This window comes from Companilactobacillus futsaii JCM 17355, assembly GCF_001435505.1.
Lineage (GTDB): Bacteria > Bacillota > Bacilli > Lactobacillales > Lactobacillaceae > Companilactobacillus > Companilactobacillus futsaii.
Genome location: NZ_AZDO01000139.1, coordinates 1 through 115,343, shown reverse-complemented (window position 1 = coordinate 115,343; position 115,343 = coordinate 1). Strand labels below are relative to the sequence as shown.

The window sequence follows — 115,343 nt, the reverse complement described above, 5'->3', positions numbered from 1 at the left end:
GGAACTCAAATCTTTTCCACCAGCATAGGAAATTGATTATTGTAAGTCTTGTTTCATTTCAGTTAAGGTATCCATAATCTCACCTTTGTAAGGTACTAGCATTCTTTTACCTTCAACGTTTTTGTATTCACCTTTTTGGTATTGAGATGCAGAACTGAAGTAAGCTTTGTATTTTTGACCATCTTTTTCAATGATTTTACCAGGTGATTCTTTGTGACCGGCGAGTAGGGAACCAATCATAACCATATCAGCACCGAAACGAACTGATTTGGCAATGTCACCATCGTTTCTAACGCCACCGTCAGCGATGATAGGTTTACTTGCAGCCTTGGCACAAAGTCTCAAAGCAGCTAATTGCCAACCACCAGTACCAAAGCCAGTTTTTAATTTAGTGATGCAGACTTTACCAGGTCCAATACCAACTTTGGTAGCATCGGCACCAGCATTTTCCAATTCTCGAACAGCTTCTGGAGTACCAACGTTACCAGCGATAAGAAAAGTTTCAGGTAATTTGTTTTTGATGTATTTGATCATATCGATCACACGATCACTGTGTCCATGAGCAACATCAATCGTAATGTAATCAGGTTTTAAGTGTTCAGCAATTACTTGATCGATGAATGTATATTCATCTTTTTTGATACCAACACTGATAGAAGTAAATAAATCCTTTTGATTCATCGTTTTGATAAAGTCTATTCTAGTTTCAGGTTCAAAACGATGCATAACATAGAAATAACCATTTGCAGCCAATTTTTCAGCTAGTTTTTCATCAATGATCGTTTGCATATTAGCAGGGACTACCGGAATTTTAAATGTTTTTGGGCCAAATTTAATAGTGGTATCGCATTCAGAACGGCTGTCGACGATACATTTATTCGGAATTAGTTGAATATCTTCATAATCAAAAACTTGCATTTATTATCCACTCCATTAATAACGAACAATTATTATTTTTATATTTCATTTCGTTCGTATCTATAATTTAACTGGAAAATCGAAAGAAGTCAATCGAATTCTGTTAATAAAGTTATTTATTGTGATAGAATTTTCGTATATGATTATTTTGTTATTTAATATTGGAATTTATTGAAAATTTAAATGAAAATATTTGACACTAATAAACGTAATTGGTAATATCATCATATTGTTAATGAAATGCTATGATGATGGCGTTTATTAGCGACCTTCAAAAAATCGGTATATACAATAGGAGTGGTTAAAAGTGCAACAGTATACTGCGGAAGACATTACAAAAATGGTAAAAGATGAAAACGTTGAATTTATTTGTTTAATGTTTACAGATATCAACGGAATCATCAAGAACGTTGAAGTTCCAGTATCACAATTGGATAAAGTTTTGGCAAACAAGATTACTTTCGATGGTTCATCAATCGATGGTTTTACTCGTATTGAAGAAAGTGACATGCTTTTGCATCCCGATTTGTCAACTTGGTTGATTTTCCCATGGGGAGAAGAACATGGAAAAGTAGCTCGTTTGATTTGTGATATTTACAAGACTGATGGAACACCTTTTGAAGGGGATCCACGGGTTAATTTGAAACGTATCATCAAGAAGATGCACGATATGGGTTATACTCATTTCAATATTGGACCAGAACCAGAATTCTTCTTATTCAATACAGATGAACATAGTAATCCGACTTTACATCTAAATGATGATGGTAGTTATTTTGATTTCTCACCAGTTGATTTAGGTGTGAATGTTCGTAAAGATATTGTTTTAGGATTAGAAAAGATGGGCTTTGAAGTTGAAGCTAGTCACCACGAAGTTGCACCGGGCCAACAAGAAATCGACTTCAAGTATCAAGATGCCATTTCTGCTGCCGACAGCATTGAAACTTTCAAATTGGTAGTTAAAACGATTGCTAAAGAACATGGTTTGTACGCAACCTTCATGCCAAAACCTGTTCAAGGTATTAATGGTTCAGGTATGCATATCAATATGTCACTATTTAATGGTGATGATAATATTTTTGACGATGCTAATGATATGCTTTCACCAACCGCTAAGAAATTTATGAGTGGTTTATTGAAACACGCACGGGCACTGACAGCTATTAATAATCCAACTGTTAACTCATACAAACGTTTAGTTCCCGGCTATGAAGCACCAACTTACATCGCCTGGTCAAGTAAAAATCGTTCACCATTGATTCGAGTACCAGCCGCCAAAGGTAAATCAAAACGTATCGAAATGAGAAGTGTGGATCCTACAACTAATCCATACTTGGCTATTGCTGCTATACTTGATGCTGGTTTGGATGGAATTGCTAGTGACTATGAATTGATGCCAGAAGTTAAAGATAATATTTATGAAATGTCTGAAGAAAAACGTCGTGAAGAAAATATTGTTGACTTGCCATCAACTTTGCACAACTCCTTAAAAGCACTTCGCAAAGACGAATACGTTCAACAATCACTCGGTAAGGGACTAACTAATAGTTTCTTCGCCGCCAAGAATGCTGAATGGGCAAGATATCAACAAACTGTTTCTCAATGGGAAAGAGATACTTACATGTCACAATATTAAAAAAATGAAGCTTGATCTTTTGGTCAAGCTTTTTTGCTGCGGTCATTTGAAAATGGTTTCAAAAGCTTATTAATGCAACGTTTAACTAAATATTTTTATCTGGGCTTATCACTGGTATTTACCAAAATTTAATGTTAAGATTTGGCGTAATCAAAATTCTGATTACTGCTTTCCCCCCAGAGAGCATAAAGACCTCAACCATTAATTTGGCTGAGGTCTTTTTTAGTTTCTAGTAATACTTAAAACAGCGGTTGTTTTCAAAGAATTTTTATTATCCTTACCAATCGTGATCCAATCAGCTGCACTGATCAAACCTTCAAGTTTATTTTCCTCATCTTGCTCGGAAACTTTCCCGTCTTCAAAATTTCCTTTAAAAATGCAATCCAAATAATAATGATCATCGTTACTTGCCATTAATGATGATTGATATTTCCATGCGATAATGTAAGTATCTTCGGTAATTTCGATACTAGTGCCTTCTACCAAATTTATCTTTATAGCCATGATACCGCCTCCCTTAACTTTTATTATAGCAAAAGAAAAGCCTTACAAAGCAGGCTGTAATAATTAATGAAGAACTTTCAAAAATACTGTTAAGTAAGAACAAAAATAAGTGATTAAAAACAAAAAGAACTTTGAGTGATTGATCACTCAAAGTTCTTTAATTTTAACGAGTTATGATAATTAAAAAAATCGCAAAAAAGATAACATCCAGAATGGCCGACCATTCGTACCATTTATCTGGTTTCTTAAACTCTACTGTGTCATGCCCTCTTCTATGAGGGTACCACGACGGATATTCTTTTTTGGACATATTCTTCATTTTGCATCTTCTCCTTATTATCTGACTTCATTATATCGAGAATGTTTAAATTATGCCACCAAAAATCAAAAATTCAAGCTTTATTAAAAAGAAAGGGCTTGCATTTTAATAAATAAAGAATATAATTTCATTTATTATCCGTTGAGCAATATAAGAATAAATGATGGAGGTAGACAAATGAAATATCGTGTAATGTTAAATATTAAATCTCAATTGTTTACTGTTGAAGATAAAGATAAACATGTTTCTGCAGACGGTAAAACAATTGAAGAAGCTGTAAGTAAGCTTAAGACCGTTTAAAAATGGGGACGATTCATAAATTAATCAAAAAAAGTTAGGTCATCTATTTTTACTATAATAGGTGACCTAACTTTTTATATTGAAATTGATTGTGTTTTATAAAAACTTTTGCTATTTTTTAATTCAAACTTGAAGTTGAATCGCTCTCAAAAATATCGGACAATGAAGAAATTAAATTAAGACCGATCTGGAGGAGTTTTTATGAATCAAGATTTAAAAATTCAAACGGCCTTCGTAGAATTATTAGAACGTAAACCAATTGAAGAAATTACTATTTTTGAGATAGCTGATAAGTGTCAAATTGCTCACAAGACTATTTTTGAAAAATACAGCGATAAATACCAAATTTTACAAGCAATTGAAGATGATATTTTTGTTCAAATTGGTACTACTAAAAAGGATGTTTATCATGTTGATACACATGAATTTGCTGGAGATGATAGGATTTTGCAAATTCTTAATTCGGTGTATGAAAATAAAAAAGTGATAACTCTTTTGTTAGGTGAAGGTGGTGATCCTCGTTTTCATGAACGTTTTATTACTTATTTGGTACAAAAAGGTTTTAGAGTGATTGAAAATTCTGGTAAATTTAATGATTTAGATCAACGGCAAAAAGAGTTGTTATTACAATACGTTTTGTCTGCATTGGTAGGACTGGTTACTTATTGGGTCAAGCATCCAGAAATGACGGTGCAAGAGTTACACACTTTTTTTGAAAAACTTTTTTTTAATGGAATCACTAGTTTAACGGCAAAATAAAAAGCTATCAGCCAAAATGGCCAACAGCTCAAACGTTGATTATAAGCGAACTACGAGAAAGATACCCTCAATGGTCAAAATGCCTTAATAGCAATAGGTACAAGGGCTACAGCCTGTTAAAATATATCCGTGACACACCCGTGACACACTTTAAAAATTCACAAACTTTGCGAGGTTGTTAACAGTATTCATTTGTGTTTTATTAGATATGTGCCAATAAACTTTCATGATTTGGGATGTATCGGAGTGTCCAAGTTGAAGTTGAACAGCTTTGATACTTGAACCAGATTCAAGCATGAGGGAACATGCTGTATGTCTGATTCCGTGAATGTTAATACGTTTTAACTTTTCGTCATGATTTTTATTGTATGTATTTATTATGACCTGTAACCATTTATTGATTTTAGTTAAGCTCAATAGTTCGTTGTGTGTGTTAGGGAACAATAATTGATCGTTTGAGCTATCAATATTATAACCAAGGACAAACATTTCTTTTCTCAATTCTTTAAGCCACTTTTTTAAAACTGAACAAGTTTGACTATCAAGACCGATAGTTCTAACAGATGTTTTAGTTTTAGGTGTGGAAATAATTGGCTTATTATCTATTCTACGACTTACAGTTTTATTGATGGTCAATGTCTCGTTATCAAAATCAATATCGTTGATCTGCAATGCTAAGAGTTCACCTTTTCTCATTCCGGAAAAAAATAAAAGTCTGAACATTGCTATGGCTTTTTGATTATGGTCGGAATAAGTTTTATATAGTTGGTCAAAGAACATAGCTGTTTCTTCCTTAGTCCAAAAATTAGCTGGTTTATTAACCACTTGTTGTTTTTTCTTTGGCATTACAATTAAGCTCATAGGGTTATCATAGATAATCTTTAATCTAATGGCTTCTTTAAATACAAGATTCGCATAGTATTTAACCATTTTGAATGATGATAGTTCATTAGACCACTTATTAACCACTTCCTGACACATAGGAGTGGTTATTTTTTTTATCTTGAAACTTCCTAGTGAAGGCAAGATGTGGTGCTTAAAAAGCCCCTCAACACGATTTAACGTACTCTCTTTGACTGTATTTTTATAGGACTCAAGAAAATATTCATATACTCTTTTATAAGTAAGATCAGAGTCGTTAGAATATCCATGGTTATCAATTTCAGATAATTTTGCATTTAGAAATTTTTGACATTCCGCTTTAGTTTTAAAGCCGCGTTTTGTAGTTCTTTTTACTTTATTTGTTAATGGATCAATGCTACTAGGATAAATACATCTCCACATTGATTTGCCATTTTTTAATGTATATTTTGTTATTGTTGCCATATTATTACTCCTCATTTCAAGCGTGGGAGCGCAAATTATGAGAGTAAACAGGCATCACCTCCTAAAATTGATTGTGTTTAATATGTTTTATATTCAGCATCTTTACTTCCAAGCATCCATTTACCGTCAATATTTGGATTATTTGATGGTTTCGAAGATAGTAATAACACGTGATTAACTTTTCCTTCTTTAACCATTTTTTTAAATCTACTTCCAATAATTCTAGCATCGTGTCCTGAAAGTTTAGTAGGCATGGACCAATGGTAGATTTGACCACCATTTAGATTAAAGATTGATTTTTCTTCTCTCTTTCCAAGATTTTCGGCATCTTGAACTATTAAATTTAATCTTTCTTCTAATTTTTCATTTGTTAAATTAGGAATCACGTTTTTAATCTCCTTAAATTTTTGAAAAATAAATAAGCCTACTTGAGACTTAGATTTATTTTTGTGATTAATTACTGAATTTGACCCTTCCAAGTCAAGTCATTAAATTTAACTGTTACTTCATTACCTGAATGTTTTAGTCCAACACCAATTCTTAAATCAGCGTTTTGTCCCTCTGAAAGAGTATCAGGTACACCATTGTCTCTGTTAGATGATTGAGTACCAATTGTTCCGTTGAAATCTGCAACAGACAGTTCTGATCCATCAAAATCATCCAGTGGAATGTCTCCCTTAACAGAACTAACAGTATAATTAACAATTACATATTGTTGCATACCTGAATAATTATGAGATATATCGGTAACAGATACATCATCTGGATCAACCTTTTGTACTGAATTAACAGTAATTGAAGCAACCATATCACTATTGCCAACCATATCGCCTTTACCAAAATCCATTGGTTTAGAGCTTGAGGATTCAGATTTAGTAGATACTTTTTTATCCGCATAAGGATGAATAGTAAACTTTTTAGAAATCTTTTGATTATTAAAATATGAGATTATTTTAAATTTACCTGAATTATAAAGAGTCATATCTACAGAACCAGTTTCAGCTACTTTAGGTCCATAAACGGCACCATCAGAAATTCTAATGATTTTATATTTATTACCCTTATTAGTACTAAATTTAAATTTTGCCTTTCCATCGGCCTGTTGAGTGATGTTTTTAGTATCAATACTTAAAGTCGCCTGTTCCTTAGGTATCATTAGGTAGATAATGGCAATGATAAACACGCCAAGCACAGCCCAGAACCACCATTTTTTATATAGTGGCTTTTTTACCTTTTCTTTATCCATAATATAATTTCCTCCATAAATATATATTTAATGAGTTCAGTATATCAGAGGTTAGTAGTATAGCGAATGGCCTTACCTAAAATTCTTACGGGATTATCTGAAGTGATAATAATTGGACTGTAATCTTTATTATCAGGCATTAGCATAATCATATTGCCTTGGTGTTTTACTCTTTTCAAAGTTGCCTCAGTGTCACTATTAACTAGGACTGCAGCTATTTCATCGTCCTCAACTTCTGGTTGCTCTCTAATTAAGACATTGGAGCCATTAGGGATGGTAGGCTCCATTGAATGACCTTTAGCAACTAGATAGAATACGGTACCACTTGGGAGCGAGTCCTCAGGCTCCTCCAAATATCCTTCTATATTTTCTTCTGCAGTTATTGGATCTCCACATGCTATTTCACCTAATATAGGAACTTGAATATTTTTGCTGCTTTTTTCTTCTACTAAATTTCTTGGGAGGGTAGCAACGCTATCAGTAATAACAGGGTTGATAAGTCTTACTGGATTTACATTAAAATAATCAGCAATGATATGAACCATTTCCATTTGAATGTCATTTTTTCCATTTTCCCATCTGGAAATCATACTCTTACTAATTTTTTTATCGTATTTTTTATTTAATTCATCAGCTAACTTATCCTGGCTGAAATTCCTTGATTTTCTAAGTTTCTTAAGTCTTTCACCAAACATTGTTATGTTCCTCCTATAGGAACATTATAGCATCGTTATTCCTAAAAAGGAATAAAAAGTGTTGACATAAATAATATTCTTGCCTATACTGTAGTTGTTCCTTGATAGGAACGGAACGATAACAGAAAGGAAAATGATTATGGATAGACGTCCGGCATATAGTGGGTTAAAGGGATGGATGGTAGCTAATAAGGTTTCTCAAGGTAAAGTGGCTAAAATCCTTGGTACAACAGCAAATGTGGTTAATAAAAAGTTGAATGGAACAGGCTCAGACTTTAGATTATCAGAAGCAAGAGAGTTACATAATGAATTAGGAACTCCAATGGCTTATTTTTTTGAAATCAGTGTTCCTTTAAAGGAACAAAAAGAAAAAGTAGGTGAGTAAATGATGAATCAATTAATACCAACAAGTACAGATGAACAAGGAAACATTTTAGTAAGTGGAAGAGATTTACATGAATTTTTAGAAGTAGGAAAAGACTTTTCGACATGGTTTAAAGACATGACTAATTATGGTTTTGAAGAGGGTAAGGACTTTACCCCAATTTCGGGGAAAAGTAATGGAGGTCGTCCCAGAACTGAATATGCAATGACATTGGATATGGCGAAGGAAATTTCTATGATTCAACGAAACGATAAAGGTAAACAAGCACGCCAATATTTCATTGAAGTTGAAAAGGAATACAAGCAAAATCAAATCGATGTTAATGAACTAAGCCCAGAACTAAAAATGTTCAATCAAATTTTCAAAACGGTGGCAGCTAATGAATTAGAAAATAAGAAACTTAATCATAAAGTTGATAATATCGCTGAAATTGTTTCATTGAACACAACTGACTGGCGTAAAACTTCTCAATCAATTATTAGAAAGATTGCTTTAGCTCAAGGTGGTTACGGAGCTTACAAAGAAGTTGCTAGTGATGCTTACGCTGAAACTGATAGACGTGCCGGAGCTAATTTGAAGATTCGACTTACAAATTTGAAGAAAAATCGACTGGCAAATGGGATGTCAAGAAGCAAAGTAGATAAGACTAATAAGCTGGATGTAATTGATGGTGATAAACGCTTAAAGGAAATCTACATGGCTGTAGTTAAAGATTTTGCTATTAAATACAAAGTTTGGCAGGACGAATACTAATGACTAATATTATTTATCCACCCTTAGTGGAAGATGCTTACAAGTTTACAAGAAAACAAGGATTTAATTTAAGTAAAGCAGAGTTATATAAAAAACTTATTGAAGCTAATTTTATTGATAAACAGGGTAATGCAACCCAATGGGCTATTGATCAAGGGTTTGTTGAAGGAGGTCTAACCAATGGATGAAATTCAAACGAAACCATTAGAACTGAATAAACAGCAGTTTGAAGAATTGCAAAAATCAGTAACCAAAGCTGTGTCGCGTCGGTGGTTAAGAACTAAGGACCTACCTAATTACTTATCAATGGCTGATAGCACAATTAGAGAGAACCTACCAGATTTACCGTTTCACATAGTTGGTGGAACGAAATTATATGATCCACAGGAAATAGACGATTTTATTAGAAATAAATAAAAAAACAAAGCGTGGGAGCATAAATTTTATGAGAAGTATTCCAGTACCAATGATTATATGGTTACCAATCTTAGTCTGGTTCGCGACTTACCAGCTTACTAAGGCTGGTGGATTAAAAAAGTGGCTAAAAAAATATACAGACTTTTATATGTGAGGAGGGATGTTATGAGTGCATTAAAAAAAGCCATCACAGGAATACATGAGTGGCTTAGAAATTTCGATTTTGACTGGGAAGTAGTAGGAATGATTTTACAAGGAATATCAGTACTTTGCTGGATCTATATTGTTTTCGTGCTTTTATAGTTTAAATAAATTAATTATATCAGAGGAGGTAACCATATGAAAAATAAATTAAGCAAAGTGTTACCAAGCATAATATCGGGAATAATATGGTTGATTTTAGGGTATGTACTAGCCAAATTTACCAAGTAGGTAACCAATAACACCAGTCACCGTTCCGGTTATTATTGGATAAAGAATTTTATCTTTCCAGTTGCTGTTCTTTTTTTCCAGAGATTTAGAAAGTTCGTTTTGACCCGTTACAGTCAATTTATAAGCATCTGGTACAAGGGCATCGTATTTTTTACTCCAAATTAAATGAGGATCAATTAATTTATCTTTATACATCAAGTCTTGAAGTATTTGATTGTCGAAATAGTAATCAGTATCAGTGCTGATTGTTCCATTCTTGACTTGTTTGAGTAATTCGATCTGTTCTTTAGAAAGCTCCATTATTATCACTTCCTTTCTCAAGGAAGATTATATCAAAGAAGGAGAAATTTAAATGGACAACTTAGAAATTAAAACTGACACCGATTATGATCCAAATGGCGATTGTGAAGCCTATGACGTAATGATTGACGATAAATTAACGGAGGATAAACGAAATGAGAGGACCAAAAATGAAAAGTATTTTCGAAACAATTGATTCAGAAACTGGAGTGCCAGGAGTTTACTTGGACAAAATGAGCAATGGCTTTGTAGCAGCATTTCCGAAAGTAATAAAAGGCCAGAGAAAAATGAAGTGTCAAACCTTTGAGGAAAGCTTACGAGTTAGAAATTCAGCTTATAAAGTCTACAGAAGCATGGAGCCTCAAAGTGCAAAAGTGATTCTGTCAAACATCAGCAAATCTGAATTATTAAAAATGACTAAACCAAGTGAAGTTCAAAGTGTAATTGACAAATATATGTCAAGAAATCAGAGGAAATCAACTACTTTGAAAGCTCAGAATAAACCGGCTAGCAATCGTGTTTTATTAATTCCACGTGAGTTTGAAGCTTTGGGAAAGAAAGTCATTGAGTATAAAAATCGTAACACTGAGCTGTCTTACATTTTTAAATTCATAGCTGACAGGTATGATCGCAATTCACCGCTTAACAAAATGTATTACGAAAGTATGCGAAACAACGGTAAGTCAAGACGAGAAATGGACAAGCTCATAGTTAAGATTTTTTATTCAAGCCAAATTGAGTTTGAAGAGCCAAAATTTCGATTAAAGTTTTCTGACAATCAATATCTAAAGACTAAAGATGGAAACTTTGAAATTGTTAACAAGGAAAAGGCTCAACAATTCTCAGAAAATCAGTTAATCATTCTTAACAAAACATTTTCAATCGACAAGTTCATAAAAGAAGAAGTTTAGGAGGATATCACAATGGAAGAATTAAGCAAACTACTTGATGAACACAAACGTATCAGCAGAACGATTGAATATGATGGCTGTTTGATGAGTGAGCAGCGACAGCTTCATGCTAATGCTGAAACTGATGATGACAGAGAAGCTTATTTCAATAGCATTCTCAGACTTCAAGAAGAATCAGACAGAAACGAGAGAAAATGTGATTTGATTGAACAATCAATCATTAAATTATTTGAGGAGGCAATCAATGGCAATTAATAAAGACGTGGTAGCGATTGAGAATGCCTTAGATGAGTTCGTTCGAATCGGTGAAGAAATTGGACGTAAGTCCGAACAGATTGAAACGTACGAAGCTAAGAAGTATGTGGAAAGTATGCAAGGGATTGATAATCAATCATTAACCTATCACATTGAGCGTTTAAAGCATTATCGAGATGATTTGATGATTGATAAGGCTAGAGCTGAAACAGTAGTTAGAGAAGCTTTTGAGCACTACTACGCTTGAGAGGAGGTGAGAGAGTGACAATCAGTGAGCAGTTAAACAGATTGATTGAGCTGGCTATGAAGTATAGAAGTAAGCAATTGTGGTTTAGATTTATTTCATCCGAGCACAATCGCAACAAATATATTTCAGCAGCTAACGATTTGGAGAAACAAAAAAAGTCCATCCTGACGGCAATCAGAACGGACAATCAATATATTAATTAACAATTTAAGTATACCACGAGAGGGGAATGAGTTTAATGGCAACTTTATATGATCTAACAGGCAAGTATCTACAGTTAGCTGAGCTTGCAGAAGAAACAGACCCACAACTATTCAGCGACACGATGGACAGTATCACAGATGCAATCGAAGACAAAGCAGTCGGATATGCAAAAGTCGATAAAGAGTTAGCAAAAGATGAGAAAGCTCTTAAAGAAGAGGCTAAACGCCTAACTGATAGAGCTGCATCGATTGCTAGAAACAGAAAGAATTTAAAAGGCAATCTGCAAGAAGCAATGGAATCAACCGGACAATCAAAAATTAAAACTCCTGAGTTTACCATCTACATCCAAAATAATACACCAGCATTAAGAATCTTTGATGAGGGTGAGATTCCGGCATATTTGGGAAAGACTACTACAGTGCCAGATAAGTCAAGAATCAAACAAATGCTAAAGGAAGGAAAAGATGTTCCAGGTGCAGAGTTAATTCAAGGTTCATCTTTACGGTATAGATAGATGACATTACATTCAATGAAAGATGTTTCTAAAACGGATAAATTTCGAGTCGCAATTTACGGCAAACCTGGAACAGGTAAGACATCAACAGCTAAATATTTAACAGGTAAATCGATCATTGTCCCGTTTGATAATTCTGAAAAAGTCCTGGGTGGTTTAGATAATATCGAAGCAGAAACGTTTGATAAATCGATTCCTACTAAGGAACTAGCGAGACTAGTGACAGAACTACCTAAGGAATTAACGGGATTCAATAACTTGATTTTAGATAATGTATCAGCCTTGGAAAAAGCTTGGTTCATTGAACAAGGTCGAAACTCAAAAAGCGGTATTAGAAACGAATTACAAGATTATTCGGGATGGACAAATTTCTTCATTCGTGTGATTGATTCATTTTATAAGCTACCTATTAATATCCTAGTAACCGCTTGGGAAACTCAAAATGATTTCACTTCCATGACTGGGCAAACATTCGACCAATATAGTCCACAGCTTAGAGATTCAGTTAGAGATACATTCATGGGATTAACCGATGTAGTTGGTCGTGTGATGGTCAATCCTGATACTGGCAAGCGTGGAGTAATCCTAGAAGGTAACGATGGGATTTATGCCAAGAATCGATTAGATGATAGAAAAGCTTGTGCTATTGAAGACTTGTTTAAGTGGGGAACTAAGCCCACAGATGCCGAATGACATTCATTCTTAGAAACTATCAAAACAAGCTGATCAACGATTTAAAGAATTCCTTAGTTCACGGTAATCACAATGTAGTGGTTCAATCCCCAGCTGGTTCAGGTAAGACGGTAACGATGGCAGCCATTGCCAAAGGTGCAACTGATAAGCAAAACAACGTTCTATTCATCGTTCACAGGCGTGAAATTGTTGAACAAGTTAAAAGTACGTTCAAGGCGTATGGAGTGAATATGAAACTCTGCTATGTGGGTATGGTCCAAACGGTAACGAGAAGACTGGAAAAATTAGACAAACCGCAGTTGATTCTTGTTGACGAATGCCACCATGCACTAGCTAAATCATATACTCGAATATTTGATTATTTTAAGCAAGCTAACGTTGTGGGATTCACAGCTACACCTATTAGATTATCCGGACAAGGGCTATCAAAAGTATTTGATGATCTAATACTAGGTCCACAGATTGATTGGTTAATTGATAATAATTTCTTGGCACCTTATGAATATTACTCGGTCAAGCTGATTGATGATAAGAAATTGAAGAAAAATTCAACTGGCGATTTTAGTTCCAAATCTATGGATAGTGCATCCAAGAACATCATCTATGGGGATGTCATTAAAACATATAAGCGAGTCGCTAGTAATACTAAAACTATCATCTATACACACAACGTTGAATCAAGTATCAAGGTCGCAAAGGAATTTAATAATGCCGGTTTTAAAGCACTACAAGTCGATGGTAAGACACCAAAAGATAAACGCAAGCAAGTCATGGATGATTTTAGAAATGGCAAAGTAACAATCCTGGTCAATGCTGAGCTGTACGGTGAAGGTGTGGACGTTCCAGATTGTCAAACAGTAATAATGCTACGTCCTACCGAGTCACTATCGTTATTCATTCAGCAATCAATGCGTTGCATGAGATATCGTCCAAATAAAACGGCAACGATTATTGATCATGTTGCTAACTACACAAGATTTGGATTACCCGACACTCCCAGAAGTTGGAGTTTAGAGGGGCGTCCAAAGAAAAAAAGCGAGAGCGGTGGGACAGCTATTAGAACATGTCCACATTGCTTTGCAGTGATTCCAGCCGCATACAGCACATGTCCAATATGTGGGTACGTGATTGGTGTGGAGAACAAAGAAATGAAAGTCGATAAGAACGTTAAAGTCGAGAAAATTGGTAAAGATTTTCATTTCAAAACAGACTACGAACAAGTTAGATATAGCCAAATGAAACCTCAAGATGCTACTAGTTATCGAGATTTGCAAAAGATTGGTAAAGCCCGTGGCTACAAACCTGGGTGGGCATTCTTTCAAGCAAAGAACAGAGGCTTCGTACATCAATAAATTTTAAGGAGACAAATTAAATGTCATTTATTACAACAGACTATTCAGAAAACAAGGAACAAGATTTCAAACCATTACCAACAGATAATTATGAAATGATTATTCAATCAGCCCAGGAACGAGCAACTAAGAACGGTGCTGAATCACTTCAATTAAAACTGGTTGTTAGAAATGACCTAGATGGAGTTAGTGATAATCAAAAGAAGTATCACAATCGTGTTGTATTCATGGATAACTGGAAACGCAAGGCTACTAATCAATACGATATGCAAGGATTCCAATACATCCTAGATGCTTGCAAGATTCCAGAAGGTACTGATATTCCAAACGTTCAAGCATTCATGGCAACCATTGAAGGAAAGCCAGTCAGTGTCTATGTCAAAGAAGAAGATAACGAATATAACGGAAAGACGACTAAGGTCAATCAAGTAGCGCCTTGGAACATTCAGACTACTAAATTCCCAGATGTACAACATAAGTTTAAAGATTCAAAGACAAGCGGTAGTGATCCATACGCTAATAACAAACCGATTGACATTTCTGATGAAGATTTGCCATTTTAATCTAAGAAAAGAGGAGAGCTGATGTCTTATGAACAAATTCCACAAGAATTGCGTAACCTAGCCCAGTGGGGGCTATTCAAACTCAAGTGGGTACCAGAACGAAAGAAAAATACTAAGATTCCATTTAGCGCTATTAATGGAGAAAATGCGAAGTCTAACGATCCTAATACCTGGACTACTTTCGATAATGCGTTAGAAGAATTGAAATTAAACAGTAAGGATTTCGATGGATTATCTTTCTTCTTTGCAAACGGATATGCCGGTATCGATATTGACCATGTGGAAGATGACATCATGCGTTATCGCTCAGGAGACTATGAAGATAACATTGTATCGGAATTCATGAATGCGACACGTTCATATACCGAAGTCAGTCAATCCGGAACAGGTATTCATATCATATTTAAAGGCGAGATTCCTGGTAATCGAAGACGTAAGAACAATATTGAGATGTATGATGAGGGGCGTTTTTTCGCCCTCACAGGCAAGAATTTGGGCAGTAATAAAACTATCAACAAAGCTGATATAAGCGTGTTATATGACAAGTATTTAGCTGATAAGAAGGTTGTACCTATTCGGAATGCTTCCACAAGTTTAGAGCCTAATAATCTATCTGAATTCGAGATTATCAAGCAAGCCATAGAAAGTAAGAGCGGTGAGAATTTTAAAGCCCTTATGTATGGTGGTTGGGAGAAAATCTACGGTTCACACTCTGAAGCTGATTTAGCACTAGCTAATTACTTAGCCTTTTGGACTGGCAAAGACTTCGGAAAGATGGATGCAATATTTAGACAGTCAACACTGTATCGACATAAGTGGGACGAGAAACGAGGAAAGACTACTTATGGTGTTGCTACCCTAAATAAAGCAATCAATGACACGAACAATGTATTTACTAATCCGGAACACAGAACGGTCAAGCATTACAACCTAGAGTTTATGAAGGACCCTAAGGAAGTTAAAGAACTTCCTAAACGTTCCTGGGATGATACCGGTGAAGCAGATAGAATGATTGATCAGTTTGGCAACTTAATTAAGTACTCTTACATTAATAATTGCTGGTACATATTTAATGGCAGCTACTGGGAAGTTGACCAATCAGGCAAAATACATCAATTAATTGATGCTATGACGGAAAGCATTGGAAAAGAAAAAATTGAAATCCCAGCTAATGCAGAGGAAAAAGAAGAAGCTGCTATCAAAAAAGCTTTCGATAAATTCGTTAAGCATTCTCGAAGTAATTCAGCTAAGCGTGCTGTTACTGATGAGGTTAAACACAGAGTACCAGTAGCACCAAACGAGTTCGATATCGATAAGACACTATTAAATGTTTCAAATGGCTACATCGATTTAGCAAGTGGAGAGTTGCATGACCACGATATTACTAAATTATTTAGCAAAGAGGCTAACGTTGAATATTCAGATAAAGCCGGTTGCGATGAGTGGATAAAATTCTTAGATCAGATATTTGACCACAATCAAGAGTTGATTGATTACGTTCAAACAGCTGTCGGATATTCAATGACTGGTTCAATCAAAGAACAAATCATGTTTATCCTCTATGGAAACGGTCGAAACGGTAAGTCAGTATTTCTTGAAACGATTAGCAATATTCTTGGAACTTATGCCAAGACTATCCAAGCAAGTTCAATCATGGTTAAGCAAAACTCTGGTGGTCCGAATTCGGACATTGCCAGACTGGCGGGAGCTAGACTGGTAACCAGTTCTGAACCTAACGAAGGTTTAAGAATGGATGAAGGATTAGTAAAGCAATTGACTGGTGGAGATAAAGTTGTAGCACGTCAATTATACGGTAAGGAAATCGAGTTCGAACCTGAATTTAAACTCTGGCTGGCAACTAACCACAAGCCTATAATTCGTGGAACTGATGATGGTATTTGGAGACGTATTAGATTAATCCCATTTTTAGTTCAGATTCCAGATGATAAAGTCGATAAAGACTTGAAGTACAAACTTGCTCGTGAATCAATTGGAATCCTTAATTGGGCTGTTGATGGTGCATTAAAGTGGCAACAACATGGCCTCCACACTCCTCGAGTGATAGAGAGTGCGAGTGAAGGATATCGTGAGGAAATGGATGTATTAAGTCAATTTGTTTCAGAGGCCTGTGATACAGGTACCGAATACACGATAAATGCTAGTCAGTTATACAAACTTTATAAATCATGGGCGGAAGACAACGTTCAATATCAAATGAGTAATACGAAGTTTGGTAGAGAAATGACTAATCGATTTAAGAAAGTTCATACCCGTGCAGGAGCAATCTATAAAGGATTAAAAGTTAAAAGTGACGCCAGATTGAACTGGATGGATCAAAAATAAATATGTGACGTGTTTGTGACAAGTATGTTTCACAGACTATCGGTTGGTACTGTAGGTGTTTCACACTTATATTATATATGTGATGGGTTATTCTTCTTTAAGTAATAATAAAATAATATATATATATAAGTATACGTAATATACGTATATATAAGCATAGAATAAAAAGTTTTGAAGTTACCCGTCACATATAAAAAAATATAGGCTGAACCCTTACAGCCGTAAAGCTCGTGGACGTTCATGCACCCGTCACATAACACGTCACATTTGGAGGTAATTGTATAAACAAACGAGAAGAACACGAAATTCAATCACAAATCATGATTGATGTAAGCAAACACGATTGCCACATATTTAGAACTAACACAGGCACCGTGGAGATGAAACGGGGAGGATATTTCAGAGCTGGACCACCGTCTGGCTTTCCCGATCTTACTGGTTTTAAAGATAGCAATGGAAAGATTTTCTTTATAGAAGTAAAAAAACGAACTGGTCGTGCTCGTGAAGATCAAATTCAATTTCATTATATGCTATCGAATCACAATATCATTCACGGTATAGCACGAAGCCCAGAAGACGCATTAAAAATAATTGATGAGGAGTTGGTGGGTTATGGATTTTGAGAAACGACGGATAGATCCAGAAAAAGGTAAAAAGTATGACGACATGGTTGAAGAACTTAGCTATGTAGTTGACAGAATAGCGTATGTCTATAATTGCAACTGCGGAGAAGGTTGTCTTGAAGCTGCAGCTATCATAGTAGCGTCACAACATAGTAGAGAAGACTTGAGCCATTCATGCGAAATAATCGGAGACGAATCGAAAACAAAAATCCCTGGTCAAAAGATGAAAGAGTATCGATTGAGTCACGGTTTGACTCAAGAACAATTAGCTAAGCAATTGGGAATTTCACGTCCTTATATGAGTGAAATTGAATCTAATAAAAGAAGTATGAGCGTAAAAACTATTAAAAAATTTACTGATAAATTAGGTATTACCTTGAGTGATTTCTTTAGTTAACATCAGATAATTTCAAAAACGTGGAGGAAATAGAAAATGACTAATTCAGTAATAAAAATGGTTCAAGCAATCGAGGCTAATTATGGAATGAATCCTAATAATTGGCCCGAAAATGACACTAGATTGAAAGCACTACATAAACGTTTCTCTGATCCGACTAGGAATGTCGAGAGGGAGTATAAAAGCAACCAACTATATAAGGGACAACAGCCACACAGGGAACAAAAACTACGCAAGGCGCAACGACTACTTGATACTACCAACCTGCCAAAATACAAAATTGCCGATCAAGTCGGTTATAACAAGGATTACTTTAGTGCATTATGTACAGACGGATATCTAGATGATAGCAAGTGGTATATCAGCCGGAAACATCTTCACAATTACGAATATTATTGTGACGACAAACTAATTGCCGAAGGCACAATCAATCAAATAGCTATGAAGCTAGGCAAAAGTCCCAGTTCCATTCGTGGGTGTACATTAAGCAGTTATAAAAAATACAAGCATGAACACACTTACAGACTGGTGAAAATTAGGTGAGATTGAGATGACAAGCAAAGAGATTTATAAAGAAGAGTTAACCAAAATATATGAAGATCAGCATCAATCGATGGAGAGCACAATAATTTACATATTTACACACCACAACAAACTACCTATGACGTTCATTAACGCACGAAGAGAGTTAACCGATTCCGAAAAGAATGATGTGATAAGAGATATTTGTTATCCATTTTAAGGAGTTAGAGATATGATTCAAGATATTAACTTACAAGTTTATGAAATGCGCAAAAATGGCTACACTTTTGTTGAAATAGCTGATGTATTAAATTATAGCGATGAAGATATTAGAAATATTGATGATGTTAATCAGGCTAACTTAGATGTTCTTTCAGGCTTATACGATGGAAGTCTAGACTTTAGTGATATTAACTAGGAGGACTAATTAAATGGATAACGTGAGAATTTTAAAGGGTTACAGTAAGGCAGAGCGTAAGGAACTAGAGGAAGCTAAAGACAGCGGTTTCTCATCAGTTATGACCCTAATTTATGGTATTGGTGAGGGTTATGATGATTGTCATGCATTGTATGAAAAATATTGTCGTGAAAATACTAATGACAACAATCAAATGGCTAAGGACATTATAGATTTCTACTGTGGTAATGCTAAGTTTCCTGAACAGAAATATTATATACAACTGATTAAAAATAATGACAGCAGTTATCTCAACAGAAACAGGTTAGACGCTTCCTTAACACTAGACGACTGTCGCTTAGCCCAATACTATCAAACCAAATTTACTGAACAAGAAATCAAAGCCATTGATCCAAGATATATGGCATTTGCTGTGTTAGTGGAGGATGACGATAAATAAAGACAAATAGTGGTAGATTTATAAAATGTATCGATGCGATTCATTACTGTTATGAGGTGGAAGAATGAAGCAAGTTAAAACGTTTATTACTTATGTAGAAGAAAATAATGATGAACAAACTAATGAATTCATGAAGAGTCATAAAGTCCTAAGTGTTAAAAGCCAAGTCATGCAAGGCTTTACGTATAATAGTGAAACTAATTATGTAACTAACATTTACAAAACATTTAAACCGGCGATTATCACAACGATTGTTTATGAGGTGGAGAAATGAGTATATAATTCGGAAAGAATTGGGACGATTATTAAATGTGACGAATGTCCAGAATGTGGGAGGAGATTAAATGACTGAGATTAAACCGTATTTAATTAATGGCTTTCCAGCGTGGTCATATTATGATTCAAAATCTAAATTAGTAGCCGGAAAAATTGACGCTAGTAAATTAACTGTTAAGGACATAGATTCAAGAATTGATAAGGATGGTGACAATGAATGAGCTTAATATCATCAATTTTGATTGGAGCACTTGGAGGAATTGCAGCGGTTCTTTTATTAAATGCTTTTGATAATAAAAAGCATAATGTGAAAACCTCCGAAAAATATCTCGGTAGAATTCCTAGCCGAGACGAGGCAAAGCTATCGTCGGTAGTTGTAATTAAACCAGCATTATTCATTCAAACCACGACAGACAAAGCTATATTTAGTAAAGAAGATTCGCCGTCGATTACTATTTATAAGCAGTCTGGAACTGTTGAAGTCAATACTAATAAAGAAAGTATTATTTTTAGCATGATTAATATTGAAAGAATCGACTATGATCCAGATAAATGTAATGTCTATTTTGAGGGAGAGTGAGCATTATTAGACCAGGAACACGAAGTAGAATTGAAGAAATATTAAGAGACTATCCGAACCTTGATAAATACATTTCTGAGCGTTATAAGGAACTCAGACATCCTTATAGAGAATCGGATGAGAATATTGGAGGTGGTAAGTCTAGTAAAATTTCTAAGCCTCAAGAACAAATGATAATTACCATTGAAGCTGATAAGCGCTTGACCATGCTTGAACGAGAAAAGAAAGCTATTGATAAGTGTTTGATAATGGCTAGTGATGATACTAAGACTATCATTTCAGAATTGTATTTCAGAAAACATCCCTATTATAAGATAGATGGTCTCATCTTAAATGGAATGGTTCATTGTTCAAGAGCACAGGCGTTCAGATTGAAGCATGAGTTCTTAAGCAATTTAGCAAGCGAGCTAGGCTTGTTTGACCCATATTAAATTATTGATACTAAATTGAGACTATAGACATGTATGTAAGTAGTAAATTAGTAGTATAGAAAGTTAGCAGGAAGCTAGCTTTCTTACCTCATAAAATTAACGACGACACCGATAAGTGTGGAAAGCTTGTCGGCAGTACAGGCAATCTGGCCAAGCTATTCAATAGCTTTCGAGTTCAAATCTCGATGCCTGTATACGAGAGTTAGACCACTCTCGTTAGAGTTCCCCTTACAAGAATTCAAAAGGTTGGATGGTGACTAGAGCGGTAATTAGTAGTAGAAATTAGTGTATCTAAGATAGCGATTATTAATTCTACGTCGGTGGTTCGATTCCATCTCATCCAAGTGGCTGGCGGAAAACAGCCTAAAATAAAGGGTGTCTATATCCTTTTAAAAAACAACAAATTATCATACTTTTTGATAACTGGTAGTCAGTGGTGCAAAGGGTAACACAGGATGATGAGATAGTGTAAGGGCTATTGATTATATATCGCCTCCGTTTGATACGACTCTAACGTAGCGTACGTAGTCGAGAGCGTGGCAAGACAATTCAAACGTGCATGGTTCGATTCCATGCCTAGCTATTGTGGAAGTATTTCCACAGTGTATGAAATAAAAGTTTAATACTAATCGAAGTGAGGTTGTCTCCCTCACTCTGGTAGCGTGAATGGTTGGGAAGCTAAGAGATCATATCTCTTGCGTTCAGGTTCGAACCCTGGACACGCTATAATCGTTGGTGGTGTGGAAAGTTATAGAAAGGTGCGAGGTAACGGCTCGTGGGACTTTCCAAGTTAGTGTGAATGCAAATGGCGTGCACGTCGATAGGTTGGATTCCTATCCACACTTTATTATTAGCTGATAGATAATATCTATCTGCTTTTTATTTTGGAGGATAAGTAATGAATAACAACGATAGCAATACAACTAAAACAGGCTTAGGGTTTCTATCCATTCTCACTCTCATCTTTGTCGTGACCAAGATTCTTGGTTTCCTATCCTGGTCATGGTGGTTAGTGTTCTTGCCTATCTGGGGTCCAATTCTTGCGCTCATCTTATTTATATTTATAGCTTGGATTGTGACACTGATTACTAATGCCTAAACCAAAGAAATTAATGGTTATCAACGGAAGACGGCAGCTAGTTCCTATTGATTACCAGACCCGAACTGAAACAGATAAGGCATACAATCAAAAGAGGAACCGCGAGAACAAAGAGTATGTATCCTTTTACAAGACCACAGCATGGAGACATACACGTGAACAAGTCCTGCTGCGTGACTATTCAACCTGTGTTAGATGTGGACTCGAAGGAAACATAGTTGATCACATTGTTCCAAGTGAAGATGATTGGGAAGACAGACTTAATGTAGGTAATCTTGAGACTTTATGTCAACGATGTCATAACCTTAAGACACGCAGAGAATGGATCAAGAAGAACAAAGGACGTGATAGAGCTATGAAGATACATGTAGTGATAGGCTACCCAGCTAGTGGTAAGTCTACCTATGTTGCTAGACATATGACATCACATGATCTTGTGTATGATTATGATTTACTTACATCATCGTTAGATGGTTCAATGCTTAACGTCTTGAACACAAATGATGTTGAAGCTAACAGCCGAACGATTCATAAGCACAACATAGATGTGAACGATTATGTTCAAATGATTTATGAAATGATTCTTCGAAAGATTAAATCGGAAAAGACATTTGAGAATGTTTGGCTGATCATGACTAAACCAGATGATAGATTGACAACTCTCTTAACATCTTATGATGTTGATTGGTTGATGTTAGGTACAAGTAAAGAAGAATGTATCAATAGACTTCACAAGCAACAAAGAGATACTACTAACTCATATAGTCTTATGAATGAAGTTGATAGATTGATTAATGATTTAGATTTGAAAGTTAAATTAATAAAACAAAATTAAATAAAATTATTTTCTTTTCATTAATTAATAATGAATTGAATTTAGTTTTATTTTTTTTGATTTAAATATATTTTGCAAAAACAATTGAACGACGTGTGATTTATATCCAATGTGGGTATCTTAAATTTCTGGACATACCCCCCCTCAAAGTCAACGGGGGCGTACATTCGCCCTGCTTCTTGAACGCACGTCCTCTTTTTTGCACACGAAATTCTATTAATTAAATTTTTGAACCGGCCGATTTAGACCACAAATATCATTGGAAAGAAGATGTAATTCGATATAAAGATTGGAGGTGGTGATATGGCGAGAAAAGGTCGTCCTTATAAGGTTTTAGAGCAATCAACAGCCAACTTAACTAAGCAACAGCAAGAGGCAAAATTCAATGCTGAAATACTTGCTAGTGATGGCTATAAGTTACTCCAAAACTCACCCCCTAATCGCCTCTCTGGCGTGGCTAAAGCGGAGTGGAAACGAATTATACCAGACCTTAAAAACTTGCCTGTAAGGGCAGTTGATAGGGCAATGGTCGAACAATATTGTTTCTGGTATTCACAATTTATTGATTTAAGCGAACGTCTTGAAACTGTGGATGATATTGACGATAGAATGAAGATTTTAGGAACTTTAGATAAAGTTTCAAAAAATATTCGTTTAGCAGCAAGTGAAATTGGATTAACGGTTGATTCACGTATGCGTCTGAATGTGCCTAAGAAAGAAGACAAGCCTAAATCGCTTGCCGACAAATTAGGATTTTAGGAGGTGATAGCATACAAAACTATATTAATAAGGTTTTAAATGGTGAATATGTCACTTGCAAGGCCACTTTAAACGCTGTAAAGCGCCACGAAAATGATTTAAAGCGTATCAATGACGCCACATTTTCATACGAGTTTGACCAAAAACTTGCCGAAAGAGCCATTAAATTCATCGAATTATTGCCAGACCCTAAAGGTGGCACTCATAAACTAGCAGGATTCCAAAAATTTATCATTGAGTCTATTTATGGTTGGGTAGAAAAGAAAGACCATGGTAGACGTAGATTCCACAAAGTATTTGTTTCTATGGCACGTAAACAAGGTAAGACGCTGCTTATATCTGGAATTATTTTGTATGAATTCTTGTTTGCTAAAGACCCTGAGCGTTCAAGACAAATCTTTTGTACAGCCAACGATAAGGAGCAAGCAAAAATTGCATTTGAAATGGCTCGTAAACAGTTAGATCAATTACGTGCAAAGTTTCCAGATATTAAAAAGTCCACTAAGAAAATTCGTGAGCTATTAATTAATTTAGATGACGATTCATACGTCCGACCGCTCTCTCGTGATACTGGTGCTATCGATGGATTCGAACCGTATTTAGGAGTGCTTGATGAGTATGGAGCTTCTAAGACTAATGAAATGATGGAACTATTAGTTTCTGGTCAAGGTCAACTGCATAATCCGCTAATCGTAATTATTTCTACAGCTAACTTTAATATGAATGCTCCTATGTACACCGTTGAATATCCACGAGCCAAGAAGATTCTTTCGGGCGAGATTACCGATGACCAATACTTTGCATTTATTGCAGAACAAGAATCTATTGATGAGATTGAAGATCCTAAGAATTGGACAAAGAGTAATCCGCTTCTTGTTATTCCCGAAGTTAAGAAAGATTATGCACCATATCTCAAAAAACGGTGGGATGTTGCCAAACAAACTGGTGAAAAGAATGAAGTTTTAGTTAAGAACTTCAATATGTGGCGACAAGCCGAAGAAAATTCTTATTTGGATATTGAGAGCTGGGAGAAAACAACGGTTGAAACTAAACCAGACATCCATGGCAAACCTGTTTGGATAGGTGTGGATGTTGGTAAAGCGTCTGATTTATTCGCTATCAGCTGGTTAGTTCCGATTGAAGGTAAATGGTATGCAGATTCCTATTCTTTCGTGGGAACTAAATATGGGTTAGACGCGAAAATTAAAAAAGACCGCATGAATTATCGTGGTTTAGCTGAAAAAGGACAATGCGAAATAACCAAACTTGAATCAGGTGTTATCGATAACGAACGCGTGTTTGATTGGCTTGAATCCTTCGTTGAACAAAACAATTTAGACGTTAAAGGAATCATGTACGACCCATATCAATATGGGCAGCTTTTAACATTAATTGAAAAACGACATCCAGAATGGGAACAAGTTCAGGTTAGACAAGGAACCATGACTCTCTCTGCTCCTACTAAGGAATTTAGGGATGGTGTAATAAATGGAAACATTATTCATTCTGACAGCTTTATTTTAAAAACAGCCGTTACAAATGCTGTGTTAATGACTGACAACAACGGTGTTCGAATCAATAAAAATAAATATTCTAACAAAATTGATCCCGTTGATGCTTTACTTGACGCTTACGCAATTTGTTTCACCGAAAACATAGATGATTACTTAACTGATGATTATGTGATGAGTGATGATTTTGGATTTTAGGAGATGAAAATGAAAAACATATTTAAATGGATAGCTTTGAATTTGCCACAATTTTTATTGATTTGCGGTTTTTTTGTGTTCTCAATTGGCTGGTATTTCGTTAATTTACCGGCCGGATTGATTGCAACAGGGATTTCATTAATTATCCTAGCATTTTTAATAATTAAATCTGACTAGAAGGGAGGTGAATAGATGAGCTTTTTTAGAAGTTTAAATAGTTCTAGCAATGACTGGGCTATGGATTACTTAGAACATGGAGTTATTCCAAGTAGTGGCTACGCAGGAATTGGAGCTTTAAATAATTCTGATGTCTTAACCGCTGTTTCAATTATTGCAGGAGATGTGGCTAGATTTCCGATTCTGCAAATTAAAGATATCGACGATTCAATTATGGATGACGATACGATTACCTATTTGTTAAATAGGAAAATTAACAGTCACATGTCAGCTTATTTTTGGAAATTCTCGATGATGGTCAATGCAATTTTAACCGGTAATTCATATACGAGAATTATCCGAGATCCAACAAAATACGGTAAAAATGCTGGCAAAGCAATTGAATTGGAATTCTTTCCTCCCTCTCAAGTCTCAATTAATTATCAAAATAATCCAGTTACTGGACGTGAATATTTCTATACATTTAATCCGATAGACGGAAGAGATTCATTTGATTTGGAACCAAAAGATGTTATTCATTTTAAATTTTTTAGTTCAGACGGAATTATAGGAAGATCGCCACTGTTATCGCTTGGCGATGAGATTGGATTACAAAAATCAGGTGTGGACACACTAGGACGATTTTTTAAATCAGGCTTAAAAGGTTCGATCTTAAAGGTTAATGGAGCTAAGTTAAGTAAGGAAGCACGAAGAAAAATTAGAGCTGACTTTGAATATGCTCAAGAAGGTGATTCACACGGTCCTATCGTAACTGACTCCACAATGGACTATCAACCGCTTGAAATTGATACTAGCGTGTTGAATCTGATCAATAGTAATAATTGGTCCACATCACAGATTGCTAAGGCTATGAGGATACCAGCTTATAAGCTTGCTGTTAATAGTCCTAATCAATCAGTAGCTCAATTAAATGCTGGCTATATTCAATTCGATTTGCCGTTCTACTTTCAACCTATTATTAGCGAGTTTCAAATGAAACTACTTAACGATAAGGAACGTCACAAATATAGATTTGACTTTGATACTCGTAAAGAAACAGCTAGACCAGTTCAAGAATTAACAGCATTGGAAGAACATAACATTCTAACACCTAATGAAATTCGAGCCGAGTTAGGTAAGAAGGCGGATAAAGATAACGAGAATATGAATACTTATCAATCAACTTTAAATACTGTTTCTTTGAAGATGAAAGATGAGTATCAGAAAAACAACAAAAACTTGAAGGGAGGTGGTTCAAATGGGAAAAACGGAAATGAGGGCGACACCGACTGAGGTCAAAATTAGAAGTGCTGAAGATGGTACTGAAACTAGAAGTATTGAAGGTTATGCGTTGAAGTTTAACAAGCGGTCGCAACCTTTAATGGGTGGTTACTTTGTTGAAATTTTAGACAGCCGCTGTCTCGATAATACAGATATGAGTAATGTTGTTGCCACTTTTAACCATGATGAGTCAAGACTGTTAGGGCGTACGGGAGTTAATTTAACTCTTACTAAAGACAATGTTGGATTGAGATTTAAGATTGATTTACCTAACACAACTTTGGGTAATGACATTCTAGAAGAAGTGAGAATGGGAATTCTCTCTCAATGCTCATTTGCTTTCACGCTGCCAGATGATAATGCAGACGTTTGGACACGGTCGAATGAAGATGATGCTGAGTTTAAACGTACTATTTTAGCAATTGACAAGTTGTATGACGTATCTGTGGTCACTACTCCAGCGTATGAAGATACTAACGTATCAGTTGGTTCACGATCCAAGCAAGCTGTTCAGAAATTAAAAGATGAGTCGTTAAAGAAAGTCAGAGAACTTAAACGACAAGAAGCTTTAAGAAAACTAAATATTGAATATTTGAAATAGGTCACTGATTAAGTTCGGCGGCCTTTTTTAATGCTCAAAAACAAGGAGATTATACATGACTTTAGATGAAAAAATTAAAGCTTTGCGTGAAAAAATCGACGTAAACAAAGAAAAGAGAAACAAGGATGCTGTTGAAGCTCGTTCAATTTTGAGCGATGACAAGGCTACTGATGAACAAATCGAAGCAGCTAATAAGACAGCTGAATCACTCAGAAAGCTAGATGAAGATATCAAAGCTGATGAAGAACAGCTTAGAGATTACGAAGCACTTCGTGAAGTTCCTAAGAAACGTAAGAAGTCTGCTGGTAATCGATTAAGCCCAGAAAGCGAAGAAAAACGCGCTTTTAATGAATATCTACATTCAAAAGGCGAAAAGCGTGCTGATGGTATCACTAGTCCAGATGCAAGTGTAACTATTCCGGAATCAATTATTTACAATCCAGAAAATGAAGTTAAATCAGTAACAGATTTGGCAAAATTGGTTCAACATTTTACTGCTACTACTGCAACTGGTAGATATCCAATTTTGAAACGTGCAACAGCTTCACTAAATACTGTTGAAGAATTAGCTGCTAATCCTGAACTTGCTAAGCCAGAATTTGAAAATGTTTCATGGGAAGTTAAGACATATCGTGGTGCTATTCCTGTATCAAACGAAGCTATTCAAGATTCAGCCGTGGATCTAACAGGTATTGTTGCTAGAAACGCTCAAGAACAGAAGATTAATACTACAAATACAGCTATTTCAACAGTATTGAAGTCATTTACACCTAAGACTGTAGCTGGTGAATCTGTAGATGATATCAAACATATTCTTAATGTTGATTTAGACCCAGCTTATAACAAAGTTATCGTTGCATCACAAAGTTTCTACAATTACTTAGATACTTTGAAAGACAAGAATGGTCAATACCTACTACATCAACCAATCGCAGACGGTTCACCCGTTACATTGCTTGGAGTTCCTGTAACAGTTGTTGAAGATACAGCTTTAGGTAAGAGTGGAGAATCTCATGCGTTTGTTGGTGATTTGAAACGTGCCGTAGTTATGGCTGATAGATTGGACATTCAAGTTCGTTGGGTTGATAACGAAATCTTTGGTCAATATCTACAAGTTGCAACACGTTTCGACGTTGTTAAAGCTGATGAAAAAGCTGGTTACTTCTTGACACAAGGCAAAGCAACTCCCAGCGCCTAGCCCAGATGAAACTGTAGATTCGACTACAAGGGCGGTCGATGAAAATTCTACGGTAGCTGAAATAAAAGCATATTTAGATAGTAAGGGAATCAAGTATCTATCTAATGATACTAAGGCAACTTTACTTTCTAAGATTGGAGGCTAGTAAATGCCGGACGATAAATTACTAACCAACCAGCAATTTGAAACACTAAAACTTTATTGCAAGATTGACCAGTACTTTGATGATGATGTTTTAAATGAATTAATTGAATCCGGAGCTAGTGAAATTGCTCATGCTATTTCAAGCACAAAACAACCTAGTGATTTTATTTCTGATCATAGATTCTTTGTCGCTCTCATGAAATATGTTGAAGAGGATTACTACTATCGTGGTACTGGCTCAGAAGTCATGAGATTCCCATTACAAAACACAACAATCAACAATGTTATCAGTCAATTGCGTGCTGAGGAGGTCGATAGTAATGAGACTAACTCATATGACTGAGCGGATTGAATTTTTTGGAAGTAAAGAAGTTCAAAATAAATACGGCGTGATGGTTCCAGGTACAGATACACCACTATTTAGCTGTTGGGCAGAAGTTCTTAACACACCTATACGTGAGTTTAAAGACGCCACGACTAAAGTCGGTAATCGTAAGGAATCACCAAACTTTGCTATTAAGTTTGAGCCTCAAAGATTGATTGATTCATCCTGGAAAGTAAAGTGGCGTGGAAACATTTATCAAATAACCGGAATTGATGAGGATTTTGATAAACGGGATTTAACTAAATTGGAATGCAAGGCGGTGGACGGAAAATGACAGTAACTGGAGCTGAAGAACTTTTAAGTAACATTAAAATGCTTGAAGCAGGTTATGACCGCAAGGCTAGAAAAGCGGTACGGGACGGTGGTAAGTATTTTGGTGAAACATTGGCACAGGATACGCCTGTTAGCACCGAAGACCACTCTGGAAAAGGTCCATTACGTGATCATATGAAAGTTGGAAGTGTTTCAGTAAAAACTGGTGAATATGAAGTACCGGTTGGATATGACCGGACTAAAGGACCGATTGCTCACTTTCCAAATTCTGGAACATCAAAGCAGGACCCACAGCATTTTATTGAAAAAACTCAAGACGGTACAAAAGACGCCGTGCTTCGAATATTTGTTGACAACTTAAAGGTTGGTGACTGATATGAACGAGTATGACGTTTTTGGGTTCTTAAATTCTGATGAGATCAATAATTATATGAATGAAATTCGTGGGAATGAAATCGATGTGCCTCAAATATATACAGGCACACCAGACCAGGGCTTTATCCAAAATAAAAACGCCCCTTGGATTCGAATTACTGCAATTCCAGGTGACGAGGTAACTTATGCCGATGATAAACGTTTAATTGAATATCCACGAGTTCAAATAGATTTTTGGATATTGAATTATAAGGTTGAAGAATTATTAAAGTTAGAACAAATGATTTACGATAAAATGTTTGCTCACGGATTCGAACGATATTACAAAAATCACAATCGTGATGTTGACATGACGGACCTACAAATGGTCCAAGGAAACTTTGAATATCAAGGCTTTAGTCTAAACGAGGACTAAGGCTTTTTTAATACAAAAAAAACAAGGAGATTTATTAAATGGGAAAAGCAAAATTTGGTGCATCTAATTTTTATTATGGAGTCGTAAAGGATGATTTAGTGGCCGATGGTCCTAAGAAGATGCCAGGACTGACTGAAGCAAAAATGGATTTAAAAAATGAAATGAAGGCTATTGCGGCCGATGATGGTCCATATGTAACTCTTTCTGGTGGTATTTCAGAAGCAACTTTGGACATCAAGCTATTAGATATCGATTCTGAAGCAAGAAAAGATTTCTTTGGAATCGAAGTTAAGAATGGTGTTGAGCTTTATAACAAGAACCTAAAGCCTAATGATATTGCAATCATGTTTGACACAAAAATGGATGACGGTACAAAGATTCACGTAGCAATGCTTAAAGGTAAATTCTCACTACCTGGCGTTGATACTAAGACCGTAGACGGTACTCCTGATCCAAATGCTGATGAAACTACAGGTACATTTGCTCCTCGTGGAGATTCAGAAGATGGAATTATGGTTGCAATTTGTCGTGAAGACAATGCTGACTTTGACTTAGAAAAGTTTAAGAGATTCGTATTTCCTAAGACGGCAGACGACTACACAGCTTTAGATACACCTGCACCTGAGGCGTAATTGATTAAGAGCATACTCCCTCTCTGGTAGCGGTGGCGGACGGAATTGAATTTAAAGGAGAAATATATATGGCTTATGAAGTTAACTTAATTATCAATGGAAAGAAAGAACAATTTAAACGTACTGAACCACCTTTTTTGAAGGAAATTACTAGAGCATTGGTATTACAACAGCATCAAGTTAGAATGTATGGCAAGAATGATGGTCCAACTGACAAAGACTTTGATAACAATTCAAAGGAAATCGCTAAATTTGCATCACAATTCTTTAAGGACCAATTCACACAAGAAGACTTCTTAAACGGGGCAGACGGTGAAAATGTAACTGTTATCTCAAATATCATTGATCAATGTTTAGGAGTTAAGAACCCAGAAGACATTGATACAGATGAGAGTAAAGCAAAAAAATAACTGAGCAGACTTTAAAGGAATCGCTTAACAAACTTGATGAGTTTTATAAATCATTAATGGGCCAGGGTTATAAATTAGCTGATTTGGATTCTATGACCATGGATGACGTTAAACGAATTAACCATATATATGAAGAAAAGGAAACCACCATTGATAAGGCGTTTCCTTTTTTGTTTGCCTAGATTTCATAAAGAAAGGGGATAAGATATGGCTGGATCATTAGGACATTTAGCAGCTACTGTTAGCTTAAATATTGACCCTTTTAAACAATCATCAGCAGCTTTAATGTCCACGATTAAGAACACAAACACAGCGTTAAAACTGCAAGATAACTACGTAAAAGCCTATGGTAATGCGCTTAATTCAATGAGAACTCATTATTCCACTCTCTCTCAACAAATGAGCAACTATAATGCAAGACTTAAAGAACAAGAAGCAACTTATCAAAAGCTTAATTCTCAAACTGCCAAGACAGCCGGTGAACAAGAGAAGTTAACTCGTAGACAGCAAAACGCTGCTAGTCAAATCAATAGAACTAAAAGCGCTATGAACCAACTCGATTCCGAGATGGGGCGTTTGAAACGTCAGATAGATCAGCAATCAACAGGATGGTATAAAGCGGGAACTAATTTAAAGAAGTTTGGTTCTGCAGCAACATCAGCTGGTCAAAAAATGAGTTCAATGGGTTCAACTATGACCACACGTGTTACAGCGCCTATTGTGGCTGGCTTTGGTTATGCCGCTAAGTCCGCTATCGATTTTAATTCTCAAATTAAAAACATTGGTCCGCTATTACAAGCCAATGGTGAGAGTGCCGGACAAGTAAGACGTGAAATGACTCAAATGGCTGATGCTTCTAAGAAGTGGTCAGTGCAATACGGTATTTCTACAAAGTCTATTAATACAGGACTTGAAGAGCTGGTAAAGCGTGGATATTCCGCTAAGCAGTCACTTGGGGCTATGCCAAGTATTTTGAATGCGGCTAAGGCTTCTGGCGATGATTTCAATTCTGTTATGACCGTTTCAACGTCAACGCTAGAGCAATTTGGTTTGAAGTCTAGAACCACAACTGGGATGTTAAAAAACACTCAACGTGTAACTGATAGTTTGACTTATACGGCGAATGCAACTGCTGCTGGTTTCCAAGATATGGGCGATGCTATGACTTATGTTGGCCCTACAGCTCATGCAGCCGGAATCAGTTTGGAAGAAACTGCTGCAGCAATTGGTTTAATGAGTAATCAAGGTATCGAAGGGTTAACGAGAATAATAAAATTCCTGCTCTCACTGGCCCGCTTAGAGAGTAATCTCTTTGAAAAAGAACTAATTCAATTCGGTTAACGCTAAAATTATATATAATCACGTCAAGACCGAGCCAAGCCGTGTAGGAAACTCACGGAAGGTGTAACGACTAGATAAATTATCCTAAGCAAACACTACTATATAAATAGTAGTGTTTTTGTATGGAAAAATATCCACGAAGAGTTAGCGCCAATTTTTATATTGGATGAAAATATAGTCTGAACATTATGGAAACATAATGAAGCACGAGATAAAGAACTCGTACGATAACACATTGCAGTTGCAGGTACAGCTTTACGTTCAGCCTTAACAAGGTTGATGAAACCATCGAAACAAAATGCAGCTGGTTTCAAGGAATTAGGTATTAACGTTGCTGACTTTAAGAAAGGTACGTTAACGCTACCAGAGATTCTTAACAAGATCAAAACGAATACAGCCGGTTGGACAAAAGAACAGCGTGCGGCGGCTATTGCTACTGCATTCGGTACAGAAGCCCAAGCTGGTATGAATGCGTTGGTATCAGAAGGTGGAGACGCCTTAACAGATCTAACTGGTAAGACAGAAAAAGCAACAGGCTCTACTAAGAAAATTGCTGACACAATGAATAGTACCAAAGCCGCACAAATTGCAAAATTTAAAGAATCATTGCACGTTTTAGCAATCACGATTGGTGATAAATTAACACCAACATTAATGCCACTAGTTAAAGATGCAACTCAAGTAGTTAAGGCGTTTGGTAATTTAAATAAGTCCACGCAACAGACTATTGTTAAAACAGCTGCATTTGCCGCTGCTATTGGACCATTATTATCAATTCTTGGTGGTGCAACTCGTGGACTAGGTGCATTATCTGGTGCATTCGTAGCTCCATTACTTGGAATGTCAAGAATGGTTGGTGCAAGTAAGCAAGGTGCAACTGGCTTAGGAATTTTAAAAGCTGGATTTAGTAAAACTGCTTATGAAAGTGGAAACTTTGCTACGAAAGTTGGAACTACTGCTACTAGCGTTGCTGCAACCAGTGAAAAAGTAGCTGGTTCAGCTAATACTTTTACGATTTTTGGAAGTAAAGTTAAAACTGCCGGCTCTGCTGTATTAACATTTGCCGCCGCTAACCCAGTAGCGACTGGTGTTATTTTAGCTACTACTGCTGCACTTGTAGCTGGTGGAGTTTGGTGGGAAAATTACGGAAAGAAAGCCTATGAATCGCAACAACGAATCAATCGCTGGGGTAGTGATGTAGGTTCTAGTGCTGATAAATCTCTTTCAAAAATTCAGAACTTTAATGTGCAAGCAAGTCAATCATTAGACGACTTTGGTAATAACGCCAAGACTAATGGCAAGAAAGCTGCTAAAGCATTCGAAGGAATTGGCGACGAGATCGAAAAGACTGGTAAAAAAATTAATAAGGACTTGGGTAAAGGTTTAGATAGTCTACCACCACAGGTTCGTGCCACTGTTGAAAAATCTATAAATGAGCAAAAGTCTGGAAATAACAAAATAGTTTCTCAATCTAAAACTCTCAGCTCTGATGTGGCTGGAATTCTTAAAACTCATAACGGAAATGTAAGACAACTAACCGCTGAACAGCAGACCTATATTCGAAATTCTCAGCAGAAACTAAATGAGAATGAAATCAAATTGCTAGGAATCACAGGCAAGAAAAAAATTGCTGTAATGAAAGCCTTGAATGGTAGCGTCAAAGGTTTAACTGAACAACAAGCACAATCGACCATTGATACTTTGGAAAAAGCTTCTATTAAGGAAGAAAAAACTTATAAGAAGAATGCGGACACAATAAAGAAATGGCGCAAAAGTGGTCATATGACAGAGAAAGCCTATAACAAGGCTATGGAACAGTTATCAAACAATCACAAAGCTAATATCGATAAGAACTTACGAGCAGTTGCACAAATAGAAGATAAATATGATGCCCGACATTCAACGGCATTGGATGATATCGTTCATAAGGAAAAAACATCCTGGAGAAATATTGATGATGAACTGTCCAAAGCTCAGAAAAATCATAAAGTTAAGCTTTCTGCCATTGCTCAGCAATATGGGAAGATTAGTACAGTTGCTAAGACGGCCGGTAAGGATTGGAATCATATGGTTCTTAATCCTAAAACTGGAAAGATTAAGACTAATGCTCAAGAAACAATCAACGATACAGCTAAGACTGAACAAGGTTGGGCAAGACTTAAATTTGATTTAAAGAATGCCAAAATCAACAGTAATGCTAAGTCGATGATTGGTGAAGCTGCTATTCAATCTGGAAGATGGAACTCTATGTCATGGAAAGAAAAGAAAGCCATGATAAGAGTTAATCAAAAAGGAAAAGAAGACTTATTAGCAGCTGTCAAGAGCATCAAAGATTGGGACAAATTAACGCCTAAGCAGCAAACCGCTATTGTTCGAGCCAAGGGTCAAAAAGAATTGGCTTTAGCTATGACCGATGCTGGCGAATGGAACAAACTCTCTCTTAAGGATAAAGAAGCTTTAGTCAAGACATCTGGTGAGAAAGACATGATTGACTTACTCACTAAAACTGGTACCTGGAACAAACTAACGGTTAGCGCTAAGAAAGCTGTTATCGAAGGTAAGGGTAGTGCTGAGTTAGTTGACCAACTTAATAAATTAGGCCAATGGAACAAAATGTCTATGCAACAGAAATCACTAGTCATTAACAATAAAGCAACTGCTCCTATCGTGGATGCGATGATTAAGTCTGGTGATTGGAACAAGCTTTCATTAACTCAAAAAAATGCAATTGTCCACGATCAAGCAACGGCTAAAATCGTTTTAGCTATGCAAAAGTCTGGAATGTGGAATCAATTGAGCTTGAAAGAACAAAATGCGGTAGTTCATGACAAAGCTACCGCTCAATTGGTTCAAGCATTAACTAGTTCAAATAAGTGGAAGGGATTGGATTTACAGGCTAAAAATGCAATCGTTAACGACAAAGCTAGTGCTCCAATTATTGGCGCTTTAGTACAGGCTGGCCAATGGAACGTTTTGCCGGTAGCCGAAAAGAATGCAATTATTCATACTGGTAACAGTGCTATGGATTTGGCTAACTTAGTAGTTGCTTATGGCAACTTCAATGCTTTATCTGATGTGCAAAAGACTTTAATTATTAATAATCAATCAGCTATGACTGCGCTACAACAAGCAGGATACGGAATACAGAGCTACAATTTAACACCTACACAGCTTAAACAGTTGAAAGGTGATAATGCGGACATCCTAAATAAAACAAGCAACGGAAAACTTGCTGTTGTAAGTTTCAACGGACAATCGGTAGCTGTTAAGAAATTAAAGGGTGACAACGTTGATGTGCTTGGCAAAATTTCAACAAGTAAAACCGCTATTGATAGTCATAATAGTAAGCCGGTTGACACCAAACACTTCAAAGGCGATTCAAGTGATATAGTCAACAAATCTAATACTAGTAAGAATTCTGTTGGAACTTTTAATAGCAAGAGTGTAAGCACTAAACATTTCAAAGGACAAGATCAAGCATCTGGTCCAGCTCACAACGCAACTGACGCTATTGGTGGATTCCAAGGCAAACCTAACATCATTACTAAGACACTTAGAACGGTTGTCGAAACTGTTAAGAAAACATTGCACTTAGAAAATGGTACTAGCGATTTTAATTTTAGTGAAGTAGCTATGGTCAATGATCAACGTGGTTCAACATTCCGTGAGTTGATTCATCTACCAACCGGCGAAAGTTTCGTACCAACTGGTAGAAATATATTAATGGCACTTCCACGACATTCACAAGTTGTGCCAGCTAATCAAACTAACCGTTTGTTAGGTGGAATTAAGCAATATGCTAACGGTACTCCTGGATATTCAAGCGTTGTTAAAGACTTTACTGAATTAAGTCCAAGTCTTACTAATCAGACAACTCAATACTTCAATTCAAGTAACCCAGTCAATAACAGTCCTGTAAACAACCACAATGAATACACAATTAACATTCAAGCAGCTGTCTCAAGTGACATGGATATTAGAAAGCTAGCGGATAAGGTAATGAGAGAAATTAAGCGAAAAGATGATAGAAATATACTAGCTCAGGGAGGAGGAGTTAACTATTAAAGATGGAGAATTTGTAATCGATAATATTTCAAGTGTGGATGTATTAAATTCACGTATTACATCATTTGTTAAAATTCCGCTTCCAAAGCGAAAAGGGAGTTTGACAAGTATTGATGGTTCTAGCAAAGCTTTAATTTCTGATGAAAATTCATACGAGAATCGTGAATTCGAATTAGAATTCGCAACCATGGCTAAGACCGAACAGGAACGATATAACTTAGAGGGTCAGCTATTTACATTGTTTGACGGATTTGATTATAAGCCATTTAGAATATATACAGACCCTAATTTTACATACTTTGTTAAGAACATCGATAATGTGGAAGTTGATAGAATTACACGTTTATCTAATGCTAGAATCTATAAATATAAATTGTCAGCAGCAGCATTTAAATATTTTGAAATCGATAAAGAATTAGCTTTCTCAGAACCTTTTGAGTTAGTTAGTTCTTTTTTATTTGATGCAAAACCGTATTTCAAAATTACTGGTAATGGCGCTGTTAAATTTCAAATTAATGATCGTACTTTTGATTTAAACATTGATGGTTTTATTGAGTTGGATTCAGCTGAAGAAAATCAAGATGCTTTTAAGACCAAAGACGATGGGAACATCACATTCGTTAATGAGAATACGACTATAGACGAATTTCCCTCTCTCTCTCGTGGAGTTAATAAAATCTCCTGGGATGGTGATGTATCACAAGTAATCGTTAGACCAAGGTGGCGAACAATATGACGCCAATTTTATACAAAGCAGATGAAACTGAATTCACAAATAATGGCTTAGGTAAGATAACTGGGATTATCCAAAAAAGTGCTATTGTTCAAAATACACTGAATGGTGCTTATACATTTGATTTTGAATTAGCTAAGAGTAGTCGATTTTACAACGTAGTCAAAGAAGAGATGATAGTTAAAGTTAAACCTGATTCAGTTCGAGATTATGACCTGTTTATGATTACTGACATTGATAAAGATTCTACATCAGGATATGTCAAAGTTTCGTGTAGTCATATTAGTGTGATTCTTAATAATTACATGGCTCAAAGTCAAATTCCAATTGATGGATTTACAGCATCATATATTTTGGATTACATCAAGAACGCCACTAATACTCCTGGTCAATTTAGTTTGACAACCGACATTGATGAACAGTTTGCAGGTACAAACGTTATTTTTGAACCTAATACTAACATCAATGAAATGGTTCTAGGCTCAACCAATTCAATTGCTAAAGTAACTGGTACATACGTGTTAAAAGATAAATTCAATATGAATTTAACTAAGGCCGATGATTTTAAGACAATTGTTTTGAGAAAAGGAAAGAATATCTCAAATATATCTGTAAAACGTTCACTTAATGGATTAGTAACAGCAATCATCCCTTACTACAAGCCTAAAGAGGGAGAAAACAAAGAACCTATATACGGAAGCAAAATAAAAAGTCCACTCTATTCAAAATACCAGCACGAGTACTTGAAAGCAGTGGACTTTTCTAGTGCAGTCAAAGGCGGAAAGGATTTCTCCGCGGAAGCAAACAATTATTTCAATGACAATCCAGGAATCGATAAGCCAGCATATGATGTTGAAATCAATACATTTGAATATCGAAGTCTTAGAAAACAGAAGTTTGAACTTGCTGACTTTGCTAAGATTTATGATCCCGATTTTGATATCAATGTTCAACTAAGAATTTATGAAATGCAATTCGACCCTATTAATGAAAGTGCCACAGTCATTAAAGCAGGTACTCAAGCCACGTCTGTATTTCATAACTTAGAAAAGAAAATTGATAACGTTTCCGGGGATGTTTCAGACGTAAAGGATGATGTTAACGAAACCAACAAAGATGTTTCTGATTTGAAAGCCAGCGACAAAGATAAACAACAACTGATGGACGAATTGAAGAAAAATGTTAACGATACTAGGGATGACATGTTGAGTTATATCAATGGCAGTGGTCGTGATGTAATAAGATTTCTTCCTGATAGAGAAAACCCAACAGATATTGTTGCCAGTGAATCCGGTGGTAACTATGGAATGCGTTGGAACTCTAAAGGTATCTATTATGACGGTAAAGGTACGGTAGCTATTGATAATCGTGGAAACGTATATGCCGATAAATTTGTTGGTCAATCAATTACAGGGGTTCAAATCCGTGGTGGCGAAATATCTGGTGTAACTATCTATGGTGATACAGACATATCACTTGGTTCTGGATCAACCAGAACATCAGTTACTAGTTACGGTATTTCAACGCCAAATATGACTGTATATCAAATTGATGGTGTAAAAGCAATGAATATAGAATCAGGATATCTAATGATTAATGGGGCAAAAATTACCGGTGATAGCTCTGGAAGACTGTACATGGGTGGACTAAGAATTTTAAATGAAAGTGACTTGAAATAATTATGGAAAACAAAGGAAATGCGAACGAAGTAATTAAAGATTTAGCTGGTAAATTAGCTAATACACAGGTTGAGAATTCTATTTTGTTTATTGAAAATAATAATCTTAAAAAAGAAAATGAAAAACTGAAGGTGAAGTTGAATGGCAATGATTTACATAAAAACAAATGATATTGGAGCTGTCACAGATTATTTAAAATCTGATGACGATTCCGAATATAGTTTCAAACTGTTTAATGATTTTAAGCCAGATGAAAAAATTATCGAACAAGGCTATATCTATGTTCATTTAATTGACATTGAATATCCATTATTCGAAAAGTTGCATGATTACTATACATATTTTGATGGTCAACTTCACAGGCCTTATAACTTTGATAGAAAAATAATTGAAAATATATTGAACGGAGGTAATTAAATGAGCTTACAACCAATTATTCTAGATACAGACAAGACAACTCCAATTTACGAGCTACCTTTAAAGATTCGTCAAGGCGACACAGGCGATGAGCTACAAGTAACACTTGGGAAATCATTCGAAAAGTACACTGATTTATCTAAGGTTGACATTGAACTCATTGCCAAAACGCCCGACCAACGACTAATTAAGCAAACTGTGACTGATAAGTCGGGAAATACGTTCAAGGTTAAGTTTCCAGATGAAATGTACACAAATGTCGGCGTATTCAGAAACATGTATTTCAAAATCGGAGACGATTCCACATCAAGCGTGAAGTTAGTCGTGCTGCAAGGGATCGGATCAATTAAAGAGGCAGGAAGCTACATTGATGACTTTGAAACACTGACTGAGGAAGCCGAATCTTATGTTTTGGCCCTAAAAGACTTTGCAGATACCGGAAATGAAAAGATTGATGATAAAATTGCAGAATTAACTGGCAAGATGACTGACTTCGTGGATAAGGCAAAGGAAGATTTGGATACTGCTAAAGAGGCATGGAACAAATTCCAAAATAATTCAGAGACTGATGCTAAGAATCAACGTGATGATTTTAATAGTAAATTCAATACGCTGATGGATAATGACAAATCAGAGTTCAAAACAATTACTGATAATTTCAACAAAGTTATTTCTAATGGTAAGAAACAAAACGCAACTAATCAAAAGGACTTTGATGCTGCTGAATCAAAACGTGAAAAAGATTTTACTAGCCAAAGTGCAGACTTTGAAAAACGATATGTTGCTCAAGGTTCAGACTTTGAAGATAGATTCAAAAAGCTTATTTCAACTCTACAATCTGATTATGACAGCTTTAAGAAATTATTAACTAGTGATGTAGCTGATTTAAATAAGAAGTTAACTGATTTAGGAAAAGATACTACGGCATTACAAACACAAGCGGATAAAATTAGTAACCAGCTTGATTCGGTTGATTTAACTCAAATGACGACCAATAAAAACGATATTGCTAGTTTGCAAACGCAAGTTAATAACAGTGCTGTAGGGACTAACCTGTTAAGTAACAGTAGAGGTAAGTTTCGGCCTAATAAATCAAGAATAGACAACTATATCATTTATACTTCTCCTCTTGCTGTTTCCATTTATATGACACAAGGTCAGCAATATACGGTGCACGCAGACGCTAGTTCTGGTCTTGTTTGGAGTGGCACACAACATCCTAATGTTGAAAGTAATAATGTCGTATTATGGCTGACTGATAAAATAAATAGAGATTATGCGATTATTTCTGATTCAAACACTGGTACTGGGACCACATTTACATGGAACAAACCAAGTGGTAACTATTATCTTCGTGTTAACACATATAATCCGGATAACAGCGGTTATGTCGAAAATGTTAAGATTGAAACAGGTTCCGTAGCTACTGATTACTCACTCAACCCGTCAGACATTGCGACTAATGATGGTGTTCAAACAGCTATCACAAACGCCTTAGACGAAGCCGACTACTCCACAACTGCCGAGGTCGACAGCAAAATTTCTACTGGTGTTGGAAAAGCCAAAACATACGCTGAGCAAAGTATCAAGGATATTATCGGTGCTGCTCCTGATACGCTAGACACTATTGCGGAATTAGCCGATGCCGTAACTAAAAATAAAGACGGTGTTCAAGCTATTAATGATGGAATCACGAAGAAAGCCGACAAGACGGATGTTGCGGCACTGCAGAACACTGTTCAAGCTATGATTACTTCAATCAGTCAAGCCGACTACGATGCGTTAGTTAGTGCTGGAACTGTTGATCCAAAAATTTTGTATGTGATTCCTGATGCTTAAGGAGGTTAGATTATGAATTTAAAAATTGGAGGTAGCAACGTGGGCAAAATTATGTATAACGGTCAAGAGTTTGGTGGCGCAACTAAATTAGAACCGGGTACGATTTTGTATACGTCTAAGACGCCGGAAAAAGGTCTTGAAAGCGTACACTTGCTAAGCACTACAAAGAATTGGTCAAACATTAATGGCATCAACGTTAAGATACATGATGGTAGAAATTTTAAAATCATTTATGCTGACCTCAATATTACTGGCGACGATTTTAAAAGCTTAGATACAGAGAAGGAATATGCAATGGATGACCAAACTATAGTAACTGTATCAAGATCAATTGTTGATGGAGAGTATAGACTAAACATTTCGGCTGATAACTATATTTATACGTTCAAAATTGGAGCTCTTTAAAATTGGTATATGAGATATAAAATCACAGCCTTATAGGCTTATTTTTTTTACGAAAAAACGGGGAGATGAAATATATATGTATGCACCATTACCATTACCAAACGTCGGTCCAATGAATTGGATTGATGCAATGGAACACTTAGACAAAAATCCGCTGCTATTCACACTGGCAGTTTTAATTTTGGCCGATGTGATTACAGGCGTTTCAAAATCATTAGTAACGTCAACAACCGACAGCAGTATCGGCAAAAAAGGATTCGCCATTCATATCACGATCATACTTTTAGTGTGGCTACTTTATCCGTGGTCAATCGCTATCGGATATAAATGGGTAGGCGATGCGGTTCTCTGGTTGTGGATATTTATGTATGCTACGTCAATTACAGAGAACGTAGGACAAATGGGATTACCACTTCCACGATTTATCAAGGATAGACTTAATAAATTAAGTGATTACGCTGAAAATGGCGAACCTAAAAACGAAAATAAGGAGGACAAATAATGAACATTGATAAGAGTTATTTCAGACAAGACACGCCATTGGTGGGAGTTCCACCATTTGGGCAAGTCCACGCTCACTCTACCGGAAATAGTAAATCCATGGCAAAAGAAGATGCTGGATATATGTCGTGGAAAGACTTACCTTCCGGTTTCTTTACTCATGTAGTAGGCAACGGAAAAATCTATCAAACTGCTGCTACTAATCGTGGTGCTTGGGACGTAGGCGGTGGATGGAACTCGTGGGGATATGCTAGTGTTGAATTGATTGAATCACATAAAACCAAAACTGAATTTATGACGGATTATAAGATTTATGTCAATTTATTGCGTGAATTAGCTGTTGAAGCTGGCGTACCGTTGACACTAGATACTTCGGAATACGGGGTAGTAACACATCAATATTGCACTAACAACCAGCCAAATAATCAAAGTGATCATGTTGACCCTTATCCATATTTGGCTAAGTGGGGTATCAGTAAGGCACAATTTCAATCAGATGTTAAAAATGGAATTAATACCGTAGAAAAGCCAAAATCCGCAGTTAATAATGTGGTTCAAGTACTAGATAGTAAAGCGTTTAAGACGTTCACAACTTACGACGGCAACGGAAAGGCGAACGAAGGTTCTTGGATTACACCTAGCTCGAAATGGGTATCTAATTCAATCCAAGTAATTGATAGCAAACCTTATTTCGTGATTGGAAGTAACATCTACCTACCAGAATCATCCACAACGTTCAAAGACAAACTAGTTATTAATGGAGATCAAGCTGAATCTGTCGATAGTAAGGGTGCCGCTATTTCTGGCAGTAACAAGAAATTTAAAGCCGGAAGCGTATGGAAAACGGTCGATAAGCTAGTTAACATCCCTGGAATTGGTTGGTGCTACCAAGTGGCTACAAACGAATATATTCCAGCTAAATATCAACAAGGCTCAGGATTTAAGGGATAAATTTTAAACGGTAAATGCTAGACAAATATAATAATATGCGTTAATTTAAAGGTGTTCATTGACGTGGACAATACTGTAAATTACCTTATTTTTGAATTAACTTTGATAGCATTAGAAGAGTCCATCATCTATTAATTTAGGTGGTGGGCTTTTTTTGTAGATTAATTTATTAAAAAAATTGAAAAAGACTGGTCAAGCTGGTAACATAATATACGAAGCAAAACCTTTATATGCTGGTCTTGCTTAATTCTCGTTGTTGATATAGCTGACGGTACGCTATATTGCTAGATAGAGGCCTAAATCTATCCCTAGTCCTAATTGGAGACTATTTCAATTCTGTATCGTAAATTATTAGTCGTCTTTCACTTGAAGGACGGCTTTTTTTAAAGGGTAAATTTATGAAGTTTAATTCCGAAAGCATACCATTAAATCATTTAATAATCGATAGTCAAAAGGATATAAATTTTAAAGCAATCCTAGATGACTATTCTAGTAATTTTGCAAACAAAAAGGTAGAAGTTAAAACTAACTACAATTTGTTGGGCTCTTTCGTTATTTCTTTTAATCGAAATGATCTTCCTCATTTAATGGGATGGAATAAATTGAGGAATAAGCGTGCAACCCAATTGTTATCAGATGTTGACAATTTAAGATTAACAAAGGAAAATTCTAGATCAAATCCCAAATGGCATGAAGTTTCACAGCGAATTATGTCATATAATTTCTTACACAGAATATTTTATGATCGTGATATTGATGCCTGCGTTTTAACCAGAGATATGAAGCCAAACAGATTAAAGTTAGATATTGTTTTTTTATATCCAAGAACAAAAGATTGCATAGTTTTTGGGTTACGAAAGCCTAAAAACCGCGACGTGTTTATACCAACGACACTTCATGTTGAAAAATTAAAAAATGACTATGAATATAGAAGAAAGACTAGAATAAATAAAATTGAGTGGATAAAATAAAAAATCGCTAGTCAATTAAGACTAACGATTATAATTTGCATTCCCACTTTATTTTTTTCGTGACACACTCGTGACACACTTTTTTCATAATTATCTGTAATACATCGAAACTTTTAAAAAAATAAAACGTTGATTTATCAGCATTTCATAACATATCGAAACGTATCGAAACCTATATAAGCGAACTACGAGAATCGAACTCGCGACACTAGCTTGGGAAGCTGGTATTTTACCATTAAACTAAGTTCGCATTTGATAACTATACAATTATACAATATTTTGATCTAAAATGATAAGAAATATTTAAAAAAGTTCGATGAATTTACAATATAAATTGATTTTTAGTTTTCATTACCATAAAATCAAGAGTGACGATGAATTTTTATCAATAAATTGCATCAAGGAGAAGATAATAATGAAAAAAACATTGGTTACTTTATTAGCCGCTGTTTCATTAATGGGTGGTTTTGCTACTGTAGCAACTGGTTGTTCAAATAACAGTACGCAACAAGCGGAACAACATTCTGCTAAGAAGATCACAAAGAGTGAGATCAAAAACCAAGTTTACACTGGCGTCAGCAAGGATAACAAGGATGAGTATATTACTTTCTTTACTGGTAAAGATAAAAAAACTGTTCAATTTGTACGTGTAAGCAAGAACGGTTCAAAGAAAGTGATTACTGACTTCAAGAAAGCCAAAATCGTTATGAACAAGGATAATGCTAAAAAGTTCAAGATTGATGGCTTCAGAATTATCAAGGAACCTGACTTCAACTGGAAATTCACTAAGGTCGGCAAAACTACTATCAAAACTTCTGATGGCAAGCAATGGAAACTTTATGAAGGTTCACACAAAGATGCTGTTAAATCAGTACAAAAGAACGGAAAATAATTAATATTTCAAACTCCACTAGTACATCTCTTTATATAGAAGGATGTGCTAGTGGAGTTTTTTTACATGATATTTTTTATTATTTCATTATCATATTTCAAAAAATATATCTTATACATATTGAAAATAAATCTTAAGACTACCGAATATTTTATTTAAGTAGTCTTTTTTTAATAGATAATTAGTTTTTTAAATGAACAAAATATTGTAAATTAATTGATTTCAGAAAAGTATTTATAAAATTATATCCTGTTATTTCTCTATTTCGAAAAATAATTTTTAATTAAAATTTCTCTAATTAGTGCAAACGCTTGCTAGATATAATGCGAATTAGCTTTCCTCGAAAAATTAGAAAATATTTCATACTAGAATAGTTTCATGAAATCGCTTGCAAAACACATACCTGTCCGATATAGTGGGTGTTGGTAACGGAATTCAAAATTAAGGAGTGATTTTTTATGACTATGCCAATCCATGTTACTTCAGAAATTGGAAAATTGGATGTCGTAATGTTGAAACGTCCCGGACAAGAAGTTGAAAACATTACACCCGACACAATGCCCCGACTATTGTTCGATGATATCCCATATTTGCCAATTGCCCAAAAGGAGCATGACAATTTTGCTCAAATCTTAAGAGATAATGGAACAGAAGTTCTTTATCTTGAAGATTTAGCTGCAGAAGCTATCGATGCTGGAAATGTTAAAGAAGCATTTGTAGAGAAGATGCTTCGTGAATCAGATTACGCTGTTGGTGCAGACCATGACGCATTGAAGGAATTCTTGATGAGTCTTGATACACACGCAATGGTAAATCAATTAATGATCGGTGTTCGTAAGAATGATATCGACTTCAAGCCAACTGACTTAGTTAGTGCCGCTGAAGATTCAGAATATCCATTCTTCATGGACCCAATGCCAAACCTTTACTTTACTCGCGACCCGGCAGCTTCAATCGGTGATGGTTTGAGCATTAACCACATGACTTTCGCTGCAAGACAACGTGAATCAATGTTTATGGAAGCAATTATTAAATATCATCCACGTTTTGCAAACAAGGGCTTGCACGTATGGCGTGATAGAAACCATACACACCGTATCGAAGGTGGAGATGAATTAGTACTTAGCGATCACGTATTAGCAATCGGTGTTTCACAAAGAACATCAGCAACTGCTATTCAAGACATCGCTAGAAACTTGTTCAAGGACAGCAAATACGACACAGTAATTGCTATCAAGATTCCACACAACCACGCAATGATGCATTTGGATACTGTATTTACAATGATCAACTACGATCAATTTACAGTTCATCCAGGAATCCTTGGCGAAGGTGGCAAGATCGATACGTGGACAATTCACCCAACTAAAGATGGTGATTTGACTTATGAACACAACCAAGATCTGAAGGCTGTTCTAAAGAAAGAACTTGGTCTTGATGATCTAGATTTGATCCCAACTGGTAATGGTGATCCTATCGTTGCTCCTAGAGAACAATGGAATGATGGATCAAATACTTTAGCAATCGCACCTGGTGTCGTTGTTACTTATGACCGTAACTACGTTTCAAATGAAATGCTAAGACAACACGGCTTGAAGGTATTGGAAACAATCTCAAGTGAGTTATCACGTGGTCGTGGGGGCCCTCGTTGCATGAGTATGCCATTAGTACGTGAAGACTTAAAGTAAAATTAATTTAATTAGAAAAAATGTGCTAGACTAGCTTTAACTCATCATTTTGGAGGGATCATTTTGGACTATAAAGGAAAAGAAACATCAGTATTTCAAGGCAGAAGCCTTTTAGCTGAAAAAGACTATACACCTGCAGAATTGGAATACTTAATTGATTTTGGACTTCATTTAAAAGCTCTTAAGAAAAAGGGCATACCACATCATTATCTAGAAGGTAAGAACATTGCCTTACTATTTGAAAAGACATCAACAAGAACACGTTCAGCTTTTACTACAGCTGCTATTGATTTAGGTGCTCACCCCGAATTCTTGGGTGCCGGCGATATTCAACTAGGTAAAAAAGAAAGTGTTGAAGATACAGGACGTGTTCTAGGTAGCATGTTTGACGGTATCGAATTCCGTGGATTCTCACAACAAGTTGTTGAAGATCTTGCTAAATATTCAGGCGTTCCAGTTTGGAATGGTTTGACAGATGAATGGCATCCAACACAAATGTTAGCTGACTTCATGACAATGAAAGAAACATTTGGCAGCTTAAAAGGTAAGACTTTGACATTCGTTGGTGATGGTAGAAACAACATGGCTAATAGTTTCTTAGTTACAGGTTCAATGCTTGGAGTTAATATCCACATCGTTGCACCTAAGGAATTGTTCCCAGATCAAAGCGTTGTTGATACTGCTAAGAAGTATGCTGACGAATCTGGCAGCAAATTCTTAATTACAGATAACATCGAAGAAGGTGTTAAAGGTACAAACGTTATCTATACGGATGTATGGGTATCAATGGGTGAAGAAAGTCAATGGGATGAAAGAATTAAACTTCTCAAACCATATCAAGTAAACATGGATATGATCGAAAAGACTGGTCAACCTGATGACCAAATCATCTTCATGCATTGCCTACCAGCATTCCATGATACAAATACACAATATGGACAAGACATCAAAGACAAATATGGTCTAAGTGAAATGGAAGTAACAGACGAAGTCTTCAGAAGCAAATATGCACGTCAATTTGAAGAAGCTGAAAACAGAATGCACTCCATTAAAGCCATTATGGCAGCAACTCTAGGTAACTTGTTCATCCCTAAGGTTTAATCAGTTATTGAAGAAGGGCTAATCGTAATGGTTGGCCCTTTTTCATTTTTTAATTTTTGAAAAAATAAGGAATGATTAATATGGAAGAAAAGAAGGGTCTATCACTCGGAGCTTTGACAGCAGCGGTTGTCACAAGTTCTATTGGCTCAGGTGTTTTTACCTTAACCAGCTCACTAGCGTCAGGAGCAGCTCCTGGTCCAGTTTTATTGGCATGGATCGTCGTTGGATTTGGAATTATGATGTTAGCCATGTCGTTGAATAATTTGTTATTGAAACAACCAGAATCTGAAGGTATTCAGGCGTATGCGCAAGTCGGTTTTGGAAATTTTGCTGGATTTGTTAGTGGATGGGGTTATTGGCTATCAGCTTGGTTAGGAAACGTGGCCTTTGCGACCGTCTTAATGAGTTCATTAGGTTACTTTTTTCCAATCTTTAAAGGTGGACAAAACATTCCTTCGGTAATTTTTGCAAGTATTGTTTCTTGGATGTTGACCTTTATCGTTAATCGTGGGGTTGAATCAGCTGCTGCGATGAACACAATTATTACTATTTGTAAGTTGATTCCATTATTTGCCTTTATCATTGTCGGAATTTTCGTATTTAAAGGTGGAATCTTTACAGCTCATTTCTGGTCAAATGTGGCTAGTGGTGTAGCTGGAAGTAGTAATTTAGTCGAACAATTTAGATCGTGTTTGATGATCATGATGTGGGTCTTCGTTGGTGTTGAAGGCGCCAGTATGTTGTCATCTCGTGCTAAAAGTAAAAATGACGCCGGAAAAGCTACAATCATTGGAATCATCAGTTTACTAGTAATTTATGTTTTAGCTTCAGTTTTACCATATGGTTACTTGTCACAAAATGAATTAGCTAAGATCAATCAACCTGCTATGCTTTATATTTTCCAAGATATGGTTGGAAAATGGGGTGGTGCCTTTATCGGTATCGGCTTGATAATTGCTATTTTGGGTTCTTGGTTATCTTGGACAATGTTACCAGCTGATACGACAATGTTGATGGCTGAAGAAAAAATGTTGCCATCTTCATTTGGTAAAAAGAATAAAAACGGTGCGCCAACTTTCTCATTAGTTTTGACGGCCGGTTTGATTCAAGTCTTCTTGATAATCCTTTTATTCTCTGAAGAAGCCTACAATTTTGCCTTGTCACTTTGTACGGCTGCTATCGTAGTTTGCTATATCTTCGTTGGTTTGTATCAAATCAAATTCTCACTCCAAAATAAAGATACAAAACAATTGTGGATAGGAATCTTTGCGGCAGCTTTTCAAATTATCGCTATTGCCTTGGCTGGTTTACATTACTTAATGCTAGTTTGTATCGGTTATTTGCCAGGAATCTATTTCTACTATCGTGCCAAAAAAGAATATGGCCTCGACGGTGGAAAACTAACAAAATCAGAGATTATGTGGTCAATAATTATCGTTATGTTAGCAATCATCAGTATTGTTATGACTGCTACTGGTTCAATAAAAATCTAGGAAGTGTTGAATATGAAAATAGCTGGATTTGGTGTTGAAGAGTGGTTAAATGTCCACGAACGAGAAGCCAAGTACGATTTGGCTCAAAGTACGATCACATCATTTTCCATGGATGAGATCAAGAAATTGACCCAAGCTGATATTTATAATCAACTTAACGAACAAAAAATGAATTATGGTTGGATCGAAGGTTCACCAACTTTTAAAAAAGAAGTAAGCAAAATGTATCAGAATGTTGCTCCCGACAATATTCTGCAGACTAATGGTGCTACTGGTGCTAATCTTTTGGCAATTTATTCTTTGATTGAGCCAGGAGATCACGTTATCAGCGTTTATCCTAGTTATCAACAGCTCTATGACATCCCGAGATCATTAGGAGCTGAGGTTAGCTTTTGGAAATTACGTGAAGATAAGAATTGGTATCCAGACATCGAAGAATTAAAGAAATTGATTCGTCCGAATACTAAGATGATCTGCATTAACAACGCGAATAATCCAACTGGAACGATTTTAGATAGGAAGTTTTTAAAACAAGTCGTTGAAGTTGCCAAAAGCGTCGGTGCTTATATTTTAGTGGACGAAGTTTATTTACCGTTTGATGACAGTGTTGATTTTGCCCCAATCGTTGATTTGTACGACAAGGGTATTTCCACTAATTCATTATCCAAAACTTATTCAATGCCAGGAATTCGAGTGGGTTGGACGGCCACTAATTCAAAACTGGCTGATCTCTTTAGAAAGTATCGTGACTATACGATGATCTGCTCAGGTGTTTTCAGCGACCAGATGGCATGTTTGATTTTGGAAAATAAAGATAAAGTGTTAAATCGTAATAAGAAGATCGTGCTCGATAATTTAGCATATTTCAAAGACTGGGTTCAAAAAACAGATAAAATCAGTTGCGTCTTTCCAAATGGGGTGTCGACGTCATTTGTGAAACTCGAAACTAAAAAATCTAGCTTAGAATTCTGTAAAGATTTATTGAAAGATACTGGAGTCCTACTAGTTCCAGGAGAAGCTTTTGATACACCGGGATATGCCAGATTAGGATATTGTGCACCACATGAGACCTTGACCAAAGGTTTAGAAGTTTTAGGAGATTATTTACAAGCTAATTAGGCGATTTTTTCGCTCATTTTGAGGAGAGTTATTATGACAAAAGAACGTATCGTGGTTGCTTTAGGTGGTAACGCTATTTTAAGTAAGGATGCTAGTGCAAAAGCTCAACAACAAGCTGTTATGAAAACTTGCGAGTCACTAGTAGAATTCGTTAAGAGTGATAAAGATTTAATCATTACACATGGTAATGGTCCACAAGTTGGTAATTTATTGTTACAACAAGCTGCAGCGGACAGTGAAAAGAATCCAGCTTTGCCATTAGACACTTGTGGTGCGATGACAGAAGGTAGTATTGGATACTGGTTCCAAAATGCTATGAAAGAAGTCATGCTAAAAAATGGTATCAACAAGCAAGTTGTTACTTTGATCACACAAACAATCGTTGACCAAGATGACCCAGCTTTCAGTGATCCGACAAAACCTATTGGACCTTTCTATACTGAAGATGAAGTTCCAAGTCTTCAAAAAGAACATCCAGACTGGGTAATCGTTGAAGATGCTGGCCGTGGATATCGTCGCGTCGTTCCATCACCAAAACCAGTTGAAATTAACGAATATCCAGCTATCGAAGCAATTTCAAAGGCTGGTGTTATTCCAATCGTTGCCGGTGGTGGCGGTATTCCAGTAGTGAAAGATGGGGACAAACTAATTGGTAAGGAAGCCGTTATCGATAAAGATTTCGGTGCTTCTAAGATTGCTCAATTGGTTGATGCTGATAAATTAATCATTTTGACTTCCGTTGGAGGAGTCTTCTACAATTTCGGTAAGCCAAATCAAGAAGAGATTTTTGATGTTACAGCTGATGAAATTCAAACACACATTGACAATGAAGAATTTGCCAAAGGTAGTATGATGCCTAAGGTTCAAGCTGCCGTGGCTTTTGTTAAGGCAACTGGTAAACCTGCTGTAATTGGTGCCTTGGATGACGTTAAAGAAATCATTGCTGGTAATAAGGGAACAGTTATTCACAAATAATTATTGTTATTAGCAAATTAATGTGCTATCATACTTGTGCAAAAGAGGGAATAATTAATCATAAGATTTTAAGCGAGGTCATGTCTTGGTGAGAGTTGACTAAATCAAAGATTAAGTCGCGCCCTTCTTACAAAAATGAATAATCAATTAATGAGTGGATATTAATCAATTAGAGTGGTACCGCGGGAAATCTCGTCTCTTTCAATATAGTTTATTGGAAGAGGCGTTTTTTTATCTAAAGGAGGAAAATATGGATTTTAAGAAACAAGTAGTAGATGCACTAGTTAAAGTTTTACCAGAGGACATTACTGAGGAACAAGTTACAAAATTAATCGAGAAGCCTAAGACTTCAGATTTGGGTGACTATGCTTTCCCAACATTTATCTTGGCTAAGACATTGCACAAAGCACCTAATATGATTGCTGAAGAATTAGTTGGCAAGATCGATGCAACTGGTTTTGAAAAAGTTGTTAATACTGGTGCTTATATCAATTTCTTCCTAGATAAAGAAGCCTTTTCAAAAGATATTTTAAAGACAGTTTTAACTGAACAAACAAACTATGGTAATGCTGATCAAGGTAAGGGACGTAACGTTCCAATCGATATGTCATCACCTAACATTGCTAAGCCAATGTCAATGGGTCACTTACGTTCGACAGTTATCGGTAACTCAATTGCTAAAATTATTTCAAAACTAAATTACAATCCCGTTAAGATCAATCACTTGGGTGACTGGGGAACTCAATTTGGTAAATTGATCGTTGGTTATAAATTGTGGGGCTCTGTTGAAGAAGTCGAAGCTGACCCTATCAACAATCTATTGAAATATTATGTACGTTTCCATAAGGAGGCTGAAGAAAAACCAGAGCTTGACGATGAAGCTCGTGCTTGGTTTAAGAAAATGGAAGATGGCGACAAAGAAGCTTTGGCACTTTGGACATGGTTCAAAGAACTTTCACTTAAGGAATTCCAAGTTATCTATGATCGTCTAGATGTTCAATTTGATCACTTTACAGGTGAATCATTTTACAACGACAAGATGGATGCTATCGTTAAGACACTTGAAGACAAAGACTTATTAGTTGAAAGTCGTGGTGCAGAGATCGTTGACTTGTCAGAATACGACTTGTCACCAGCTTTGATCAAGAAGACTGATGGTGCCACACTTTATATCACACGTGACTTGGCTGCTGCTAAGTACCGTAAAGATACATTCGACTTCGTTAAATCACTTTACGTTGTTGGTAGCGAACAAGCAGAGCACTTTACAAAGCTTAAGATCGTTCTTAAGAAGATGGGTTATGACTGGTCAGACGACATCGATTACATCCCATTTGGCTTGATCACAACAGGTGGTAAGAAGCTTTCAACTCGTTCCGGTCGTGTTATCTTGCTAGAAAACGTTTTAAATGATGCCGTAGATTTAGCTAAGAAACAAATCGAAGAAAAGAACCCAGATTTGAAGAACAAAGATGCCGTTGCTGAAGCAGTTGGTGTCGGTGCGGTAGTCTTCCATGATTTGAAGAATGACCGTCGTGATAGTTTTGACTTTAACCTTGAAGAAGTTGTTCGTTTCGAAGGTGAAACTGGTCCTTACGTTCAATACACAAATGCTCGTGCTTTGAGTATTTTGAGAAAAGCTGGCGATGTGGACTATCAAGATGCCAAGAATTTGGCCGTTACAGACCCAGAAGCTTGGGATACTATCAAGATGCTTCAAAACTTCCCAGACGTCGTTAAACGTGCTGCTAAGGACTACGAACCATCAGTTGTTGCCAAGTATGTTCTAAAGCTTGCAAAGAGCTTTAACCAATACTATGCACACAGTAAGATCTTGGCTGATGATGAAGGTCTTAAAGCAAGACTTGCACTCGTTAAGTCAGTTTCAATTGTTCTACAAATGTCACTTGGTCTATTAGGTGTTAAAGCTCCAGAAGAAATGTAGGATGAAATAAATTGTGAATCGAAAAATCTTTGATGAATTATCGGAAATAAAAACAACCACACTAGATTTAGCATGGTTGTTGATGTCAATCAGTTTCACATATTTGAATTATCAAACGTTTAATATCTGGTATGGTATTTTGGGATTTATAGCTGTATTTTTCATTCACCTGTTCATAAATTTCCATAATAATTACATGGATTATAAGAACTCTACGAGTGAAGAATATCGGCAAAAGATCAGTACCATCGGAGTTAATCGTGAATCACTGGCAATAGTCAAAAAATGGATGCTCGGTTTGGCCATTTTTCCATTAATAATTGGAGCCTTTCTGACTTATCAAACTAGTTGGATCACTTTGATGATCGGGGTCATCGGTGTTGCTATTGGTTTGTTATACTCAGCAGGTCCTAAGCCACTCAATTCAACGTTTGTTGGAGAAATAGTGGTGGCTATTGCCATAAGCCAATTGATTCCTATAGCTTACTCCTATCTTGGGCTTTTCGGATCAGGGAAATTTGATTCTAGCACTACCATCTCAATTGTTTTGGCCTGTCTGCCTAACACTTTTGCATTCCTATGTGCAGAGTTGAGTAATGGTACTTGTGATTTAGAAGCAGATCTCAAAAATGGTCGTAATACATTGGTTAGTAAAGTAGGGAAAGCCAATGCCTTAAGTTTGTTTAAAGCTAGCTGGGCGATTGCCTTTTTGTTAGTGCCTATCTTAGCTCTAACAAAAGTAGTGCCTTACACTACACTGTTGATCGTGCTACTTTATCCAAACATTTGGGACGATTTTCGTCCTTATCTAAAGGAACAAGTTAAAACAAAAACTTATCCTTTAGTAATTAAAGCTGTAAGTAAATTCTCAGTAACGTATATTTTATTGATTGCTGTCGGGGCGATTATTAAATTAGTTATGTCAGTGTTATAATTGCAGCCTTCTCAGAAAGAGTCCATAAAAATCACTCCTAAAACTTCTTTCTGAACATAAAAGAAGAGCTCACCTAATTGTCGGGATTAGGTGAGCTTTTTGGTTGCTTTAAATAAGCACATATTAGATTATACATATTTTTTGATAATTTTGCTGAAATAATTTGGAATTTCTCACTAAAAGGTTGTTGAAAAACCAATTTATGGGCAAATAGTAATAAATCTCCAGTTTTTTTATGAGGATTATAGAGTGGGTCATTGACGATAGGCCAGCCTTGACTAGCTAGATGGATTCTTAATTGGTGAGTGCGGCCAGTCAATAAATTTAGTTGTAATAATGCATAGTCGTCATTTTTTTGGATAACTTTAAATTTTGTCACAGCATCTAAACCAGTAGAGCTGATGATTTTTTTACGAACATCATTAGGGTCTTGACCAATCGGTAAGTCGATAGTTCCAGAATCGGGAATTTCTTTGTCCAACCTGACCAAGGCCAAATACTCGCGGTGCAAAGTTTTAGTAGATAATTGGCGATTGAAGATAGGAACTAAATATGGAGTTTTGGAAATTAGTACTAACCCGGAAGTTTCCATGTCGATGCGGTGGACCATATAGGGATGGCCGTTAGTTAAATAAGTTTCCACATCATTCATCAAAGAGTCGTTTTCAGTCATAATATTTGGATGAGTTTTCTTACCGGCACTTTTGTTGACGACAATTATGTCATCATCTTCGTAAACGACATCTACAGAATCATTGCCAGGCAAATAATGTTGTTCTGATCGAGGTAAAAAATTGAAATTTAAAGTTATTTTGTCTTGATTGTGAACAATTGTATTAAAAGAATGATATGTCCCGTTGATTAAAACGTCCTGTTGAATACGAAAAAAATGTTGCCATTTCTTAGGGATCAGCCATTTTTTTAGTAATTCGCGAATAGTTAAATTTTCACCTATTTCTTGATGATAAATTATCTTTTTTTGATACATAAACTAGTTAGCTCCTTAAAGATTTAAGACAAATTAAAAAAACACTCTCAATATGTGATAAAATTTGTTCTTATATAGAGGTATTTGAAAATGAATAAAAACAATGGTTTTTGGGAATGGTTTAAACCCAAATTACTAGTTGCGTGGTCTTTTATAAAAAAGTATTGGAAGAGATTCCAAGTCACTCGGTGGATAATCTTGGTCGTTATGATCATGATTTTAGTTCTAAGTGGTTATTGGACTTATAAAGCTAAAACCGCCAACGTGTCTGATTTACAGTCTTCTTTACAGACAAAGACGACTATCATCGATAAAGATGGTGATGATGCCGGTCAACTTTATGCAAGCAAAGGCACGTACGTCAGTTACGATAAAATTTCTAAGAATATCCAAAATGCGGTAATTTCCACTGAGGATCGAACGTTTTGGACTAACCCAGGATTTAGCATCAAAGGATATATTCGAGCTGCTTTGGGTTATATCATTCATCACGGAATTACTGGTGGTGGGAGTACTTTAACTCAGCAATTAGCGAAGAACTCTTTGTTAACGCAAAAGCAAACCTTGGCTAGAAAAGGTGAGGAACTATTCCTTTCGATTGAAATAAATCGAGTATATTCAAAGAAACAAATCCTAACGATGTATTTGAATAATGCTTACTTTGGTAATGGTGTTTGGGGAGTTCAGGATGCTTCTGAAAAGTATTTCGGAAAAAATGCATCAGAACTAAATCCTGCTGAAGGGGCTGTTTTAGCGGCTATCTTGAAAGCACCTAATTATTATAACCCAATTGATAGCATGAAAAACTCACTTGCTCGACGTAATTTAGTTTTAGAGTTGATGGTTGATAATAATAAATTGTCCGCTTCACAAGCAAATTATTATAAAAATACTTCCATTAACTTGAACGATAATTATGAAGTAAGCAGTTCCTATAAGTATCCTTATTTCTTCGATGCAGTTATCGCTGAAGCTGTTGATAAATACGGCCTTAAAGAAGACGATATTTTGAATAAAGGTTACAAGATTTATACGACTCTAGATCAGGAAATGCAAACTTCGATGCAAAAAACTTTTGATAACAATTATTTGTTCCCAGCCAATGCAGCTGATGGAACTAAGGTTCAAGGTGCATCGGTCGCAGTTGATCCGAAAAGCGGTGGTGTTTTAGCGGTTATCGGCGGACGTGGAGATCACACCTTTAGAGGTTGGAACCGGGCTACTCAATTAGCACGTCAACCAGGTTCAACGATTAAGCCTTTAGCAGTCTATACACCAGCAATTGAAAACGGTTATAGCTATGATTCAAAATTGCCTAACCAAATTACTAGTTTTGGTAAGAATAAATATTCGCCAACTAATGCTGATGGAATTTATTCAGATACGATCCCAATGTACAAAGCACTTTATCAGAGTGAAAATGTGCCTGCCGTAGCTTTATTGGATAAAATTGGGGTCAAAAAGGGTGTCGCTTCAGTCGAGAACTTTGGCATTAAAGTCCATAAGTCTGATCAAAACTTAGCTTTGGCTTTAGGTGGTTTGGAATATGGTGTTTCGCCACTTCAAATAGCTAGAGCTTATACGGCTTTTGCTAATGAAGGAAAGCTTGCTAGTACGCACTTCATTACTAAGATTGTTGATTCGACTGGTACTGTTGTTGTTGATAATAGTAATTCTTCTACTAAACAGATTATTAGTAAGAGTACTGCTAAAGAAATGACAAGTATGATGCTAGGAGTTTACAACGAGGGTACTGGTAAGTATGCCAAACCTTCTGGTTATCAAATTGCTGGAAAAACTGGTTCAACTGAAGTACCTCAATCATGGGGTTATGCTGGAACTAAAGATCAGTGGATGATTGGTTATACACCGGATGTGGTAGTTGCTAGTTGGATGGGATTTGACAAATCTGATAAAGACCATTTCCTAACTTCAGCTAATGAGAACGGGATGTCGACATTATTTAAGAATGAAATGTCAAATATCTTACCGGAAACTAAGCAAACTAGCTTTGGGGTTAAAGATGCAACAACGTTAGCTAATGCCACTGATACGGATGATGATGACAATGATATTTCGAAATCCATTCAAGATGGAGTAAATAACATTAAAAATAAAGCCACAGAATGGTACAATGATATTAAGAACTTTTTTGGTCAATAGGAGGACTATATGAACATTTACGATAGCGCCAATCAACTTGAACAAGACTTAAGAAAGACAACTGAAGTTGCAGAACTAAAGCTTGCTTTTGAAGCTGTTAAAGCTAATGACTTGGCATACAAACTTTTTGATAAAGTTCAAAACAAACAATTTGAATTACAACAAAAACAAATGCAAGGTCAAGAAATCACAGACGATGACATTAAGGCAATGCGTGAACTTACAGACCAACTTTCAAATTACAGTGAAATCCAAAACTTAATGGATAAAGAGCAAAAGATGAATTCTATGATGGATGAATTAAATAAAATTATTTCAAAGCCTATCGCAGAAATTTATCAAGATTAATAATAAGGACTTAGGGCTTAAGTAATTTGCTCAAGTCCTTTTCTTTTACAGGGGAGTAGCAATGAAGTTTTTACATGCAGCAGATTTACATCTAGATACGCCATTTGTGGGCATTAATGACTTTTCCAAGGAATTACAAAGAAAACTACAAGATTCAACTTATCAAGCAGCTAGGACTCTTTTTGAGACGGCCTTGAAAGAGCAAGTAGATTTTGTGATTTTGGCTGGGGATATTTTTGATGATACTGATAGCTCACTTAAGGCACAAATGTTTTTACGCGATGAGTTTGAAAAATTAAAACAGGCTGGCATCGCGGTCTATTTGATTTACGGTAATCATGATTATTATCGTAATAATTTTGCTGTAGTTAATTTCCCTGAAAATGTTCATATTTTTGGATCAGATGTTACAACAGAAACGTTAGTGACTAATGATGGAATAAAGGTTGGTATCACTGGATTTAGTTATTATCAGCAGCATATCAACCAAGCAATTGTTAAAAATTATCCTAGTCGCGGAGATTTCGATTATCAAATTGGAATTTTGCATGCTGGTGTTGGCGATGACAATTATGCACCGTTTCAACTCAATGATTTGATTCAAAAAGGTTATGATTACTGGGCTTTAGGTCACATTCATAAGCGTGAAATTTTATGCGACAATCCAGCAATCGTCTATCCTGGTGATATTCAAGGTCGAAATCAAAATGAGACTACGCCTAAAGGTTTTTACATTGTGACAGTAGAGAATCAGTTAACCAAGTTAAAATTTTGCAAGAGCAGCGTTTATACCTGGGATAAAATTGAATTGAATGCCAAAGACGATTCAATCGATAGTTTGATAACTAAAATAACGGATAGTCTGAATCAAGCAGACACATTGTTGACTTTGACGATCAATAATGCTCAAAATTTGTCTGATGATGTTATTAAAACTATCAGACGCAATGAATTACAACATCATTTTACTAATGTTGAAACACCGAGTGTCTTATATAAAATTATTTTAAAATTTAATGACAATCCACAATTATCGCAAATTGATCAAAAATATTGGAAGCAAGCGCAAAATCAAACCTTAGATTTGGATAAGATCAAAGATTTAGATAGTAAGTTATATGCAGAAAATATCATTCGGGATCACATAAATGAGCAAGATTTTTTGAAAAATCTTACCGAATTAGTTAAGAATACTATAAATCGAAAATATACTGGAGAATAATCGTGAAATTAGTTAAAGCAAATATATACGGTTTCGGTAAGTGGATCGACCAAGAATTTAACTTTGCCTCAGATTATCAAGTTATTTTTGGTTTTAACGAAGCTGGAAAAACTACGCTCTTGAATTTTATCCAAAGCATTCTTTTTGGATTTGCGACAGCTAGAGGAGATAATAAGTATTTACAATATAAACCAAAGAATGGTAGTCGTTATGGCGGTGAATTATTATTTTTAGCGTCGGATCAAAGCCATTGGACTCTTCGTCGGATTGACGGTAAAGGTGATGGAGAATTAACCATTTATCACGATGACCAATTAGTCCCTAATGAGTCGCTCAAACAAATCGTTGGAAATTTTACTAAGGAAGATTTTGAAAATACTCACGTTTTTGATGATAAAAATATTTTGTCAATCTATAGCTTGGATGAACAACAACTTGAAACTGAAGTTATGTCAATTGGAGCGGTTGGTAGCAAGGAGTGGTTAAAGGTAGCAGATAAGTTGTCGCATGATGCTGATGATCTTTACAAGCCTAGAGGACAAAAGCAACCATTAGTTGTAAATTTAAAAAAACGTAAAGAACTTTTGGAAGAAAAATCAGAAATTGAGAATCAACAAGTCGCTTATCAACGAGTAAAGCAACAATTGGAACAAACTCAAAAAGACTTTGACGATAATGCAAAATCTTTAAAGCAGGCTACTGAATCTGAAAATGATTTACGTAATTTAGATAAGAAATGGTATCGCTTTGACCAGTTACAACAGCAAAATGACCCTAAGCATGAGACGTTGATAATCAGCAATACTGATTGGGAAAATGTTTTAAAAGCTAATCAGGAATTGAGTATTTTAAAAGATACCGCCCCAACTAATAAAGTATCTAATTTAGATAATGTTGAAAAACAAATTTTAAAAAATTATCATCAGAATCAAACGCGATTGGATTACATTCGAAATCAAAAATTTGAATTACAGAATTTGCAATTTCATCGTGATGATATGAATACTAAGTTACTACGAGTTGATACCCAGGTAGATCAATTGTTCAAAAATCATCCAGAACTTTCAGAAGATATGTTGCCTTTGACGGGCGAAGAAATTGACCAATTGACTCCTACAAAAAATGATAATAATAATATTTTCTTGTTGATCTGCGTAGTTGCGGTCATTTTAGCCTTAGTAGTCGGCAATCCGCTCAAGATTATTTTGATTGTTGCAGCAATAGCTAGTGGAATTTGGTATTGGTACAAAAATCAATCTAACAATCAACCAGCTTTGAATAGTCTGTCGTTTATCAAGCAAAAGGGTTATACGAATATTTCTCGGGATAATATCATTAGTTTGCAAGGAACGGTGATAGCTTTAGATAATTTTCATGGTACTCAAAAAGGTTTGGTTGATGGAATCAAAGGTATTGAAGTTGATTTAAATAAATGGCGCAAGATTCTGATTGAACTAGACGTTTTGGATAATTCTTATAAAGATGATAATTATAATGAACAAATAGAAAAATATTTTGCGCGTTTAGATGCTATCAAGGCTAAGGCTGATTTAGAGCAAAAAAATCAGGCTGCCACAAAACAAATAGATGAACAGAGAAATCAACGTTTGAATGAATTAAATAATGAAATTTTTGCTGTTCTTCAGAAGTATCAAGTAATCAATATGGATGAATTCATGAGGATGCATACTCAACAAGTTCAAAACCAAAAGATCAATGACCAAATCAAGCAAGATAAAGATTTCTTGGGACGTGACTTGGAATCTCTTAAAGCCTATCCAACACACCAATCCTTGATTGAAAAACTGGCAGCTGTCACTAAACAAACTAGTTCTTTGACAGAAAAGAATAATGAACTGAGTCGTCAAATCGGCTCATTAAAAGAACAGATGCAACAAATTTATGACAATAAGCATTATCAACGAGTGGTTTTAGCGTTGGCCCAAAATAAACAAGATATTATAGAAAATTACGATGAATGGGTATCTAAAAAACTAGCTAGCGATTGGATACGTAATATGTTAAACGTGGCAACAAAAAATCGTTATCCTAAGATGTTGGAACGAGCAACTGAATATTTTGCTTTATTGACAAACAATAATTATTCAGAAATTGATTTTAAACAAAAAAATTTGACAGTTTTAAGTAAAAACAAAATTCAATTTGACGTTCATGAACTATCGAAGGCTACAACGATTCAATTATATTTAGCATTGAGATTAGCCTTTGTGACAGAAATCTCCGATTTGATAAAATTGCCAATTTTAATTGACGATGCTTTCGTTGATTTTGATGTTTCAAGAAAAGAAAATGTCTTTAAGTTGATTCAAAAAATCGCCAAAAATAATCAGGTGATTTATGTAACGGCAAATGAACCAACGGTAATTAATCAAGAACACATTTTAACTTTAGGGGGGAATATTAGTGCCTAAGCATGTAGTAGATTTTAATAAAGGCGAGAATATGAGCTTAGAGGTAATCATCAAACGTTCAGATTTTCGTTTGGCTAAAAATGGCAAGAACTTTTTATCATTAGTATTTGAAGATAAGTCAGGACAAATCCCTGGTAAGTATTGGGATGCTAGTGAAGAAGATGCAAAAAGATATCACGTCGGAGCAGTGGTTCAATTAGAAGGACGACGTGACGTTTATCAGGGTAAACCACAGGTCAATATCACTCGCCTTGGTCTGTTGGATCCAAATACGGTTGATATGTCACAGTTCGTTCAAACAGCACCGATGAAGCAAATTGATATGGAAAATGAATTTGACGATGTCTTTTTGCAAATTACTAATGGGGCTTGGAATCGAATCGTTCGATATTTATTCAAGAAGTATCATGACCGATTCTTTACTAGTGCAGCTGCTAAAAGCAATCATCATGATTTTCAAGGTGGATTGGCATATCATACTTTGAGTATGGTGAGAATGGCGGAAAGTATTTCTGATCAATATCCCCAAATCAATCGTGCACTTTTGCTTGCAGGAGCTTGTTTACACGATTTCGGTAAAATTATTGAGTTGTCCGGTAGCTTAGATATTGAATATACCTTTGAGGGCAATATGTTAGGCCATATCACTATCGTAGACGAAGAGATCGTCAAAGCAGCGACAGACTTAGGTATCAGTTTAGATAGTGAAGATATGATTCTTTTGAGACATATGATCTTGTCACACCATGGTCTGTTAGAATATGGCTCGCCAGAACGTCCTAAATTGTTAGAAGCGGAAGTATTGCATAATATTGATATGATGGATGCTTCAATCAATATGATTACCAAGGCCTTAGATAAAACTGAAAATGGTAAGTTTTCTGAGCGTGTTTTTGGACTCGATAATCGTTCATTTTATAAGCACAGTTAAAAAATACTAAAAAAAATAGCATCTATTCAGATTCCTCAAATTAGAGGTGTAATCTGGATAGATGCTATTTTTTGTGGCTATCGAACGACAATCACTGAAACAGGAGCTTTTTTTGCCAAACGAGGTCCAATTGTAGCGGTGATTTTTGAACGTGGCAAAATTGTATCAGCACCAGTAACAATTAAATCTGGTTTGAAATCAGGAATTGCACGTTCAATGATTACATCATCAACATCGCCTTCATCATAAACTAGTGGATCAACTTTTTTCAGTCCTAAATTTTCAGCCATCTTTACGTAATTATCAACGACATTCTTTAATTCATCACGTTTTTCTTTTAACTTTGCGGGAGTCAATGAATCAAAAATATTAATATCATCACTTTCCAAAACAGATACAATGCCCAAACGTGTATCATAGTCATGTGCCATAGTCGTGGCAAAACGAAAAGCTTTTATGGTAGATTCATTGTCATCCTCATCAACCGTTAAAAGGATACGACGGTATACCAATGGGTCATTAAATTCTTGATAATCCATAAACATCCTCCTTTTAAAACGTCTTACAACTCATATAATACCTGAAAACGTTGATATGACAAGCATAAAAAAACGATGGATTATAAGCTATTTATAGAGTGTCATTCAAGTAATAACGTAGAGTAAAGGTAGACAACTTGGATATTAAAGTTAAAGTTCCTGAACTTTCTACACCAAATTAAGGTTTAGATCAGAAAATTTTTTTAAAAATAAATTAAATTTGGTTTATTCATTGAAAGAATTTTGTTTTTACTGATTAATATTTATGAAAAATATTGCAAAAAAAATAACGCCGAATTAATTTTCAACGTTATTTTTATCTATTTATTTTTTAGATGATGATGAAACATATCCTGAAAGAACATCCTTCAAATCACTATCTTTAATAGAAACATCAGCCTTCTTCAAGACCTTTGAAACAACCTTTTGCATAACAGTTGAATCTTGTAGCCATGAAGCATAAATCTTAGACTTAAGTTCAGCAGTATGATCACTCATCTTACCCTTAGCAGGTTTGTTTAGAAGCTTGATAACACTGTAACCATAACTAGTCTTAACTGGTGTATCTGTGTAATCACCAACTTTTTCTAGCTTGTAAGCGGCTGTCTTAAAGTCAGTATCAACACTTGTACTATCATTGTCAAAAGCAGCTAATTTACCACCCTTGTTCTTTGTAGCTGAATCAGTTGAATATTCTTTAGCAAGTTTAGAGAAGTCCTCACCGTTTTGAAGTTTTGTAATAACTTCTTCTGCAGTGGCTTTTTTACTTACTAGGATTTGAGCAACTTTAATCTTAGGTTGGTAACTCTTCCATTCCTTCTTAAGATCCTTGTTTGTAACTTTCTTATTCTTCTTTAAGGCAACTTTTGTAAGAAGGTTAGTACGGATATTCTTCTTGAATTGGGCAGTTGTCATACCATTTTGTTGAAGAATAGAGCTGAATGATGAACCATATTGACTCTTGTACTTGTTATATTCTTTATTAACTTGTTTTGTGGAAACATCCTTACCATATTGATCTTCAAGAGCTTTAGTGATGATCATAGTTTGGAGAGTTTGTTTACCTGATGAAGAACTCTTCATTTCCTTGTAGTATTCTTCTTGGGTAATTCTTCCACCCTTAAGAGTAGCAACAGTCTTGTTACCAGAACATCCAGCAACAACTGTTATCATAAATAGACCAGCAATAGCTAAAATCCATTTAGTTAAACGTTTATTCATCTTTACACATCCTTAATTAATATGTCTACAATTGAAAAGACTACCATAAAACATCAGGAATAGTTTGTTATTTATTGAAAAAATCACAAAAAATTCATAATTTGAGCTAATTTTGCTTGAAACTAGCAAGGTTTGCCTTCATTTCAGCAATTGAACTTTGCAATTCGTCTACATCAGGCTTGATGCTAGTAGAGTAGTCGGCAATATCTTTTTGAATTCCAGACATTACTTCTGGTACCACAGCAACATTTTTCTGTAAATCAGCTAATATATCTTTAAAATCTTTTATATTCTTAAATATCTTGGTATCATTAACACTAGGTGTGGCGTCTTTTGATTGAAATAGTCCAAGAGCAGTTCCTGAAACAGTTCCAATCACAAATCCGGTAAAGAATCTCATTATTAAGCCTCCAAGTGTTGTTTGATATTTTCAGCACGCTTTTGGAGTTCTTCGTTACTTGCTAAACCAGTGTTGTCTCCCCAATGCATTGAGAAGTCATCATCTTTAGAATAACGAGGTACCAAATGGATGTGTGAGTGCATAACGCTTTGATAAGCAATCTCACCATTATTTTGACAAATATTCATCCCAATGATTTTAGGATTAGAAGCCTTGATGGCACGAGCAATCATAGGAATCTTCTTGAAAACACGTTCTGCCAAATTTTCATCATAGGCAAAAATATCTTTGACATGTTTTTTAGGAACTACAAGTGTGTGACCAGGCGTTACTTGAGAAATATCAAAGAAAGCCTTGATATCATCATCCTCATAGATTGTTGTACTAGGAATATCTCCGTTAATTATTTTGCAAAAGACGCAATCATCCATGTAAAAATCCCCTTTCAAAAAACAGCATTAGATTTACTATAATGCTATCATAATACACATATTAAAAACAGATAACAGGTGGTTTAATCCATGACTTTAGAAGTAAAAGAACTGACCGGAGGGTACGGTCAAGTATCAGTATTGAAAAAAGAAACCTTCACAGTTGAAAGTGGTCAAGTTGTCGGCTTGATTGGTTTGAATGGTGCTGGTAAATCAACAACTATCAAGCATATCATTGGCTTGTTGAACCCACGCGGTGGACAAATTTTGATCGATGGCATTAGTCTACATGACGATGTAGAAAAATATCGTAAAAAAATTGCCTATGTGCCGGAAATGCCAATTCTTTATCCGGAATTGACTCTAAGAGAGCATATTGATTTAACGATTATGGCCTATGACCTTGATCGAGATAAAACGTGGGAAAACGCGAATAAGCTGTTAAAAACTTTCCGCTTGGATAACAAACTGGATTGGTTCCCACAGAATTTCTCTAAAGGTATGAAACAAAAGGTTATGATCGTTTGTGCCTTTATGACCGATGCTAGTTTATTTATTATTGATGAACCATTTACAGGACTTGATCCGTTGGCAGTCAATGATTTGTTAAATATCGTTGAAACTAAGAAAAAAGCAGGCTGTTCAGTTTTGATGTCAACTCACGTGTTAGCTACTGTGCAAAACCATGCCGATAAGTTCGTTTTGATTAATCACGGACAAGTGCGTGCTGATGGTACTTTGGATCAATTAAAGGCTAAATTCAACATGCAAAAAGATTCTAATCTTGATGATATTTATCTCAAGATGTCAAATGAGGATCTCTAATGTTAAAACTTTGGAATGAAAGATTAAGAAGACATCAACTTAATCAATTCAAATATCTTAGATTGATTTTTAACGATAATTTTGTGTTAGCGTTTATTGTTTTGATTGGTGCACTGGGCTTTTGGTACTCCAATTTATTAGGTACCATCAATGGACCAATTATTTTGGGTAAACCGATTGTAATATTATTGCTGTTTTTAGCTGTTCAAGTTGGTGGAATTGCCACTTTGTTAGAAGATCCAGATAGTACCTTTTTGCTAGTAAAAGAAAAAGAATTTTATAAATATTTTAGAGCAGCTAAAAAGTACAGCGTTTTTGTACCAATCGTCACGTTAATGTTAGTTAATTTCTTGTTGTCAGCCTTTGCATCTCGTGCAGGTGGCATGAAAATAATAGACATTGTTGTTTTAGCAATCGGATTAATTATTTATAAATTAGGATTTTTAAATGTCAATATGATGGAACTATACGGTCAAGCTAAATTTGGTAATACGAGTATGCGTTTGGTTTCTAATTTATTGCTGCTGATTTCATTAATAGTTTCAACTTATTTCTTTAGTTGGTTGATGTTTATTGTGGGTATTATTTATTATCTTTATTTAAACGCTCGTACAAAAACGCTAGAAACAAGTGGACAATTACAGTGGAAATATGCGATTGAAACTGAGAATCAACGAATGTTTCGTATCAAACGCTTCTATAACTTGTTTACTGATGTGCCTGGTGTTAATAGTAAAATCAAGCGCCGTAAATGGTTGGATGGCTTGTATAATTCAATCAAACCGGTTAATGGCAATACTTATTTGTACTTATTTGCTAGAGGTTTTGTTAGAAATAACGAGTATATTGGATTATTCTTGCGTTTAACGATTATTCAAGCTATTATGTTGGCTTTGATTGATAGTTTTTATATCTCGCTAGTAGTAGAAATGTTATTTATTTATTTAGTTGGATTCCAATTAAAACCTTACTTTAAAGAAGTTATGCAAAATTTAATGCAACGACTTTATCCCATCAGTAGTAAGACTAAGATCAAAGACTTTACAAAACTAAGCACTTTTATCCTTTTGATTCAGTGGATCATCAGCGCATTAGCAGTATTATATAAGTTTGGGTTTAGTATCAATAGTGTGATTATCATCGTGGCTGGTTTAGCAGTCTTGTTCTTCGTCAACTATTTCTACATGCCAAGACAATTAAAAAAATATTTAGATTAATGGAGTAATTATTTATGCGTTTAAGAAACAAACCTTGGGCTAAGGACATGATCAATGACAACCTAGACCTAATTTCGATTCAACCGGAAAACATGCCTGGCAAATGGCAATCTCGCTTTGAAAAGGAGCAACCTTTATTTATCGAAGTAGGTTCAGGTAAGGGAAGATTCATCACTGAATTAGCCAAGCAAAATCCTCAAAACAACTATATTGGGATGGAAGTACAAGAAGGTGCTATTGCCTTGCTACTAAAAAAACAAGTTGAGTTAAAATTACCCAACTTGCAATTATTACTAGCTAATGGTGCTGATTTGTCAGAATATTTCGCTGAAAATGAAGTATCAGGAGTTTACTTAAATTTCTCTGATCCATGGCCAAAGACTCGTCATGAAAAACGTCGTTTAACTTATAAGTCATTCTTAAAACAATACCAATACATTTTAAAAGACGATGGCAGTTTGAAATTCAAGACTGATAATCAAGGCTTGTTCGAATATTCTTTGATCAGTATGAATAATTTTGGGATGAAGTTTGATGAAATCTCATTAGATCTTCACAACGATGAAATACTCAATCAAAACAATATTGAAACTGAATATGAAGAAAAGTTCTCAAAAAAAGGCTTCAGGATCAATTACCTGAAAGCCCATTTCTAGAATTTAGTTTTATTAATTAATTTATTGTACTTTTTTGATGTTAAGTAATTCGCCAGTCAATGCATCAGCGATGAAGTGATATTGGGCAACATCGAAGTCATCCATTGTTGTCACGCCACCAACGATTCCCCAAGTGGCACGACCGTTAACATCTACTCTTTGGTAGAATGGTTCGACCCATGAACCGATGACTTTACTATCTTCGCCCAAAACGGACTTAACTTTGTCAATAATTTTCTCGCTATCTAGATGGTGTTTTACTAAGACTGTTGCGGCTGCTCCGGCAGCTAGTACAGTACCAGCAACGATTAATGAACCGATACCTTTTTTACTCATAAGAATCACTCCTTGATTTCGATTTACTGATATATTACCACTATTATATATCATTCTTGGGTCTAAGAGCACTTAATTGACCGTTTAACAAATAAAAAGTATCTTATTTATGAGGTGAATAAAATGAAAGCATTTGAAGACTATAATGAAAAAGATTGGCATAAAGTAACTGCAGAAGGAAAATACATTCTGTTTTTCTACGCTGACTGGTGCCCAGATTGCAAATTTATCGAACCAAAACTTCCAGAACTAGAAAAAGAATACTCAGATTTTGATTGGATTGGTTTTAATCGTGATAATAACATGGAAATTGCTCAAGAATTAGGAATTATGGGCATTCCTAGCTTTGTTGTTATTGAAAATGGCAAAGAAATTGGTAGACTAGTAAATAAAGATCGAAAAACTAAAGAAGAAGTTGAGACCTTTATTAACAGTGTCATTAACAAATAATTAATCAAGTGAGGGAAAAAACTTGCTATTAAGCTTTTATAATCCAGATGTTTTAGGGGATGTCTTGATCGTTGAAACACAAGAAGATGTGGCAACTCAAGACACTACTCAAAAAGATAATGTAGTACGAATTTTTAACGAAGAAAATGACCAAGCAATTGGTTTTAATTTCTTTGACCTTGGAGAAAAACTTGGAATTCAAAATGAATCCGGTCAAGTCTTTCTCGATGAAAAACAAGTGGCTATCTTAAATGATGCCCTTGTTGCAGCAGGTTTTTCTGATAAGTTGGAAGCTGACAATAGTCCAAAATTTGTAATCGGACATGTCGATACAATCAAAGAACATCCTGATTCAGACCATTTGCACATTACACAGACTGATGTAGGCTTAGATAAGCCGGTTCAAATCGTTTGTGGTGCACCAAACATTGATCAAGGACAATTAGTCGTTGTTGCTTTGCCCGGTGCCGTAATGCCTACTGGTGCCGAAATTTGGCCTGGTGAATTACGTGGTGTAGATAGTTTTGGAATGATTTGTTCTGCTCGAGAATTAGGTATTCCTAATGCACCACAAAAGCGTGGAATTTTAGTGCTTGATGAGGGTAAAGCTGGACAAGCATTTGATTTTGAAGCAGCAAAGAATTTGTTCGATTAGATTAGGAGCTATTATGGAAAATACAGTCTATCATTTTGTTGGAATTAAAGGAACAGGAATGAGCGCTTTGGCACTTATTTTTAAAGACCTCGGATATGAAGTTCAAGGATCAGATATTGATAAATATACATTTACTCAACGTGGGCTTGAACAAGCTGGAATCAAGATTTTGTCTTTTGATGAAGAAAACATTCATGAAGGTTTGACAATAGTTAAAGGAAATGCTTTTAACGACGATCAAGTAGAAATTAGAAAAGCTAAGGATCTTCATTTACCAGTTATCACTTATCCTGAATTAGTTGGTAAGTTAGTTTCAGAATATACTTCAATTGGAATCGCCGGTTCTCATGGTAAGACAAGTACTACTGGTTTATTAGCACATACTTTAAGCGGTATTGCTAAGACATCTTATTTAATCGGTGATGGTACTGGTAAGGGAATCAAAGATGCTAAGTTTTTTGTTTTCGAAGCTGATGAATATCGTCGTCATTTCTTAGCTTATTCACCAGATTACTTAATTATCACCAACATTGATTTTGATCATCCAGACTACTTCTTTGGTGGAATCAATGATGTTGTCGATGCCTTCGAATCTGAAGCTAGAAAAACTAAGAAAGGTATTTTCATTTGGGGTGAAGACAAGCACGCCAAATCAATCAAAGCTGATACACCAATCTATACTTATGGTTTGAATGAATCAGATTACATTCGCGCTACAAACATCAAACGTACCGTTAAAGGTTCATCATTTGATGTTTCTATCAATGGTGAAAATATTGGTAACTTCCAAGTTCCACTATTTGGTGAACACAATGTTTTGAACTCATTAGCCGTTATTGGTGTTGGTCATATGGAAAAACTTGACCACTCTTTGATTAACCGTGAACTACAAACTTTCAGTGGAGTTAAGAGACGTTTCAGTGAAAAGAAAATTGCTGATCAAGTTATCATCGATGACTACGCTCACCACCCACAAGAAATCAAAGCAACGATTGATGCTGCTAGACAAAAGTATCCAGACAAAAAGATTATCGCGGTCTTCCAACCACATACTTATACGAGAACTTTGGCCTTGATGGATGATTTTGCTAAATCACTAGATTTGGCAGATGAAGTTTACTTGACTAATATCTTTGGTTCAATTCGTGAAGCACATGGTGATATTACAAGTAAAGATCTCGGCAATAAGATTCATAAGGGTGGTAATGTTCTAACACTTGATGACATGTCACCATTATTGGAATATCACAATACAGTAATGATATTCATGGGTGCCGGTGATGTTCAAAAATATGAAACAGCTTATGAGCAATTGCTAAGTACACTAAATCCTAATCAACAATAATAAAAAATCCTTCAATTCGAAAATCTGAATTGAAGGATTTTTTAGAGTAATTTTAAGAAGACTGAGGCGATGATGACTGAAGCAACAGATACGGTCGCAAAGCCACCAACTAACATTTTAGGTAGAATTTTTTCAGTTAAATATGCTTCTTCATCGGGATCCTTTGCAATCGTGTGGCAAACTTCAGTAGTCAAAATAAAATCGGCTGGGAAGCCAAAGAGTGCAGTTAATGAACAAGCAAAAGCCATTTCACGACTCATTCCAAAGGGTTTAGCTAGAATAAATGAGGCAATGAACATTCCCAAAATCCCTAATAAAATTAGGACGACTATTTGTAAAATGATTTTTCCAATAATTTGTGGAGTAGTTAGGCTTAGTTGAGAAAAGATATAAGCTAGTAAACCATACATCAACCAATTAAAAACCTTAGCTTTATTTAAAGCATCCGTTTCCAAGAATCCTACTTGATGAGCGATAACACCAAAGACTAGACAAATTACGTTGGCATTGATGATATTGTGAGTTAATACTCCAACCCAATTTGCTAAAAGTGCTATTAATGCAACCCTAGCAATAATAAAAATTGGACTTTGATATCTAGTAGGTAAATTGATCATTAATTTTTGTAGCTTTTCTGAGGTTTGATGTTGCTGAACAATTTTGACAGCCTCAGAATTTGGATTATCTTTTTGCTTTCGATAAATTTTCGTTAATCGAAGACCTTCTTTTCGTAAAAGGACTGAAGTCAATGGATAACCAATCATTGAATGCATAATAAACATTGAAACTGGCAAAGCTACTAAAGTAGTGATTCCGGCAGCTTTTAAACCATTAGTCATCAATAAAGCAGCAACAATACCGCCTGTTAGTGGAGGAACAGCAGCTATAACTGTTTTCCAATTGAAAAAAATTGAACCAACAGTTAAAGTTAGAGCTAAAGTTCCAACAACACCAAGCAAGGCGATGCAGACGGCTTTCCATTGTTTGAATAATTCTTTTAAATTCATTAGTGTTCCCATTTGAACTAGTAATAGCGACATGGCAACGCCGACAAATTGAGTGGTATATGAGGCTTGCGGAACGACATTTTTGGGAAGAATCGTCCAGTAGCCGATGGTAAAGAGTACGGCTGTAATAAAAATCGAAGGAACAAAAGCTTTTGTGGCAGCTGATACCCATTCACCAATCAATAAGAAAATCATAATTATGGTAAATGAAAGTAAATAGGTCATATTATTTCCTCCTGCAAGAATTTTTATTTAAATTCTTACCACAAAATTTATGTTTTTTTGAGTAATAAATCAATCAAAGAACTATTTATATTACAAAAAGTACAATTATGAATAAAATAATTTAATTATTTTGACAATCAAAATTACAGAACATAAACTCAAGGCAATAAAGTTCAGGAGGCATATGATTATGCAAACTTTATATAAAAATTTTAACTTATTTGATGGTTTGAAACCGGAAATCCAAAAAGATGTTTGGTTTATTGTTGATAGCGAATCTGGAGAAATTGTTAAGTTAGGTTTTAATGATGCACCAGATTGTGAGAAGGTTGTCGATTTAAAGGGTAAGTATGTCATGCCAGGTTTGATCAACTCCCACGTTCACTTAATGATGAATCCAATTACTAATAAATTGGAATACTTGTCTGAGGCTGAAGTTACCTTTACAGCTTTGAATAATTTAAAGGAAGCCTTAAAGGCCGGTGTAACTTATGTTAGAGATTGTGGCTGTGCTTTTGATGTGGATATTAAATTGCGTCGCTTGCAAGAAGAAGGTCAACTTGGTGGAACCGAGATCGTACCTTCAGGACGGCCAATGTGTATCACTGGTGGACATGCTGACTTTACCGAAGGCATTGATGGCGAAACTACTTGGGGTCATTTAGTCGATTCATCTGATGAGATGCGCCATGCGGTTCGTCGTCAATTTAAATTAGGAGCAAAAAATATTAAAGTTATGGCAACTGGTGGCGTCATGTCCGCAACCGATCAAATCGATGATACTGAATTTTCAGTTGATGAATTGAAGACTGCCGTTGCTGAAGCTCATACAAAGCATATGACTGTTGCTGCACATGCTGAAGGTACTCAAGGGATTCACAATGCTATTATTGCTGGCGTCGATTCAGTTGAACACGGATGCTTGATTTCTGATGATGATATTGATTTGATAAAAGAAAAAGAAATTTACCTAACTCCAACCGTCATTGCAAGTTACACTATCCCAACTTATGGTGAAGGTAAATTGCCATCATACATGGTTGATAAAGCCAGAAGTTTTTTGGATAAATTTTACGCTCGTATGAAAGTTGTTAATAAGGCTGGCGTCAAATTGGCTTTTGGTACTGATGCGGGAACTCCATTTAATCGTTTTGCCGATACATCAAAGGAATTGGAATTGTTGACTAAAGTTGGAGCCAGCAATGCTGAAGTCTTATTGGCAGCTACTAAAAATAGTGCTCATTTATTGAGAATCGATGACAAGTATGGTTCCATTCAAGAAGGCAAGATTGCTGACTTTCTAGTACTTGATCATGATCCACTAGCTGATGTTAAAGCAGTTCAACAAGTTGATAAAGGTGTTTATAAAAAAGGTGTTAAGGTTTATTAATTTCAGGAGATAGTATTCTATTTCACAAAAAAAGCAGGAATATCCAGTAGGATATTTCTGCTTTTTGATATTAAAGTAATTTTAAGAATACAGAAGCAATAATAACTGAAGCAACTGATACAGTGGCAAATCCACCAACTAACATTTTGGGAAGTATGTTAGCTGTTAAGTAAGCCTCTTCACCTTCATCTATAGCAACACTGTGGCAAACTTCGGTTGTAAGAATAAAATCGGCTGGAAAACCGAATAGCGCAGTTAATGAACATGCAAAAGCCATATTTTTGCTCATACCGAAAGGCTTAGCGAGTGCAAATGAAGCTAGGAACATTCCGAAAATTCCAAGGACGATTAAGACTAAAATTTGAATAATAATTCCACCAATAATTTTTGGTGTAGTCATACTTAGTTGGGAGAAGATATATGCTAAAAGACCATACATTAACCAATTAAATACTTTTGCCTTATCCAAAGCGCTATCTTCAAGGAAACCGACCTGATGAGCAATAACACCAAATATTAAGCAAATAACATTGGCATTGATAACGCCGTTCATTAGACCTGCAACCCAATTACTAAGCAATGCTATTAAAGCAACACGTACGATAATGAAAACAGGAGTTTGATATTGGGTAGGAAGATTGAAGACCGGTTTCTTTTGTTCTTCTACGACTTTTTCCTGATTAATCATTTTGGAAACATCGGAATTAGGATTATCTTTTTGGCTTTGGTAAATTCCAGCGAGGCGATGTCCCTCTTTTCTGAGCAATAGTGATGTCAATGGATAACCGACCATAGAATGCATAATATACATAGAAACTGGTAGGGCAACTAAAGTAGAGATTCCAGCTGCTTTTAATCCATCCGTCATTAATAACGCGGCTACAAGACCACCAGTTAGTGGTGGGATAGCGGCAACAACAGTGTGCCAATCAAAAATGAAAGTTCCAACTATTAATGTGAAAATCAAAGTCCCGGCAACGCCTAATAAAGCGATACAAACGGCTTTCCATTGATCCAATAATTCTTTTAAATTCATCAAGGTTCCTAAATGAACTAATAACATTGAGACACCAACGCCTATGAATTGAGTATTAAAAGATGCTTGCGAAACAATGTCTTTGGGCAAGATAGTCCAAAAACCGACAGCAAAACATACCGCAGTAATAAAAATTGATGGGATGAAAGCCTTAGTTGCAGCTGAAACCCAATCCCCGATTAACATAAAGACCATAACAATTGTAAAAGCAATCAGATAATTCATAAGCATCCTCCTAAAAATTAAAAAATTATTAGAAATAAATTTAATCTTTTTTTATTTACATGTCAAATTTATTTTGGATAATATGGCATATTGCTGTATAAACATTGGGTTAATCAAGAAGAAATACAGCTAAGAATATTATTAGATATTTTAATCAAAATATTGACAATTATTAGAATCAATCTTAGAATTTGGTCATTAATCTTTAGGAGGCATTGCTATGACGCAAACTTTATATAAAAATTTCAAATTATTTGATGGAAATGAATTTAAGATTCAAGAAGATGCTTGGTTCGTTGTTGATAATGAATCGGGTAAGATTGCAAAATTGGGATTTAAAGAATCACCTGATATGGAGAATGCGGTCGATTTAAAGAATAAGTATGTAATGCCTGGATTGGTAAATGCTCATACACACATTATGATGAATCCACAAACTAATAAATTGAACTACCTTTCAGAAGCAGAAGTAACATTTACTGCATTGAAAAACTTGAAGGAACTATTGAAGTCTGGGGTTACATATGTGAGAGATTGTGGGTGTGCTTTTGATGTTGATATTAAATTAAGTCGTTTACAAAATGAGGGACAATTGGATGGAACCGAAATCATGCCTTCTGGACGTCCCATGAGTATGACAGGTGGACATGGTGATTTTACTGAAGGACTAGACGGAGAAACCACTTGGGGTAATTTGGTTGATTCTCAAGATGAAATGAGAAAAGCGGTTAGAAGAGAATTCAAATTGGGAGCAAAAAATATTAAGGTCATGGCTACTGGTGGTGTTATGTCAGCAACTGATCAAATCGATGACACAGAATTAACGGAGGAAGAAATAGCAACTGCTGTTGAAGAAGCACATTCAAAGCATATGACTGTAGCTGCTCATGCTGAAGGTGCTAATGGAATTCATAACGCCGTTGTTGCTGGAGTTGATTCAATTGAACATGCTTCTTACATTACCGATGAAGATATCGAACAAGTATTGAAAAAAGGAATTTATGTTTCACCAACTTTGATTGCAGCGTATACGATTCCAGAATATGGTGAAGGGAAATTGCCACAATATATGCTTGATAAAGCCAATGCATTTATTAAAGATTTTTACGAAAGAATTGGTGCTTGCGTTAAAGCTGGAGTTAAATTGACTCTTGGAACTGATGCTGGAACACCATTCAATGGATTCAAGGATACAGCAAAAGAATTAGAATTGTTGACTACAGTCGGTGCCACAAATGAACAAGCTCTATCAGCATCAGTCAATAGTGCCAAATTGATGGGAATCGATGACGAGTATGGAACTTTGGAAGTTGGTAAAGTAGCTGACTTTTTGGTTCTTGATAATGATCCTGTTGCAGATGTAAAAGCAGTTCAACAAGTCGATAAAGAGGTATACAAAAAAGGCGTAAAGGCATTTTAGAAAGGATTTTTAAATATGACAAAAACATTCATCCATTTAAATTTATTTAATGGTATTGATAATAAAATATATGAAGATAGTTATTTAACAGTTGACGATGAGGGGAAAATCGTTGCTAAAGGTACAGGTGTCCCAGAAGACGATAGCAAAAAAATTGATTTACATGGAAAATATGTGATGCCGGGTTTAATAAATGCGCATACTCACATTATGATGAATCCTCAAACAAATAAACTTGAATTTTTATCAGAAGCTGAAGTTACATTTACAGCTCTGAAAAATTTGGATACTTTATTGCACGCCGGTGTCACCTATATTAGAGATTGCGGTTGTCCTTTTGATGTTGATATTAAGTTAAAGAGACTTCAAGAAGCAGGTCAATTAGGAGGAACTGAGATTGTTGCTTCTGGACGTCCAATGACAATGACCGGTGGACATGGTGACTTTAAAGAAGGTTTAGATGGTAATGTTACTTGGGGGCATCTAGTTGATTCCCCAGATGAAATGAGAAAAGCAGTTCGTCAAGAGTTCAAGATGGGGGCAAAAAATATTAAGGTCATGGCTACCGGTGGTGTTATGTCATCAACTGACCAAGTGGATGATACTGAACTTACCGAAAAAGAAATTCATGTAGCAGTGCAAGAAGCGCATACTAAACACATGACAGTTGCTTCTCATGCTCAAGGAAATAATGGTATTCAAATTTCTTTGGACGCTGGGGTAGATTCAATTGAACACGGAATTTATGTTGATGAAAAGCAAGCTGATTTTATGAAAGAACATAATGTCTTTTTAGTACCGACCTTGAATGCTTGTGCAGGTATTGATAAGTATGGTGTTGGTAAGATTCCAGACTACATGATTAAAAAGAATGATCTTGTCAAAAGGGATTTCTTCCAGAATGTAGGGATGGCTTTAAAGAAGGGCGTTAAAGTAGTCGTTGGAACAGATGCCGGAACTCCATTTAACAGTTTTGAAACAGGAACTACCGACGAATTAGAATTAATTGTTGGTTTAGGAGTTAGTCCATATCAAGCCTTATTAGGTACAACCCAATATGCTGCCGAATTGTTAGGGATTACTGATAATTATGGTAGTTTAGAGGTTGATAAGATGGCCGACTTTTTAGTCTTAGATAATAATCCGTTGGAAGATATAAAATCAGTTTCTCAACCTGACAAATCAATCTATAAAAAAGGTGTTTTGGTAAAATAAATCTATTTCCCTAGAAATAATAAGTTGATTTGTTTATAATAAACAACATAAATAAACCAAGTAAAGGCTATGACAGAGCAGATTGTCATAGCTTTTTTTACGGTTTGAGAAGAGGTATTGGTTTGGAAGATTCTGTATCAACACGAGTAAAATTATCGATATTAGCAGTTGGGTTATTGTCATTTACAGGAATTTTAATTGAAACTTCAATGAATGTCACTTTTCCAACATTAACGAAGGAATTGAATGTTTCTTTAGGTACGGTTCAATGGTTAACGACAGGTTATTTATTGTTGACTACGATTGTTATGAGTACGACCGCATACGTATTAAAGAAATTTCATCCTTTGAAAATTTTTATTTTTGCGGCAGCGCTTTGTTTAGTTGGCTCCTTAGTTTGCTTTATGGCACCTAATTTTCCGATTTTGATGGCTGGTAGATTGCTTCAAGCAGTGGCAACTGGATTGTCGACACCATTAATGTTTAATTTGATTTTTGAAGAAATTCCACCTACAAAACTAGGTCTATACACAGGTTTAGCGGGAGTTGTTATTTCATTAGCTCCTGCACTTGGTCCAACATATGGTGGTATTATCAATCGTTTGTGGACTTGGAGAGAAATTTTTGTTGGAGTTTTTCCATTAATTATTATTTTATTCGTTATTGGTTGGTTTACCATTCGGGGCAAAGCTTATGGTACAGAAGGAATTTCCTTTGATTACTTAAGCGTTATTGGTTTAGCAATTGTTTTTTCATTTATTCTATTTACTTTTGATCAAGCGGGTAGTCATGGATGGCTATCGAGCCGATTCCTATTGTGGGTAATTATTTCGGCAATTATCGTTGTCATTTTTGCTCGCTATAATCAAAAGAGTCAAAGACAATTGATTGACTTTTCAATTTTGAAATTACCAGTTTTAAGATTAAGATTGTTTGGTTATTTCAGTTTACAATTTATCAATATTGGATTATCTTTTGTTTTGCCAATTTTTGCTCAAACAGCTCTAAAACTAGATTCCGCTCAAGCTGGATTGATGCTTTTGCCAGGTTCACTTTTGGGAGCAATCGTAGGTCCTATCGCCGGTCATTTGTATGATAAAAAAGGTGCTACTTTTCCTTTGATGATCAGTGGAGTCCTTTTGACGAGTGGATCATTATTGTTTTGGTTTCAGAGTGAAAAACTTACGTTATTGAGCATAACTTTGATTTATATTGTAGTTAGATTAGGTTTCAACTTTGGCTTTGGACCATCGTTGTCTGATGGGAGTATGCAAGTTCAGGGACGCAAAAAATCTGATCAAAATTCCTTGTTTAGTATGATGCAACAATACGCTGGTTCTCTTGGGACAAATGTGTTGTCAGTCGTTATTTCTGCGGTAGCTTTAACTAGTGGTACTAAGAATGAAGTACTAAATACAGTTTTAGGAACAAAAACAGATTTTGTCTTGTTAACAGTATTGTCATTATGCGTTTTGGTATCAGTGATTTATGTCTATTATCGTTATGAAAAAGAAAATTAATTAATCAAAGTCCTTTGAAATGAATCAGGACTTTTTTAGTTGTTCGTAAACTGTTACAACAACTCTGTATTTGTTAAAATAGAGATAGTTAATTTCGGTTTTATTGGAGAATATATGTCAAAAAATAAAAAATTACTTTTAATAGATGGAAACAGTGTTTCATTTCGAGCATTCTTTGCAATGCATAATGTTTTAGAAAAATTCGTTAACGGCGAAGGTATCCATACAAATGCTTTATATGCCTTCAACAACATGTTGGAATTAATTCTAAAAGATGAAAAGCCAACTCATGCCTTGGTAGCTTTTGATGCCGGTAAAACAACTTTTAGGACCAAAATGTTTGATGAATATAAGGGTACCCGGGCAAAGACTCCTCAAGAGCTAATGGAACAATTGCCTTTAATTCAAGAGATGTTGAACTATCGTGGTATCAAGACTTATGAATTACCCGATTATGAAGCTGATGATATTATCGGAACTATGTCGCACAAAGCTGAACTAGACGGCATGGATGTGACGATTATTACAGGTGATCGTGACTTGACACAGTTGGCGACCGATAAAGTAACCGTTAAAGTCAATGTCAAAGGTGTGACTGAAACAGAAAGTTATACACCCGAACACGTTCAAGAAAAATTAGGTATCACGCCTAAGCAGATCATTGATATGAAAGGCTTAATGGGTGATAATTCTGATCACTATCCAGGTGTAGAAAAAGTCGGTGAGAAGACCGCTATTAAGTTGCTCAACCAATATGGCAGTGTTGAAGGCATTTATGAACACGTCGATGAAATGAAAAAGAGCAAGTTAAAAGAGCATTTGATCAATGATAAAGACAAAGCTTTCTTGAGTAAAAAGTTGGCTACGATTGATTTAGATGCTCCAGTCGAATTGCGATTAGCAGACCTTGAATATCGTGGTGATAATCAGGAACAATTGATGCAATTTTATCAAAAAATGAATTTCAAGACTTTTTTGAGTAGAATGGATATTCCTCAAGAAGATACAGCCGAAAAACTAGCTGATATTAAAGTTTTGGAATTAAATGATGCCGCTGTTGAAAAAATCGCTAATAGTGACAAAATTCATACTTTGATAGTGGAAGGCTTTGGCGAAAATTATCATACGTCACCAATTATTGGGCTACTGATTTCTGATGACAAAAATTATTATGGTACGACTGATTTTTCAATCTTAGAAAATCCGCTATTAAAAGATTGGTTAGCTGATGGCTCTAAGGAAAAATACTTATTTGATAATAAAGCAACGATTGCTCAATTGACCCGCTATGGCTGTAAATTAAGTGGTGTTACCTTTGATATGTTGTTAGTGGCCTATTTGCTAGATACTAATGACAACAAACAAGATATTGGTCTAGTTGCCAAAAACTATGATATTAATTTGCCCACTGAAGAAGAATTTTATGGGAAAGGTGTCAAAAAGGCTGTTCCAGAAGATGATAAAGTCTTGTTGAATTTCTTGGCTCAAAAAGCTCAAGTAATTAATTCCTTAAAAGATAAAATGATGTCTGAACTAAAAGAAAATGATCAAGATAGTCTATATGATGAAATTGAATTGCCATTGTCGATTGTTTTGGCAGAAATGGAAATTAAAGGTATTACGGTTGAGGTCTCAAAGTTAAAAGAGATGGAAAATACCTTTGCTACACGTTTGGCCAAGATTGAACAAGAAATTTACCAAGAAGCTGGTAAAAAATTCAACATTAATTCACCTAAACAATTGGGGGTCGTCTTATTTGAAGATTTGAAACTACCAGTTATTAAAAAGACTAAGACTGGTTATTCAACTTCAGTGGATGTTTTAGAAAAATTAAAAGATAAATCACCAGTAGTTCAAAAAGTGCTTGATTATCGTCAAATTTCTAAGATTCAATCAACTTATGTCGTTGGGCTACAAAAATTTGTTCAACCAGATAACAAGATTCATACAATCTATTTGCAGACTTTGACCCAAACGGGACGTTTATCATCAATCGAACCTAATTTGCAAAATATTCCAATTAGAATCGATGAAGGAAAACAGATTAGAAAAGCTTTTGTACCACAACATGAGGATTGGGAAATCTTTTCAGCTGATTATTCACAAGTTGAGTTGCGTGTTTTAGCACATATTTCTGGTGATGAACACATGCAAGAAGCCTTTAATGAAGACTATGATATTCATGCTCATACAGCTATGAGAATTTTTGGACTTGATAGTACCGATGAAGTGACACCTAATATGCGTCGACAAGCTAAGGCTACTAATTTTGGTATCGTTTATGGAATCAGTGACTATGGCTTGTCACAAAATATTGGTATCAGTCGTAAGAAAGCAGCCGAATTTATTGCCTCATACTTTGAACAATATCCTGGCGTTAAAAAGTATATGGATGATATCGTTAGATATGCTCGTGAAAATGGCTACGTAGAAACTATTATGCATCGTCGTCGTTATTTGCCAGATATTCATTCTCGTAATTTTAATATCAGAAACTTTGCTCAAAGAACGGCGATGAATACACCAATTCAAGGTAGTGCTGCAGATATTATTAAAGTAGCCATGATCAATATGCAAAAGATGCTAGAAAAAGAAAAATTGCAAGCTAACCTTTTGTTACAAGTACACGATGAAATGATTTTTGAAGCACCAAAAGCTGAAATTGAAACTCTTGAAAAATTAGTACCAAGCGTGATGGATTCAGCGGTCAAACTTGATGTTCCTTTGAAAGTGGAGACTGCTCACGGCAAGACTTGGTATGAAGCGAAATAGGTGATAAAATGCCAGAAATGCCAGAAGTGGAAACAGTTAGACGAGGTCTGATTTCTCAGGTCAAGGGTAAAAAAATTACTCATGTTGAAATTCGTTATCCAAAGTTAATAACTGGGGATGTCGATCAATTCATTGAATTTGTGACTGGAGCGACGATTACTGATATTGGGCGTCGAGCTAAATTCTTATTGATAGATTTAGATAATGGTTACACGATAATTAGTCATTTGCGAATGGAAGGTCGTTACAAGATTTCTAATGATCCTAGTGCTATTGATAAGCATTCTCATGCTATTTTTACGTTAGATAATGGTCAAAAAATGATTTATAATGATGTTCGAAAATTTGGTCGGATGCAGCTTTGGAATACTGATGATTTAAGTAATAATAAATCGATTCAAAAACTTGGACCAGAACCTCTGTCAAAAGATTTTACTTTCCAAAATTTAAAGTCTAGAGTTATCCGTCATCGTAAAGATATTAAGACTGTTTTATTGGATCAGTCAGTTATGAGTGGTTTAGGGAATATTTATGTTGATGAAGTTTTGTGGAAAGTGAAAATTCATCCAGAAACACCGGCTAATCACTTAACGGATAAAGATATTCAAAATATCGTTGAGGTTTCTAATAAAGAGATGCAACAGGCGATTCAAGCTGGTGGTTCGACAGTTCGTTCTTACATTGACGCCAACGGTCACAAAGGTAATATGCAAAATAGTTTGAAAGTTTATGGTAAAGAGGGAACACCTTGCCCAAGATGCGGAACTGAAATTAAAAAGATTAAAGTTGGTGGTCGTGGTACGCATTTTTGCCCAAAGTGTCAAGTAATCAAATGAGTAAAATATATGGATTAACTGGTGGGATCGCTGCTGGAAAGTCAACTATCTTAGATTTTTTCAAAACTTATGGTTACAAAGTTTACGATGCTGACCAAATTGCTCGCCAAGTAGTTGAGATTGGTAGTATTGGGTTAAAGCAAATAGTTGCAACATTTGGCCAAGAAGTATTGAATGTTGATCAAACGTTAAATCGTCAAAAGTTAGCCAAGATAGTCTTTTCAAATAGTGAGCAACTACAAAAACTGAATAACATTACTAGACCCTTGATAAAGAAAAGAATTTTAAAGATTATTGCTGATACTAAAACTTCAGATGAAAATATTATTTCCATTTTTGAAATACCATTGTTATTTGAAGGTGGATATCAACAGTATTTTGACGGTATAATAACTATTTACGTTAATGAAGAAGTACAGTTAAAACGATTAATGAATAGAAATAATTTGACCAGAGAAGTTGCTCTCAATCGTATCAATTCACAAATGCCGATGTCAGAGAAAAGAGATCGGGCTGATTTTGTGATTGATAATTCAGGTGATTTGACGCATTTAGCAGATGAGTTTGATAAGTTGATATCGCAACTTTGATTTGGAAAAGAGGTTAGAATTTTGATTTGTCCACATTGTCATCATGATTCATCAAAAGTAATCGACAGCCGTCCCAGTGATGAAGGGCGTGCTATTAGAAGACGTCGTGAATGTGAATTTTGCGGCACTAGATTTACAACATTTGAAAGACTAGAGAAAGCACCATTATTAGTAATCAAGAAAAATGGTAATCGTGAAGAATTCAGTCGCGAGAAGTTATTGCGAGGAATCGTCCGTGCAGCCGAAAAACGTCCAGTCACGATGGATCAAATGAATGGTATCGTCGATAAAGTTGAGAATGAAATTAGATCAACTGGTGAAAGTGAAGTGCGCTCACAATTGATTGGTGAACATGTCATGAAAATTTTAGCCAAAGTTGACGATGTTACTTATATTCGTTTTGCCAGTGTCTATCGTGAATTTAAAGATATGAACAGTTTCATGAAAGAAGTTCAAGAAATGATGGCAAACGGAAAAAATATTGATAAGAAATAAGGGGTGGGCTTGTGTCTAATAATTCATCCGATAGTTTTACACCCTTAGTGGGATATTGGTGCCTACCTAGCGGACGCCTCAATGATGAGGATCGTCACATTTTAACGGATTTATATTTACCAATTTTAGGTACAGAAGCATTTAGTCTGTATCTTTTGTTGTGGGAAAAATTGCCTAATAAAGAATTGGTCACTCAACGTAAACCACATGCAGAATTGTTGAGTTTATTGAGTATTGACTTAAAAAGATTTTATGAAGCGCGTATCAAAGGTGAGGCTTTAGGACTGATTCGTACTTTTAGAAAAAAAGATGAGTTAGGACCATACTACGTCTATCAATTGTTTGAACCTTTATCACCAGATGATTTTTTTAAAGATGATTTATTGAGTATTTTTCTATATGAGCAAATCGGTGATAAGAAATATCGTTTATTGGCTGATAAGTACAGTCATTCAGAACGAATCTTGCAAAATTCTGATGAGATCACTAAAGATTTTTTGGAAGTTTTCAAATTGAATAACGATGATTTGATCAATACGCCTACCGATGTAGAAAATATTCGTAGTGAGTTCTCGAAGACTGCTAAGACCCAAAAACCAGTGTTGAATGAAAATGATATCCAACCGCTTGATTGGGAATTGATTTCTGATCGAATCGAGCAATCATTCAAGATTAGTCCGGATAATTTGTTGGAAAATCAGGACTTGATAATCAATCTCCATGCTTTTTACGGTATCGATGAAATGACGATCATTGATTTTATCGGTAAAACTTGTGATATCGTCAATAATAAAATTGATCCTGATCGTTTGAAAAAATCCATTCAAGATCGGTTTGAAAAGAATGCCAATATATCAGCACGTCAACAGCCGGAAACGGTTGAAACTAAGAGTAATGATACACAAAACTTTAATCGTTCTGACCAATTGCTTTTACAACAGGCTAAGAAATTGACCCCGGCTGACTTTTTGGCAGCCCAGAAGCAAAAGAGTGGTGGATTTGTTGGTAAAGTTGAAGCTGGAGCTTTGCGAGATATGGCAATGAAAGCATATTTGCCAGCGTCTGTTTTAAATATTATGGTTTATTATATTTTACAAAGTTCACCGGCTTTATCGACGCCATTCTTAGAGACAGTAGCTAACGACTGGACACAAAATGGCGTTAAAACGCCAGAGCAGGCATTGCAACGAATTACTGATTTCCAAAACAAACCTCGTGGCAAACGGCGCTATAATAACAAAAATCGTAAAGTTGAACAGGCAACCGATTGGTCGAAGGTTAAAGCTAAAGTTCCGACAAATCAAAAACAGAACAATAGCGTTCAATTGCAGGATAGATTAAAACGATTAAGAAATAAGGATAAATAATATGGAAAATTTAGGAAACAGACTGGCAGAATATTTAAATTCAAAAAATTTAACGGAGGATTACCGCCGTTTACTTAATGGTGCATTAAAGGATCCTGATGTGCAGAAGTTTCTGAAGGAAAACAGTGATTCAATCAATCCAAATGCTCTTTCAACTAGCGCTGCTAGTATTTATGAATTTTATAATAATAAGAACCATGCCAGTGAATTGTCCAAGGGCTATTATCCTAAATTGATCGTTAATAATCACAATATTGAAGTAGCTTACTATCCAAATGAAAGAACCCAAAATAAAGAAAAACGTGATCAATATGAGACAGGTTTTGTTTTGATGGATATGCCATCAGATATTAGAAATGCTAAATTGGATGATTATGGTGGTAGTGGTCGTCAAGATGCACTCGGTAAGGCTTTAGATTTCATTGACAACTATTTGCATCATAATAGTTTTGTGCCAGGGTTGTATTTGGCAGGAGATTTTGGTGTTGGGAAAACTTATTTATTAGGTGCAATCGCTAATGAATTATTCAAGAATGACGTTCATACGACGATGATGCATTTTCCAACTTTTGCAGTCGAGATGAAAAATTCAATCGGCACTAATAGTGTTTTAGCCAAAGTGAATAAAATCAAAGATGCTGAAATTTTAATGTTAGATGACATCGGAGCAGACTCAATGTCTAGTTGGATCAGGGATGAAGTTTTGGGAGTTATTTTGCAGTATCGAATGCAGGAAAACTTGCCAACATTTTTCTCTTCCAATTTTTCGATGAAAGAACTTGAAAAACACCTTGCTATCAACCAACGAGGTGAAGAAGAACCGGTCAAGGCAAAACGTATTATGGAGCGAGTCAAATACCTTTCTCGAGAGGTTATCGTGACTGGTCCTAACAGAAGATTTGAAAAATAACTTGCAATTCTGAAAAATAAATGTTTCAATAAAGCCATGAAAGATAACACTTCGGTTCTAATTCAGGGAGGGTACGATTACTGGAAGCTTACCCATTACTGGAGTTACCACTTTCACGTAAAATTGTATAATGGTCGGTTACTTTATAACCAAATGAGAGAAAACTGTTATTTGTTATACAGTTTTAAAGTGGGTGGAACCGCGTAGAGAATACGTCCCTGAAGTATGCACATATCGATTGATATGGATATACTTCAGGGACGTATTTTTTTGTTATCTAATACTTAGGAGGAAATAGTCTATGTCAAAAATCAAGTTAACATTCCCAGATGATTCAGTTAAGGAGTTTGACGAAGGCACAACTACCTTAGATGTTGCTAAATCAATTAGCACATCTCTAGGTAAAAAAGCTGTTGCCGGTAAAATTAATGATGTCCTAGTAGACCTGGAACGTCCATTAAAACAAGATGGCAAAATCGAAATTATCTCAGCAGAAGATAAAGAAGATGCCCAAAAGGTTTTGAGAAACACCGCTGCATTGGTATTCAGTGCTGCTGCTAAGAGTTTCAAAAAAGACCTTCACTTTGGTGAAAAGCATACAAACGATGATGGTTTCTTTGTAGATACTGATAGTGCCGATGGTCAAATCAGTGTTGATGAATTGCCAAAGATCACTGCTTTGATGAATAAAATCATCAAAGACAATGACAAGATTGAAAGATCAATGATGGACAAAAAAGAACTAGTTGAAATGTTCAAGGATGATCCATACAAGTCATCATTGATCAACGCAATTGACTCAGTTCAAATTCCTGTTTACAAATTAGATGATTTTGTTGACTTCGGTTACGATGCTGTACTTGCAAATCTTAAAGCTTTGAAGCATTTCGAATTGCTTTCAGTTGCTGGTGCTTATTGGCAAGGTAAGTCAAGTAATCCAATGCTACAAAGAATTTATGGTACAGCCTTCTACAAGGAAGATGGACTAAAAGCTGACCTTAAGCGTCGTGCTGAAATTAAAGAACGTGATCACAGAACAATCGGTCGTGACCTTGACTTGTTCTTCGTTGATCCAGAAGTTGGTGCTGGTCTTCCATATTGGATGCCAAATGGTGCAACAATTCGTCGTGTTATTGAAAGATACATCATCGACAAAGAAGTTGCTTGGGGTTATCAACACGTTTACACACCAATCCTTATGAACTTGAATGCTTATAAGACTTCAGGTCACTGGGAACACTATCGTGAAGACATGTTCCCACCAATGGACATGGGTGATGGCGAAATGCTTGAGCTACGTCCTATGAATTGTCCTTCACATATCCAAATTTACAGCCACCACAATCGTTCATACAGAGATCTTCCACTTCGTATCGCTGAACTTGGTATGATGCACAGATATGAAAAATCAGGTGCTTTGTCAGGACTACAACGTGTTCGTGAAATGACTCTAAATGATGGTCACACATTCGTTGCACTTGATCAAATCCAAGAAGAATTCAAACGTACACTACAATTGATGGTTGAAGTTTACAAAGACTTCGATATTACAGATTACACATTCCGTCTAAGTTATCGTGATCCAGCTAATACTGAAAAGTACTTCGATGATGATGAAATGTGGAACAGATCACAATCAATGCTTAAAGCTGCTATGGATGATCTTGGTTTGAAGTACTACGAAGCTGAAGGTGAAGCTGCTTTCTACGGCCCAAAGCTTGATGTTCAAACAAAGACAGCTCTTGGAAACGAAGAAACACTATCAACTATTCAACTAGACTTCATGCAACCAGAGAAGTTCCAATTAACATATGTTGGTGCTGATGGAGAAGATCACAGACCTGTTATGATTCACCGTGGTATTGTTTCAACTATGGAAAGATTTATCGCTTACCTAATTGAAATTTACAAGGGTGCTTTCCCAACATGGTTAGCTCCAACACAAGTACGTATCATTCCTGTTAATAACAAACTTCATGCAGACTATGCTAACGAAGTTCTTTCAGAATTACGTGCTAAGAATATTCGTGCCGAACTTGATGATCGTGATGAAAAGATGGGTTACAAGATTCGTGATGCCCAAACAATGAAGATTCCATATACAGTTGTTATTGGTGATGAAGAATCTAAGAATGCCACAGTTTCAGTAAGAAAATATGGTGAAGATGATTCAGCTTCAGAAAATGCTAAGATGTTCGTCAGCTCAGTAGTTGCTGATATTGCTAACTATAGTCGTAAAGACGTTACCGACAAAGCTGACAAAGACTAATTAATAAAGCAAAATGTAAATTCACATTGTGGATTTACATTTTTTTTTGGAGGAAAAATGAAAGCATTAACAATTACTAAAGATAAAACAAATATTAGTGATGCAAAAATAATTCAAGTTGCTAAGCCTACTACTAATGATGCTGAAATTCTAATTAAAGTAAAAGCAGTTGGTTTAAATCCAGTCGATTATAAATTGATTGAAAATCATCCCAGTAATTGGACAGATCCACATATTTTGGGATTAGATACGGCGGGGGAAATTGTTGAAGTAGGCGCTGATAATCCAAAAGATTTTAAAGTCGGTCAACGCGTTTTCTTCCATAGTGATTTAAATAAAAACGGTGTTTATGCAGAATATGCTAAAGCTAAATACAACATTGTAGCTAGAATTCCAGATAATGTATCTTACCAGTCGGCAGCAGCAATTCTTTGCTCGGGTTTGACAGCCTACGCTTCAATTTTTCGTAAGATGAATTTAACTGGTAAGAAAAATATTTTGATTCACGCAGGAGCCGGTGGAGTCGGTAGTATTGGCGTCCAGTTAGCTAAATATTTAGGCCTCACGGTAATTACGACTGTCTCAACAAAGAAAGTGGATTTTGTCAAAAAAATTGGTGCCGATTTTGTAATTGATTATAAAAAACAAAATACTTCAGAAGAGATAAGTAAAATAACTAATGGAGTAGGAGTAGACTTAATCATTAATTTAGTTGGTGGTATTGAGGTTCAAAAAGACTTATCGAGATTGGCTTATAATGGAGCAGTCGTTGATATTTTAAACACGCCTGATTTATCCAATTATGATTTAACTGCCAAAGGTCAAAGTGTCTTGAGTGTTAATTTAGGTGGAGCACATAATGGTGGTAACATTAACCAGCTTAATGATTTATCAATTATGGCTGAATCATTAGTAAAACTAGTCTCTGAAGGTGTAGTTGATCCATTGATTACTAAAGAAATTAGTTTTGAAGAGATTACTGATGGTTTGCAATTGATCAAAGACCATCAGACAGAAGGGAAGATTGTTGCTGTTTTAGATTAACTGTGTTATATTAAAAAGGTTGAAAACGAATTAATTATATTATTTTGACAAGTTATATTGACACTTGGCATTATTATGGTATAGTTAATAACTGTTGAGATTAAGCAGAAGCGCCCGCTTCTCACCTATGCATTCGCCTCTAGGTTAATACGATTGCGTAAATAATATAGTGGGCATGCTTGTGCAGCCCGCTTTTTTTGTGGGCCAAATTACTCCGGAGGTGACTACTCATAGCAAGAGATTTATTAATAAATGATCAAATACGTGCAAAAGAAGTACGATTGATTTCTGAAAATGGGGATCAAGTTGGTGTTAAAACCAAGGCTGAAGCACAACGTTTAGCTGAAGCTGCTAATATGGACCTAGTTCTAATGTCGCCAGGTGCTAAACCACCCGTTGCCAGAATTATGGATTATGGTAAATATAAGTTCGATCTACAAAAGAAAGATCGTGAAGCACGTAAAAAACAAAAAACTGTTAGTCTTAAGGAAGTACGTTTAAGCCCTACTATTGAAGAAAACGACTTTAATACAAAGCTTAATAATGCTCGTAAGTTTTTGGCTAAGGGTGATAAGGTCAAAGTTTCTCTTCGCTTTAAGGGTAGAGCAATTACTCATAAAGAGATAGGTAAGGAAGTCTTGGACCGCGTCGCTGATAAGACTAAGGATGTTGCTACAGTAACAACTAAGCCAAAAATGGACGGTCGTAGTATGTTCTTAATGCTTGATCCAATTAACTCAAAAGATAACAAAAAGAAGAAATAGTGGAGGGATTTTCAATGCCTAAACAAAAGACACACCGCGCATCAGCAAAAAGATTCAAGATCACTGCTAATGGTGGTTGGAAGAGAAGCCATGCATATACAAGTCACCGTTTCCACGGTAAGACTAAGAAACAACGTCGTCAATTAGCTAAACCAGGTATGGTAGGCTCAAGTGATTTGAAACGTATGAAACGCATGCTCGCAACATACTAATTAATTATTTTTTATAATCAAAAGGAGGAGTCATTATGCCACGTGTAAAAGGTGGAACAGTAACTCGCAAACGTCGTAAGAAAGTTTTAAAATTAGCTAAGGGATATCGTGGTTCAAAACATATCACTTTTAAAGCAGCTCACACTCAAATCATGGTTTCATACCGTTATGCATTCCGTGATCGTCGCCAAGTTAAGCGCGATTTCCGTAAGTTATGGATTGCTAGAATCAATGCCGCTGCAAGAATGAACGAAATCAGTTACAGCAAATTAATGCATGGTTTGAAATTAGCTAACGTTGACATTAACCGTAAGATGTTGGCCCAAATTGCTATTGAAGATCCAAAAGCATTTACAAGTTTAGTAGATACAGCTAAGAAAGCTTTAGCTTAATTTTAAAAACGTAATTTGGATAACCCAAATTACGTTTTTTTACTAATTTGAAGACGAGGATTAAATTATGTTTAAACCCTATATTATGCTCGATAAAATTACTGATTTGACTGTAGAAGATCTTCAAGAACTACATATTACTAAGATTATGACAGATTTGGACAATACACTTTTGCCATGGAATAGCAACGAGTATGATTTATCATTGCGTAAATGGCTGAATCAAATGGCCCAAAATAATATTGAAGTAATGATTGTTTCTAATAATAGTTATGAACGTGTGGAAAAAGCTGTTAAAGATTTACCAGTTAGTATCGTAGCCCGTGCGGTGAAACCTTTGCCCTTCGTAATCATGAAACATATCAAAGAAGAAAACATCGATCCTAAAAACGTTTTATTCGTTGGTGATCAAGTAATGACTGATGTTTTAGCAGGCAACATGGCTAACTTAAAGACCGTCCTAGTCAAACCCTTAGTCCAAACAGATGCCAAGAAGACTCGTATTAATAGATTTTTTGAACGTCCTATCTTAAAAGCAATGCAAAAACGTGATAAGAATTTATATTGGAAGGATTCATTAAATGACAGAAGATAATGAATTGTACTGCATAGGTTGTGGTGCAAAACTTCAAACAGAAGATAAAGATAAACCAGGTTTTGTTCAAGCTTCTACTTTGAAAAAATATACTGAAGATGATTCAAAGGAATTACTCTGCAAGAGATGTTTCAGACTTCGTAACTACAACGAGATCACTGATGTTGATGTTTCTGATGACGACTTTTTGAAGTTGTTGGACTCAATTTCTCAAAAAGATGCCTTAGTAGTTAATGTAGTCGATATTTTCGATTACGAAGGTAGTGTGATTCCTGGATTGCAACGTTTCGTTGGCGATAAAAAGATTTTGATGGTTGGTAATAAAGTCGACTTACTACCAGCTTCAGTTAATCAAAATCGTCTTTTGAATTGGTTGCAACAAAAGAGTAAAGAAAATGGAATCAAGTCAGTTGACCAAATCATGGTTTCAGCTGTCAAAGGTACTAACGTTGATAAGTTGATGGACATGATCGAAAAATATCGTGATGGAAAAGATGTTTACGTAGTTGGAACTACTAATACTGGTAAGTCAACTTTGATCAATCGTATCATCAGTGCTAATTCTGATATCAAAGATTTGATCACGACTTCTAGATTCCCAGGGACAACCTTAGATCGTATCGATATTCCTTTAGACGATGGTCATTCATTAGTTGATACACCAGGAATTATTCATCGTTATCAATTAGCTCACTTTTTGAATGCTAAAGATCTAAAGACAGTAACACCTAAAAAGCCGTTGCGTCCGGCAACGTTCCAACTACGCGATGGACAAACTATTTTTGTGGCTGGATTAGCTCGTTTAGATTTTCTAAATGAAAGAACTAACGTAACTTTCTACGTCAATCAAGGTTTGCCATTGCATAGAACAAAGACAGTTAATGCCGATGAATTTTATGAAAAACATCTCGGTGATATTTTGACACCACCAACTGATATCAAAGAATTTCCTAAATTCAAGAGTCAGATTTTTTCAGCACATGAAAAATCAGATATCGTGATTTATGGTTTAGGTTGGGTCACAATTCCTGCTGGTACGAAGTTCAAAGCCTATGTTCCAAACGGTGTTCATGTATCGATCCGTAACGCGATAATTTAAGGAGAATTTAATGATAATTAAAGGAAAAAAGAATCGTTATTTAAGAAGCCAAGCAGCAACGATGAAACCGGTTATTCAAGTAGGCCGTGATGGTATTACTGAAAACTTACTTAAACAATTGGAAATGTTGATTGAAAAAAATGAACTTATCAAAGTTTCTTTGCTTCAAAATACCATGGTTGAACCTCAAGATTTGATCGAAGCTTTAAATGAAGTTGACCCTGAAATTGTTCACATTCAAACCATTGGTTCAAAGATGGTATTTTATAAGAAAGCTTCAAAAATTAAGAATCGTAAATATTCAATTGAATTAGAGAAAATGTAATTTAAGTGACTAATTATGAATACTCAAAAACAATTATTAACTAAAGAAAAATTAGAATTTCATAGTAATTTACCAAAACGACACGTTGGGATTCTAGGTGGGACTTTTAATCCAATTCATTTAGGACATTTGGTAATAGCTGAACAAGTTTATGAACAATTGTGCTTAGATAAAGTTTTGTTTTTACCTGATAAAGTCCCTCCTCATCGTGGAGTCAAAAAAACCATCCCTGATATTAAAAGTGATGATCGGATTGAAATGATCAAATTGGCCATTCGTGATAATATGCATTTTGATCTGGATTTAACTGATATTCGTCGGGGTGGCATCAGTTATACTTATGAAACTATCAAGATGCTCAAAGACTTAAATCCTAATACAGAGTATTACTTTATAATAGGTGGAGATATGGTTGAAAACTTGCCAAAATGGTCTCATATTGATGAATTGATTCAAATGGTACATTTTGTTGGAGTTTGTCGAAAAGGCTTTGAGAAAAAATCAAAGTACCCTATACTTTGGGTAAATACTCCAGAACTAGAAATTAGTTCGAGTATGATTAGAGAAAAAGTCAAACAGGGGCAATCGATCAAATACTTAGTTCCTGATGATGTAGCTTGGTATATCAAAGATAGGAGGCTTTATCGTGAGTGAATTTAATTACGAAGGCATCAAAAGTGGTTTAAAGCGAGCAGACATTTTGGACAGAATGAAAGACACCTTGAGTGATTTTCGTTATAATCATTGTTTGCGGGTTGAAAAAACTTCTCGTGCTTTAGCTGCTGAATTTGGTGGTGATGTAGATCGTGCTGGTTTAGCTGGATTGTTGCATGACTACGCTAAAGAACGAAACGATGAAGAATTCATTACTGAAATTAATAAGAAACAATTAGACCCAGAATTGTTGCATGCTAATAATGCTATTTGGCACGGAATCGTCGGTGCTGAGATTATTAAGGATGAGCTGGGTATTTATGATGAAGATGTTTTAAATGCTATTAGAAGACATACTGTTGGTTCTACGAATATGACACAGGTAGACAAAGCTGTTTTCGTAGGTGATTTTATTGAACCAGGTCGAGATTTTCCTGGTATCGATGAAGCAAGAAAGTATGCTGAAAAATCCCTCGATAGTGCCGTAACTTTTGAATTAAAACATTCGATTCAACATTTAGTTGATACAAATAAAGAAATTTATCCAGCAACTTTTGTTAGTTACAACTACTGGATCAAAAAAGGAGAGTTATAATTTGGATTCAAAAAAAATGATGGAAATTGCCGTAAAGGCAGCTGATGAAAAGCACGCTAATGATATCAAAGTTCTAAATATCAGCGAAGTAAGTATTATGGCTGATTACTTTGTGATCATGGATGCTAGTTCACAACGTCAAGTTGATGCTATCGTGCAATCTGTTTTGGACAAAGCAGGTGAAAATGATATCGAAGTTGGACACGTTGAAGGAAATCGTAACTCTGAATGGGTTTTAATCGACTTGCATGATGTTGTTATTCACGTCTTCACATCTGAAAAGCGTGATTTCTACAATCTAGAAAAACTTTGGTCAGATGCTCCAGAAGTTGATATTTCTGGCTTGGTAACTGAATAATGATCTACAATTCTTTTGCCAGCGTTTATAGTGAATTAATGGATGATTCGTTGTATAGCAAGTGGGCTCAATATGTTGAAAAGCAAATTGCAGGCGATAATAAAAAATTATTAGATGTGGCTTGCGGAACTGGTGATTTAACAATTTTATTAGCTGATAAATTTCAAGTTACTGGAACTGATTTATCAGAGCAAATGCTAAAAATCGCTGAACAAAAAGCTCAAAAGGCTAACAAAAAAATTCCATTTATTCCTAGTAATATGATGGATCTATATGATTTTGACAAGTATGATGTCATCACTTGTTTTGATGATTCGATTTGTTACCTACAGGATGAAGACGAATTAGCAATTGCTTTTAATCAAGCTTTACAACACTTAAATGATGGCGGCAAATACTTATTCGATGCACATTCACTTTATCAAATGGATGAAGTCTTTCCTGGATACATGTTCAACCATCGGACTGAAGACTCTGCTTTTATGTGGAACAGTTTTGAAGGTGAGTATCCCCACAGTATTGAACATGAGTTAACGTTCTTTAATTGGGATGAGAAAATCAAAGGTTATTCAGTTAATACTGAATTGCATAAAGAAAGAACTTATCCGATTGAAACATTTGTAGCTATCTTAAAAGATATCGGCTTCAAAAAGGTCTCAGTCAGTGCCGAATTCGGTACTTCAGAGGTTAAAGATGATTCAACTCGTTGGTTCTTTGCCGCCGAAAAATAGAGGTTTTTATGACAAAAATTTATGGTGTAGTGGCCGAGTTTAATCCGTTTCACAATGGTCATAAAATTTTCATCGATACGATCAAACAAAAATATCACCCTGATGTCTTGATTGCCGTGATGTCAGGCAATTTTGTTCAGCGGGGTGATTTTGCTGTTTTAGATAAGTGGGATCGAGCAAAACTAGCTATCGATTTAGGCGTTGATCTAGTTATTGAATTGCCACTGGCTTTTGCTGTCCAACCGGCAGAATTATTTGCAAAAGGTGCAATGAAGTTATTGAATTTGTTGGAAATCGATACCTTAATCTTTGGAACTGAACGAGAATTTGATTTTAGTAAAGTTGCTCAAAGATTACTGACAGTAGATGATCAATTTGAACAAGACTACCAACAAAATTCTGCCACTAATTTAACGTCGTATTATCAAAGCCTAGGAATTGATATCACCAATTTACCTAATCAAATGCTAGGTTTGAATTACGTCCAACAAATAGAAAAATATCACTACTCAATTAATTTTCAGACGATCTTGAGAAAAGGTGATTTCAGTGCCACTAAGGTTAGAACTGATGTGAATTCAGGATTATCAATAGATTCAGAGGTTCCTGATTTAACCAATCAAATGATAAATAAAAATCAAACTTATACTTGGGATAATTTTTATCCATATTTGCGGTATCAAATCATAAATTCCGATGTTTCAGAACTTCATTCAATCTATCAAATGGTCGAAGGACTAGAATATAAATTGAAAAAAGAAGTTGTGAATAGTGATAATTTTGAAGACTTCTTGGATCGAGTAAAGTCAAAACGTTATACAAGAGCTCGCTTGAGACGTTTGATGATTTATACGTTGTTGAATGTAAAACCAACGGAAATTGATAATATTTATAAAAATCCTTATTTACGAGTATTAGGATTTAATGAAAATGGTCGTAAATATTTAAACGAACACAAAAAAGAACTGAATTTAATTGCTAAAGTTGGCAAAAAAGAAGCTCAAACTTTAGAATTAGAAATCAGAGCTGATCAAATATTTCAGCTCCAGAGTAAAAAAGCACAAGATTTTGGAAAAATGCCTTATATGAAAGGGGTAAATTAATGCTAAATTGGGATGTTCAAGACGTTCGTCGTTATAAAGACAAACCGTTTGAATTTGAGGAAGAACTCGATTTAACTAAAGAATTAACTACACGTTCAAAAGATGTTTTGGATGCTGACAAAGTTTTGGTCAAAGGTCAATTATTCAATGACAATGGGTTAGTTATTTCTGATGTAAAAATCAAGACTACATTGACTGTTCCTTCAACTCGCAGTTTGTTACCAGTAGAATTACCGGTTGATGTTCGAGTTAATGAAGCTTACAACGTTGACAGTGTGGCCGATGAGGAAGAATTGGAACAATACAACGTTGTTATACCCGTGGATGATGAAAATCCAACTATTAACGTTTATGAATCAGTCATCGATAATATTTTGTTGAGCATTCCTTCAAAAGTTTTAACTAAGAAGGAAGAAGAAGAAAATATTATGCCTTCAGGTAAAAATTGGGAGGTTATTTCTGAAGATGACTTTAATAGTCAAAAAGAAGAAGAACATGTTAACCCAGAATTTGCCAAATTAAAAAATTTATTTAATAATAATGATGATAAGGAGTAATTATATACTCCTTTTTTATTTTTTTGTTACTATAAGTATGAGAACAAAAATCGGAGGTAGTTATTATAATGGCAAAACCACAAATTGGTGTTATCGGTATGGCTGTTATGGGTAAGAATCTTGCCCTAAACATTGAAAGTCGTGGATATGAAGTAGCAATTTACAATCGTACAGGTTCAAAGACTAAAGCAGTTGTTGAAGAACATCCCGACAAGAAATTGGTACCAAGTTATACAATTGAGGATTTCGTTGACTCACTAGAAAAACCACGTCGTATTATGATGATGGTCAAAGCTGGTGCTGGTACTGATGCTGTCATCAAGCAACTATTACCTTTGTTGGACAAGGGTGACGTTTTGATCGATGGTGGTAATACATTCTTCGAAGATACTATGGAACGTAATGCACGTTTGGACAAATCAGGAATCAACTTCATCGGTATGGGTGTTTCCGGTGGTGAACTTGGTGCCTTGCATGGTCCTTCATTGATGCCAGGTGGCCAAAAGGAAGCTTATGACTTAGTTGCTCCTATTTTGGAACAAATCTCTGCTAAAGCTGACGAAGATGGTGCACCTTGTGTTACATACATCGGACCAAATGGTGCAGGTCACTATGTCAAGATGGTTCACAATGGTATCGAATATGGTGATATGGAACTTATCGCTGAAAGTTACAACTTATTGAAGCACTTGTTTAACAATGACGTTGAAAAGATTGCCGAAGTATTCCAAGACTGGAACAAGGGTGAACTTTCAAGTTACTTGATCGACATTACTTCACAAATCTTAACTAGAAAAGACGACGAAGGTACTAACGATTACATCGTTAATAAGATTATGGATAAAGCTGGTAACAAGGGTACTGGTAAGTGGAGTTCACAAAGTGCTCTTGAACTAGGTGTTCCACAATCATTGATCACTGAATCAGTTTACTCACGTTATGTTTCTGCATATAAAGACGAACGTGTTAAGGCAAGCAAGGTCTTACCTGCTCCTGAAACAAAACCAGTTGTTAAAGATGTTGATGACTTAGTTGCCAAGATCCGTAAGGCTTTGTACTTCAGTAAGATCATTAGTTACGCTCAAGGATTTGCTCAAATGAAGGCCGCTTCAGATCACTATGACTGGGATCTTAACTACGGTAAAATTGCTCAAATCTGGCGTGCTGGTTGTATCATCCGTGCTCAATTCTTACAAAAGATTACAGATGCATATGATGAAGATCCAAAACTAGACAACTTGTTATTAAACGATTACTTCAAGGGTATCGTTAAAGAATATCAATCAGATGTTCGTGACGTTGTTAGCTTTGCTGTTCAAGCAGGGGTTCCTGTTTCAGGCTTCATGGCTGCTATTTCATATTACGATCAATATCGTTCAGAAACATTGCCAGCTAATATGATTCAAGCCCAAAGAGATTACTTTGGTGCTCATACTTATGAAAGAAATGACAAACCAGGTACATTCCACTATACTTGGTACGAAGAGCAATAATTTTAAGTTGAAATTTAAAATTGGGGCGAGAAATCGCCTCTTTTTTAATGCTTTAAAAAAAATAAAAATAAAAGCTTGTCTTCTTTTAATTTTTGCTATATGTTAAAATCATTAATGCATTGCCAAAAGCATGACACATTTTATTTAATGATTAAGCTATAATTAAAGATAATTTAATATTTTATGTATAGGAGATACGTATGGCTAAAATACTTGTTATTGAAGACGAAGAGAATATGGCAAAATTCGTTCAACTCGAACTTCAACATGAGAATTACGAAGTAACTGTTGAACGTGATGGTAGAACCGGACTGGATGCAGCTTTATCTGAGGATTGGGACTTGATCCTTTTAGATTTGATGCTTCCTGAGTTGAATGGTATCGAAGTTTGCCGTCGTATTCGTCAAGAAAAGAACACACCAATTATCATGATGACGGCACGCGATTCAATCATTGACCGTGTATCAGGATTAGATCACGGGGCTGATGATTATATCGTCAAGCCATTTGCAATTGAAGAATTACTAGCTCGCATTCGGGCATTGTTACGACGAATTGATTTAGATATCGATGTAACAAGAAATAATGATCAAGTGCTTAAATATAAAAACTTGGTAATCGATAAGACAACGCAAACATTGAAGCGTAATGGTGAAGTGATCGACTTGACTCGCCGTGAATACGATTTGTTGAGCGCTCTGATGGAAAACGTCGGCACGGTCTTAAGTCGTGATGACTTATTAGAACGTGTTTGGGGAACAGGTTCATCAACTGAAACTAATGTTGTGGATGTTTATATCAAATACCTTCGTAACAAAATCGACCGCCTCGGTGCTCCCAGTTACATCTCTACTGTCCGTGGCAAAGGGTACGTGATGCGTCGATGAGAATTTCGATTAGATTTAAGTGGACTGCTTTAATCTCCATTGTAATTTTACTAGCATATATTTTTGTCAGTATTTTAGCGATGAGGACTGTTCAAAGCGTTGCCTCAATCAATGAAATCAATAACTTCACTCTGAAACTAGTTATTGGTGGAGTGGTAGTTTTTCTTTTGGGAATTGTTTTGTCATTTTACGCCGTTACTTTGGTTTTAAACGATTTAAAGAAGATTAATAAAACAATCGATGACTTGAATAAGAAACCAGATTCAGATTCTCGAATTAAATTGCGCAAACGAAATGATGAGATTTATGACCTAACAGTTAACATCAACAAGATGCTCGACCGCATGCAAGCCTATACCAATCAGCAAAAGGAATTCGTTGAAGATGTCTCACACGAATTAAGAACGCCAGTAGCTGTTTTGGAAGGCCATTTGAGCATGCTGCAACGCTGGGGTAAAGATGATCCTGAAGTATTAAATGATTCAATCAATTCTTCTTTGCAAGAATTAAAACGTATGCAATCCTTGATTCAAGAGATGCTAGATCTTACACGTGTTGAACAGATCGACAGTGCATATTTGGAACAGACGACTGAAGTTAAGCCTTTGTTTACGCAAGTAACTAATGACTTCAAGATGTTGCATCCAGATTTTGTGATCAATTTCGATGACGATATCCGTGAGGGTAGTACAGTTAAGATTTATCGTAATCACTTGGAGCAAGTATTGGTAATTTTGCTAGATAATGCTTTCAAGTATTCAGCAGATCGTAAAGAAATTAATTTTGCTGCTTCGACAAACTCAGCTTTGTTAGAGGTGGTAGTTCAAGATTATGGCCTAGGAATCGCTAAAAACGACCTGAAACGCATTTTTAATCGATTTTATAGAGTTGATAAGGCTCGCTCTAGAAAACGTGGAGGAAACGGTTTAGGGCTTTCTATCGCTAAACGTTTGATTGAGATCTATCATGGCAGCTTAGAGGTTGAAAGTGTTGTCGGTTCTGGAACTGTCTTTAAGATTGAATTGCCATTGGTGCAAGTTAAATCTGAAGAAGAACAGACTGAAAAAGAAAGCGAAAAATAGATGTTTTTTATCTAGAGACAAAAAAATAAGTAAAACTCTACAAAATGAGTTTTACTTATTTTTTTATTTCTTATTGCGATTTTGTTTGCCTTTATTTAATTCACGAATGTTTTTGTGCATTTCGTTAGTTTCGGCTTTTTGTTTAGAAGTATTAGCAGTTGTACCACTTGTTGTACCTGCTCCATCTGCTTGAAGCATTTCGTCTAGCATTTCTTTTGTTACAACGACTTTAACCGGATTCTTAGCTAACTCTTCATCAGTCTTCTTTCTGATCTTAGGAGTAACCACGTAGTTAGTAATGAGTTGTTGAATAACAATAACGACACCACCAACTAAAAAGTAAAGTGCAAGGGCTGCTGTTGAAATCATGGAAATGAAGAAAGTCATCATTGGACTCATCAACAACATAGTCTGCATTTGTTTTCTTTGTTCTTTAGGAACGATTTGAAGTGACATCCAACCTTGAACTAAGTAGAACAAGGTAGCAACAATGGCAATTACTATACTTGGCTTACCTAATGGAATTGAAAGGAAGGTAGCTGTACCAATATTTTTAGAATATTGTACAGCTTGATAAATACCAATCAAGATAGGCATTTGTAGCAATAGTGGTAAACAACCCATGCCACCAGTTAAACTCAAGTTGTTAGCTTTATAAACTTGCATCATCAAGCTACTGATCTTTTGTTGAGCATCAGGACCCTTAGCCTTCTTTTGTGCTTCTTGGATCAATTTCAATTGTGGTTGAACAGCACGCATTTTTTCTTGTTGAGTTGTTGATTTATATTGTTGATTCAATGATAAAGGAACTAAAATCAAACGAACTACAAAAGAGATGATCATGATTCCCCAAGCGTAGGCATTTGTACCACCGACTGCTTCTGCGGTCTTCATAATCAAATTTTGGAACGGAATCCCTAGCCATTTGTAGATGAAACCATATGGCCCACTAGTTGGAGCGTGAAGGTTAGTTGTACCTTGCGCACACCCCGTCAAAACTAGTGTCAGCACTAAAACTAAAGACAGCACTGATAAATATTTGACGTATTTTTTATTCACTTAAATAAACCACCCTTTTAATCGTATACAGAGTAATATACGTTAACTCATTTGACGTTTCAACCAATCACAGTGAATTTTGTGTAATGTTGTAAGTCGTCAGAAAAAGTATAGTCCATTTTGGTAACTTTTCCAAAGGGTGAAGGCGAAGATTTAACACGATTTAAAAAAATATAAAGTACTTTTTGATCTGCTTCAGCCTCAATTGAGACAGATCCATCAATTTCATTTTGGACAGTTCCGTTGACACCGAGTTCTTGAGCTACTTGAAAAGTCGAATAACGAAATCCTACGCCTTGAACGAGACCGTCAACATTAATGGAAAGATGTTTCACACGTATCACCTCAAATCTTTGAATGTGTTAATATCTATATTATAGAACAAGAGGGATGGATTATATGAAGTATATCGAATCGAAAAAAAATGATGAAATTAAACAACTAAAAAAATTATCAGCGACTAAAAATATACGTAAAACTGGAACATACGTAATTGAAGGTTTTCACTTAGTTAGAGAAGCCAATCAATACGAACAAGAATTTGTTAAATTATTAGTAACAGAAAAGTACCAAGAAGATCGTCTCGTTAAAAAGTATCATGATATTGCCGTAACGATCTCTGAAGATGTAGCCAAGGATTTATCTGAAACAAAAACTCCACAAGGAATCTTTGCAGTTATCAAAGTTCAAAATAGCGATGACTTAACTGAGTTCTCTGGTAAATGGGTCATGATGGATGACGTTCAAGATCCAGGCAATGTTGGAACAATCATTAGAACAGCTGATGCAGCAGGATATAGTGGTGTAATCACAAGTATGGATACCGCTGACTTTTATCAACCAAAGGTCCAACGTTCTATGCAAGGTAGTCAATTCCACTTGCCAATTTATCGCATGGATATTGACAAGGCCATCAATTTGGCTAAGAAATCTGGGTTGACTATTTATGGATCAGAAGTAAATGCTCAAGCTAAACCTTATACACAATTAGAAAAACAAGATCAATTTGCTTTGATCATGGGTAACGAAGCCCATGGTGTCAGTCAAAATGTTTTAAATGCTACTGACGAAAATATTTATATTCCAATCCTTGGGAAAGCTGAATCCCTTAACGTGGCGGTTGCAGCTGGTGTTTTAATGTACGGTATGCAAACGTTATAAACTTGCGAAACTTTTTAATTTTTGTATAATCATCTGTATAAATAATATTTAAACTTTGACGAAAAATAGTAACTGTGGCGTTTATAACAGGAAAAGCCGTTAACTGAGATAGGCTCGATAGATAAAACAGTGAATTCACTTTCTGAGTTTTTAGTTAGTTACTTTATAACTACTTGAGTGCATGTTTAACATGAACTAGGGTGGTACCGCGAGTCCTCGTCCCTTATTTGGGATGGGGATTTTTTTATGTAGGTAAAAGAATTTTAGAAACAGTTTTATCACCAAGGAGGAAGAAAATGTCATTAAATGATACGTTAAAGAATTTAAGAGAAAATGGTATCGACGAAGCTAAACGCGCACAAAAGCTTCAAGAATTAAATGATTTAAGAGTTAACTTATTAGGTAAAAAGGGCCCAATTACTAAAGCCTTGCGTGGTATGAAAGATATTCCAGCTGAACAACGTCCAGAAATTGGAACTTTAGCTAATAATGTTAAAAAAGATATTCAAGCAGCTATTGAAGAAAAAATGGAAGAGCTTAATCAAAAATTAGTTGCAAAGAAGCTTGAAGAAGAAACTATTGACGTCACTCTACCAGCTACAAAGAACAATCAAGGTACTAAACATATTTTGAATCAAACAATCGAAGATATTGAACAATTCTTTATTGGTTTAGGTTACGAAGTTGCTGGTGGTTATGAAGTCGAAGAAGATCATTATAACTTTGAAAGATTAAATATCCCTAAAAATCACCCAGCTCGTGATATGCAAGATACTTTCTATCTATCAGATGAATTGTTGATGAGAACTCAAACTTCTGCCCAAGAAGGTCGTGACATGGAAGCTCATGACTTTACTAAAGGTCCTTTGAAGATGATCTCACCGGGTGTCGTTTACCGTCGTGATGATGATGATGCTACTCACTCACATCAATTCCACCAAATCGAAGGTCTAGTCGTTGATAAAAATATTTCTATGGCAGACTTAAAGGGAACACTTGATGCATTATGTCGTCACGTCTTTGGTCCTGATCGTGAGATTCGTTTCCGTCCCAGCTACTTCCCATTTACTGAACCATCCGTTGAAGTTGATGTTTCTTGCTTCAATTGTGGTGGTACTGGTTGTCGCATTTGTAAATATACTGGTTGGATCGAAGTTTTAGGCGCTGGTCTTACACACCCTAATGTTTTGAAGATGTCAGGCATTGATCCAAACGAATACAGTGGAATGGCCTTTGGACTTGGACCAGAACGTTTTGCAATGCTTAAATACGGAGTTAACGACATTCGTGATTTCTACCTCAACGATGTTAGATTCCTAGAACAATTCAAAGGAGTAAATTAAGATAATGAAAATTTCTGTTAATTGGCTAAAAGAATACATTCCAGTCGATCACACAGTTGAAGAAATTGCTAATAAAGTTTCTCTAACTGGTATCGAATCTGGTCCAGTAAAACTAGGTGAAGAATTGACTGATTTAGTCGTTGGTCATATTACTAGCGTGACACCGCATCCAGATTCAGACCACTTAAAACTTTGCCAAGTCGATGTTGGTGAAAAAGAAGAAATTCAAATTGTCTGTGGAGCTCCTAACGTTGCAGAAGATCAATACGTTATTGTAGCTTTACATGGTGCTCATCTGCCAAATGGTGTTCGTATCAAACGTGGTAAGCTTCGTGGACAAGAATCTAATGGTATGATCTGTGGACTTGATGAAGTTGGTGTTCCTGCACAATACATGCCAAAAGAATTTGAAAATGGTATCTATGTTTTCGATGAACCACAAACACCTGGTCAAGAGGTTTATGATTTATTAGGTCTAAAAGATGAAATGGTCGATATCGATATCACTCCTAACCGTGCCGATACTCTAGGTATGCGTGGAGCTGCTTGGGAAATTGGCGCAACTTACGATGAAAAACCTAAATTTACTAAACCTGAATTGAATCAAGATAAATTAAAAGACTTAACTGATGTGACTGCAACAGTTGAAGAAAAAGATTTAGTTCCTGATTATTTGTTGCGTGAATTGAAGGGAATAAAAGTTGCTAAGAGTCCACTTTGGATGCAAAGAAGACTTTGGAACCAAAACATTAAACCAGTCAATAGTGTGGTCGATGCAGCAAATTACGTAATGATCGAATACGGCCAACCAGTACAAGTTTATGATTTGGATAAGTTGCCTCAAAAGAATTTGACGGTTAAATTAGCTCATGATGGCGATAAATTGATATTGGCAGAAACTGACAAGTCTCTTAACCACAATGACTTGGTAATTACATCTGGCGATGAAGTTTTAGGCTTAGCAGGTATCATCAACGGAACTAAAGCTGCTGTTGATGAAAATACAACTAACGTTTTGGTAGAAGCTGGAGTTTTTGACGGTGCCCGTGTAAGAAAAGCTGCTCAAAGACATGACTTACGTGATGATGCTTCCAATCGTTTTGAAAAAGGCGTTGATAATGGAATCGTCAGTGAAGCCTTAGTCCGTGCTACACAATTGATCGACCAAGCAAGTGATGCCAAAGAAATTTCGAAAGAAATTATCGGTAACTATACCAAAGCTCAACCAACTGTTATCAAAGGTAGTATCAAACATATTAACCATTTGATGGGACTACAACTTTCTAGCGATGAAATTCTTCAAATCTTTGATCGTTTAGGCTTCACCAGTGAGTTGTCAGGTGATGCAGTAACTATTACAATTCCTACACGTCGTTGGGATATGGAAATTGAAGCTGATTTAGTTGAAGAAGTAAATCGAATCTATGGTTATGAGAATTTGCCTAATACGTTGCCTGCTGGAATGGAAACACGCGGTGGGTATAGTGCTAAACGTGAATTGAGCAATAAATTACGTGATGCATTGTTAGCTAGCGGTTTGGACGAAGTTATTAATTATTCATTGTTGAATAAACAAGAAGTAGACGATTTTAATATTTTAAACTCCGAATATACTAAATTGCTTCACCCAATGACTGAAGACCATGAATATTTGCGTAATAGTTTGATTCCGGGATTGGTTAGAGATGTAGCTTACAACCAAGCTAGAAAAAATGATGATTTACAATTATTTGAACAAGCTCGTGTTTTTGACCGAGTGACTGGAAATGATCGTCCAAAAGAATTACCATTTATTTCTGGTGCCATCAGTGGTAATGTCATTGAGGATGCTTGGAACAGTGATGCTAAACCAGTAGACTTTTATTACGTAAAGGGAATCGTTGAAGAATTATTGACATATGTTAATGCAGATGCGCAATTTTCGTTTGAAGCAACAGCAGATTATGACAATCTTCACCCTGGACAAACAGCTAAGATTTTAGCTAACGGTCAAATGGTTGGTATTATTGGTAAGTTGCATCCAAATTATCAAAAAGCACATAATGTCAATGACACATTTGTTTTTGAATTGAATATCGATGCCTTATTTGACTTGAATACTAGAAATGTTAAAGCAACTAGTGCACCTAAATATCCAGAAATTAGCCGTGATTTAGCTATTTTAGTAGAAAAGGATATTGAAAATGGCCAAATTATTGCTGATATCTTTAGTAATGGTGGCAAATATTTGAAAGATGTTAAGATCTTTGATGTTTACGAAGGTAAAAATATCAAGCCAAATCATAAATCACTCGGTTATCATTTAGTGTTCTTGAATCCTAATGATACCTTGACTGATGAAGAAGTAGAAAAAGCCTTTACTTTAGTCAAGGACAGTCTAGTTCAAAAATTTAATGTGGAAATTAGATAAAATTATTACCGAACTAATGGTATAATTCTAATAAATTAACTCGGGAGGCTGTGTCTTGAGCCAAAAGGATGAAAAAAAAGAAGCATTGAAGCAAGAGTCAGATGACAAAATCAAAACTCGCGCTGAAGAACGTTCCGTTGCCAATCATATTGCGTATTGGATCGTCGGCGTGATTGCGGTTTTGGCAGTTGTCGTTGCTATCATTGGCTTTAATTATGTAAATAGTTCATTACAACCATATAATGCAAACAGTAAAGAAGATATTGTTGTTAAAATCCCAATAGGTTCTTCTAGTAAAGAAATTGCTAAGACTCTTGAAAAAGATAAAGTTATCAAGAGTGCAACAGTCTTTAATTTCTACGTTAAAGCTCAAAACTATACTGATTTTCAAGCGGGATATTACACTTTTAAACAATCGATGGACATGAACCATGTTGTCAAACAATTGCAAAAGGGTGGTAGTGCTGAACCAACTGGAACGGCTTCAAATACTGTTTTAGTACGTGAAGGTGTTACAATTGACCAAATTGGTGATCAGATTCAAAAATCAACTAAGTTTAAGAAAAAAGATTTCTTGAAGTTGATGAAGGATGAATCTTACTTGAAGCAACTTCAAAAGAAGTATCCTCAATTGTTGGATTCATCGATGGCTAAAAAGAATGTTAGATATCATCTAGAAGGTTATTTGTTCCCAGCTACTTATGGCCTTTACAAAGGTGAAACTCTAAAAGAATTAGTTAATCAAATGGTCGAAAAAGACAATGAGATCATGAAGCCTTACTTTGAAACTATTAAAGAAAAGGGCTTAACGGTTCAACAAGTTCTTACTTTAGCATCATTGATCGAGCGTGAAGGTGTTACTGAAAAGGATCGTAAGAAGATTTCTGGTGTATTCTTTAACCGTATCGCTATTGATATGCCGATCCAATCAGATATCTCAGTCATGTATGCTTTGAATACTCACAAGACTCATTTGACTAATAAAGATGTTAAGGTTGATTCTCCGTATAACTTGTATAAGAATGCAGGTTATGGACCAGGACCATTCAATACACCAAGTGTGCAAGCAATTGAAGCTACTTTGAATCCTAGTGATAGGGATGAAAACTACTTATACTTTGTTGCAGACTTGAAGACTGGTAAGGTATATTATTCACATACATTAGCAGAACATGAGAAAAAGAGTGCAGCTCTTAATCAATAATGTATAATTACAGATAATAAATGTCATCTAGTCATTACAGATTAGATGACATTTTGAAATTATCACAATAATAATTTTAAAAAGGAAGATATAAAAATGGCAGATAGAAGTTATCCTATGACAGCTGAAGGTAAGAAGAAGCTGGAAGAAGAATTAGAAAATTTAAAGAAGGTTAAACGTCCAGAAGTTATCAATCGTATTAAGATTGCTAGAAGTTTCGGTGACCTTTCAGAAAACTCAGAATACACATCAGCCAAAGATGAACAAAGTGTGGTTGAATCGAGAATTTCTCAAATTATTGAGATGCTTCAATACGCTAATGTTGTCGATGCCGATGATGTAGCTCATGATGAGGTTTCAATTGGTAAGAAAGTTACCGTACAAGAAGATGGTGAAGAACCTGACGTTTATACAATCGTTGGTGCTGCTGAATCGGACCCAGACAATGGTAAGATTTCAAATGACTCACCAATTGCCAAGGCTCTATTAGGCAAGCATACAGGTGATTTAGTTACTGTTGAAACACCTGTCGGTAGTTATGAAGTTACAGTAAAAGCCGTTGAAGTTGCCTAATGAAGACGTTTTCTGATATGTTTATCTTAGAAAAAAATTGAGGTGGGCATAATGGAAATTAAACTAACAGATGAAGCAATCAAATGGTTTGAAGAAGAGTTGGACTTAGTACCCGGTGATGGTGTACATTTTTATGGTAAGGTCTATGGAAAGACTATGGTTCACGATGGTTTTTCAATTGCTATGCGTAAAGAAAAACCAGTTGATCCTGTAGCCAGTACTGTAGTCGATGGTGTGGTTTATTACATTACTGATAGTGATACGTGGTTTTTTGCCAGATATGATTTGTTAGTAGATTATGATTCAGATCTCGACGGACCTAAGTATATTTTTAAATCGAATGAATAATCGTTCGTTTTTTGAAGGATGAATATGAGAAGAATACTGGATATAATAAAGAAAAGAACAGGTAGTCAAGCGAAGTCTACTATTCCATTTCGTCTAAACCTGCTTTTTTTTATTGTCTTTGTGCTATTTGCTATGTTGGTTGCCCAACTTGCTTATTTGCAGATCGTTTATGGTGGCAAATTTGAAGCTGAAGTTGACCGAACAGATAAGACAGTAATGACTGGCAGTGTACCACGTGGAATGATCTATGATTCAAAAGGTAGACTTTTGGTTGGTAATTCAACGCACAATGCCATCACTTATACAAAGAGTGGTAGCGTTAGTTCGTCTGATATTTATACGATCGTTAACAGATTAACTAAATATATGAGCGTTGAACCTACTGATTTAACTAGTCGTGATAAGGCTGATTATATTTTGGCGGCTCCGAATAAATCGAAACAAGTTATTAAGCAGATGCCAAAATCTTATCGAGTTGATAGTAACGGGGATGCTTTGTCTACTAATAAGATTTATGCTAACGAAGTTAAGTATGTTGAAAAACAAGGTATTCACTTGAACGATAAAGACATGCAACGTGCCTCATTGTTCAAAACTATGAGTTCTGCTTATTCACTTTCAACGGTGTTTTTAAAAGATAAAAATTTAAGTGCAAAAGAAATTGCGCAAGTAAGTGAGCATTTGACGGAATTGCCAGGTGTAAGTATCGGTAGTAATTGGGAACGTGATTATCCACAAGGTAAATCAATCGCAAGTATTATCGGTGGCGTATCAACCGAAAAGCAAGGTATTCCTGATGATGAATTGAATACAATGCTGGCCAGTGGTTATTCTCGAAATGACCGTGTTGGTACTAGTTATTTGGAAAAGAGCTATGAATCGATTCTTTCTGGTACTAAGAGTCAAAAGCAAGTTCAAGTTGGTTCCAATAATCAAATTAAGAAGAGTACTACCTTATACAAAGGTCAAAAGGGTGGTAATCTTAATTTAACAATTGATTCTAAGTTCCAAAAGAAGGTTCAAGCTGCTCTAGAAGAGCAATACAGTGCTGCTCAATCTGCCGGAATAACACAATATTCTGATGGTGCATATGTAGTAGCGATGAATCCAAAGACTGGTGCTATTTTAGCGATGGCTGGGATTCATAATAATCCACAAACTGGTAAAACATCTGAAGATGCATTAGGTGTTATCAACCGTACTTTCGTTATGGGGTCTGCTGTCAAAGGGGCTACTGTTTTAGGTGCGATGATGGATGGGGTTATTTCTCCAAGTAACAATACTCAAGCTGATGATCCAATCTATCTACCCGGAACGCCAGTTAAGAAGTCTGTTTATCCAGCGGGAACTTTCAGTAGTTTGAGTGCTATTCAAGCTCTACAATTCTCGTCAAATATTTATATGATGAATTTGGCAATGAAGGAAGCTAATGCTAAATATACGCCAAATAGTTATATTCATATGGATGATGATATTTTTGATAAGTTGCGTGGTTACTTTAACCAATTCGGTTTAGGTGTTAAAACTGGAATTGATATTTCTGGTGAAACAACTGGTATTGAAGGTACTACTCATAATAGCAATGGTTCATTGAAGACCGGTTCTGCACTGGATTTATCTTATGGTAACTATGATGCTTATACTTTGATTGAAATGGCTCAATATATTTCAACAATTGCCAATGGTGGTTATCGTTTGAAACCTTATGTCGTTCAATCGATTCAAAAGACTAAAGACGATGGTACTAAGGGTGCGTTGACCTCAGTTACTAAGCCTTCTGTTTTGAATAAGGTAGGGGTAACTCAAGATGAATTGAACGTTGTTAGAAAGGGTATGTACGCAGCTGTACACGGTAGTGGTTATTGGACAACTGCTACACGTCTAAAAGACCTTTCGCCAGCTGTAGCCGCTAAGACTGGTACTGCTCAGTCGTTCTACTACAACCCAGATAATCCTTCTTCTGATCCACCAGAAACTATTACTACTAGTTTGGTCAGTTTTGGACCTTATGATGATCCAAACATTGCAATGGCAATTGTCTTTCCTAATTTAACTAGTGAAAGTGGTAGCTATCCTCAATTGCTTGCAAAACAGATTTATACCGACTATTATAAAATGACGGGTCAGAAATAATCTGAATTTAACCTTTTAATATACCCGAAAAAATGATATATTTAATTAGTTGAATTTAGTTAAGTATTTATGAAAGGATGTTCCAAAGATGAGAGTTAATATAACAATGGAATGTACTTCATGCCATGAACGTACATATCTAACAAGCAAGAGCAAACGTAACAATCCCGATCGTCTTGAACTTAAGAAATATTGTCCACGCGAACGTACTGTTACATTGCATCGTGAAACAAAATAAACAACAGGTTAAAATCCCTGTTGTTTTTTTTTCTAAGGAGTGATCATTAGTTGGATAAAGTAAGTTTCAGAAAAAAACAAATTGATCTTGTGAGCGATTTTATGAAGTCCGATAAGGCTCAAAAAGAAATCAACAATCTTTATTTTCAATTATTTAATGATTTAGATTTTCAAAATGCATCTTCAGTTGGAATCACAATGAGCACTAACGATGAGATACCAACTTTTCCAATTATCAATCAATGTTTTGAGATGGGAAAAGAAGTTTATATTCCAAAGACTTTTTCTGACTATTCAATGTCTTTTATTAATTATACTCAAGATACTGAATTAGTTGAGTCGGCTTTTGGAGTTAGAGAACCTAAGGATTATGAAAATAATGTCATGAACCCACCTGATCTTTTGATTGTTCCTGGATTAGCTTACGCCCAAGATAAGAATCGTCTGGGATTTGGTTCAGGTACTTTTGATAGATACCTGGCTAAATTTCCAACGAAGACTATCTCCTTAGCTTTAACTAGCCAGTACTATTCAGAACCACTTTGGCCAGTTTATGTACTCGATAAACAAATCGACAAGATCATCGTTGCAAAGGATGAACAAAATGCAGATAATCAATCGGCGCGCTAACGCCTACGTAACTTGGTCTTTATTAGCGATAACTATTGGAGTTTTCTTACTAGAAACAATCAGTGGCGGTTCACGAAATCTTTTAACTTTGATTCATTTTGGAGCTAAAACTAATTATTTGGTACAGGAAGGTCAGTGGTGGCGCTTAATAACACCAATATTTTTACACATTGGTATCTTCCATATTCTGATGAATGGGTTTACACTATTATATGTCGGTCAAATACTTGAACCGATGATCGGCCATTGGAGATTTTTGATAGTTTATATGCTGAGTGGAATTATGGGAAATTTAGCTAGTTTCGCTTTCGGGGCTAATAATGCTATCTCAGCGGGAGCTAGTACGTCATTGTTTGGAATGTTCGCCGCATTCTTATCGTTGGCTGTAATTTATCGTGAAAATCGTTTTTTGACTGAATTAGGGAAGAGTTTTCTAGGTTTGATCGTTATTAATTTATTGATGGATCTGACTATGTCCGGAATTGATATTTGGGGACATCTCGGTGGTGCAGTTGGTGGACTACTGTTGGGATATGCTTTGGGATTACCTAACATTTCTCGTCCAAAGATGATTTTTCGGATTTTAGCAATAGTAGTTGTTGGTTTGATTTCTTATTATATGTATGCAAAGGGTATGATCGTTTATGGATAATAAGATGAGCTTTACAACCCTCTATGATGTACAACAGTTACTCAAGCGCTTTGGTACCTTTGTTCACCTCGGTAAAAGATTGTGGGACATTGAACTAATGTTTATTGAAGTAAAACGTTTGTACGAAGATGGATTGATCGACAAAAAGACTTTTATAAGTGCTCAATTGGTCTTAAAACGGGAGCATAGAAAAGAAGAAGAAAAGGACAGATCAAAGTGACAGACAAAAAGTTAATCGGTGTTGACCTTGGTGGTACAACAATTAAATTTGCTATTCTTACTGATAAAGGTGAGATTCAACAAAAATGGAGTATTGAAACAAATATTCTATCTGATGGACAATTGATTATTCCTGACATTATTGATTCAATTAATCATCATATTAAGATGTATGATATGAGCGTTGACCAATTCGACGGTATCGGATTAGGTTCACCTGGTACAATCAATCATGAAAAGGGCACAATCAAAGGTGCTTTTAACCTTAACTGGACTAATGAAGTTTATCCAGTTCGTGATATCGAAAAGGGAACTGGTCTACCAGTCGTTATTGAAAATGATGCTAACGTTGCTGCTCTTGGTGAAAGATGGCAAGGTGCTGGTAACAATGCTGACGATGTTGTCTTTGTAACTCTTGGGACTGGTGTTGGTGGTGGTATCATCGCTAATGGTAAGTTGATTCAAGGACAAAATGGTGCTGCTGGTGAAATTGGTCACGTAACAGTTGATCCTAATGGTTTCATGTGTACTTGTGGTAAGAGAGGTTGTCTAGAAACAATCGCTTCAGCTACTGGTATTGTACGTGTTGCTAGAGACCGTGCTTCAGAATATGCTGGAAATTCAAAATTAAAGGCTATGCTTGATGATGGTCAAGATATTTCTGCTAAGGACGTATTCGATCTAGCCAAAAAGGATGACGACTTGGCTATGATGGTTGTCGATTATGTTTGTGACTCACTTGGATTTGTTCTAGGTAACATTGCTAATACCTTGAATCCTAAGTTTGTTGTTATCGGTGGTGGTGTTTCAGCTGCTGGTGATTTCTTGCTAAACAAAGTTGACAAAGCTATGCGTAAAAATGAATTTGCAACAATCAAGGATTCAACTGAACTAAGACTAGCTAGTCTTGGTAATGGTGCTGGGGTTATCGGTGCTGCTTCATTGATTAAAGTTGATTAGGAGTTTGTATTAATGCAAGTTTTGAATGCCGTTTTATATGTTATTGTAATCGGTTTTTTGGTTTATTGGGTTGGTTCATGGCTCTATTTTTGGTTTAAGGGTAGACAGATGCATGGCGCAATTGACCAGAAAACCTTTGAGGAAACGATGAGAAAAGCTCAAATCGTTGATTTAAGAGAAAAAAATGCTTTTGATGCCAAACATATCTTGGGTGCTAGAAACCTTCCATTTACGCAATTAAAGTACAATGAAGGTGAATTAAGACCTGATCTTCCTGTTTATCTATACGGGGATAACAAGAATATGTGTGTTCGAGCAGCTCTTAAAATGCAAAAGAAGTGGGGTTTTACCGACGTTAAATGGTTAGAAGACCGTTTCTCTGATTGGGAAGGAAAGACAAAGAAGACCACTAAAATATAAAAAAATGCTGTGCAGAAAAAATCTGACACAGCATTTTTTAGTATAATATTTTTGAAATTAACCTTGGTGGGCTTGTAAGCTCTTACGGTTAGCACGTCTGCGGTTAGCTTCGATGCGTTCATTTTCTTGGTTTTCTGGTTCGATAACCTTCTTCTTGAAAGCATGCAATGCTCCGTAAACTGCTGTAGCTGTTGTTAGTGAACCAACAAAGAAGCCTTTAACAAAACGTAAGTGTTTTTGATTTTTTGCCATAATATATTCCTCCTGTCTTTAATTCTCATTATGGCGTATTTCCTTTAAAATATCTATAAAAGACTGTCTAAGAGAGGTAATTTTTTGATAAAAGTAGTTGCAATAGTAGGACCAACTGCCGTTGGTAAGAGTGCTTTAGGGTTAAAACTGGCTCAAAAGTTCAATGGAGAGATTATTTCTGGAGATTCGATGCAGATTTATCGAAAGTTAGATATTGGAACAGCTAAGGACACTCCTGAAGAATTACAAGCTGTTCCCCATCATTTAGTGAATATTTGTGATGCTGATGAACGATATACGGTCAAAGATTTCCAACAAAAGGCTCGCCAAATTATTACCAGCTTAGCTAATGATAAAAAATTGCCATTAGTCGTTGGAGGAACAGGTTTTTACTTGAGTTCTTTGGTTAACAACTTAAATTTAGGTGGAAAATCAGATAGTGATCCCAAGTTGCGTCAAAGATTGATGAAAATTGAACAAGCTGGTGGTATTGATCAGTTGCAGGAGATGTTACAAAAAATTGATCCTAAGGCTTTTGAAAAAATCGATATTGATAATTCACGTCGTCTGATCAGAGCAATCGAAGTGATGAAAACAACCGGACAATCGATCACTGAACAAAACAATGGTAATAAGTGGGCAGATTTTTATTTAATCGGATTAACAGATGATCGTCAAAGATTATATGACCGAATCAATAGGAGAGTCGATAAAATGGCTGAAAATGGCCTAATTGACGAAGCTAAGCACGTTTATGACCATCGTGATGAATTCCCCCAAGCTAGCAAAGGAATTGGCTACAAGGAGTTATATCCCTATTTTGATGGTACAGAGGATTTAGAGAAATGTTTGTCTGAAATCAAAAAAAATTCACGTCATTTTGCTAAACGTCAATTTACGTATTTCCGTAATCAGATGGATGTAGATTGGTATAATACTAGTGATGACATTAATTATCAAGCAGTAATTGAAAATAATATTGCTAAATTTATGGAGGAGTAAAATGACTAAATGGAACGCGACATTTCCAGAGCAACTAAAAGAAACTATTGAAGAAGTTGATCAACAAATTGCACCAAGATTAGCTGAAATAGATGAGCAAGTTTTAGATAATCAAAATAAAGTCTTAACTGCTTTTCGAGAAGAAAATATTGATGAAAGTAGTCTGTTAGGAACGACTGGTTATGGGGATGATGACCGTGGACGTGACCAATTAGAGGCAGTTTATGCTGATGTTTTCAAGACTGAAGCCGCTTTGGTTCGTCCACAATTTGTTTCAGGCACGCATACGTTGGCAACAGCATTGTTTGGAATTTTGCGTCCAGGAGACAATCTCTTATACGTAACAGGCGAGCCTTATGATACGATGCAAGAAGTAATTGGAATTGCCGGTAATAAGCGTGGCTCTTTAATCGAGTATCAAATTGGATTCGATTCAGTCAAAATGAATGGAGACAAAGTTGATTTTGATTTGATGAAACAAAAAATAAAAGAACAAAATCCTAAAGTTATTGCAATTCAAAGATCACGTGGCTATTCAACCCGTAAGAGTTTGACAGTAAAAGAGATTGCAGAGATCATTAAACAAGTCAAGACTGTCAGCGAAGCCATAATTTTTGTTGATAACTGTTATGGTGAATTTTCGGAAACGATTGAACCAACTGAAGTGGGGGCTGATTTGATGGCTGGCTCTTTGATCAAAAATGCCGGTGGTGGCTTAGCAAAAGTTGGTGGATACATCGTTGGTAAGAAAAATTTAGTCGAATTAGCTAGTTATCGTTTGACGGCTCCTGGAATTGGTGCCTCAGAAGGTGCTACGATCGATCGTCAAGCGGAAATGTTTCAAGGATTTTTCTTAGCACCACGAGTAACAGGCAATGCCATTAAAGGAGCTATTTTTGAAGCAGCCATTTTTGAAAAGCTCGGATTAAATGTTTCTCCTAAATGGAATGAAGCTCGAACTGACTTGATTCAAACAATTGAATTCAATGACCCTGATAAAATGGTTCGGTTTGCTAAACTTGTTCAACAATTTTCACCAATAGATTCAAATGTTTCCCCAGAGCCTAGTGCTATGTCGGGTTATGAAGATAAAGTCGTTATGGCCGCAGGAACCTTTGTTTCTGGTGCCAGTATTGAATTTTCGGCCGATGGACCTATGAGATCACCTTATATTATTTATATTCAAGGTGGTTTGACTTATGAACACGTAAAAATTGCAATTAGTAATGCTTGTAAAGAATTATTCTTCTAAAAATATCAAGTCTCGACTATATTGGTTCTTTCTTAAGTTAGGTTAGTAGTAATATTCCGTCCTCCATAGCAAAGCAAATTTG

General features: G+C 35.6%; 130 protein-coding genes, 1 tRNA gene and 2 pseudogenes (1 of these 133 running past the window's edge). 114 read left to right on the top strand and 19 right to left on the bottom strand.

Annotated features, from left to right (window positions below; translation table 11 throughout):
* A pseudogene (locus FC88_RS11170) lies at nt 1–918 on the bottom strand (GMP reductase) (it extends 60 nt beyond the left edge of the window).
* Between the two features lie 307 nt (nt 919–1,225).
* Here FC88_RS11170 and glnA point away from each other — a divergent pair.
* Nucleotides 1,226–2,554, top strand: a complete 1,329-nt coding sequence (gene glnA, locus FC88_RS11165) for a type I glutamate--ammonia ligase (protein ID WP_149029821.1) — start codon at nt 1,226–1,228, stop codon at nt 2,552–2,554.
* Nucleotides 2,555–2,776: 222 nt separating this feature from the next.
* Here glnA and FC88_RS11160 read toward each other — a convergent pair whose 3' ends face one another.
* Nucleotides 2,777–3,058 (bottom strand): hypothetical protein, encoded by a 282-nt coding sequence (locus tag FC88_RS11160; protein ID WP_057815661.1) that lies wholly within the window; start codon nt 3,056–3,058, stop codon nt 2,777–2,779.
* A 496-nt stretch (nt 3,059–3,554) separates the two neighbouring features.
* Between FC88_RS11160 and FC88_RS13275 the strand changes: the two genes are divergently transcribed.
* Together FC88_RS13275 and FC88_RS11155 are read left to right on the top strand one after the other, a co-directional pair.
* Entirely contained in the window at nt 3,555–3,677 is a 123-nt protein-coding gene (locus FC88_RS13275) for a hypothetical protein (RefSeq protein WP_267490146.1), read from the top strand.
* A 201-nt stretch (nt 3,678–3,878) separates the two neighbouring features.
* A complete protein-coding gene (locus FC88_RS11155) occupies nt 3,879–4,436 on the top strand; it encodes a TetR/AcrR family transcriptional regulator (RefSeq protein WP_057815659.1) in 558 nt (185 codons plus the stop codon).
* Between the two features lie 150 nt (nt 4,437–4,586).
* Here FC88_RS11155 and FC88_RS11150 read toward each other — a convergent pair whose 3' ends face one another.
* From FC88_RS11150 to FC88_RS11135, 4 genes are all read right to left on the bottom strand, one after another.
* Nucleotides 4,587–5,762 carry a site-specific integrase gene (locus FC88_RS11150; RefSeq protein ID WP_057815657.1) on the bottom strand — a complete coding sequence of 392 codons (1,176 nt, stop codon included), beginning with the start codon at nt 5,760–5,762 and terminating at the stop codon, nt 4,587–4,589.
* A 77-nt stretch (nt 5,763–5,839) separates the two neighbouring features.
* Nucleotides 5,840–6,148: a hypothetical protein gene (locus FC88_RS11145; protein ID WP_057815655.1), complete on the bottom strand. Its 309-nt coding sequence runs from the start codon at nt 6,146–6,148 to the stop codon at nt 5,840–5,842.
* A gap of 71 nt (nt 6,149–6,219) precedes the next feature.
* Nucleotides 6,220–7,008: a hypothetical protein gene (locus FC88_RS11140; RefSeq protein WP_057815653.1), complete on the bottom strand. Its 789-nt coding sequence runs from the start codon at nt 7,006–7,008 to the stop codon at nt 6,220–6,222.
* Between the two features lie 44 nt (nt 7,009–7,052).
* Complete coding sequence (locus FC88_RS11135) at nt 7,053–7,703, bottom strand: helix-turn-helix domain-containing protein (RefSeq protein WP_057815651.1); 651 nt, start codon at nt 7,701–7,703, stop codon at nt 7,053–7,055.
* A 178-nt stretch (nt 7,704–7,881) separates the two neighbouring features.
* Between FC88_RS11135 and FC88_RS11130 the strand changes: the two genes are divergently transcribed.
* The 5 genes from FC88_RS11130 (at nt 7,882) to FC88_RS12960 (ending at nt 9,561) form a co-directional block, all read left to right on the top strand.
* Entirely contained in the window at nt 7,882–8,088 is a 207-nt protein-coding gene (locus tag FC88_RS11130; RefSeq protein WP_235526931.1) for an XRE family transcriptional regulator, read from the top strand.
* A 3-nt stretch (nt 8,089–8,091) separates the two neighbouring features.
* The gene (locus FC88_RS11125; RefSeq protein WP_057815729.1) at nt 8,092–8,841 is read left to right on the top strand and encodes an antA/AntB antirepressor family protein; all 750 of its coding nucleotides are present in this window, start codon (nt 8,092–8,094) and stop codon (nt 8,839–8,841) included.
* Complete coding sequence (locus tag FC88_RS11120; protein WP_057815647.1) at nt 8,841–9,029, top strand: hypothetical protein; 189 nt, start codon at nt 8,841–8,843, stop codon at nt 9,027–9,029. The genes FC88_RS11125 and FC88_RS11120 overlap by 1 nt, the downstream gene beginning before the upstream one ends.
* The gene (locus FC88_RS11115) at nt 9,022–9,258 is read left to right on the top strand and encodes a hypothetical protein (RefSeq protein ID WP_057815646.1); all 237 of its coding nucleotides are present in this window, start codon (nt 9,022–9,024) and stop codon (nt 9,256–9,258) included. Before FC88_RS11120 ends, FC88_RS11115 begins: the two co-directional genes overlap by 8 nt.
* A gap of 165 nt (nt 9,259–9,423) precedes the next feature.
* Nucleotides 9,424–9,561 (top strand): hypothetical protein, encoded by a 138-nt coding sequence (locus FC88_RS12960; RefSeq protein ID WP_157060470.1) that lies wholly within the window; start codon nt 9,424–9,426, stop codon nt 9,559–9,561.
* Nucleotides 9,562–9,669: 108 nt separating this feature from the next.
* Here the strand turns inward: FC88_RS12960 and FC88_RS11110 are convergent, their stop codons facing one another.
* Nucleotides 9,670–9,990: a hypothetical protein gene (locus FC88_RS11110; RefSeq protein WP_057815644.1), complete on the bottom strand. Its 321-nt coding sequence runs from the start codon at nt 9,988–9,990 to the stop codon at nt 9,670–9,672.
* Nucleotides 9,991–10,042: 52 nt separating this feature from the next.
* On the opposite strand from FC88_RS11110, the gene FC88_RS12955 reads away from it, so the two are divergent.
* The 45 genes and pseudogenes from FC88_RS12955 (at nt 10,043) to FC88_RS10905 (ending at nt 43,932) form a co-directional block, all read left to right on the top strand.
* Nucleotides 10,043–10,186 carry a hypothetical protein gene (locus FC88_RS12955; RefSeq protein WP_157060469.1) on the top strand — a complete coding sequence of 48 codons (144 nt, stop codon included), beginning with the start codon at nt 10,043–10,045 and terminating at the stop codon, nt 10,184–10,186.
* Entirely contained in the window at nt 10,161–10,901 is a 741-nt protein-coding gene (locus tag FC88_RS11105; RefSeq protein ID WP_057815642.1) for a hypothetical protein, read from the top strand. Before FC88_RS12955 ends, FC88_RS11105 begins: the two co-directional genes overlap by 26 nt.
* 12 nt (nt 10,902–10,913) lie before the next feature.
* Complete coding sequence (locus FC88_RS11100) at nt 10,914–11,156, top strand: hypothetical protein (protein WP_057815640.1); 243 nt, start codon at nt 10,914–10,916, stop codon at nt 11,154–11,156.
* Nucleotides 11,146–11,403 carry a hypothetical protein gene (locus FC88_RS11095; protein ID WP_057815638.1) on the top strand — a complete coding sequence of 86 codons (258 nt, stop codon included), beginning with the start codon at nt 11,146–11,148 and terminating at the stop codon, nt 11,401–11,403. The genes FC88_RS11100 and FC88_RS11095 overlap by 11 nt, the downstream gene beginning before the upstream one ends.
* A gap of 14 nt (nt 11,404–11,417) precedes the next feature.
* The gene (locus FC88_RS11090) at nt 11,418–11,606 is read left to right on the top strand and encodes a hypothetical protein (protein WP_010019246.1); all 189 of its coding nucleotides are present in this window, start codon (nt 11,418–11,420) and stop codon (nt 11,604–11,606) included.
* Nucleotides 11,607–11,641: 35 nt separating this feature from the next.
* The gene (locus FC88_RS11085) at nt 11,642–12,121 is read left to right on the top strand and encodes a siphovirus Gp157 family protein (RefSeq protein ID WP_057815636.1); all 480 of its coding nucleotides are present in this window, start codon (nt 11,642–11,644) and stop codon (nt 12,119–12,121) included.
* Entirely contained in the window at nt 12,122–12,814 is a 693-nt protein-coding gene (locus tag FC88_RS11080; RefSeq protein WP_057815634.1) for an AAA family ATPase, read from the top strand. It abuts the gene before it with no gap.
* Nucleotides 12,811–14,166: a DEAD/DEAH box helicase gene (locus FC88_RS11075; RefSeq protein ID WP_057815633.1), complete on the top strand. Its 1,356-nt coding sequence runs from the start codon at nt 12,811–12,813 to the stop codon at nt 14,164–14,166. The genes FC88_RS11080 and FC88_RS11075 overlap by 4 nt, the downstream gene beginning before the upstream one ends.
* Before the next feature lie 20 nt (nt 14,167–14,186).
* The gene (locus FC88_RS11070) at nt 14,187–14,729 is read left to right on the top strand and encodes a DUF669 domain-containing protein (RefSeq protein ID WP_057815631.1); all 543 of its coding nucleotides are present in this window, start codon (nt 14,187–14,189) and stop codon (nt 14,727–14,729) included.
* Between the two features lie 21 nt (nt 14,730–14,750).
* Nucleotides 14,751–17,072 (top strand): phage/plasmid primase, P4 family, encoded by a 2,322-nt coding sequence (locus FC88_RS11065; RefSeq protein ID WP_057815630.1) that lies wholly within the window; start codon nt 14,751–14,753, stop codon nt 17,070–17,072.
* A gap of 320 nt (nt 17,073–17,392) precedes the next feature.
* Complete coding sequence (locus FC88_RS11060; protein ID WP_057815628.1) at nt 17,393–17,695, top strand: VRR-NUC domain-containing protein; 303 nt, start codon at nt 17,393–17,395, stop codon at nt 17,693–17,695.
* A complete protein-coding gene (locus tag FC88_RS11055) occupies nt 17,667–18,092 on the top strand; it encodes a helix-turn-helix domain-containing protein (protein ID WP_083484642.1) in 426 nt (141 codons plus the stop codon). Before FC88_RS11060 ends, FC88_RS11055 begins: the two co-directional genes overlap by 29 nt.
* A 36-nt stretch (nt 18,093–18,128) precedes the next feature.
* Entirely contained in the window at nt 18,129–18,635 is a 507-nt protein-coding gene (locus FC88_RS11050) for a hypothetical protein (protein ID WP_057815624.1), read from the top strand.
* Nucleotides 18,636–18,846: 211 nt separating this feature from the next.
* A complete protein-coding gene (locus tag FC88_RS11040; RefSeq protein WP_057815619.1) occupies nt 18,847–19,032 on the top strand; it encodes a hypothetical protein in 186 nt (61 codons plus the stop codon).
* 13 nt (nt 19,033–19,045) lie between these two features.
* Entirely contained in the window at nt 19,046–19,471 is a 426-nt protein-coding gene (locus FC88_RS11035) for a DUF1642 domain-containing protein (RefSeq protein WP_057815617.1), read from the top strand.
* Nucleotides 19,472–19,535: 64 nt separating this feature from the next.
* Complete coding sequence (locus tag FC88_RS11030) at nt 19,536–19,745, top strand: hypothetical protein (protein ID WP_057815614.1); 210 nt, start codon at nt 19,536–19,538, stop codon at nt 19,743–19,745.
* Nucleotides 19,746–19,815: 70 nt separating this feature from the next.
* Nucleotides 19,816–19,968: a hypothetical protein gene (locus FC88_RS12950; RefSeq protein WP_157060468.1), complete on the top strand. Its 153-nt coding sequence runs from the start codon at nt 19,816–19,818 to the stop codon at nt 19,966–19,968.
* Nucleotides 19,965–20,327: a hypothetical protein gene (locus tag FC88_RS11025; protein WP_057815612.1), complete on the top strand. Its 363-nt coding sequence runs from the start codon at nt 19,965–19,967 to the stop codon at nt 20,325–20,327. The genes FC88_RS12950 and FC88_RS11025 overlap by 4 nt, the downstream gene beginning before the upstream one ends.
* The gene (locus FC88_RS11020; RefSeq protein WP_057815609.1) at nt 20,324–20,758 is read left to right on the top strand and encodes a hypothetical protein; all 435 of its coding nucleotides are present in this window, start codon (nt 20,324–20,326) and stop codon (nt 20,756–20,758) included. Before FC88_RS11025 ends, FC88_RS11020 begins: the two co-directional genes overlap by 4 nt.
* 898 nt (nt 20,759–21,656) lie before the next feature.
* Nucleotides 21,657–21,857: a hypothetical protein gene (locus FC88_RS11015; protein WP_057815607.1), complete on the top strand. Its 201-nt coding sequence runs from the start codon at nt 21,657–21,659 to the stop codon at nt 21,855–21,857.
* Nucleotides 21,850–22,164: pseudogene (locus FC88_RS13325) on the top strand (HNH endonuclease); the annotation flags it as partial. The gene FC88_RS11015 and the pseudogene FC88_RS13325, both read left to right, overlap by 8 nt.
* Nucleotides 22,165–22,212: 48 nt before the next feature.
* Nucleotides 22,213–22,692 carry a hypothetical protein gene (locus FC88_RS13320; protein WP_338025250.1) on the top strand — a complete coding sequence of 160 codons (480 nt, stop codon included), beginning with the start codon at nt 22,213–22,215 and terminating at the stop codon, nt 22,690–22,692.
* 303 nt (nt 22,693–22,995) lie between these two features.
* Nucleotides 22,996–23,451: a phage terminase small subunit P27 family gene (locus FC88_RS11005; protein WP_057815604.1), complete on the top strand. Its 456-nt coding sequence runs from the start codon at nt 22,996–22,998 to the stop codon at nt 23,449–23,451.
* An 11-nt stretch (nt 23,452–23,462) separates the two neighbouring features.
* Entirely contained in the window at nt 23,463–25,160 is a 1,698-nt protein-coding gene (locus FC88_RS11000) for a terminase large subunit (RefSeq protein WP_057815602.1), read from the top strand.
* A gap of 9 nt (nt 25,161–25,169) precedes the next feature.
* A complete protein-coding gene (locus FC88_RS12945) occupies nt 25,170–25,337 on the top strand; it encodes a hypothetical protein (protein WP_157060467.1) in 168 nt (55 codons plus the stop codon).
* A gap of 15 nt (nt 25,338–25,352) precedes the next feature.
* Nucleotides 25,353–26,609, top strand: a complete 1,257-nt coding sequence (locus FC88_RS10995) for a phage portal protein (protein ID WP_057815600.1) — start codon at nt 25,353–25,355, stop codon at nt 26,607–26,609.
* Nucleotides 26,575–27,198, top strand: a complete 624-nt coding sequence (locus tag FC88_RS10990) for an HK97 family phage prohead protease (protein ID WP_057815598.1) — start codon at nt 26,575–26,577, stop codon at nt 27,196–27,198. Before FC88_RS10995 ends, FC88_RS10990 begins: the two co-directional genes overlap by 35 nt.
* A 55-nt stretch (nt 27,199–27,253) precedes the next feature.
* Complete coding sequence (locus tag FC88_RS10985) at nt 27,254–28,396, top strand: phage major capsid protein (protein WP_057815597.1); 1,143 nt, start codon at nt 27,254–27,256, stop codon at nt 28,394–28,396.
* Between the two features lie 148 nt (nt 28,397–28,544).
* Nucleotides 28,545–28,883 carry a head-tail connector protein gene (locus tag FC88_RS10980; RefSeq protein ID WP_057815594.1) on the top strand — a complete coding sequence of 113 codons (339 nt, stop codon included), beginning with the start codon at nt 28,545–28,547 and terminating at the stop codon, nt 28,881–28,883.
* On the top strand, nt 28,861–29,199 hold the full coding sequence (locus FC88_RS10975; RefSeq protein WP_057815592.1) for a phage head closure protein: 339 nt from the start codon (nt 28,861–28,863) through the stop codon (nt 29,197–29,199). The genes FC88_RS10980 and FC88_RS10975 overlap by 23 nt, the downstream gene beginning before the upstream one ends.
* Nucleotides 29,196–29,573 (top strand): HK97-gp10 family putative phage morphogenesis protein, encoded by a 378-nt coding sequence (locus FC88_RS10970; RefSeq protein WP_057815591.1) that lies wholly within the window; start codon nt 29,196–29,198, stop codon nt 29,571–29,573. The genes FC88_RS10975 and FC88_RS10970 overlap by 4 nt, the downstream gene beginning before the upstream one ends.
* Nucleotide 29,574: 1 nt before the next feature.
* Nucleotides 29,575–29,988, top strand: coding sequence for a hypothetical protein (locus FC88_RS10965; protein WP_057815589.1), 414 nt, complete (start codon nt 29,575–29,577; stop codon nt 29,986–29,988).
* 38 nt (nt 29,989–30,026) lie between these two features.
* On the top strand, nt 30,027–30,620 hold the full coding sequence (locus FC88_RS10960) for a major tail protein (protein ID WP_057815587.1): 594 nt from the start codon (nt 30,027–30,029) through the stop codon (nt 30,618–30,620).
* Between the two features lie 68 nt (nt 30,621–30,688).
* Complete coding sequence (gpG, locus tag FC88_RS10955) at nt 30,689–31,030, top strand: phage tail assembly chaperone G (RefSeq protein WP_057815586.1); 342 nt, start codon at nt 30,689–30,691, stop codon at nt 31,028–31,030.
* Nucleotides 31,031–31,237: 207 nt separating this feature from the next.
* Nucleotides 31,238–32,371 carry a phage tail tape measure protein gene (locus FC88_RS10950; protein WP_057815584.1) on the top strand — a complete coding sequence of 378 codons (1,134 nt, stop codon included), beginning with the start codon at nt 31,238–31,240 and terminating at the stop codon, nt 32,369–32,371.
* 234 nt (nt 32,372–32,605) lie between these two features.
* Nucleotides 32,606–36,436 carry a phage tail tape measure protein gene (locus FC88_RS10945; RefSeq protein ID WP_268750939.1) on the top strand — a complete coding sequence of 1,277 codons (3,831 nt, stop codon included), beginning with the start codon at nt 32,606–32,608 and terminating at the stop codon, nt 36,434–36,436.
* A 34-nt stretch (nt 36,437–36,470) separates the two neighbouring features.
* Nucleotides 36,471–37,172: a hypothetical protein gene (locus FC88_RS10940; RefSeq protein WP_057815580.1), complete on the top strand. Its 702-nt coding sequence runs from the start codon at nt 36,471–36,473 to the stop codon at nt 37,170–37,172.
* On the top strand, nt 37,169–38,848 hold the full coding sequence (locus FC88_RS10935; RefSeq protein ID WP_057815578.1) for a phage tail spike protein: 1,680 nt from the start codon (nt 37,169–37,171) through the stop codon (nt 38,846–38,848). The genes FC88_RS10940 and FC88_RS10935 overlap by 4 nt, the downstream gene beginning before the upstream one ends.
* 2 nt (nt 38,849–38,850) lie before the next feature.
* Nucleotides 38,851–39,018: a hypothetical protein gene (locus tag FC88_RS12940; protein WP_157060466.1), complete on the top strand. Its 168-nt coding sequence runs from the start codon at nt 38,851–38,853 to the stop codon at nt 39,016–39,018.
* A complete protein-coding gene (locus FC88_RS10930; protein WP_057815577.1) occupies nt 38,990–39,265 on the top strand; it encodes a hypothetical protein in 276 nt (91 codons plus the stop codon). Before FC88_RS12940 ends, FC88_RS10930 begins: the two co-directional genes overlap by 29 nt.
* Nucleotides 39,266–41,104, top strand: a complete 1,839-nt coding sequence (locus tag FC88_RS10925) for a hypothetical protein (RefSeq protein ID WP_057815575.1) — start codon at nt 39,266–39,268, stop codon at nt 41,102–41,104. It begins immediately after the preceding gene.
* Between the two features lie 39 nt (nt 41,105–41,143).
* Nucleotides 41,144–41,509: a hypothetical protein gene (locus FC88_RS10920; RefSeq protein ID WP_149029823.1), complete on the top strand. Its 366-nt coding sequence runs from the start codon at nt 41,144–41,146 to the stop codon at nt 41,507–41,509.
* A 76-nt stretch (nt 41,510–41,585) separates the two neighbouring features.
* Complete coding sequence (locus FC88_RS10915) at nt 41,586–42,011, top strand: phage holin family protein (RefSeq protein ID WP_057815571.1); 426 nt, start codon at nt 41,586–41,588, stop codon at nt 42,009–42,011.
* Nucleotides 42,011–42,961: an SLAP domain-containing protein gene (locus tag FC88_RS13310; protein ID WP_083484640.1), complete on the top strand. Its 951-nt coding sequence runs from the start codon at nt 42,011–42,013 to the stop codon at nt 42,959–42,961. The genes FC88_RS10915 and FC88_RS13310 overlap by 1 nt, the downstream gene beginning before the upstream one ends.
* 398 nt (nt 42,962–43,359) lie before the next feature.
* Nucleotides 43,360–43,932, top strand: a complete 573-nt coding sequence (locus FC88_RS10905) for a PBECR4 domain-containing protein (RefSeq protein WP_057815568.1) — start codon at nt 43,360–43,362, stop codon at nt 43,930–43,932.
* A 179-nt stretch (nt 43,933–44,111) separates the two neighbouring features.
* On the opposite strand, the gene FC88_RS10900 is transcribed toward FC88_RS10905, so the two are convergent.
* Nucleotides 44,112–44,182 (bottom strand) — tRNA-Gly (locus FC88_RS10900).
* Nucleotides 44,183–44,347: 165 nt separating this feature from the next.
* Here FC88_RS10900 and FC88_RS10895 point away from each other — a divergent pair.
* The 8 genes from FC88_RS10895 to FC88_RS10860 all read left to right on the top strand — a co-directional run bounded on the left by FC88_RS10895 (nt 44,348) and on the right by FC88_RS10860 (nt 54,079).
* Nucleotides 44,348–44,824: a hypothetical protein gene (locus FC88_RS10895; protein WP_057815566.1), complete on the top strand. Its 477-nt coding sequence runs from the start codon at nt 44,348–44,350 to the stop codon at nt 44,822–44,824.
* A 458-nt stretch (nt 44,825–45,282) separates the two neighbouring features.
* Nucleotides 45,283–46,512: an arginine deiminase gene (gene arcA / locus FC88_RS10890; RefSeq protein WP_010019312.1), complete on the top strand. Its 1,230-nt coding sequence runs from the start codon at nt 45,283–45,285 to the stop codon at nt 46,510–46,512.
* 63 nt (nt 46,513–46,575) lie between these two features.
* Nucleotides 46,576–47,613: an ornithine carbamoyltransferase gene (gene argF / locus FC88_RS10885; protein ID WP_057815564.1), complete on the top strand. Its 1,038-nt coding sequence runs from the start codon at nt 46,576–46,578 to the stop codon at nt 47,611–47,613.
* An 80-nt stretch (nt 47,614–47,693) separates the two neighbouring features.
* On the top strand, nt 47,694–49,106 hold the full coding sequence (gene arcD / locus FC88_RS10880; RefSeq protein WP_083484639.1) for an arginine-ornithine antiporter: 1,413 nt from the start codon (nt 47,694–47,696) through the stop codon (nt 49,104–49,106).
* A gap of 12 nt (nt 49,107–49,118) precedes the next feature.
* On the top strand, nt 49,119–50,225 hold the full coding sequence (locus tag FC88_RS10875) for an aminotransferase (RefSeq protein ID WP_057815560.1): 1,107 nt from the start codon (nt 49,119–49,121) through the stop codon (nt 50,223–50,225).
* Nucleotides 50,226–50,258: 33 nt separating this feature from the next.
* The gene (gene arcC, locus FC88_RS10870) at nt 50,259–51,200 is read left to right on the top strand and encodes a carbamate kinase (RefSeq protein WP_057815559.1); all 942 of its coding nucleotides are present in this window, start codon (nt 50,259–50,261) and stop codon (nt 51,198–51,200) included.
* A gap of 250 nt (nt 51,201–51,450) precedes the next feature.
* On the top strand, nt 51,451–53,145 hold the full coding sequence (gene argS, locus FC88_RS10865) for an arginine--tRNA ligase (RefSeq protein WP_057815558.1): 1,695 nt from the start codon (nt 51,451–51,453) through the stop codon (nt 53,143–53,145).
* A gap of 13 nt (nt 53,146–53,158) precedes the next feature.
* Complete coding sequence (locus tag FC88_RS10860) at nt 53,159–54,079, top strand: prenyltransferase (protein WP_057815556.1); 921 nt, start codon at nt 53,159–53,161, stop codon at nt 54,077–54,079.
* A gap of 73 nt (nt 54,080–54,152) precedes the next feature.
* On the opposite strand, the gene FC88_RS10855 is transcribed toward FC88_RS10860, so the two are convergent.
* On the bottom strand, nt 54,153–55,067 hold the full coding sequence (locus FC88_RS10855; protein WP_057815554.1) for an RluA family pseudouridine synthase: 915 nt from the start codon (nt 55,065–55,067) through the stop codon (nt 54,153–54,155).
* Between the two features lie 90 nt (nt 55,068–55,157).
* Between FC88_RS10855 and FC88_RS10850 the strand changes: the two genes are divergently transcribed.
* From FC88_RS10850 to FC88_RS10830, 5 genes are all read left to right on the top strand, one after another.
* Entirely contained in the window at nt 55,158–57,230 is a 2,073-nt protein-coding gene (locus FC88_RS10850; RefSeq protein WP_057815552.1) for a PBP1A family penicillin-binding protein, read from the top strand.
* A 9-nt stretch (nt 57,231–57,239) separates the two neighbouring features.
* Nucleotides 57,240–57,578, top strand: a complete 339-nt coding sequence (locus FC88_RS10845; RefSeq protein ID WP_057815550.1) for a YlbF family regulator — start codon at nt 57,240–57,242, stop codon at nt 57,576–57,578.
* 61 nt (nt 57,579–57,639) lie between these two features.
* Nucleotides 57,640–58,800 (top strand): metallophosphoesterase family protein, encoded by a 1,161-nt coding sequence (locus tag FC88_RS10840; RefSeq protein ID WP_057815548.1) that lies wholly within the window; start codon nt 57,640–57,642, stop codon nt 58,798–58,800.
* Between the two features lie 2 nt (nt 58,801–58,802).
* On the top strand, nt 58,803–61,232 hold the full coding sequence (locus FC88_RS10835; RefSeq protein ID WP_057815546.1) for an AAA family ATPase: 2,430 nt from the start codon (nt 58,803–58,805) through the stop codon (nt 61,230–61,232).
* Nucleotides 61,225–62,163 carry a 3'-5' exoribonuclease YhaM family protein gene (locus FC88_RS10830; RefSeq protein WP_057815534.1) on the top strand — a complete coding sequence of 313 codons (939 nt, stop codon included), beginning with the start codon at nt 61,225–61,227 and terminating at the stop codon, nt 62,161–62,163. Before FC88_RS10835 ends, FC88_RS10830 begins: the two co-directional genes overlap by 8 nt.
* A gap of 77 nt (nt 62,164–62,240) precedes the next feature.
* On the opposite strand, the gene FC88_RS10825 is transcribed toward FC88_RS10830, so the two are convergent.
* The 4 genes from FC88_RS10825 to FC88_RS10810 form a co-directional block, all read right to left on the bottom strand.
* A complete protein-coding gene (locus FC88_RS10825) occupies nt 62,241–62,702 on the bottom strand; it encodes a universal stress protein (RefSeq protein WP_057815526.1) in 462 nt (153 codons plus the stop codon).
* A 324-nt stretch (nt 62,703–63,026) separates the two neighbouring features.
* Nucleotides 63,027–63,923, bottom strand: a complete 897-nt coding sequence (locus tag FC88_RS10820; protein WP_057815524.1) for a peptidylprolyl isomerase PrsA — start codon at nt 63,921–63,923, stop codon at nt 63,027–63,029.
* A gap of 106 nt (nt 63,924–64,029) precedes the next feature.
* A complete protein-coding gene (locus FC88_RS10815; protein ID WP_057815522.1) occupies nt 64,030–64,323 on the bottom strand; it encodes a YtxH domain-containing protein in 294 nt (97 codons plus the stop codon).
* 2 nt (nt 64,324–64,325) lie between these two features.
* Nucleotides 64,326–64,754: an HIT family protein gene (locus tag FC88_RS10810; RefSeq protein WP_057815520.1), complete on the bottom strand. Its 429-nt coding sequence runs from the start codon at nt 64,752–64,754 to the stop codon at nt 64,326–64,328.
* A 90-nt stretch (nt 64,755–64,844) separates the two neighbouring features.
* Between FC88_RS10810 and FC88_RS10805 the strand changes: the two genes are divergently transcribed.
* From FC88_RS10805 to trmB, 3 genes are read left to right on the top strand one after another with little or no spacing between them, the layout of a single operon-like run.
* On the top strand, nt 64,845–65,579 hold the full coding sequence (locus tag FC88_RS10805) for an ABC transporter ATP-binding protein (RefSeq protein ID WP_057815518.1): 735 nt from the start codon (nt 64,845–64,847) through the stop codon (nt 65,577–65,579).
* Nucleotides 65,579–66,796, top strand: coding sequence for an ABC transporter permease (locus FC88_RS10800; protein ID WP_057815516.1), 1,218 nt, complete (start codon nt 65,579–65,581; stop codon nt 66,794–66,796). Before FC88_RS10805 ends, FC88_RS10800 begins: the two co-directional genes overlap by 1 nt.
* 14 nt (nt 66,797–66,810) lie before the next feature.
* A complete protein-coding gene (gene trmB, locus FC88_RS10795) occupies nt 66,811–67,452 on the top strand; it encodes a tRNA (guanosine(46)-N7)-methyltransferase TrmB (protein WP_057815513.1) in 642 nt (213 codons plus the stop codon).
* 21 nt (nt 67,453–67,473) lie between these two features.
* Here the strand turns inward: trmB and FC88_RS10790 are convergent, their stop codons facing one another.
* The gene (locus tag FC88_RS10790; protein WP_010019335.1) at nt 67,474–67,788 is read right to left on the bottom strand and encodes a hypothetical protein; all 315 of its coding nucleotides are present in this window, start codon (nt 67,786–67,788) and stop codon (nt 67,474–67,476) included.
* A 123-nt stretch (nt 67,789–67,911) separates the two neighbouring features.
* Between FC88_RS10790 and FC88_RS10785 the strand changes: the two genes are divergently transcribed.
* The 3 genes from FC88_RS10785 to murC are packed head-to-tail and all read left to right on the top strand — an operon-like array spanning nt 67,912 to nt 70,238.
* Entirely contained in the window at nt 67,912–68,238 is a 327-nt protein-coding gene (locus tag FC88_RS10785) for a thioredoxin family protein (RefSeq protein WP_057815511.1), read from the top strand.
* 22 nt (nt 68,239–68,260) lie between these two features.
* A complete protein-coding gene (gene ytpR, locus FC88_RS10780; RefSeq protein WP_057815509.1) occupies nt 68,261–68,893 on the top strand; it encodes a YtpR family tRNA-binding protein in 633 nt (210 codons plus the stop codon).
* Between the two features lie 13 nt (nt 68,894–68,906).
* Nucleotides 68,907–70,238: a UDP-N-acetylmuramate--L-alanine ligase gene (gene murC / locus FC88_RS10775; protein ID WP_057815507.1), complete on the top strand. Its 1,332-nt coding sequence runs from the start codon at nt 68,907–68,909 to the stop codon at nt 70,236–70,238.
* A 41-nt stretch (nt 70,239–70,279) separates the two neighbouring features.
* On the opposite strand, the gene FC88_RS10770 is transcribed toward murC, so the two are convergent.
* Nucleotides 70,280–71,470, bottom strand: coding sequence for a hypothetical protein (locus FC88_RS10770; protein ID WP_057815506.1), 1,191 nt, complete (start codon nt 71,468–71,470; stop codon nt 70,280–70,282).
* Between the two features lie 190 nt (nt 71,471–71,660).
* Between FC88_RS10770 and FC88_RS10765 the strand changes: the two genes are divergently transcribed.
* Nucleotides 71,661–72,860, top strand: a complete 1,200-nt coding sequence (locus FC88_RS10765; protein ID WP_057815504.1) for a metal-dependent hydrolase family protein — start codon at nt 71,661–71,663, stop codon at nt 72,858–72,860.
* 70 nt (nt 72,861–72,930) lie between these two features.
* Here FC88_RS10765 and FC88_RS10760 read toward each other — a convergent pair whose 3' ends face one another.
* The gene (locus FC88_RS10760; protein WP_057815502.1) at nt 72,931–74,121 is read right to left on the bottom strand and encodes a hypothetical protein; all 1,191 of its coding nucleotides are present in this window, start codon (nt 74,119–74,121) and stop codon (nt 72,931–72,933) included.
* Nucleotides 74,122–74,341: 220 nt separating this feature from the next.
* Between FC88_RS10760 and FC88_RS10755 the strand changes: the two genes are divergently transcribed.
* From FC88_RS10755 to FC88_RS10630, 26 genes are all read left to right on the top strand, one after another.
* A complete protein-coding gene (locus tag FC88_RS10755; protein ID WP_057815500.1) occupies nt 74,342–75,541 on the top strand; it encodes a metal-dependent hydrolase family protein in 1,200 nt (399 codons plus the stop codon).
* A 15-nt stretch (nt 75,542–75,556) separates the two neighbouring features.
* Nucleotides 75,557–76,756, top strand: coding sequence for a metal-dependent hydrolase family protein (locus FC88_RS10750; RefSeq protein WP_057815498.1), 1,200 nt, complete (start codon nt 75,557–75,559; stop codon nt 76,754–76,756).
* Nucleotides 76,757–76,872: 116 nt separating this feature from the next.
* Nucleotides 76,873–78,276 (top strand): MFS transporter, encoded by a 1,404-nt coding sequence (locus FC88_RS10745; protein WP_420838808.1) that lies wholly within the window; start codon nt 76,873–76,875, stop codon nt 78,274–78,276.
* A gap of 114 nt (nt 78,277–78,390) precedes the next feature.
* Nucleotides 78,391–81,048, top strand: coding sequence for a DNA polymerase I (gene polA / locus FC88_RS10740; RefSeq protein WP_057815494.1), 2,658 nt, complete (start codon nt 78,391–78,393; stop codon nt 81,046–81,048).
* Between the two features lie 8 nt (nt 81,049–81,056).
* Complete coding sequence (gene mutM / locus FC88_RS10735) at nt 81,057–81,884, top strand: DNA-formamidopyrimidine glycosylase (protein ID WP_057815492.1); 828 nt, start codon at nt 81,057–81,059, stop codon at nt 81,882–81,884.
* Nucleotides 81,881–82,474 (top strand): dephospho-CoA kinase, encoded by a 594-nt coding sequence (gene coaE, locus FC88_RS10730; RefSeq protein ID WP_057815727.1) that lies wholly within the window; start codon nt 81,881–81,883, stop codon nt 82,472–82,474. Before mutM ends, coaE begins: the two co-directional genes overlap by 4 nt.
* A 21-nt stretch (nt 82,475–82,495) precedes the next feature.
* Nucleotides 82,496–82,969, top strand: a complete 474-nt coding sequence (gene nrdR, locus FC88_RS10725) for a transcriptional regulator NrdR (protein ID WP_057815490.1) — start codon at nt 82,496–82,498, stop codon at nt 82,967–82,969.
* A gap of 11 nt (nt 82,970–82,980) precedes the next feature.
* Nucleotides 82,981–84,336, top strand: a complete 1,356-nt coding sequence (locus tag FC88_RS10720; protein WP_057815488.1) for a DnaD domain protein — start codon at nt 82,981–82,983, stop codon at nt 84,334–84,336.
* 1 nt (nt 84,337) lies between these two features.
* Nucleotides 84,338–85,246: a primosomal protein DnaI gene (dnaI, locus tag FC88_RS10715; protein ID WP_057815486.1), complete on the top strand. Its 909-nt coding sequence runs from the start codon at nt 84,338–84,340 to the stop codon at nt 85,244–85,246.
* Nucleotides 85,247–85,547: 301 nt separating this feature from the next.
* On the top strand, nt 85,548–87,515 hold the full coding sequence (thrS, locus tag FC88_RS10710) for a threonine--tRNA ligase (RefSeq protein ID WP_057815483.1): 1,968 nt from the start codon (nt 85,548–85,550) through the stop codon (nt 87,513–87,515).
* Nucleotides 87,516–87,572: 57 nt separating this feature from the next.
* Nucleotides 87,573–88,559, top strand: coding sequence for a zinc-binding dehydrogenase (locus tag FC88_RS10705; RefSeq protein WP_057815481.1), 987 nt, complete (start codon nt 87,573–87,575; stop codon nt 88,557–88,559).
* A 230-nt stretch (nt 88,560–88,789) separates the two neighbouring features.
* Nucleotides 88,790–89,323 carry a translation initiation factor IF-3 gene (gene infC / locus FC88_RS10700; RefSeq protein WP_057815476.1) on the top strand — a complete coding sequence of 178 codons (534 nt, stop codon included), beginning with the start codon at nt 88,790–88,792 and terminating at the stop codon, nt 89,321–89,323.
* 14 nt (nt 89,324–89,337) lie between these two features.
* Complete coding sequence (gene rpmI, locus FC88_RS10695; RefSeq protein WP_057815472.1) at nt 89,338–89,535, top strand: 50S ribosomal protein L35; 198 nt, start codon at nt 89,338–89,340, stop codon at nt 89,533–89,535.
* A 35-nt stretch (nt 89,536–89,570) separates the two neighbouring features.
* Nucleotides 89,571–89,927, top strand: a complete 357-nt coding sequence (rplT, locus tag FC88_RS10690) for a 50S ribosomal protein L20 (RefSeq protein ID WP_010019355.1) — start codon at nt 89,571–89,573, stop codon at nt 89,925–89,927.
* 67 nt (nt 89,928–89,994) lie between these two features.
* The gene (locus FC88_RS10685) at nt 89,995–90,522 is read left to right on the top strand and encodes a YqeG family HAD IIIA-type phosphatase (RefSeq protein ID WP_057815467.1); all 528 of its coding nucleotides are present in this window, start codon (nt 89,995–89,997) and stop codon (nt 90,520–90,522) included.
* Nucleotides 90,509–91,621: a ribosome biogenesis GTPase YqeH gene (yqeH, locus tag FC88_RS10680; RefSeq protein WP_057815465.1), complete on the top strand. Its 1,113-nt coding sequence runs from the start codon at nt 90,509–90,511 to the stop codon at nt 91,619–91,621. Before FC88_RS10685 ends, yqeH begins: the two co-directional genes overlap by 14 nt.
* Before the next feature lie 10 nt (nt 91,622–91,631).
* The gene (locus FC88_RS10675) at nt 91,632–91,946 is read left to right on the top strand and encodes a YhbY family RNA-binding protein (protein WP_057815464.1); all 315 of its coding nucleotides are present in this window, start codon (nt 91,632–91,634) and stop codon (nt 91,944–91,946) included.
* A 15-nt stretch (nt 91,947–91,961) separates the two neighbouring features.
* The gene (locus FC88_RS10670; protein WP_083484637.1) at nt 91,962–92,600 is read left to right on the top strand and encodes a nicotinate-nucleotide adenylyltransferase; all 639 of its coding nucleotides are present in this window, start codon (nt 91,962–91,964) and stop codon (nt 92,598–92,600) included.
* A complete protein-coding gene (yqeK, locus tag FC88_RS10665; RefSeq protein ID WP_057815461.1) occupies nt 92,593–93,195 on the top strand; it encodes a bis(5'-nucleosyl)-tetraphosphatase (symmetrical) YqeK in 603 nt (200 codons plus the stop codon). Before FC88_RS10670 ends, yqeK begins: the two co-directional genes overlap by 8 nt.
* 1 nt (nt 93,196) lies before the next feature.
* Nucleotides 93,197–93,553 (top strand): ribosome silencing factor, encoded by a 357-nt coding sequence (rsfS, locus tag FC88_RS10660; protein WP_057815459.1) that lies wholly within the window; start codon nt 93,197–93,199, stop codon nt 93,551–93,553.
* Nucleotides 93,553–94,284, top strand: a complete 732-nt coding sequence (locus FC88_RS10655) for a class I SAM-dependent DNA methyltransferase (RefSeq protein ID WP_057815457.1) — start codon at nt 93,553–93,555, stop codon at nt 94,282–94,284. Before rsfS ends, FC88_RS10655 begins: the two co-directional genes overlap by 1 nt.
* An 8-nt stretch (nt 94,285–94,292) precedes the next feature.
* Nucleotides 94,293–95,387, top strand: a complete 1,095-nt coding sequence (locus FC88_RS10650) for a nucleotidyltransferase family protein (protein ID WP_057815455.1) — start codon at nt 94,293–94,295, stop codon at nt 95,385–95,387.
* The gene (locus FC88_RS10645) at nt 95,387–95,944 is read left to right on the top strand and encodes a YceD family protein (protein ID WP_057815454.1); all 558 of its coding nucleotides are present in this window, start codon (nt 95,387–95,389) and stop codon (nt 95,942–95,944) included. Before FC88_RS10650 ends, FC88_RS10645 begins: the two co-directional genes overlap by 1 nt.
* 68 nt (nt 95,945–96,012) lie before the next feature.
* Nucleotides 96,013–97,437 carry an NADP-dependent phosphogluconate dehydrogenase gene (gene gndA / locus FC88_RS10640; RefSeq protein WP_057815452.1) on the top strand — a complete coding sequence of 475 codons (1,425 nt, stop codon included), beginning with the start codon at nt 96,013–96,015 and terminating at the stop codon, nt 97,435–97,437.
* 200 nt (nt 97,438–97,637) lie between these two features.
* Nucleotides 97,638–98,324: a response regulator transcription factor gene (locus FC88_RS10635; RefSeq protein WP_010019368.1), complete on the top strand. Its 687-nt coding sequence runs from the start codon at nt 97,638–97,640 to the stop codon at nt 98,322–98,324.
* Nucleotides 98,321–99,406, top strand: a complete 1,086-nt coding sequence (locus FC88_RS10630) for a sensor histidine kinase (protein ID WP_057815450.1) — start codon at nt 98,321–98,323, stop codon at nt 99,404–99,406. Before FC88_RS10635 ends, FC88_RS10630 begins: the two co-directional genes overlap by 4 nt.
* 63 nt (nt 99,407–99,469) lie before the next feature.
* Here FC88_RS10630 and yidC read toward each other — a convergent pair whose 3' ends face one another.
* Together yidC and FC88_RS10620 are read right to left on the bottom strand one after the other, a co-directional pair.
* Entirely contained in the window at nt 99,470–100,465 is a 996-nt protein-coding gene (gene yidC, locus FC88_RS10625) for a membrane protein insertase YidC (RefSeq protein WP_057815448.1), read from the bottom strand.
* Between the two features lie 59 nt (nt 100,466–100,524).
* Nucleotides 100,525–100,800: an acylphosphatase gene (locus tag FC88_RS10620; protein ID WP_057815446.1), complete on the bottom strand. Its 276-nt coding sequence runs from the start codon at nt 100,798–100,800 to the stop codon at nt 100,525–100,527.
* 64 nt (nt 100,801–100,864) lie between these two features.
* Between FC88_RS10620 and FC88_RS10615 the strand changes: the two genes are divergently transcribed.
* The 13 genes from FC88_RS10615 to FC88_RS10560 all read left to right on the top strand — a co-directional run bounded on the left by FC88_RS10615 (nt 100,865) and on the right by FC88_RS10560 (nt 112,755).
* Complete coding sequence (locus FC88_RS10615; protein WP_057815445.1) at nt 100,865–101,626, top strand: TrmH family RNA methyltransferase; 762 nt, start codon at nt 100,865–100,867, stop codon at nt 101,624–101,626.
* A gap of 296 nt (nt 101,627–101,922) precedes the next feature.
* Nucleotides 101,923–102,969, top strand: coding sequence for a phenylalanine--tRNA ligase subunit alpha (gene pheS / locus FC88_RS10610; RefSeq protein ID WP_057815443.1), 1,047 nt, complete (start codon nt 101,923–101,925; stop codon nt 102,967–102,969).
* 4 nt (nt 102,970–102,973) lie between these two features.
* On the top strand, nt 102,974–105,379 hold the full coding sequence (gene pheT / locus FC88_RS10605) for a phenylalanine--tRNA ligase subunit beta (RefSeq protein ID WP_057815441.1): 2,406 nt from the start codon (nt 102,974–102,976) through the stop codon (nt 105,377–105,379).
* A 55-nt stretch (nt 105,380–105,434) separates the two neighbouring features.
* On the top strand, nt 105,435–106,583 hold the full coding sequence (gene mltG, locus FC88_RS10600; protein ID WP_057815439.1) for an endolytic transglycosylase MltG: 1,149 nt from the start codon (nt 105,435–105,437) through the stop codon (nt 106,581–106,583).
* Nucleotides 106,584–106,679: 96 nt separating this feature from the next.
* Nucleotides 106,680–107,156: a transcription elongation factor GreA gene (gene greA / locus FC88_RS10595; RefSeq protein WP_057815438.1), complete on the top strand. Its 477-nt coding sequence runs from the start codon at nt 106,680–106,682 to the stop codon at nt 107,154–107,156.
* A gap of 51 nt (nt 107,157–107,207) precedes the next feature.
* Nucleotides 107,208–107,504: a HesB/YadR/YfhF family protein gene (locus tag FC88_RS10590; RefSeq protein ID WP_057815436.1), complete on the top strand. Its 297-nt coding sequence runs from the start codon at nt 107,208–107,210 to the stop codon at nt 107,502–107,504.
* Between the two features lie 36 nt (nt 107,505–107,540).
* Entirely contained in the window at nt 107,541–109,637 is a 2,097-nt protein-coding gene (locus tag FC88_RS10585) for a peptidoglycan D,D-transpeptidase FtsI family protein (RefSeq protein ID WP_412030874.1), read from the top strand.
* Nucleotides 109,638–109,725: 88 nt separating this feature from the next.
* Nucleotides 109,726–109,875: a 50S ribosomal protein L33 gene (gene rpmG, locus FC88_RS12715; RefSeq protein WP_010019383.1), complete on the top strand. Its 150-nt coding sequence runs from the start codon at nt 109,726–109,728 to the stop codon at nt 109,873–109,875.
* A 50-nt stretch (nt 109,876–109,925) separates the two neighbouring features.
* Complete coding sequence (locus tag FC88_RS10580; protein WP_057815433.1) at nt 109,926–110,504, top strand: 5-formyltetrahydrofolate cyclo-ligase; 579 nt, start codon at nt 109,926–109,928, stop codon at nt 110,502–110,504.
* Entirely contained in the window at nt 110,479–111,156 is a 678-nt protein-coding gene (locus FC88_RS10575; RefSeq protein ID WP_057815431.1) for a rhomboid family intramembrane serine protease, read from the top strand. The genes FC88_RS10580 and FC88_RS10575 overlap by 26 nt, the downstream gene beginning before the upstream one ends.
* Nucleotides 111,149–111,376, top strand: a complete 228-nt coding sequence (locus tag FC88_RS10570; protein ID WP_083484636.1) for a YqgQ family protein — start codon at nt 111,149–111,151, stop codon at nt 111,374–111,376. Before FC88_RS10575 ends, FC88_RS10570 begins: the two co-directional genes overlap by 8 nt.
* Nucleotides 111,373–112,335 (top strand): ROK family glucokinase, encoded by a 963-nt coding sequence (locus tag FC88_RS10565; protein ID WP_057815429.1) that lies wholly within the window; start codon nt 111,373–111,375, stop codon nt 112,333–112,335. The genes FC88_RS10570 and FC88_RS10565 overlap by 4 nt, the downstream gene beginning before the upstream one ends.
* 21 nt (nt 112,336–112,356) lie before the next feature.
* Nucleotides 112,357–112,755: a rhodanese-like domain-containing protein gene (locus FC88_RS10560; RefSeq protein WP_187323382.1), complete on the top strand. Its 399-nt coding sequence runs from the start codon at nt 112,357–112,359 to the stop codon at nt 112,753–112,755.
* A 57-nt stretch (nt 112,756–112,812) separates the two neighbouring features.
* Here FC88_RS10560 and FC88_RS10555 read toward each other — a convergent pair whose 3' ends face one another.
* Nucleotides 112,813–113,007 (bottom strand): DUF3042 family protein, encoded by a 195-nt coding sequence (locus tag FC88_RS10555; RefSeq protein ID WP_057815425.1) that lies wholly within the window; start codon nt 113,005–113,007, stop codon nt 112,813–112,815.
* An 84-nt stretch (nt 113,008–113,091) separates the two neighbouring features.
* Here FC88_RS10555 and miaA point away from each other — a divergent pair, with 84 nt between their 5' ends.
* Together miaA and FC88_RS10545 are read left to right on the top strand one after the other, a co-directional pair.
* Complete coding sequence (gene miaA, locus FC88_RS10550; RefSeq protein WP_057815423.1) at nt 113,092–114,009, top strand: tRNA (adenosine(37)-N6)-dimethylallyltransferase MiaA; 918 nt, start codon at nt 113,092–113,094, stop codon at nt 114,007–114,009.
* A gap of 1 nt (nt 114,010) precedes the next feature.
* Nucleotides 114,011–115,261: a methionine gamma-lyase family protein gene (locus FC88_RS10545; protein WP_057815421.1), complete on the top strand. Its 1,251-nt coding sequence runs from the start codon at nt 114,011–114,013 to the stop codon at nt 115,259–115,261.
* Nucleotides 115,262–115,343: the final 82 nt, after the last annotated feature.

What these genes read in the sequence shown, in the direction of transcription:
- FC88_RS11160 (WP_057815661.1), bottom strand. Translation starts at nt 3,058, where the DNA reads ATGGCTATAAAGATAAATTTGGTAGAAGGCACTAGTATCGAAATTACC.
- FC88_RS13275 (WP_267490146.1), top strand. Translation starts at nt 3,555, where the DNA reads ATGAAATATCGTGTAATGTTAAATATTAAATCTCAATTGTTTACTGTT.
- FC88_RS11155 (WP_057815659.1), top strand. Translation starts at nt 3,879, where the DNA reads ATGAATCAAGATTTAAAAATTCAAACGGCCTTCGTAGAATTATTAGAA.
- FC88_RS11150 (WP_057815657.1), bottom strand. Translation starts at nt 5,762, where the DNA reads ATGGCAACAATAACAAAATATACATTAAAAAATGGCAAATCAATGTGG.
- FC88_RS11140 (WP_057815653.1), bottom strand. Translation starts at nt 7,008, where the DNA reads ATGGATAAAGAAAAGGTAAAAAAGCCACTATATAAAAAATGGTGGTTC.
- FC88_RS11135 (WP_057815651.1), bottom strand. Translation starts at nt 7,703, where the DNA reads ATGTTTGGTGAAAGACTTAAGAAACTTAGAAAATCAAGGAATTTCAGC.
- FC88_RS11130 (WP_235526931.1), top strand. Translation starts at nt 7,882, where the DNA reads ATGGTAGCTAATAAGGTTTCTCAAGGTAAAGTGGCTAAAATCCTTGGT.
- FC88_RS11125 (WP_057815729.1), top strand. Translation starts at nt 8,092, where the DNA reads ATGAATCAATTAATACCAACAAGTACAGATGAACAAGGAAACATTTTA.
- FC88_RS11120 (WP_057815647.1), top strand. Translation starts at nt 8,841, where the DNA reads ATGACTAATATTATTTATCCACCCTTAGTGGAAGATGCTTACAAGTTT.
- FC88_RS11115 (WP_057815646.1), top strand. Translation starts at nt 9,022, where the DNA reads ATGGATGAAATTCAAACGAAACCATTAGAACTGAATAAACAGCAGTTT.
- FC88_RS12960 (WP_157060470.1), top strand. Translation starts at nt 9,424, where the DNA reads ATGAGTGCATTAAAAAAAGCCATCACAGGAATACATGAGTGGCTTAGA.
- FC88_RS11110 (WP_057815644.1), bottom strand. Translation starts at nt 9,990, where the DNA reads ATGGAGCTTTCTAAAGAACAGATCGAATTACTCAAACAAGTCAAGAAT.
- FC88_RS12955 (WP_157060469.1), top strand. Translation starts at nt 10,043, where the DNA reads ATGGACAACTTAGAAATTAAAACTGACACCGATTATGATCCAAATGGC.
- FC88_RS11105 (WP_057815642.1), top strand. Translation starts at nt 10,161, where the DNA reads ATGAAAAGTATTTTCGAAACAATTGATTCAGAAACTGGAGTGCCAGGA.
- FC88_RS11100 (WP_057815640.1), top strand. Translation starts at nt 10,914, where the DNA reads ATGGAAGAATTAAGCAAACTACTTGATGAACACAAACGTATCAGCAGA.
- FC88_RS11095 (WP_057815638.1), top strand. Translation starts at nt 11,146, where the DNA reads ATGGCAATTAATAAAGACGTGGTAGCGATTGAGAATGCCTTAGATGAG.
- FC88_RS11085 (WP_057815636.1), top strand. Translation starts at nt 11,642, where the DNA reads ATGGCAACTTTATATGATCTAACAGGCAAGTATCTACAGTTAGCTGAG.
- FC88_RS11080 (WP_057815634.1), top strand. Translation starts at nt 12,122, where the DNA reads ATGACATTACATTCAATGAAAGATGTTTCTAAAACGGATAAATTTCGA.
- FC88_RS11075 (WP_057815633.1), top strand. Translation starts at nt 12,811, where the DNA reads ATGACATTCATTCTTAGAAACTATCAAAACAAGCTGATCAACGATTTA.
- FC88_RS11070 (WP_057815631.1), top strand. Translation starts at nt 14,187, where the DNA reads ATGTCATTTATTACAACAGACTATTCAGAAAACAAGGAACAAGATTTC.
- FC88_RS11065 (WP_057815630.1), top strand. Translation starts at nt 14,751, where the DNA reads ATGTCTTATGAACAAATTCCACAAGAATTGCGTAACCTAGCCCAGTGG.
- FC88_RS11060 (WP_057815628.1), top strand. Translation starts at nt 17,393, where the DNA reads ATGATTGATGTAAGCAAACACGATTGCCACATATTTAGAACTAACACA.
- FC88_RS11055 (WP_083484642.1), top strand. Translation starts at nt 17,667, where the DNA reads ATGAGGAGTTGGTGGGTTATGGATTTTGAGAAACGACGGATAGATCCA.
- FC88_RS11050 (WP_057815624.1), top strand. Translation starts at nt 18,129, where the DNA reads ATGACTAATTCAGTAATAAAAATGGTTCAAGCAATCGAGGCTAATTAT.
- FC88_RS11040 (WP_057815619.1), top strand. Translation starts at nt 18,847, where the DNA reads ATGATTCAAGATATTAACTTACAAGTTTATGAAATGCGCAAAAATGGC.
- FC88_RS11035 (WP_057815617.1), top strand. Translation starts at nt 19,046, where the DNA reads ATGGATAACGTGAGAATTTTAAAGGGTTACAGTAAGGCAGAGCGTAAG.
- FC88_RS11030 (WP_057815614.1), top strand. Translation starts at nt 19,536, where the DNA reads ATGAAGCAAGTTAAAACGTTTATTACTTATGTAGAAGAAAATAATGAT.
- FC88_RS12950 (WP_157060468.1), top strand. Translation starts at nt 19,816, where the DNA reads ATGACTGAGATTAAACCGTATTTAATTAATGGCTTTCCAGCGTGGTCA.
- FC88_RS11025 (WP_057815612.1), top strand. Translation starts at nt 19,965, where the DNA reads ATGAGCTTAATATCATCAATTTTGATTGGAGCACTTGGAGGAATTGCA.
- FC88_RS11015 (WP_057815607.1), top strand. Translation starts at nt 21,657, where the DNA reads ATGAATAACAACGATAGCAATACAACTAAAACAGGCTTAGGGTTTCTA.
- FC88_RS13320 (WP_338025250.1), top strand. Translation starts at nt 22,213, where the DNA reads ATGAAGATACATGTAGTGATAGGCTACCCAGCTAGTGGTAAGTCTACC.
- FC88_RS11005 (WP_057815604.1), top strand. Translation starts at nt 22,996, where the DNA reads ATGGCGAGAAAAGGTCGTCCTTATAAGGTTTTAGAGCAATCAACAGCC.
- FC88_RS12945 (WP_157060467.1), top strand. Translation starts at nt 25,170, where the DNA reads ATGAAAAACATATTTAAATGGATAGCTTTGAATTTGCCACAATTTTTA.
- FC88_RS10995 (WP_057815600.1), top strand. Translation starts at nt 25,353, where the DNA reads ATGAGCTTTTTTAGAAGTTTAAATAGTTCTAGCAATGACTGGGCTATG.
- FC88_RS10990 (WP_057815598.1), top strand. Translation starts at nt 26,575, where the DNA reads ATGGGAAAAACGGAAATGAGGGCGACACCGACTGAGGTCAAAATTAGA.
- FC88_RS10985 (WP_057815597.1), top strand. Translation starts at nt 27,254, where the DNA reads ATGACTTTAGATGAAAAAATTAAAGCTTTGCGTGAAAAAATCGACGTA.
- FC88_RS10980 (WP_057815594.1), top strand. Translation starts at nt 28,545, where the DNA reads ATGCCGGACGATAAATTACTAACCAACCAGCAATTTGAAACACTAAAA.
- FC88_RS10975 (WP_057815592.1), top strand. Translation starts at nt 28,861, where the DNA reads ATGAGACTAACTCATATGACTGAGCGGATTGAATTTTTTGGAAGTAAA.
- FC88_RS10970 (WP_057815591.1), top strand. Translation starts at nt 29,196, where the DNA reads ATGACAGTAACTGGAGCTGAAGAACTTTTAAGTAACATTAAAATGCTT.
- FC88_RS10965 (WP_057815589.1), top strand. Translation starts at nt 29,575, where the DNA reads ATGAACGAGTATGACGTTTTTGGGTTCTTAAATTCTGATGAGATCAAT.
- FC88_RS10960 (WP_057815587.1), top strand. Translation starts at nt 30,027, where the DNA reads ATGGGAAAAGCAAAATTTGGTGCATCTAATTTTTATTATGGAGTCGTA.
- gpG (WP_057815586.1), top strand. Translation starts at nt 30,689, where the DNA reads ATGGCTTATGAAGTTAACTTAATTATCAATGGAAAGAAAGAACAATTT.
- FC88_RS10950 (WP_057815584.1), top strand. Translation starts at nt 31,238, where the DNA reads ATGGCTGGATCATTAGGACATTTAGCAGCTACTGTTAGCTTAAATATT.
- FC88_RS10935 (WP_057815578.1), top strand. Translation starts at nt 37,169, where the DNA reads ATGACGCCAATTTTATACAAAGCAGATGAAACTGAATTCACAAATAAT.
- FC88_RS12940 (WP_157060466.1), top strand. Translation starts at nt 38,851, where the DNA reads ATGGAAAACAAAGGAAATGCGAACGAAGTAATTAAAGATTTAGCTGGT.
- FC88_RS10930 (WP_057815577.1), top strand. Translation starts at nt 38,990, where the DNA reads ATGGCAATGATTTACATAAAAACAAATGATATTGGAGCTGTCACAGAT.
- FC88_RS10925 (WP_057815575.1), top strand. Translation starts at nt 39,266, where the DNA reads ATGAGCTTACAACCAATTATTCTAGATACAGACAAGACAACTCCAATT.
- FC88_RS10915 (WP_057815571.1), top strand. Translation starts at nt 41,586, where the DNA reads ATGTATGCACCATTACCATTACCAAACGTCGGTCCAATGAATTGGATT.
- FC88_RS13310 (WP_083484640.1), top strand. Translation starts at nt 42,011, where the DNA reads ATGAACATTGATAAGAGTTATTTCAGACAAGACACGCCATTGGTGGGA.
- FC88_RS10905 (WP_057815568.1), top strand. Translation starts at nt 43,360, where the DNA reads ATGAAGTTTAATTCCGAAAGCATACCATTAAATCATTTAATAATCGAT.
- FC88_RS10895 (WP_057815566.1), top strand. Translation starts at nt 44,348, where the DNA reads ATGAAAAAAACATTGGTTACTTTATTAGCCGCTGTTTCATTAATGGGT.
- arcA (WP_010019312.1), top strand. Translation starts at nt 45,283, where the DNA reads ATGACTATGCCAATCCATGTTACTTCAGAAATTGGAAAATTGGATGTC.
- arcD (WP_083484639.1), top strand. Translation starts at nt 47,694, where the DNA reads ATGGAAGAAAAGAAGGGTCTATCACTCGGAGCTTTGACAGCAGCGGTT.
- FC88_RS10875 (WP_057815560.1), top strand. Translation starts at nt 49,119, where the DNA reads ATGAAAATAGCTGGATTTGGTGTTGAAGAGTGGTTAAATGTCCACGAA.
- arcC (WP_057815559.1), top strand. Translation starts at nt 50,259, where the DNA reads ATGACAAAAGAACGTATCGTGGTTGCTTTAGGTGGTAACGCTATTTTA.
- argS (WP_057815558.1), top strand. Translation starts at nt 51,451, where the DNA reads ATGGATTTTAAGAAACAAGTAGTAGATGCACTAGTTAAAGTTTTACCA.
- FC88_RS10855 (WP_057815554.1), bottom strand. Translation starts at nt 55,067, where the DNA reads ATGTATCAAAAAAAGATAATTTATCATCAAGAAATAGGTGAAAATTTA.
- FC88_RS10850 (WP_057815552.1), top strand. Translation starts at nt 55,158, where the DNA reads ATGAATAAAAACAATGGTTTTTGGGAATGGTTTAAACCCAAATTACTA.
- FC88_RS10845 (WP_057815550.1), top strand. Translation starts at nt 57,240, where the DNA reads ATGAACATTTACGATAGCGCCAATCAACTTGAACAAGACTTAAGAAAG.
- FC88_RS10840 (WP_057815548.1), top strand. Translation starts at nt 57,640, where the DNA reads ATGAAGTTTTTACATGCAGCAGATTTACATCTAGATACGCCATTTGTG.
- FC88_RS10825 (WP_057815526.1), bottom strand. Translation starts at nt 62,702, where the DNA reads ATGGATTATCAAGAATTTAATGACCCATTGGTATACCGTCGTATCCTT.
- FC88_RS10820 (WP_057815524.1), bottom strand. Translation starts at nt 63,923, where the DNA reads ATGAATAAACGTTTAACTAAATGGATTTTAGCTATTGCTGGTCTATTT.
- FC88_RS10815 (WP_057815522.1), bottom strand. Translation starts at nt 64,323, where the DNA reads ATGAGATTCTTTACCGGATTTGTGATTGGAACTGTTTCAGGAACTGCT.
- FC88_RS10810 (WP_057815520.1), bottom strand. Translation starts at nt 64,754, where the DNA reads ATGGATGATTGCGTCTTTTGCAAAATAATTAACGGAGATATTCCTAGT.
- FC88_RS10805 (WP_057815518.1), top strand. Translation starts at nt 64,845, where the DNA reads ATGACTTTAGAAGTAAAAGAACTGACCGGAGGGTACGGTCAAGTATCA.
- FC88_RS10800 (WP_057815516.1), top strand. Translation starts at nt 65,579, where the DNA reads ATGTTAAAACTTTGGAATGAAAGATTAAGAAGACATCAACTTAATCAA.
- trmB (WP_057815513.1), top strand. Translation starts at nt 66,811, where the DNA reads ATGCGTTTAAGAAACAAACCTTGGGCTAAGGACATGATCAATGACAAC.
- FC88_RS10790 (WP_010019335.1), bottom strand. Translation starts at nt 67,788, where the DNA reads ATGAGTAAAAAAGGTATCGGTTCATTAATCGTTGCTGGTACTGTACTA.
- FC88_RS10785 (WP_057815511.1), top strand. Translation starts at nt 67,912, where the DNA reads ATGAAAGCATTTGAAGACTATAATGAAAAAGATTGGCATAAAGTAACT.
- murC (WP_057815507.1), top strand. Translation starts at nt 68,907, where the DNA reads ATGGAAAATACAGTCTATCATTTTGTTGGAATTAAAGGAACAGGAATG.
- FC88_RS10770 (WP_057815506.1), bottom strand. Translation starts at nt 71,470, where the DNA reads ATGACCTATTTACTTTCATTTACCATAATTATGATTTTCTTATTGATT.
- FC88_RS10765 (WP_057815504.1), top strand. Translation starts at nt 71,661, where the DNA reads ATGCAAACTTTATATAAAAATTTTAACTTATTTGATGGTTTGAAACCG.
- FC88_RS10760 (WP_057815502.1), bottom strand. Translation starts at nt 74,121, where the DNA reads ATGAATTATCTGATTGCTTTTACAATTGTTATGGTCTTTATGTTAATC.
- FC88_RS10755 (WP_057815500.1), top strand. Translation starts at nt 74,342, where the DNA reads ATGACGCAAACTTTATATAAAAATTTCAAATTATTTGATGGAAATGAA.
- FC88_RS10750 (WP_057815498.1), top strand. Translation starts at nt 75,557, where the DNA reads ATGACAAAAACATTCATCCATTTAAATTTATTTAATGGTATTGATAAT.
- polA (WP_057815494.1), top strand. Translation starts at nt 78,391, where the DNA reads ATGTCAAAAAATAAAAAATTACTTTTAATAGATGGAAACAGTGTTTCA.
- mutM (WP_057815492.1), top strand. Translation starts at nt 81,057, where the DNA reads ATGCCAGAAATGCCAGAAGTGGAAACAGTTAGACGAGGTCTGATTTCT.
- coaE (WP_057815727.1), top strand. Translation starts at nt 81,881, where the DNA reads ATGAGTAAAATATATGGATTAACTGGTGGGATCGCTGCTGGAAAGTCA.
- dnaI (WP_057815486.1), top strand. Translation starts at nt 84,338, where the DNA reads ATGGAAAATTTAGGAAACAGACTGGCAGAATATTTAAATTCAAAAAAT.
- thrS (WP_057815483.1), top strand. Translation starts at nt 85,548, where the DNA reads ATGTCAAAAATCAAGTTAACATTCCCAGATGATTCAGTTAAGGAGTTT.
- FC88_RS10705 (WP_057815481.1), top strand. Translation starts at nt 87,573, where the DNA reads ATGAAAGCATTAACAATTACTAAAGATAAAACAAATATTAGTGATGCA.
- rpmI (WP_057815472.1), top strand. Translation starts at nt 89,338, where the DNA reads ATGCCTAAACAAAAGACACACCGCGCATCAGCAAAAAGATTCAAGATC.
- rplT (WP_010019355.1), top strand. Translation starts at nt 89,571, where the DNA reads ATGCCACGTGTAAAAGGTGGAACAGTAACTCGCAAACGTCGTAAGAAA.
- FC88_RS10685 (WP_057815467.1), top strand. Translation starts at nt 89,995, where the DNA reads ATGTTTAAACCCTATATTATGCTCGATAAAATTACTGATTTGACTGTA.
- yqeH (WP_057815465.1), top strand. Translation starts at nt 90,509, where the DNA reads ATGACAGAAGATAATGAATTGTACTGCATAGGTTGTGGTGCAAAACTT.
- FC88_RS10675 (WP_057815464.1), top strand. Translation starts at nt 91,632, where the DNA reads ATGATAATTAAAGGAAAAAAGAATCGTTATTTAAGAAGCCAAGCAGCA.
- FC88_RS10670 (WP_083484637.1), top strand. Translation starts at nt 91,962, where the DNA reads ATGAATACTCAAAAACAATTATTAACTAAAGAAAAATTAGAATTTCAT.
- FC88_RS10655 (WP_057815457.1), top strand. Translation starts at nt 93,553, where the DNA reads ATGATCTACAATTCTTTTGCCAGCGTTTATAGTGAATTAATGGATGAT.
- FC88_RS10650 (WP_057815455.1), top strand. Translation starts at nt 94,293, where the DNA reads ATGACAAAAATTTATGGTGTAGTGGCCGAGTTTAATCCGTTTCACAAT.
- FC88_RS10645 (WP_057815454.1), top strand. Translation starts at nt 95,387, where the DNA reads ATGCTAAATTGGGATGTTCAAGACGTTCGTCGTTATAAAGACAAACCG.
- gndA (WP_057815452.1), top strand. Translation starts at nt 96,013, where the DNA reads ATGGCAAAACCACAAATTGGTGTTATCGGTATGGCTGTTATGGGTAAG.
- FC88_RS10635 (WP_010019368.1), top strand. Translation starts at nt 97,638, where the DNA reads ATGGCTAAAATACTTGTTATTGAAGACGAAGAGAATATGGCAAAATTC.
- FC88_RS10630 (WP_057815450.1), top strand. Translation starts at nt 98,321, where the DNA reads ATGAGAATTTCGATTAGATTTAAGTGGACTGCTTTAATCTCCATTGTA.
- FC88_RS10615 (WP_057815445.1), top strand. Translation starts at nt 100,865, where the DNA reads ATGAAGTATATCGAATCGAAAAAAAATGATGAAATTAAACAACTAAAA.
- pheS (WP_057815443.1), top strand. Translation starts at nt 101,923, where the DNA reads ATGTCATTAAATGATACGTTAAAGAATTTAAGAGAAAATGGTATCGAC.
- pheT (WP_057815441.1), top strand. Translation starts at nt 102,974, where the DNA reads ATGAAAATTTCTGTTAATTGGCTAAAAGAATACATTCCAGTCGATCAC.
- greA (WP_057815438.1), top strand. Translation starts at nt 106,680, where the DNA reads ATGGCAGATAGAAGTTATCCTATGACAGCTGAAGGTAAGAAGAAGCTG.
- FC88_RS10590 (WP_057815436.1), top strand. Translation starts at nt 107,208, where the DNA reads ATGGAAATTAAACTAACAGATGAAGCAATCAAATGGTTTGAAGAAGAG.
- rpmG (WP_010019383.1), top strand. Translation starts at nt 109,726, where the DNA reads ATGAGAGTTAATATAACAATGGAATGTACTTCATGCCATGAACGTACA.
- FC88_RS10575 (WP_057815431.1), top strand. Translation starts at nt 110,479, where the DNA reads ATGCAGATAATCAATCGGCGCGCTAACGCCTACGTAACTTGGTCTTTA.
- FC88_RS10570 (WP_083484636.1), top strand. Translation starts at nt 111,149, where the DNA reads ATGGATAATAAGATGAGCTTTACAACCCTCTATGATGTACAACAGTTA.
- FC88_RS10555 (WP_057815425.1), bottom strand. Translation starts at nt 113,007, where the DNA reads ATGGCAAAAAATCAAAAACACTTACGTTTTGTTAAAGGCTTCTTTGTT.
- FC88_RS10545 (WP_057815421.1), top strand. Translation starts at nt 114,011, where the DNA reads ATGACTAAATGGAACGCGACATTTCCAGAGCAACTAAAAGAAACTATT.